This window comes from Pseudomonas sp. S31, assembly GCF_016648105.1.
In the GTDB taxonomy this organism is placed as follows: Bacteria; Pseudomonadota; Gammaproteobacteria; order Pseudomonadales; family Pseudomonadaceae; genus Aquipseudomonas.
Window position 1 is genome coordinate 1 of the sequence record NZ_JACVVE010000019.1, and the last position, 113,748, is coordinate 113,748.

General features: G+C 64.1%; 92 protein-coding genes and 2 tRNA genes. 44 read left to right on the forward strand and 50 right to left on the reverse strand.

Annotation, left to right across the window (positions count from 1 at the left end; translation table 11 throughout):
• Window positions 1-133: 133 nt before the first annotated feature.
• A complete protein-coding gene (locus IAE37_RS15320) occupies window positions 134-1,108 on the forward strand; it encodes a serine/threonine protein kinase (RefSeq protein ID WP_201174907.1) in 975 nt (324 codons plus the stop codon).
• Window positions 1,109-1,173: 65 nt separating this feature from the next.
• Window positions 1,174-2,061 (forward strand): EamA family transporter RarD, encoded by an 888-nt coding sequence (gene rarD, locus IAE37_RS15325; protein ID WP_201174908.1) that lies wholly within the window; start codon window positions 1,174-1,176, stop codon window positions 2,059-2,061.
• Window positions 2,062-2,166: 105 nt separating this feature from the next.
• On the opposite strand, the gene IAE37_RS15330 is transcribed toward rarD, so the two are convergent.
• Window positions 2,167-2,685: a glycine cleavage system protein R gene (locus IAE37_RS15330; RefSeq protein ID WP_201174910.1), complete on the reverse strand. Its 519-nt coding sequence runs from the start codon at window positions 2,683-2,685 to the stop codon at window positions 2,167-2,169.
• Window positions 2,686-3,031: 346 nt separating this feature from the next.
• Here IAE37_RS15330 and IAE37_RS15335 point away from each other — a divergent pair, with 346 nt between their 5' ends.
• Complete coding sequence (locus tag IAE37_RS15335; protein ID WP_201174911.1) at window positions 3,032-5,209, forward strand: malate synthase G; 2,178 nt, start codon at window positions 3,032-3,034, stop codon at window positions 5,207-5,209.
• Window positions 5,210-5,243: 34 nt separating this feature from the next.
• On the opposite strand, the gene IAE37_RS15340 is transcribed toward IAE37_RS15335, so the two are convergent.
• Window positions 5,244-5,687, reverse strand: a complete 444-nt coding sequence (locus IAE37_RS15340) for a response regulator (RefSeq protein ID WP_201174912.1) — start codon at window positions 5,685-5,687, stop codon at window positions 5,244-5,246.
• A gap of 213 nt (window positions 5,688-5,900) precedes the next feature.
• On the opposite strand from IAE37_RS15340, the gene IAE37_RS15345 reads away from it, so the two are divergent.
• From IAE37_RS15345 to IAE37_RS15380, 8 genes are all read left to right on the forward strand, one after another.
• Complete coding sequence (locus IAE37_RS15345; RefSeq protein ID WP_201174913.1) at window positions 5,901-7,838, forward strand: putative nucleotidyltransferase substrate binding domain-containing protein; 1,938 nt, start codon at window positions 5,901-5,903, stop codon at window positions 7,836-7,838.
• Complete coding sequence (locus IAE37_RS15350; protein WP_201174914.1) at window positions 7,835-8,545, forward strand: 3'-5' exonuclease; 711 nt, start codon at window positions 7,835-7,837, stop codon at window positions 8,543-8,545. Before IAE37_RS15345 ends, IAE37_RS15350 begins: the two co-directional genes overlap by 4 nt.
• A gap of 206 nt (window positions 8,546-8,751) precedes the next feature.
• Window positions 8,752-9,270, forward strand: a complete 519-nt coding sequence (locus IAE37_RS15355; RefSeq protein WP_201174915.1) for an RNA polymerase sigma factor — start codon at window positions 8,752-8,754, stop codon at window positions 9,268-9,270.
• Window positions 9,267-10,223 carry a FecR domain-containing protein gene (locus IAE37_RS15360; protein ID WP_201174917.1) on the forward strand — a complete coding sequence of 319 codons (957 nt, stop codon included), beginning with the start codon at window positions 9,267-9,269 and terminating at the stop codon, window positions 10,221-10,223. The genes IAE37_RS15355 and IAE37_RS15360 overlap by 4 nt, the downstream gene beginning before the upstream one ends.
• A 168-nt stretch (window positions 10,224-10,391) precedes the next feature.
• Entirely contained in the window at window positions 10,392-12,827 is a 2,436-nt protein-coding gene (locus IAE37_RS15365; protein ID WP_201174919.1) for a TonB-dependent siderophore receptor, read from the forward strand.
• Between the two features lie 144 nt (window positions 12,828-12,971).
• Window positions 12,972-14,084: a PepSY-associated TM helix domain-containing protein gene (locus IAE37_RS15370; RefSeq protein WP_201174921.1), complete on the forward strand. Its 1,113-nt coding sequence runs from the start codon at window positions 12,972-12,974 to the stop codon at window positions 14,082-14,084.
• A complete protein-coding gene (locus tag IAE37_RS15375) occupies window positions 14,081-14,254 on the forward strand; it encodes a hypothetical protein (RefSeq protein ID WP_201174923.1) in 174 nt (57 codons plus the stop codon). Before IAE37_RS15370 ends, IAE37_RS15375 begins: the two co-directional genes overlap by 4 nt.
• Window positions 14,255-14,324: 70 nt before the next feature.
• On the forward strand, window positions 14,325-17,126 hold the full coding sequence (locus IAE37_RS15380) for a dermonecrotic toxin domain-containing protein (protein ID WP_201174925.1): 2,802 nt from the start codon (window positions 14,325-14,327) through the stop codon (window positions 17,124-17,126).
• Here IAE37_RS15380 and IAE37_RS15385 read toward each other — a convergent pair.
• From IAE37_RS15385 to glnE, 8 genes are all read right to left on the reverse strand, one after another.
• A complete protein-coding gene (locus IAE37_RS15385) occupies window positions 17,087-18,529 on the reverse strand; it encodes a lipopolysaccharide kinase InaA family protein (protein ID WP_201174927.1) in 1,443 nt (480 codons plus the stop codon). The two genes, IAE37_RS15380 and IAE37_RS15385, sit on opposite strands and share 40 nt — an antisense overlap.
• Window positions 18,529-19,281, reverse strand: coding sequence for a lipopolysaccharide kinase InaA family protein (locus tag IAE37_RS15390; protein ID WP_201174929.1), 753 nt, complete (start codon window positions 19,279-19,281; stop codon window positions 18,529-18,531). The genes IAE37_RS15385 and IAE37_RS15390 overlap by 1 nt, the downstream gene beginning before the upstream one ends.
• The gene (locus IAE37_RS15395; RefSeq protein ID WP_201174931.1) at window positions 19,278-20,012 is read right to left on the reverse strand and encodes a protein kinase family protein; all 735 of its coding nucleotides are present in this window, start codon (window positions 20,010-20,012) and stop codon (window positions 19,278-19,280) included. The genes IAE37_RS15390 and IAE37_RS15395 overlap by 4 nt, the downstream gene beginning before the upstream one ends.
• On the reverse strand, window positions 20,012-20,818 hold the full coding sequence (gene rfaP, locus IAE37_RS15400; protein ID WP_201174933.1) for a lipopolysaccharide core heptose(I) kinase RfaP: 807 nt from the start codon (window positions 20,816-20,818) through the stop codon (window positions 20,012-20,014). Before rfaP ends, IAE37_RS15395 begins: the two co-directional genes overlap by 1 nt.
• Window positions 20,815-21,939: a glycosyltransferase family 4 protein gene (locus IAE37_RS15405; protein WP_201174934.1), complete on the reverse strand. Its 1,125-nt coding sequence runs from the start codon at window positions 21,937-21,939 to the stop codon at window positions 20,815-20,817. Before IAE37_RS15405 ends, rfaP begins: the two co-directional genes overlap by 4 nt.
• Window positions 21,939-23,000, reverse strand: a complete 1,062-nt coding sequence (gene waaC, locus IAE37_RS15410) for a lipopolysaccharide heptosyltransferase I (protein ID WP_201174935.1) — start codon at window positions 22,998-23,000, stop codon at window positions 21,939-21,941. The genes IAE37_RS15405 and waaC overlap by 1 nt, the downstream gene beginning before the upstream one ends.
• On the reverse strand, window positions 23,001-24,050 hold the full coding sequence (waaF, locus tag IAE37_RS15415) for a lipopolysaccharide heptosyltransferase II (RefSeq protein ID WP_201174936.1): 1,050 nt from the start codon (window positions 24,048-24,050) through the stop codon (window positions 23,001-23,003).
• A gap of 161 nt (window positions 24,051-24,211) precedes the next feature.
• Complete coding sequence (gene glnE, locus IAE37_RS15420) at window positions 24,212-27,145, reverse strand: bifunctional [glutamate--ammonia ligase]-adenylyl-L-tyrosine phosphorylase/[glutamate--ammonia-ligase] adenylyltransferase (protein WP_201174937.1); 2,934 nt, start codon at window positions 27,143-27,145, stop codon at window positions 24,212-24,214.
• 383 nt (window positions 27,146-27,528) lie between these two features.
• Here glnE and aceE point away from each other — a divergent pair, with 383 nt between their 5' ends.
• From aceE to IAE37_RS15445, 5 genes are all read left to right on the forward strand, one after another.
• Window positions 27,529-30,174: a pyruvate dehydrogenase (acetyl-transferring), homodimeric type gene (gene aceE / locus IAE37_RS15425; RefSeq protein WP_201174938.1), complete on the forward strand. Its 2,646-nt coding sequence runs from the start codon at window positions 27,529-27,531 to the stop codon at window positions 30,172-30,174.
• A gap of 13 nt (window positions 30,175-30,187) precedes the next feature.
• Window positions 30,188-31,825 carry a dihydrolipoyllysine-residue acetyltransferase gene (gene aceF, locus IAE37_RS15430; protein ID WP_201174940.1) on the forward strand — a complete coding sequence of 546 codons (1,638 nt, stop codon included), beginning with the start codon at window positions 30,188-30,190 and terminating at the stop codon, window positions 31,823-31,825.
• Between the two features lie 362 nt (window positions 31,826-32,187).
• Window positions 32,188-34,878: a sensor domain-containing phosphodiesterase gene (locus IAE37_RS15435; RefSeq protein WP_201174942.1), complete on the forward strand. Its 2,691-nt coding sequence runs from the start codon at window positions 32,188-32,190 to the stop codon at window positions 34,876-34,878.
• Window positions 34,879-35,025: 147 nt separating this feature from the next.
• On the forward strand, window positions 35,026-35,694 hold the full coding sequence (msrA, locus tag IAE37_RS15440) for a peptide-methionine (S)-S-oxide reductase MsrA (protein WP_201174944.1): 669 nt from the start codon (window positions 35,026-35,028) through the stop codon (window positions 35,692-35,694).
• A gap of 3 nt (window positions 35,695-35,697) precedes the next feature.
• Window positions 35,698-36,321, forward strand: a complete 624-nt coding sequence (locus IAE37_RS15445; RefSeq protein WP_201174945.1) for a glutathione S-transferase — start codon at window positions 35,698-35,700, stop codon at window positions 36,319-36,321.
• Between the two features lie 147 nt (window positions 36,322-36,468).
• Here the strand turns inward: IAE37_RS15445 and creD are convergent, their stop codons facing one another.
• From creD to rloA2, 4 genes are all read right to left on the reverse strand, one after another.
• Window positions 36,469-37,797, reverse strand: coding sequence for a cell envelope integrity protein CreD (gene creD / locus IAE37_RS15450; RefSeq protein WP_201174947.1), 1,329 nt, complete (start codon window positions 37,795-37,797; stop codon window positions 36,469-36,471).
• A 120-nt stretch (window positions 37,798-37,917) separates the two neighbouring features.
• Window positions 37,918-39,351, reverse strand: coding sequence for a two-component system sensor histidine kinase CreC (gene creC / locus IAE37_RS15455; RefSeq protein WP_201174948.1), 1,434 nt, complete (start codon window positions 39,349-39,351; stop codon window positions 37,918-37,920).
• Entirely contained in the window at window positions 39,351-40,025 is a 675-nt protein-coding gene (gene creB, locus IAE37_RS15460) for a two-component system response regulator CreB (protein ID WP_201174949.1), read from the reverse strand. The genes creC and creB overlap by 1 nt, the downstream gene beginning before the upstream one ends.
• 88 nt (window positions 40,026-40,113) lie before the next feature.
• Window positions 40,114-40,614 (reverse strand): retropepsin-like aspartic peptidase RloA2, encoded by a 501-nt coding sequence (rloA2, locus tag IAE37_RS15465; protein ID WP_201174950.1) that lies wholly within the window; start codon window positions 40,612-40,614, stop codon window positions 40,114-40,116.
• A gap of 181 nt (window positions 40,615-40,795) precedes the next feature.
• Between rloA2 and IAE37_RS15470 the strand changes: the two genes are divergently transcribed.
• Entirely contained in the window at window positions 40,796-41,683 is an 888-nt protein-coding gene (locus IAE37_RS15470) for an acyltransferase (RefSeq protein ID WP_201174952.1), read from the forward strand.
• Between the two features lie 221 nt (window positions 41,684-41,904).
• Entirely contained in the window at window positions 41,905-43,254 is a 1,350-nt protein-coding gene (locus IAE37_RS15475) for an APC family permease (protein ID WP_201174954.1), read from the forward strand.
• A gap of 106 nt (window positions 43,255-43,360) precedes the next feature.
• Here IAE37_RS15475 and IAE37_RS15480 read toward each other — a convergent pair whose 3' ends face one another.
• The 8 genes from IAE37_RS15480 to IAE37_RS15515 all read right to left on the reverse strand — a co-directional run bounded on the left by IAE37_RS15480 (window position 43,361) and on the right by IAE37_RS15515 (window position 53,079).
• Entirely contained in the window at window positions 43,361-43,936 is a 576-nt protein-coding gene (locus IAE37_RS15480; RefSeq protein WP_201174957.1) for a DUF2780 domain-containing protein, read from the reverse strand.
• A 144-nt stretch (window positions 43,937-44,080) separates the two neighbouring features.
• Entirely contained in the window at window positions 44,081-45,280 is a 1,200-nt protein-coding gene (fdhA, locus tag IAE37_RS15485) for a formaldehyde dehydrogenase, glutathione-independent (RefSeq protein ID WP_060480490.1), read from the reverse strand.
• 271 nt (window positions 45,281-45,551) lie between these two features.
• Window positions 45,552-46,409: a formyltetrahydrofolate deformylase gene (purU, locus tag IAE37_RS15490; RefSeq protein ID WP_201174966.1), complete on the reverse strand. Its 858-nt coding sequence runs from the start codon at window positions 46,407-46,409 to the stop codon at window positions 45,552-45,554.
• 11 nt (window positions 46,410-46,420) lie between these two features.
• On the reverse strand, window positions 46,421-47,053 hold the full coding sequence (locus IAE37_RS15495; RefSeq protein WP_201174967.1) for a sarcosine oxidase subunit gamma: 633 nt from the start codon (window positions 47,051-47,053) through the stop codon (window positions 46,421-46,423).
• 142 nt (window positions 47,054-47,195) lie between these two features.
• Window positions 47,196-50,213: a sarcosine oxidase subunit alpha gene (locus IAE37_RS15500; RefSeq protein ID WP_201174968.1), complete on the reverse strand. Its 3,018-nt coding sequence runs from the start codon at window positions 50,211-50,213 to the stop codon at window positions 47,196-47,198.
• Entirely contained in the window at window positions 50,210-50,545 is a 336-nt protein-coding gene (locus tag IAE37_RS15505; protein ID WP_201174969.1) for a sarcosine oxidase subunit delta, read from the reverse strand. Before IAE37_RS15505 ends, IAE37_RS15500 begins: the two co-directional genes overlap by 4 nt.
• A gap of 14 nt (window positions 50,546-50,559) precedes the next feature.
• Window positions 50,560-51,810 (reverse strand): sarcosine oxidase subunit beta family protein, encoded by a 1,251-nt coding sequence (locus tag IAE37_RS15510; RefSeq protein WP_201174971.1) that lies wholly within the window; start codon window positions 51,808-51,810, stop codon window positions 50,560-50,562.
• 15 nt (window positions 51,811-51,825) lie between these two features.
• Entirely contained in the window at window positions 51,826-53,079 is a 1,254-nt protein-coding gene (locus IAE37_RS15515; protein ID WP_136912556.1) for a serine hydroxymethyltransferase, read from the reverse strand.
• 286 nt (window positions 53,080-53,365) lie between these two features.
• Between IAE37_RS15515 and IAE37_RS15520 the strand changes: the two genes are divergently transcribed.
• Entirely contained in the window at window positions 53,366-54,406 is a 1,041-nt protein-coding gene (locus IAE37_RS15520) for a threonine aldolase family protein (RefSeq protein ID WP_201174972.1), read from the forward strand.
• 37 nt (window positions 54,407-54,443) lie between these two features.
• Here the strand turns inward: IAE37_RS15520 and IAE37_RS15525 are convergent, their stop codons facing one another.
• Window positions 54,444-54,746 carry a cell division protein ZapA gene (locus IAE37_RS15525; protein ID WP_201174973.1) on the reverse strand — a complete coding sequence of 101 codons (303 nt, stop codon included), beginning with the start codon at window positions 54,744-54,746 and terminating at the stop codon, window positions 54,444-54,446.
• Complete coding sequence (locus IAE37_RS15530; RefSeq protein ID WP_201174974.1) at window positions 54,743-54,973, reverse strand: hypothetical protein; 231 nt, start codon at window positions 54,971-54,973, stop codon at window positions 54,743-54,745. The genes IAE37_RS15525 and IAE37_RS15530 overlap by 4 nt, the downstream gene beginning before the upstream one ends.
• A 280-nt stretch (window positions 54,974-55,253) precedes the next feature.
• On the opposite strand from IAE37_RS15530, the gene IAE37_RS15535 reads away from it, so the two are divergent.
• Window positions 55,254-56,879: a methyl-accepting chemotaxis protein gene (locus IAE37_RS15535; protein ID WP_201174975.1), complete on the forward strand. Its 1,626-nt coding sequence runs from the start codon at window positions 55,254-55,256 to the stop codon at window positions 56,877-56,879.
• A gap of 117 nt (window positions 56,880-56,996) precedes the next feature.
• Here IAE37_RS15535 and IAE37_RS15540 read toward each other — a convergent pair whose 3' ends face one another.
• Together IAE37_RS15540 and gbcB are read right to left on the reverse strand one after the other, a co-directional pair.
• Entirely contained in the window at window positions 56,997-57,452 is a 456-nt protein-coding gene (locus IAE37_RS15540; RefSeq protein WP_201174976.1) for an REP-associated tyrosine transposase, read from the reverse strand.
• A gap of 213 nt (window positions 57,453-57,665) precedes the next feature.
• Window positions 57,666-58,766, reverse strand: coding sequence for a glycine-betaine demethylase subunit GbcB (gbcB, locus tag IAE37_RS15545; protein WP_201174977.1), 1,101 nt, complete (start codon window positions 58,764-58,766; stop codon window positions 57,666-57,668).
• Between the two features lie 294 nt (window positions 58,767-59,060).
• Here gbcB and gbcA point away from each other — a divergent pair, with 294 nt between their 5' ends.
• On the forward strand, window positions 59,061-60,353 hold the full coding sequence (gene gbcA, locus IAE37_RS15550) for a glycine-betaine demethylase subunit GbcA (protein WP_201174979.1): 1,293 nt from the start codon (window positions 59,061-59,063) through the stop codon (window positions 60,351-60,353).
• 704 nt (window positions 60,354-61,057) lie between these two features.
• Here the strand turns inward: gbcA and etfB are convergent.
• The 6 genes from etfB to IAE37_RS15580 form a co-directional block, all read right to left on the reverse strand.
• Window positions 61,058-61,828 carry an electron transfer flavoprotein subunit beta gene (etfB, locus tag IAE37_RS15555; protein ID WP_201174980.1) on the reverse strand — a complete coding sequence of 257 codons (771 nt, stop codon included), beginning with the start codon at window positions 61,826-61,828 and terminating at the stop codon, window positions 61,058-61,060.
• Between the two features lie 10 nt (window positions 61,829-61,838).
• Complete coding sequence (gene etfA / locus IAE37_RS15560; RefSeq protein WP_201174981.1) at window positions 61,839-63,071, reverse strand: electron transfer flavoprotein subunit alpha; 1,233 nt, start codon at window positions 63,069-63,071, stop codon at window positions 61,839-61,841.
• Window positions 63,071-65,023: a dimethylglycine demethylation protein DgcB gene (gene dgcB / locus IAE37_RS15565; RefSeq protein WP_201174982.1), complete on the reverse strand. Its 1,953-nt coding sequence runs from the start codon at window positions 65,021-65,023 to the stop codon at window positions 63,071-63,073. Before dgcB ends, etfA begins: the two co-directional genes overlap by 1 nt.
• A 177-nt stretch (window positions 65,024-65,200) precedes the next feature.
• Window positions 65,201-67,261: a dimethylglycine demethylation protein DgcA gene (gene dgcA / locus IAE37_RS15570; protein ID WP_201174983.1), complete on the reverse strand. Its 2,061-nt coding sequence runs from the start codon at window positions 67,259-67,261 to the stop codon at window positions 65,201-65,203.
• 15 nt (window positions 67,262-67,276) lie between these two features.
• Window positions 67,277-67,807, reverse strand: a complete 531-nt coding sequence (locus IAE37_RS15575) for a DUF5943 domain-containing protein (RefSeq protein WP_008091518.1) — start codon at window positions 67,805-67,807, stop codon at window positions 67,277-67,279.
• Between the two features lie 76 nt (window positions 67,808-67,883).
• On the reverse strand, window positions 67,884-68,861 hold the full coding sequence (locus IAE37_RS15580; RefSeq protein WP_016497618.1) for a dipeptidase: 978 nt from the start codon (window positions 68,859-68,861) through the stop codon (window positions 67,884-67,886).
• A 281-nt stretch (window positions 68,862-69,142) separates the two neighbouring features.
• Between IAE37_RS15580 and IAE37_RS15585 the strand changes: the two genes are divergently transcribed.
• Both IAE37_RS15585 and IAE37_RS15590 read left to right on the forward strand, forming a co-directional pair.
• On the forward strand, window positions 69,143-70,576 hold the full coding sequence (locus tag IAE37_RS15585; protein WP_201174984.1) for a metallophosphoesterase family protein: 1,434 nt from the start codon (window positions 69,143-69,145) through the stop codon (window positions 70,574-70,576).
• A gap of 105 nt (window positions 70,577-70,681) precedes the next feature.
• Window positions 70,682-71,083 (forward strand): lysozyme inhibitor LprI family protein, encoded by a 402-nt coding sequence (locus tag IAE37_RS15590; RefSeq protein WP_201174985.1) that lies wholly within the window; start codon window positions 70,682-70,684, stop codon window positions 71,081-71,083.
• Between the two features lie 97 nt (window positions 71,084-71,180).
• Here IAE37_RS15590 and IAE37_RS15595 read toward each other — a convergent pair whose 3' ends face one another.
• Window positions 71,181-72,125, reverse strand: a complete 945-nt coding sequence (locus tag IAE37_RS15595) for a GlxA family transcriptional regulator (protein WP_201174987.1) — start codon at window positions 72,123-72,125, stop codon at window positions 71,181-71,183.
• Window positions 72,126-72,272: 147 nt separating this feature from the next.
• Here IAE37_RS15595 and choX point away from each other — a divergent pair, with 147 nt between their 5' ends.
• The 4 genes from choX to IAE37_RS15615 all read left to right on the forward strand — a co-directional run bounded on the left by choX (window position 72,273) and on the right by IAE37_RS15615 (window position 75,851).
• Window positions 72,273-73,217 carry a choline ABC transporter substrate-binding protein gene (gene choX, locus IAE37_RS15600; RefSeq protein ID WP_201174989.1) on the forward strand — a complete coding sequence of 315 codons (945 nt, stop codon included), beginning with the start codon at window positions 72,273-72,275 and terminating at the stop codon, window positions 73,215-73,217.
• Window positions 73,218-73,338: 121 nt separating this feature from the next.
• Window positions 73,339-74,223: a 3-keto-5-aminohexanoate cleavage protein gene (locus tag IAE37_RS15605; protein WP_201174991.1), complete on the forward strand. Its 885-nt coding sequence runs from the start codon at window positions 73,339-73,341 to the stop codon at window positions 74,221-74,223.
• A 169-nt stretch (window positions 74,224-74,392) separates the two neighbouring features.
• A complete protein-coding gene (locus tag IAE37_RS15610; RefSeq protein WP_201174993.1) occupies window positions 74,393-75,358 on the forward strand; it encodes an L-carnitine dehydrogenase in 966 nt (321 codons plus the stop codon).
• A gap of 10 nt (window positions 75,359-75,368) precedes the next feature.
• Window positions 75,369-75,851 (forward strand): thioesterase family protein, encoded by a 483-nt coding sequence (locus IAE37_RS15615; protein WP_201174995.1) that lies wholly within the window; start codon window positions 75,369-75,371, stop codon window positions 75,849-75,851.
• On the opposite strand, the gene IAE37_RS15620 is transcribed toward IAE37_RS15615, so the two are convergent.
• Window positions 75,832-77,280: a phosphatidylinositol-specific phospholipase C domain-containing protein gene (locus IAE37_RS15620; protein ID WP_201174997.1), complete on the reverse strand. Its 1,449-nt coding sequence runs from the start codon at window positions 77,278-77,280 to the stop codon at window positions 75,832-75,834. The genes IAE37_RS15615 and IAE37_RS15620 overlap by 20 nt on opposite strands.
• A gap of 433 nt (window positions 77,281-77,713) precedes the next feature.
• Between IAE37_RS15620 and IAE37_RS15625 the strand changes: the two genes are divergently transcribed.
• Window positions 77,714-77,971, forward strand: coding sequence for a hypothetical protein (locus IAE37_RS15625; RefSeq protein WP_201174999.1), 258 nt, complete (start codon window positions 77,714-77,716; stop codon window positions 77,969-77,971).
• 117 nt (window positions 77,972-78,088) lie between these two features.
• Here IAE37_RS15625 and IAE37_RS15630 read toward each other — a convergent pair whose 3' ends face one another.
• The 7 genes from IAE37_RS15630 to IAE37_RS15660 form a co-directional block, all read right to left on the reverse strand.
• On the reverse strand, window positions 78,089-79,756 hold the full coding sequence (locus IAE37_RS15630; protein WP_201175001.1) for an ABC transporter ATP-binding protein/permease: 1,668 nt from the start codon (window positions 79,754-79,756) through the stop codon (window positions 78,089-78,091).
• A complete protein-coding gene (locus IAE37_RS15635) occupies window positions 79,753-82,536 on the reverse strand; it encodes a M16 family metallopeptidase (RefSeq protein ID WP_201175003.1) in 2,784 nt (927 codons plus the stop codon). Before IAE37_RS15635 ends, IAE37_RS15630 begins: the two co-directional genes overlap by 4 nt.
• A gap of 26 nt (window positions 82,537-82,562) precedes the next feature.
• Window positions 82,563-85,403 carry a TonB-dependent receptor gene (locus IAE37_RS15640; RefSeq protein ID WP_236409984.1) on the reverse strand — a complete coding sequence of 947 codons (2,841 nt, stop codon included), beginning with the start codon at window positions 85,401-85,403 and terminating at the stop codon, window positions 82,563-82,565.
• A gap of 169 nt (window positions 85,404-85,572) precedes the next feature.
• Window positions 85,573-86,526 carry a FecR family protein gene (locus IAE37_RS15645; protein WP_201175004.1) on the reverse strand — a complete coding sequence of 318 codons (954 nt, stop codon included), beginning with the start codon at window positions 86,524-86,526 and terminating at the stop codon, window positions 85,573-85,575.
• Between the two features lie 97 nt (window positions 86,527-86,623).
• Window positions 86,624-87,124, reverse strand: a complete 501-nt coding sequence (locus tag IAE37_RS15650; RefSeq protein ID WP_201175007.1) for a sigma-70 family RNA polymerase sigma factor — start codon at window positions 87,122-87,124, stop codon at window positions 86,624-86,626.
• Between the two features lie 163 nt (window positions 87,125-87,287).
• On the reverse strand, window positions 87,288-88,394 hold the full coding sequence (locus tag IAE37_RS15655; protein ID WP_201175008.1) for a GlxA family transcriptional regulator: 1,107 nt from the start codon (window positions 88,392-88,394) through the stop codon (window positions 87,288-87,290).
• Window positions 88,395-88,888: 494 nt separating this feature from the next.
• Window positions 88,889-90,265: an L-serine ammonia-lyase gene (locus tag IAE37_RS15660; protein ID WP_201175010.1), complete on the reverse strand. Its 1,377-nt coding sequence runs from the start codon at window positions 90,263-90,265 to the stop codon at window positions 88,889-88,891.
• Window positions 90,266-90,708: 443 nt separating this feature from the next.
• On the opposite strand from IAE37_RS15660, the gene IAE37_RS15665 reads away from it, so the two are divergent.
• The 3 genes from IAE37_RS15665 (at window position 90,709) to choV (ending at window position 93,761) form a co-directional block, all read left to right on the forward strand.
• Window positions 90,709-91,656 carry a choline ABC transporter substrate-binding protein gene (locus tag IAE37_RS15665; protein WP_201175012.1) on the forward strand — a complete coding sequence of 316 codons (948 nt, stop codon included), beginning with the start codon at window positions 90,709-90,711 and terminating at the stop codon, window positions 91,654-91,656.
• Between the two features lie 81 nt (window positions 91,657-91,737).
• The gene (gene choW, locus IAE37_RS15670; protein WP_201175044.1) at window positions 91,738-92,586 is read left to right on the forward strand and encodes a choline ABC transporter permease subunit; all 849 of its coding nucleotides are present in this window, start codon (window positions 91,738-91,740) and stop codon (window positions 92,584-92,586) included.
• Window positions 92,583-93,761, forward strand: a complete 1,179-nt coding sequence (choV, locus tag IAE37_RS15675; protein WP_201175015.1) for a choline ABC transporter ATP-binding protein — start codon at window positions 92,583-92,585, stop codon at window positions 93,759-93,761. The genes choW and choV overlap by 4 nt, the downstream gene beginning before the upstream one ends.
• 182 nt (window positions 93,762-93,943) lie before the next feature.
• Here choV and hisF read toward each other — a convergent pair whose 3' ends face one another.
• The 6 genes from hisF to IAE37_RS15705 form a co-directional block, all read right to left on the reverse strand.
• A complete protein-coding gene (hisF, locus tag IAE37_RS15680; RefSeq protein WP_201175017.1) occupies window positions 93,944-94,714 on the reverse strand; it encodes an imidazole glycerol phosphate synthase subunit HisF in 771 nt (256 codons plus the stop codon).
• Window positions 94,715-94,724: 10 nt separating this feature from the next.
• Window positions 94,725-95,462 (reverse strand): 1-(5-phosphoribosyl)-5-[(5-phosphoribosylamino)methylideneamino]imidazole-4-carboxamide isomerase, encoded by a 738-nt coding sequence (gene hisA, locus IAE37_RS15685; RefSeq protein ID WP_023382794.1) that lies wholly within the window; start codon window positions 95,460-95,462, stop codon window positions 94,725-94,727.
• A 27-nt stretch (window positions 95,463-95,489) separates the two neighbouring features.
• Window positions 95,490-95,750 (reverse strand): DUF2164 domain-containing protein, encoded by a 261-nt coding sequence (locus tag IAE37_RS15690; RefSeq protein WP_201175018.1) that lies wholly within the window; start codon window positions 95,748-95,750, stop codon window positions 95,490-95,492.
• Window positions 95,751-96,389 carry an imidazole glycerol phosphate synthase subunit HisH gene (gene hisH, locus IAE37_RS15695; protein WP_201175019.1) on the reverse strand — a complete coding sequence of 213 codons (639 nt, stop codon included), beginning with the start codon at window positions 96,387-96,389 and terminating at the stop codon, window positions 95,751-95,753. It abuts the gene before it with no gap.
• Window positions 96,390-96,983 (reverse strand): imidazoleglycerol-phosphate dehydratase HisB, encoded by a 594-nt coding sequence (gene hisB / locus IAE37_RS15700; protein WP_133327498.1) that lies wholly within the window; start codon window positions 96,981-96,983, stop codon window positions 96,390-96,392.
• A gap of 269 nt (window positions 96,984-97,252) precedes the next feature.
• Entirely contained in the window at window positions 97,253-98,914 is a 1,662-nt protein-coding gene (locus IAE37_RS15705) for an OFA family MFS transporter (RefSeq protein ID WP_201175020.1), read from the reverse strand.
• Window positions 98,915-99,322: 408 nt separating this feature from the next.
• Between IAE37_RS15705 and IAE37_RS15710 the strand changes: the two genes are divergently transcribed.
• The 5 genes from IAE37_RS15710 (at window position 99,323) to IAE37_RS15730 (ending at window position 103,621) form a co-directional block, all read left to right on the forward strand.
• Window positions 99,323-101,554: an AsmA family protein gene (locus tag IAE37_RS15710; protein ID WP_201175021.1), complete on the forward strand. Its 2,232-nt coding sequence runs from the start codon at window positions 99,323-99,325 to the stop codon at window positions 101,552-101,554.
• Window positions 101,551-102,618, forward strand: coding sequence for an A/G-specific adenine glycosylase (gene mutY / locus IAE37_RS15715; RefSeq protein WP_201175022.1), 1,068 nt, complete (start codon window positions 101,551-101,553; stop codon window positions 102,616-102,618). The genes IAE37_RS15710 and mutY overlap by 4 nt, the downstream gene beginning before the upstream one ends.
• Window positions 102,615-102,887: an oxidative damage protection protein gene (locus tag IAE37_RS15720; protein WP_201175023.1), complete on the forward strand. Its 273-nt coding sequence runs from the start codon at window positions 102,615-102,617 to the stop codon at window positions 102,885-102,887. The genes mutY and IAE37_RS15720 overlap by 4 nt, the downstream gene beginning before the upstream one ends.
• Before the next feature lie 90 nt (window positions 102,888-102,977).
• Window positions 102,978-103,053: transfer RNA gene (locus tag IAE37_RS15725), tRNA-Phe, on the forward strand.
• A gap of 124 nt (window positions 103,054-103,177) precedes the next feature.
• The gene (locus IAE37_RS15730) at window positions 103,178-103,621 is read left to right on the forward strand and encodes a hypothetical protein (RefSeq protein WP_201175024.1); all 444 of its coding nucleotides are present in this window, start codon (window positions 103,178-103,180) and stop codon (window positions 103,619-103,621) included.
• Between the two features lie 165 nt (window positions 103,622-103,786).
• Here IAE37_RS15730 and gabP read toward each other — a convergent pair whose 3' ends face one another.
• Window positions 103,787-105,172 (reverse strand): GABA permease, encoded by a 1,386-nt coding sequence (gabP, locus tag IAE37_RS15735; RefSeq protein ID WP_201175026.1) that lies wholly within the window; start codon window positions 105,170-105,172, stop codon window positions 103,787-103,789.
• 369 nt (window positions 105,173-105,541) lie between these two features.
• Window positions 105,542-105,676, reverse strand: coding sequence for a hypothetical protein (locus IAE37_RS29030; protein ID WP_268933323.1), 135 nt, complete (start codon window positions 105,674-105,676; stop codon window positions 105,542-105,544).
• Between the two features lie 114 nt (window positions 105,677-105,790).
• On the opposite strand from IAE37_RS29030, the gene IAE37_RS15740 reads away from it, so the two are divergent.
• From IAE37_RS15740 to IAE37_RS15760, 5 genes are all read left to right on the forward strand, one after another.
• Window positions 105,791-106,564, forward strand: coding sequence for an ABC transporter ATP-binding protein (locus tag IAE37_RS15740; protein ID WP_201175028.1), 774 nt, complete (start codon window positions 105,791-105,793; stop codon window positions 106,562-106,564).
• A gap of 11 nt (window positions 106,565-106,575) precedes the next feature.
• Window positions 106,576-107,331, forward strand: a complete 756-nt coding sequence (locus IAE37_RS15745) for an ABC transporter substrate-binding protein (protein ID WP_201175030.1) — start codon at window positions 106,576-106,578, stop codon at window positions 107,329-107,331.
• A 54-nt stretch (window positions 107,332-107,385) separates the two neighbouring features.
• Window positions 107,386-108,081, forward strand: a complete 696-nt coding sequence (locus IAE37_RS15750) for an ABC transporter permease (RefSeq protein WP_201175033.1) — start codon at window positions 107,386-107,388, stop codon at window positions 108,079-108,081.
• On the forward strand, window positions 108,078-108,767 hold the full coding sequence (locus IAE37_RS15755; protein WP_201175035.1) for an ABC transporter permease: 690 nt from the start codon (window positions 108,078-108,080) through the stop codon (window positions 108,765-108,767). Before IAE37_RS15750 ends, IAE37_RS15755 begins: the two co-directional genes overlap by 4 nt.
• 115 nt (window positions 108,768-108,882) lie before the next feature.
• The gene (locus tag IAE37_RS15760; RefSeq protein ID WP_201175036.1) at window positions 108,883-110,088 is read left to right on the forward strand and encodes a methyltransferase; all 1,206 of its coding nucleotides are present in this window, start codon (window positions 108,883-108,885) and stop codon (window positions 110,086-110,088) included.
• Between the two features lie 306 nt (window positions 110,089-110,394).
• On the opposite strand, the gene IAE37_RS15765 is transcribed toward IAE37_RS15760, so the two are convergent.
• Window positions 110,395-110,613, reverse strand: coding sequence for a hypothetical protein (locus IAE37_RS15765; protein ID WP_201175045.1), 219 nt, complete (start codon window positions 110,611-110,613; stop codon window positions 110,395-110,397).
• Window positions 110,614-111,464: 851 nt separating this feature from the next.
• Here IAE37_RS15765 and IAE37_RS15770 point away from each other — a divergent pair.
• From IAE37_RS15770 to IAE37_RS15780, 3 genes are all read left to right on the forward strand, one after another.
• On the forward strand, window positions 111,465-111,713 hold the full coding sequence (locus IAE37_RS15770; RefSeq protein ID WP_201175038.1) for a hypothetical protein: 249 nt from the start codon (window positions 111,465-111,467) through the stop codon (window positions 111,711-111,713).
• Window positions 111,714-111,811: 98 nt separating this feature from the next.
• Window positions 111,812-111,887, forward strand: a tRNA-Thr gene (locus tag IAE37_RS15775).
• A gap of 162 nt (window positions 111,888-112,049) precedes the next feature.
• Complete coding sequence (locus IAE37_RS15780) at window positions 112,050-113,369, forward strand: tyrosine-type recombinase/integrase (RefSeq protein ID WP_201175040.1); 1,320 nt, start codon at window positions 112,050-112,052, stop codon at window positions 113,367-113,369.
• Window positions 113,370-113,748: the final 379 nt, after the last annotated feature.

Below are 113,748 nucleotides of genomic sequence, written 5' to 3' on the forward strand. Positions count from 1 at the left end.
TGCCTGACGGCAGGCCGTTACCGGCCCGCACACAAAAAATCTGACAGTCCCGAATAGGCCGGCACAGGCCCCTCAGCCATAGGGGTGGAATGCGCTACCATGCCCCGAAGCAGCCCGCCCCTTCGGAGCCTCCATGTCCCACCCCTTCGACACCCTCACCCCCGACCTGGTCCTGGACGCCGTGGAAAGCCTCGGTTTTCTCAGCGACGCCCGGGTCCTGGCCCTGAACAGCTACGAAAACCGCGTCTACCAGGTGGGCATCGAGGACGCGCAACCGCTGATTGCCAAGTTCTACCGCCCCGGCCGCTGGAGCGATGCCGCGATCCTCGAGGAACACAGTTTCACCGCCGAGCTCGCCGACTGCGAAGTGCCCGTGGTCGCCCCGCTGCAACACGACGGCCAGACGCTGTTCGAGCACCAAGGCTTCCGCTTCACCTTGTTCCCCCGTCGCGGCGGCCACGCTCCCGAACCCGGCAACCTCGACCAGCTGTACCGCCTCGGCCAGTTGCTCGGCCGCCTGCATGCGGTCGGCGCCGCCCGTGCGTTCGAACACCGCGAAGCCCTGGCTGTGGACAACTTCGGCCACGCATCGCTGAACACCCTGCTCGAAGGCGGCTTCGTGCCCAAGGAACTGCTGCCTGCGTTCGAATCGGTGGCACGCGACCTGCTCAAGCGGGTCGAGGACGTCTACGCCCGTACCGCGCACCAGCAGATTCGCCTGCACGGCGACCTGCACCCGGGCAACCTGATGCACCGCGACGAGGTGTACCACGTCGTCGACCTCGATGACTGCCGCATGGGCCCCGCCGTGCAGGACCTGTGGATGATGCTCGCCGGCAGCCGCGAAGAGCGCCTCGGGCAACTGGCCGAACTGATCGACGGCTACAACGAGTTCCATGACTTCGACCCGCGCGAACTGGCCCTGATCGAGCCCCTGCGCGCCCTCCGCCAACTGCACTACAGCGCCTGGCTGGCACGGCGCTGGGACGATCCGGCGTTCCCACCGAGCTTCCCCTGGTTCGGCCAGCCTCGCTACTGGGGCGACCAGATCCTCGCCCTGCGCGAACAGATCGCCGCCCTGGACGAGGCACCACTGAAATTGTTCTAGATCGCCACCCCAGCCTGTCTACAATAGCGCTCGCTCCACCTCGGCTATCAAGCAAGGATTCTGCAATGCAAGCTGCAAACCCGCGTCGCGGGTACCTCCTGGGCCTCGGCGCCTACATCATCTGGGGCCTGTTCCCCCTGTACTTCAAAGCCATCCAGAGCGTCCCGGCGGTGGAGATCATCGTCCACCGGGTGCTCTGGTCGGCATTGTTCGGCTCGCTCCTGCTGCTGGTCTGGAAACACCCCGGCTGGTGGCGCGAGTTGCGCCAGAACCCGCGTCGGCTGGCGATCCTCGCCCTCAGCGGCACGCTGATCGCCGGCAACTGGCTGACCTATGTGTGGGCGGTGAACAACGGCCGCATGCTCGAGGCCAGCCTGGGTTACTACATCAACCCGCTGATCAACGTACTGCTGGGCATGCTGCTGCTCGGTGAGCGCCTGCGCCGCCTGCAATGGCTGGCGGTAAGCCTGGCGGCCCTGGGGGTGGCGCAGCAGGTATGGCAGGTGGGCAGCTTGCCGTGGGTGTCGCTGGTGCTGGCGCTGAGCTTCGGCTTCTATGGCCTGATCCGCAAGCAGGCACCCGTCGCGGCCCTGCCCGGGCTGGTGGTGGAAACCTGGATGCTGGTTCCGCTGGCCGCCGGTTGGCTGCTGCTGAACCCCGGCGCCATGAGTGCCCAACCCGCCTTCTACAGCAGCAGCGAGGCGCTCTGGCTGATGGCAGCGGGGCCAGTGACCCTGGTCCCGCTGGTGTGCTTCAACGCCGCCGCCCGGCACCTGCCGTACACCACGCTGGGCTTCCTGCAGTACCTGGCGCCCACCCTGGTGTTGCTGCAAGCGGTGCTGCTATTCGACGAGCAGCTGTCGTCCAGCAGCCTGGTGGCGTTCATCTGCATCTGGGCGGGCCTGGCGATCTACAGCGTGGACGCCTGGCTGAACCTGCGCAAGCGCGCCTGATCAAAACTTGATCAAATCTCTGCAGGCCATGTTTCTCGTGGCCTGCAGAAGTATCTCCAAAGGTTATCCACAAGCCCTTCCCCGTGAATTCGGGATAACCTGCGGTCAGTCCTCGGGCCGCAGCGTCAACTCCACCATCAAGTCATCGGCCAGGCTTTCCAACTTGCCCTGCAGGTCATCCAGCGACAAGGTCAAAGGCAGCGCCAGCAAAGCATCGGCGTGGAACAGCGGCTCGCTGCTCATCGGCGCCGGGCGCACCTCGGTGGTGAAGCGCTCCAGGTTCACCCCCAGGTCCGCCAGCAATCGGGTGATATCCCGCACGATGCCTGGCCGGTCGTTACCCACCAGTTCCATGGCGATCGGCTTCCAGGTACAGGACGGCTCGATGCCGCTCTCGGCGATCAGCACGCGAATGCCATGGCTGCCCAGCGCCTGCAGCGACTCGACCAGCTCATCGTAGTTCTCCGCCGGCACCGCCACCCGCAGGATGCCGGCGAACTGCCCGGCCATGCGCGACATGCGGCTTTCCAGCCAGTTGCCACTGTGGTCGGCGATGCACTGGGCGATGCGCTCGACCTGCCCGGCCTTGTCGGGGGCGATGACGGTCAATACAAGATGATCCACAAGCCCTTCCTCTGTATCAGGCCGCGCGCGGCGACGGAATCCCGGGGGATCGGTTCAGTATAGGCAAGGCGCGGCAACCTGCCGCAGGACAGTCCGCCGGATTAATCGTGTACTGTTTTAAGATTTATCTGGAACAATCCACCGGTTTTTTGCGAACATGCCCACTCCCAGCGTGACCCAACGCGACCAGGCGGTCGCACAACGACGCTTTTGGTCTGGTGTTCCCCTGCCCGCCGCATCATGTAGTATGCGGCGGCGTGGACTACAAAACGTCGTTCGATGTTGTAGAGAAGCGCTACAGGCTTAATACAAGTAGAGCGAATAGCTGAGCAGAGTGAGGCAAGCAATGACTGGATACGTTCAAGTCGGTGGCCTTCAGGTCGCCAAGGTCCTGTACGACTTCGTCAACGACGAAGCTATCCCCGGGACTGGCATCGTCGCCGAGCAGTTCTGGGCCGGTGCAGAGAAGATCATCAACGACCTCGCTCCAAAGAACAAAGCCCTGCTCGCCAAGCGCGACGAGCTGCAAGCCAAGATCGACGCCTGGCACCAGGCGCGCCAAGGCCAGGCCCACGATGCCTCGGCCTACAAGAGCTTCCTCCAGGAAATCGGCTACCTGCTGCCACAAGCCGACGATTTCCAGGCCACCACGCAGAACGTGGATGAAGAAATCGCCCTCATGGCCGGCCCGCAGCTGGTAGTGCCGGTGATGAATGCCCGCTTCGCCCTCAACGCCGCCAACGCCCGCTGGGGCTCGCTGTACGACGCCCTGTATGGCACCGACGCCATCAGCGATGCCGGTGGCGCCGAGCGCGGCCAGGGCTACAACAAGGTCCGCGGCGACAAGGTGATCGCCTTCGCCCGCGCCTTCCTCGACCAGGCCGCGCCGCTGGCGGCCGGCTCGCATGTCGACTCCACCGGCTACCGCATCGAGGCGGGCAAACTGGTCGTCGCCCTCAAGGGCGGCAGCAACACCGGCCTGCGTGACGACGCCCAGCTGATCGGCTTCCATGGCGATGCCACCGCGCCGACCGCCGTGCTGCTCAAGCACAACGGCCTGCACTTCGAGATCCAGGTCGATGCCAGTACCCCAGTGGGCAGCACCGACGCCGCCGGCGTGAAGGACATCCTGATGGAGTCGGCCCTGACCACCATCATGGACTGCGAAGACTCGGTCGCCGCCGTCGACGCCGATGACAAGGTCATCGTCTACCGCAACTGGCTGGGCCTGATGAAAGGCGATCTGGCAGAGGACGTCAGCAAGGGCGGCAAGACCTTCACCCGCACCATGAACCCGGACCGCGAGTACGCCGCGCCCAATGGCGGCAGCGTCACCCTGCATGGCCGCTCGCTGCTGTTCGTGCGCAACGTCGGCCACCTGATGACCAACCCGGCGATCCTCGATGCCCAGGGCAACGAAATCCCCGAAGGTATCCAGGACGGGCTGTTCACCAACCTGATCGCGGTGCACAACCTCAACGGCAACACCACGCGCAAGAACACCCGCAACGGCAGCGTGTACATCGTCAAGCCGAAGATGCATGGCCCCGAGGAAGTGGCGTTCGCCGCCGAGATCTTCAGCCGCGTCGAAGACCTGCTGGGCTTGCCACGCAATACCGTGAAGGTCGGCATCATGGACGAAGAGCGCCGCACCACGGTCAACCTCAAGGCCTGCATCAAGGCCGCCGCCGAACGCGTGGCATTCATCAACACCGGCTTCCTCGACCGCACCGGTGACGAAATCCACACCTCGATGGAAGCCGGCGCCGTGGTGCGCAAGGGCGCCATGAAGAACGAGAAGTGGATCGGCGCCTACGAGAACAACAACGTCGACGTTGGCCTGGCTACCGGCCTGCAAGGCCGTGCCCAGATCGGCAAGGGCATGTGGGCGATGCCCGACCTGATGGCGGCGATGCTCGAGCAGAAGATCGCCCACCCACAGGCCGGCGCCAATACCGCGTGGGTACCGTCGCCGACCGCCGCCACCCTGCACGCCCTGCACTACCACAAGGTCGACGTGCAGGCGCGCCAGCGCGAGCTGGCCAGCCGCACCCCGGCGTCTGTGGACGACATCCTGGCGATCCCGCTGGCGGCCAACACCAACTGGTCGGCCGAGGAAATCCGCAACGAAGTGGACAACAACGCCCAGGGCATCCTCGGCTACGTGGTGCGCTGGATCGACCAGGGCGTGGGTTGCTCGAAGGTGCCGGACATCAACGATGTCGGCCTGATGGAAGACCGCGCCACCCTGCGCATCTCGGCCCAGCTGCTGGCCAACTGGCTGCGCCATGGCGTGATCAGCCAGGAGCAGGTGCTGGAAAGCCTCAAGCGCATGGCCGCGGTGGTCGACAAGCAGAACGCCGGTGACGCCCTGTACCGCCCGATGGCACCGAACTTCGATGACAACGTGGCGTTCCAGGCTGCCGTCGAACTGGTACTCGAAGGCGCCAAGCAGCCCAATGGCTACACCGAGCCAGTGCTGCACCGTCGCCGCCGCGAGTTCAAGGCGCGCAACGGGTTGTAAGCGCCAGGGGCCGCGTTGCGGCCCCCACCTTATCTCACCCCAACTTCAACTCCTTCTTCACCAACCCCAGCAATTTCCCCAGATCCACCGGCTTGAGCAGAAAATCCACCACCCCCAGGTGCATCACATCCACCGCCTCGCTCACATCGGTGTCGCCCGACACCACGATGATCGACAACTCCGCCCGCTCCGACTCGCGAATCTGCCGGATCAACTCCAGGCCATCGCTGGGCTGCATCCGCAGGTCAGTGATCATCAGCGCGATCCGCGGCTCGTAATGCAGCTTGAACATGGCCTCCTTGGCCCCGTCGGCCGTCATGCAGTCGATGCCACGGCTTTTCAGGTACAGGCTCAACGCCTCGCTGTTCACCGGATTGTCATCCACCACCAGCACCACCGGCCTGGGTGCGACGGGTGCGCTCACCACGGCCAGGGCCTCGCGTTCGGCGTCACTCAGGATGTCGTCATGCTCAACCATGGTCATCTCGTCAAAAAAAGAACTCGCTCAAAGGGTAAGACCACGAAAGCGAGCTAACCCCGTTCGCCTTTCGTCGGGTCTTTGACAATGCCGTTCATAGACTTACGTCCAATGGGCACCGGTGGGCGCCCAGCCGACCATGGAGATCGAAAACAACAAGGCCGCACCTATATATAGATATATATAGTTCGGCGTAGCGATACGGTCGGTTTCATGAGCAAAAAGGACGCCTACAGCCAGGCGGGCAGGACGGCTGTACTGCAGAACATCCAAGGGACCCTGCAGTTCCTGCAACGTTTCCCGCCGTTCAACCAGATGGAGCACAGCCACCTGGCCTTCCTGGTGGAGCAGTGCCAGCTGCGCTTCTATGCCAGCGGAGAAAGCATCATCACGCCCGCCGACGGCCCGGTCGAGCACTTCTACATCGTCAAGCAGGGCCGCGTCGTGGGCGAGCGCCAACACCTGGTCAAGCCAGGGGTGGAAACCACCTTCGAGATCACCAGCGGCGAATGCTTCCCGCTCGCCGCGCTGCTGGGCGAACGTGCCACGCGCACCGAGCACCTGGCCGGCGAAGACACCTTCTGCCTGCAGTTGAACAAGACGGCTTTCATTCATCTGTTCTCGCTGTCGGAAGTGTTTCGCGATTTCGCCCTGCGGGGGGTCAGCAGCCTGCTCGACCAGGTCAACCAGCAAGTTCGCCAACGCGCCGTGGAAAGCCTCGGCACCCAGTACTCGCTGAATACCCCACTGGGCGAGCTGGCCATGCGCCACCCGGTGGTCTGCAGTCCAGACACGCCGCTGCGCGAAGCCGTGCGGTCGATGCACGAGCAACAGGTCGGCAGCATCGTGGTGGTCGACCCGCAGCGCTACCCGCTGGGTATCTTCACCTTGCGCGACCTGCGCCAGGTGGTGGCCTCTGCCGATGCAGACCTGGGTGCGCCCATCGACCTGCACATGACCAGCAAGCCTTTCTACCTGAGCCCACAGGCGACCGCCTTCGATGCCGCCATGGCCATGACCGAGCGGCACATCGCGCACGTCTGCCTGGTAGAAAACCGCCGGCTGTGCGGCGTGGTGTCGGAGCGCGACCTGTTCTCGCTGCAGCGGGTCGACCTGGTACACCTGGCCCGTACCATCCGCCATGCCCCGCGCCTGGAAACCCTGGTGTCGCTGCGCGGCGAGATCGGCCAGCTGGTCGAGCGCATGCTCGCCCACGGCGCTTCCTCCACGCAGATCACCCAGATCATCACCCTGCTCAACGACCATACCGTGTGCCGGGTGATCGAACTGGCCCTGGCCGAACGCGGCGATCCGGGCGTGCCCTTCAGCTGGCTGTGCTTCGGCAGCGAAGGGCGCCGCGAACAGACCCTGCATACCGACCAGGACAATGGCATCCTGTTCGAGGCCGAAGACAGCCAGCAGGCCGAGGGGATTCGCGCCCGCCTGTTGCCATTGGCCCAGTACATCAATCAAGGCCTGGCCCAGTGCGGCTTCACCCTGTGCAGGGGCAACGTCATGGCCGGCAACCCCGAGCTGTGCCTGTCGCGCACCGAGTGGGCCAGGCGCTTCGCCGGTTTCATCCGCGAGGCGAGCCCGGAAAACCTGCTAGGTTCCACCATCTACTTCGACCTGCGCGTGGTCTGGGGAGCCGAGGAAGGCTGCGAGCAACTGCGCCAGGGCGTGCTTCGCCAGGTTGCTGACAACCGCCTGTTCCAACGCATGATGGCCGACAATGCCCTGCGCCAGCGGCCACCAGTGGGGCGCCTGCGCGAGTTCGTGCTGACCCGCCAGGGCAACGACAAGGCCGCCACCCTCGACCTCAAGGTGCAGGGCCTGACGCCCTTCGTCGATGGCGCCCGGCTGCTGGCCCTGGCCAACGGCATCGCTGCCTGCAACACCCAGGAGCGCCTGCGCCAACTGGTGGCCAACGGCGTGATCGATGCGCTCGATGGCGCCGCCTATGAAGAGGCCTACCACTTCATCCAGCAAACACGCATGCAGCAGCACCAACGCCAGACGCGCGACAACCTGCCCTATTCCAACCGCGTCGACCCGGACAGCCTCAACCACCTGGACCGGCGCATCCTTCGCGAATCGTTGCGCCAGGCCCAGCGCCTGCAAAGCAACCTGGCGTTGCGGTACCAGCTATGAACCTGTTCGCCTGGCTGCGCCCCAGCGCGCCGACCCTGGACGAACCACTGCGCCAGCGCCTGGCGCGGCTGCCCAAGCCAGCCGCGCTGGGAGTCCGCTCGCTGCGCGAACAACGCTGGGTAGTGCTCGACCTGGAAACCAGCGGGCTCAATCCCCACCGAGACCAGGTGCTGTCGGTCGGTGCCGTGGCCATCGCCGATGGCGCCATCGACTTCGCCCAGCAGTTCGAGCGGACCCTGCACCGCCCTGCCCAGAAGGCCAACGCCAGCACGCTGATCCACGGCCTGGGCCCAAGCGCGCTGGCCGCCGGTTGCGACCCGGCCGAAGCTTTGCTCGACCTGCTCGAGTTCATCGGCGACAGCCCATTGCTGGCCTTCCACGCCCCCTTCGACCAGCGCATGCTGGCCCGTGCGTTGAAGGAAAGCCTGGGCTTTCGCCTGCAGCAGCCTTGGCTCGACGTGGCCGAACTGGCGCCGATGCTCAACCCTGACACGATACTGCGCGAAGCCAGCCTGGACGACTGGGTGGCGCGCTTCGGCCTGCAGATCGACGAGCGCCATCATGCCAGCGCCGATGCCCAGGTGACCGCCGAACTGGCCTTGATCCTGTTCAGCCAGGCGCGCCGCCAGCAGCTCGACAGCCCCCTGCAGCTGGAGCAGCGGTTGCGTGGGTGGCGACGGCGCAAGGTGCACAACCACGGATTGTGAAAATGTCCTGGCCGCTTCGCGGGTAAACCCGCTCCTCCCGAACCTGTAGGAGCGGGTTTACCCGCGAAGGGGCCCACATGATCGATACATATCGGAAAAAACCATAGTGGCAATCCGATAAGCGTCCATTGCGCCCACACCCCCGCCTCTGCAACAATCGCGAATAATTATCGTTAGTCAATGCATTCGTTCCGGGGGGACGCTGCGTGTCTTCAGCCCACAGCCCACATGCCGACCTGGTCGGCACGCTGTACCGCGACCATCGCGGCTGGCTGCTCGCCTGGTTGCAACGCAGCCTGGCCTGCCGCCAGCGCGCCGAAGACCTCAGCCAGGACACCTTCGTTCGCCTGCTCGGCCGCGATCAGCTGGAGGCCCCGCGCGAACCCCGCGCATTCCTGGCTGCCGTGGCCAAGGGGCTGCTGTTCGACCACTTCCGTCGCAGTGCCCTGGAACAGGCCTATCTGGCCGAACTGGCGCTGCTGCCCGAGGCCGAGCACCCGTCCCCCGAGTTGCAGCAACTGATCCTCGAAGACCTCAAGGCCATCGACCGTCTGCTCGGCAAGTTGTCCAGCAAGGCCCGCACGGCCTTCCTGCACAACCGCCTGGATGGCATGGGCCACGCCGAGATCGCCGAGCGCCTGGGCGTATCGGTGTCGCGCGTGCGCCAGTACATCGCCCAGGGCATGCGCCAGTGCTACGTGGCCCTGTACGGGGAGCCGACGTGAGCGGGGCGCCGGTATCGGCCAGGGTCCTGGAAGCCGCTATAGCCTGGAAGATGAACCTTGATGAAGGCTACGGCGGCACTGACCAGCGCAGCGAGTTCATGCGCTGGCACGCTGCCAGCGAAGAACACGCCCGCGCCTGGCGCCAGCTGGGCGCCCTCGACCAGCGCGTGAGCGCCGCCGCCGGCCCCGCGCGCCAAGCCCTGCAACAATCACGGGTCGGCTTGCGCCGGCGTATCGGCAAGGCCGGCAGCGGGCTGGCCGGCATGCTCCTGCTCGGCTCGTTGCTGGCCTGGATCGGCGCGCCCTCGCTGTCGCCCAGCTACTGGCTGGCCGACCAGCGCACCGCCACCGGCGAACTGCGCACCCTGCGCCTGGAAGACGGCACGCTGCTGAGCCTGAACAGCCACACGGCGGTGGACATCGACTACGCCGGCGAGCAGCGAGTCCTGGTGCTGCTCCAGGGCGAAATTTCCGTGGAAACCGGCCACGCCGACCCTCGCCCGCTGCTGGTACGCACCGACGATGGCCGCCTGCGGCCCTTGGGCACGCGCTTCCTGGTGCGCCGCGAAGCCCAGGGTACGCGCCTGGAAGTGCTGCAGTCGTCGGTCGCGGCGATGCCGCGCAACAGCGGCGACGAACACGTGCTGCAAGCAGGCCAGCAGGTGCTGATGGATGCCAACGGCCTCGGCGAAACCGGCCCGGTCAGCGCCGGTGCCGATGCCTGGACCCGTGGCATGCTGGTGGTCGACAACGTACGCCTGGCCGACCTGCTGGCGCAACTGAGCCCGTACCGCAGCGGCCACCTGGGGGTGGCCGACGAAGTCGCCGACCTGCGCGTGACCGGCAGCTTCCCGCTGACCAACACCGACCTGGCCCTCGCCTCGCTGGTGCCAGCGTTGCCAGTGAAGATCGAGCGGCATACGCCGTGGTGGGTCACGGTCGTACCCAAGTAAGCATTCCTGCGTTCATACCCCTGTAGACGCCGGCTTGCCGGCGCTGAAGCAGGGGCAGGCAAACGGCAACTCAAAATAGTTCGCACTTTTTTTCGAATCCCCCCTGTCACTTTTCAAATCTCGCTCGGCAAGGAAGCAACTAGCACTTATCCGTCGAGGAACCGCTGCATGTCCCGCGCTGTTGATCGTCTGCTTCGCCCCAGCCTGATGGCCCTCGCCATAGGCTTGGCTAACCCGCTTGCAAGCCCTGTTTCGTTCGCTGCCGAGCCTTCGGCGCCACAAGCCTACAACCTACCTAGCGGCCCTCTGGCCAGCACCCTGAACCAGATCGCCAGCCAGTCAGGCATTGCCCTGGCCATCGACCCGGCCTTGACCAACGGGCGCATTTCCGCCCCAGTGAACGGCGAGTTCAGTGGTGTGGCGGCGTTGCAGCAGGCCTTGAATGGCAGCGGCTTGCAGTTGCAGCACAGCAGCGCGGGCAGCTATAGCTTGGTGGCGACCCCGGAGGGTGCCCTGGCACTGCCCGAAACCGCGATCAACGCCAATGCCGATTTCGAAAGCGCCTGGGGTGCCGTGCAGGGCTACACGGCCACGCGCACCGCCGCTGGCACCAAGACCGATACCGCCATCGCCGAACTGCCGCGCTCGGTCACGGTCATCACCCGCCAGCAGATGGAAGACCGTCCAGTCCTCAACCTCAACGACGCGTTGCGCTACACCGCAGGCGTGCAAAGCAGCGGCTACGGTTCCGACTCACGCAGCGACTGGTTGCTGGTGCGCGGCTTCGTTCCCACCCAGTTCCTCGACGGCCTGCCCCTGCCCAAGGGCAACTATGCCTCGCCCAAGATCGAGCCCTGGAACCTCGAACGCATTGCCGTGCTCCGCGGCCCGGCCTCGTCCGTGTATGGCCAAACCCCACCCGGCGGCCTGCTGGACATGACCACGCGCCGTCCGGAGCTTGAAAGTAGCCACGAGGTCGAGGCCCAGGTCGGCAGCAACAACCACAAGCAAATCAACTTCGATAGTACCGGCAAGGTCGATGAGGCCGGGCAGTTCCTCTACCGCGTCAGTGGCACCGTGCGCGACAGCGGCACGCCGATCGACCACATCCCGGACAAACGCTACAACATCGCCCCAAGCCTGACCTGGAACATCAACGACGACACCAAGTTGACGTTCATTACCCAGTACACCCGCGACGATACCGGCATCACCGGCCAATTCTTGCCACTGCAAGGCACCAAGCTCGACAGCCCGGCGGGCAAGATCTCGCACCACAAGAACCTGGGCGATCCTGACTGGGAATCCTACGACCGCACCTACTACCACCTGGGCTATGCCTTCGAAACACGCCTGAACGATACCTGGCAGTTCCGCCAGAACCTGCGCTACGCGCGCAACGAACTGGACTTCAAGGGCATCACCGCAGGCGGCTCGATCTGGCCCGCCGGGCCGGACGAGGCAGTCAGTGCCGACGGCACCGTGCAACGCACTGCGGGTATCGTCGAGGAAGACATCTCCCAGTTTGCCGTGGACAACAACTTCCAGGCCGACTTCCAGACCGGCAAGATCGACCATACCCTGCTGCTGGGTCTCGACCATCAGCGCTCGGACAGCAATGCACGCTGGCGCTGGGGTTCGGCAGGCGTACCACCGAGCAATATCCACAATCCGGTGTATGGTCAGGACTTCTCCAACGTCCAGTACTTCGACATGTACGACTACGACCAGAAGACCCAGCAGACCGGTCTCTACCTGCAGGATCAGATGGCCCTGGACAACTGGCGCCTGACCTTGGGCGGGCGCGAGGACTGGGTACACACCGGCACCACCTTCCACAATCTGGGCGATGCAACCAATACCCAGCGTGACAAGAAGTTCAGTGGCAACGCTGCCCTGAGCTACGTCTTCGACAATGGTGTGACGCCATACATCTCCTATGCCGAGTCGTTCCAAGCCGCAGCAGGCGCGTCCGTGAACAGCACCGATGCGTTCAAGCCGACCGAAGGCAAGCAATACGAGATCGGTGTCAAGTATCAACCGCCTGGCAGCAAGAGCCTGTTCAGCGCCGCCGTGTTCGACCTTACCCAGGAAAACATGTCGGTCACCGAGAACAATGTGACGCGTCAAGTCGGCGAGGTACGAGTCAAAGGGCTGGAGCTGGAGGCCACCTCGGACGTCAGTGAAAACCTCAAGCTGGTGGGTTCGTACACCTACAACGACAGCGAGATCATCAAGGGCACCTCGGCAGAGGAAGGCAAGCGCATGGCGCAGGTGCCACGCAACCAGGCGACCGCCTGGGCGGACTACACCTGGCACAGCGGCCCACTGGATGGTTTCGGCGTCGGCATGGGCGTGCGTTATGTCGGCGACACCTATGGCAACACAACCAACACCGATTGGGGGCATGTGGGTTCGTACACCGTGTATGACGCTTCGGTGCACTATGATCTCGGTCGCCTGAACAGCGCCCTCAAAGGCGTCACGCTGGCCGTGGATGCGAAGAACCTGTTCAACAAGGACTACCTGTCCACCTGTGACGGCTACTACTGCTACTACGGCGATGAGCGCAATGTGGTCGCCAGCGTGAACTACAAGTTCTGAGTGAGCAGGGGGCGCTTCGCACCCCTTTCGCGGCACAAGGCCGCTCCTACAGGGGATCACCTTATTCCCCAGTAGGAGCGGCCTTGTGCCGCGAAAGGGCTGCGCAGCAGCCCCACGGTCCAACAGAAAACAATCGGTACCGTGATGAAAAGCCCAACCCTCCGCCGCTGGTCGGTGGTCCACACCTGGAGCAGCCTGGTCTGCACCCTGTTCCTGCTGCTGCTGGCGCTCACCGGCCTGCCGCTGATCTTCCACCACGAACTCGAACACCTGCTCGGCGACGCCCCCGAGCTGCGCGAAATGCCCGCCGACACCCCGCACCTCGACCTGCAACAGCTGGTGCTCAAGGCTGAACAACACCGCCCTGGCGAGGTGATGCAGTACTTCGGCTATGACGAGGACGACCCCAACGGCCTGGTCGCCATCACCGCTGCCACCGCCGGGACCGAACCGAACTCCTCGCACACCTTCATGCTCGACGCCCGCACCGGCGAAGCGGTGGCCATGCCGGCCGCCAACGGCGGGTTCATGATGATCATGCTGCGCCTGCACGTGGACATGTTCGCCGGCCTGCCGGGCAAGCTGCTGTTGGCCTTCATGGGGGTGTTGTTCGTGGTCGCGATCGTTTCCGGCACCGTGCTCTATGCGCCGTTCATGCGCCGCCTGGACTTCGCCACCGTGCGCCACGACAAATCGCGCCGCCTGCGCTGGCTCGACCTGCACAACCTGATCGGCGTCGTGACCCTGGCATGGGCCCTCACCGTAGGCGTGACCGGAGTGATCAGCGCGCTTTCCGACCTGGTCATCGCCGCCTGGCGCAACGACAGCCTGGCGGCGATGGTCGCGCCCTACCGCGACGCCCCGCCGCTCACCGAACGCGCCCCGGCCACACGCCTGCTGAACATCGCCGAACAGGCCGCACCCGGCATGCGCCCTGACTTCATCGCCTTCCCCGGCACCCGCTTCTCCAGCGAGCACCACTACGCGGTCTTCATGAAAGGCGCCACGCACCTGACCTCGCACCTGCTCACCCCGGTGCTGATCGACGCACGCACCCTCGACGTCACCGCAGTGGGCGAGCGGCCCTGGTACATGGATGCCATGGGCCTGTCACAGCCCCTGCACTTCGGTGACTACGGTGGCCGGCCCATGCAGATCCTCTGGGCGGCACTGGATGTGCTGACCATCATCGTGCTCGGCAGTGGCCTGTACCTGTGGTGGGGCAAGCACTACCGCGCCCGGGAGGCCAGGGCATGAGCCACCGTTCGCAATCGACGAGCAAGGTTTTCGCCTGGCCGGCAGCCATCGCCCTGCTCAGCGCAGCAGGGCTGTTCGCCGCGCTGCTGGGCGATGGCGCTTGGGACATGCTTGCCTGGCTTGGCCTTGGCATACCCACCGGGTTGGCCCTACGAGGTTTGTGGCGATGAAATAACCCGATACCGCTGGCTACCCAGCCGATAGCGGCAAGCTGGCTGCTCCCAGAAGAAGGAGCAGCGCATGTTGCCGCTGGAGCGTATCGAATTTCTTGAACAACAGGCCCTGGCATTGCTGAGCGCGTTGCCAGTCGCCGACCCACGGCTGCAGACCCGCCAGCAACTGCACGGCGAACTCGCCCAATACTGGGCCAGCACCGACGACCAAGGCCGCTCGCGCAGGATGCGTCTGGCCGATATACACCGGGCGATGATGCATGCGCAGCTCGACCTGCGCAGCAACGACATGACGCTGGAGCGACCCCACGTCGCAACCATAGCCACCGTGCTGGATCTGCCCTACGCCTGGCAACGTCAGCAGCAACCACCCGCCCAGCGTGCCCAGGTCTATCGCCCCACGCTCAGCCGTATTCGCCCCGCCTGGCGCGCCGCTATACCGGGTGTGTTCGTGATTGTCAGGGGCGCACCCCCTGGCGTACGGCTGGAACCCGCCCCGACCACTGGCCCGGCACTGCTTTGCGGCCTGACGCAAGGTATCGAAGCCTATGCGTCGCTGGCCGAGTTGCACCTGGAGTTGTGCGAGCGCCTCGACGATCCGATCCAAAGCCAGCCGCTGCTGCATCTGCTGGTGGATGCGCCGCAACTTGCCAACGCTGCGCAGGCGGATCGACTGCGCTATGAATGGTACGCCGACGACTTCCTGCAAGAGCAGGTCGACTGCCTGATAGAAGCGCAACGCCAACGTTTGAACCTGGCCTGGGCTGCGATCCAGCCCGGTACATCCGGTGATTCCGAAAGGCTGCGCGCCGCCATGTCGTTGGCCGACGACGCAGGCAAGCGCGGCATCCTCAGCACACGTTATGCACGCCTGCTCGAAAAGAACCTGCCGAACTGGTTAGCCTCGGCAACGCCACAAGCACTCGCTCATATCATGCAAGGCATGCAGGAACTGGTGGCAGTCGCGGAGCGCGTAGCCGCTCCGGGCATCCTGACCCTGGCGCAGTTTCAGCAGCGACATACCTTGCAGACCTGGGCCAAGACCCAGGTCGAGCAACGCCTGCGCCACGACTTGGGTGTTACTTTCGCGGCGTCCGACATCGTCATCGACATCGCCCATACGCGTCAGGTCGGGCCCCACCTCAACCCATTGCAACCTTCCAGCTATGTGACATGGCAGGGCGGTGAACGAACGGGGGAGTCGCTGATAGAAACCACCTCGACGCGTTATTCGCTCGATGCGCTAGCGGTACACAACCTGGCCTGGTTCGATTTCGACTACTGGCTGACCGCTCGAGTCGCGCACCGCCAGGGTAAAGCCTTGCCAGCCCAACTGACGCCAGACTACGTCAAGGCGTTGGTGAGGACGCTTAACGTGGGCGATAGCTACAGTGCCTTTCTGCGAACCCAACTGATCGACGCCCCCATCGGTAGGTGGCGCTTGCAAGCACACGCCCGGATCAACCGTGCCCGCATGCGGGCCGAATCGATCAAGGCGCGCTACGCCGGGCACATCAGCAAGGACTGGAACGAACGCGCCTACCAGTGGATACAACAGGTGCTCGATCAACCTGACAACGCACTGCGAGCCCCTGTCGACGGGCACTCGGTCATCGTCCGCCAACTGCTGATCAAAGGCCATACCGTGCAAGGCGTGCTGCTGATCCAAAGCACTTCGCGCAATACCACCGCCTTCGTTCTCTATACCCCCGACGCGCCCGACAGAAAGGCCTGGCGCTCCTTTACCAGCAGCTACCAACTGTTACGGCTACTACGGCGCGAACCTGCAGTGCAGCGCTACGTCGCCCTGCGCCTGGCCCTGCTCCCTGCGGGAGAAACCGAACCCCTGCTACGCAAGGGCCGCCTGGGCCAGGTGCTGAGTATGCCGACCATCGACGGCGACCTTTTCTTCGCTTACTACATGGCAGAGGTCCACGGCCTGCTGGCGACCGTCGATGCCAACAGCCACACCACCTTGGAAGTCGATGTCGGGCAAGCCATCAATTTCAGTTGGTACCTGGTGGACCTGATAAGCCTGGTACTGCCAGCCAGGGTACTGATACCGCTGGTGCTTGGGCGCATGGCCGTGGAAATCTGGAGTGGGGTGGATGCCTATCGCCAGGAGGATGTCGAGGGTGTCCTGCGCCATGCCTACAATGCGCTGAGCCACATCAACGATGCCGGCAGCAGCCTTGCCAACACCAGGCTGATGCGGCGCATCATGCGCGGCCTACCCATGCAACCGCCAGTGCCGCTACCGGCGCGTTACAGCGTGAACCCGGACATTCGCCACCTGCGCTTTCGCATCGATGGCCTGTACGGTGAAGGCATTTACGAAAAAGCCTCGGCATTCGAGGGATTGACCCAGTACTTCATTCAAGATGACCAGGGCCGCTACTACAAAGTGTCGTTCGACGGTAGTCGCTGGAGGGTCATCGACCCCGACCAGCCCGATGCCTACCTGAAACAGCCCGTCAAACGCCTGGCCGATGGCCGCTGGGTCATCGACTCGCCGCTGCTGTGGTACGACGGTTTGCCGGACCTCGCGACCCTTTTCAGCGAATGCCGCCTACCAGTGCCGCAGGCCGGCACGCCGGTCGATAACGCCGAAGGCTTGTTCCAGGCCGATGAGCAGCTTTACCTGCAAACCCACGGCGGGCAGTTGCCGGTAAGCCGCCACCTGCTGCCTGGGCGTTACCACTTGCACATACCCCATGCCCAAACCGCAGGAGTCAAGCCTTGGGCGACCCTGCGTTGGCAGGATGGTCAGTGGCGCATACAGGTACGCCAGGCCGGGCGCAGCAGCGATTGGCTGGCGCTGCCCGAGGCTTATTCGGTCAGCCGTGGCAGCAACCGATCCAGGCGCTGATGCAAGGCACTGGCAGTGGGCCAGTTGCGCAGCAGACGCGCCCGGTCACGGGCATAGGCCGGGGCGAAGCTGAGCTGAGTGGCGTGCTGGCACATGGCATCGAGGTCGATCAGCGACCACTGGCCGTTGTCCCAGAACAGGTTGTGGCCCTTGAAGTCGCCATGGCTGATGCGCTCACGGATAAGTTGCCGCATCAAGTGCACCAGGGCATCCACCTGTTCCTCTGGGGCGTCGCCGGTATCCACGTAGGGCGCGAAGCATGCCGTCAGGTCGGGGCCATCGAGGTACTCGGTGACCAGGTAGGCGCGGCTGCGCAGGCCCATCACGCGTTGCTCGAGCACCGCCAACGGACGCGGGGTGGCGATATCGAGAAACGCCAGGCGGTGGCCCTCGATCCACGAATGCCAGGCCCTGCTCGGGCGCCAGAAGCGCTTGAACCAGTGGGCGGTGTTCTTGATGTTGTAGCGCTTGAGCACCAGCTTGCGGCCTTCGACCTCGACAAGCGCGACGCTGGCGGCGCCACCGGTCTTGTACAGGTGGCCCTTGTCGATCAGTTGGTCGGCCTGCTCCAGCACCGGCAGCATGGCCTGCATCTGGTCCCGCGGCATCGCCCGCAGGCCCGACAGGCTGCGCTCGACGCTGAACAACGTGCACTCGCGACCGGCCTTTTCCAGGTAGTCCTTCTGCCGCCAGCTGCGCACCTTGTCGACCTGCTTCTGCAACGCCTCCAGTGGCAAGGCATGTTCGGCGTTGGCCAGCAGGTAATGCACCAGCAGCTCCTCGATGAACGGCTCCAGGCGCTTGGGCAACTGGGCGAAGAACACCCCGAGGTTTTCCAGCACGCGCGGGCGCGACAACTGCTGGCCGGCAGTCTCGGCGCGGATGCCGGCACCGTCGATCAGGTACAGCTTGCCGCCGTGGCGCAGCAGGTTGTCCAGGTGCAGGTCTTCTTGCCACAGGCCCTTGGCGTGCATCTGCGCCACGGCGGTGAGGGCCTCGCCGAGCACCAGGTGCTGCGCATCGGACAGCACCGGCTGGCGCTCCACTTCGGCCCAGGCATCGGCCAGGCTCTGGGCGTCATCGAGGAATTCGAACAGCAGCCAGCCACCCTCGCCTTCCTTGAGCCCATCGGCCAGCAGTGTCGGCGTGGTCAGGCCTTGGTCGGCGAGCAGCTTCACGCCTTCGAGTTCGCGCTGGAAATGCCGTGCGGCACTGCTGCCGACCAACAGCTTGGCCAGCACCGGGGTGCCGCGCCAGATGCCGGCACCCACGTAGCGCTGGCCGGGCAGTACACGCAGCAGGCTGAGCAGTTGCAGGTCGGCGCTGCCAGCAGCGTCGGCGAGGGTAATGGACAACGGCAGCGCCGGGCTGCGGCCCAGATCCTTGAGTTCAGACAAACGCATCAGCGGGCCTCTTTTTCACGACGGCGTTGCGTCAGGCGTTGCAACCAGGTCCCCACTTGCACGCTGTCCGCCGGTTGCGCCAGGTAGGCGGCCAGCAGCGTGCGCACGTCCGCCTCGCTCCAGACGCGGGCGCGACGCAGCAGGGGTTCCAGGTCCTTGAGCCGATCACGCATGCCGAACAGCAACGGCCGGGTCTTTTCCAGGTCGATCAGTTGCGCGTCCCAGCCTTCACGGCGCTGGCGCAGGAAAATGTGCTTGGGGTAGAAACAGCCGTGCACCTGGCCGGCGGCGTGCAGGGTGCGGGCCAAGGCGCCACAGGCGAGCAGGATGGCGTCGCGCGTCGAGGCGTCGAACTGCGGCCATTGCGCCAGCAGGCTGTCCAGGTCGCTCCAGCCATCCAGGGCGCGGGTCATGAGGATCGCCCGGTGCTCGCCGCCCCCTTGGCGCTCGCCATAGAACACCGCCTGCAAGGCCGGGATCGCGAGTTTCTGGTAGCGGCTGATATTGCGGAACTCGCGGGCGAAGGTCGGCTCGCCGAACGGCCGGTGCAGGCTGCGGGTCAGGTAGTTGGCCTGGCGCTTGAGGTAATAGCCTTTGCCCTCCAGCTCCAGGCGAAACACCTGGCTCCAGCCGCCCCGCCCGATGTTGGGTTCGTCCACCGCATCCAGTTGCAGCGTCCACAGCGCCTCGAAATCGTTCAGGCCATGGCGCTGCAGCAACGCGAGGTCCGCGCTGGCCAGGTAATCGGTCATTCCCTTCCCTCGAAAAAGCCCAACACCTGGCGGATGCGCCGCTTGTCGCGGGCGTTCAGGCGCTGGCGCTGACGGTACTGCAGGTAGAAACGCAGGCGCTGGGTCGCCGACAGGTGATACTTGGCGACCTTGTCCAGGCAGGCCAGGTCCTTGATCAGGCGGTGGCGCCACATGAAGCCGCGCCAGAAGTCACCGGTCGGGCAATCGATGAAGAACAGCGTGCCCTGGTCATCGACCAGCAAGTTGCGCCACTTGAGGTCGTTGTGGGCGAAACGATGTTCGTGCATGACCCGGGTGTGCCGCGCCAGCTGGCGGCTGACGTGGTCGACCCAGGCGCGGTCGGCCAGGCGCGGATCGTTGCGCTTGGCCAGTTCCTGCAGGTCTTCGGTACGCGGCAATTCACGCGTGACCATCGCCCCGCGGCCAAAGGCCAGGCCGTTGCGTTCCAGGCCCCAGGCCACCACCTCGGCGGTGGGGATGTGCCACTTGGCGAACTGCTTGAGGTTCTGCCATTCGGCCTTGATCCGCGGCCGCCCGAGGTAACGGCGCATGTGCTTGCCGGCGCCGGTGTAGCGCTTGACGTAATAGTTGACCCCGTCACGCTCGATGCGCACGACCTCGCTCAACGGGTCGCGCGTCAGGCGTTCGCCCTGCACGGCGAACACCGCATCGAGGCTGCCGAAGTCCGCCGCCAGGTGCTCGTAGCCCGGCGCCAGTGTCCAACTCGCCATCAGAGTGCGTCCCCATAGCGTTGCTTGCGATCGTAGAGTTTCTGCGCCTTGCGCTCGAGCCAGGCGAGCAGTGCCGCTTCATCGGCAAGTACCTGGCGCAGCGGGCGCTGGAAGTAGCCGCGCAGGAAGCGCAGCTTGTCGCGCTGCGTCAGGCCGATGTCCAGGGCCGAGAAGTACAGGGCGGCAAGGTCCTTGTCGCGCCAGCGACGGCTGATTGTCGCCCGGGTCTGGGCGCGGTGCAGGTCGATCACCGACAGCTTGAAGTCCTCCGGCGTCACCGGGCGGTCGGTGTGCAGCAGGAAGTGGCAGATGTAGCAGTCGCGGTGGTTGACCCCGGCGCGGTGCATGCCACCGGTCATCTTCGCCACCTCGGCGATCAGCGCCCATTTCAGGCGCGGCGCCGGAGGCTGCTTGACCCAGTCGAGGCTGTAGTCCTCCAGGCTGATGGTCGGCGCCAGTTCCTCGGTGACGATGAACGAGTGCTGGCGGGCCGGGTCGCCGCCGCGCTCGCCGTAGGCCACTGCGGTCATGGTCGGCACGCCGACTTCGTGCAGGCGCTGGATGGCCCGCCATTCCTGGCCGGCGCCAAGCACCGGCAGCTTGGCGGTGAACAGGTTCTTGAAGATCTCGCCCCAGCCGATGCCGCGGTGGATCTTCACGAAGTAGCCCTTGCCCTCGACCTCGGTACGCAGTGTTCGGCGCCCTTCGAGTTCGCGGTAAACCTCGCCCTGCAGGGCCTCGACTGCCTCGAAGGCATCGCGCTTGGCCCACAGGTGCTTGAACGGCTCGGCCAGGATCAGCTTCATGCGCCCACCTGCCCGAGGATCACGTCGGCGGCATGCTGCGGCATGCTGTACAGGTCTGCCGTGTCGGCGAACGCCAGGCCGTTGCGCGACCAGTCGGCGCGGGCCTGCGGGTCTTCGAGTATGCGCTGCAGGTAGCGGTTGAGCTGCTCCTGCTCGAACGGCTCGTCCAGCACCAGGCCGCTGTCGGCCTCGGCGATGTAGTGGGCGTAGCCGCAGACCTTGGACACCAGCACCGGCAACCCGGCCACCAGGGCTTCGAGCAGCACGGTGCCGGTATTTTCGTTGTAGGCCGGGTGAATCAGCAGGTCGGCACCGAGCAGGAAGCGCGGGATGTCGCTGCGCCCCTTGAGGAACTGCACCTGCTCGCCCAGGCCCAGGGTCGCGCTCTGCAACTGGAAGACCTTGGGGTCGTCCTGGCCGATGACCATCAGCCGGGTGCGTTTGCGCAGGGCCGCGGGCAACGCGGCCAGGGCCTTGAGGCTGCGGTCGACGCCCTTGGTCTTGAACCCCGAGCCGATCTGCACCAGCAGCAGGTCGTCGTCGCCCAGGCCGAACTCCTGGCGGAACTCGGCGCGGATCTCGGCGGCATTGGCCGGCGCCCGGCGGTCCTGGGAGATGCCCGGCGGCAGCAGGTGGAAACGCTCCACCGGGGTGCCGTAGTGCTTGATGAACAGTGGTTGTTGCACCTCGGAAATCATCAGCACCTCGGTGTGGGCGTCCTTGGCGAACACGGCCCGCTCGTACTCGGCGAAATGCCGGTAGCGGCCCCAGCGACGATACAAGCCGCCGCGCAAGGTCTGGGCCTTGTCTTCGAAGCAGCCGTCGGCGGCGTAGTACACGTCCAGCCCTGGCATCTTGTTGAAGCCGATCAGGCGATCGACCGGGCGCTTGGCCAGGTCGGCGGCCATCCAGGCGCTGAGCTTCTCGTTGCGACGGTGGTTGAACAGCGCCTTGACCGGCGCCACCAGCACCTCGAAGCCCGGCGGAATGTCACCCTCCCAGATCAACGTGTACACGCGGATCTGGTGGCCCCGCTTCTGGCACTCCAGGGCAATACGCATGAAATCGCGCTGCAGCCCGCCGAAGGGGAAGTATTTGTAGAGTACGAAAGCCAGTTGCATCAACGAACATCCTCAGCCAGCAGCAGCGCGCTCAGGCGGCTCGCCACATGCTCGGGATTCAGGCGAGTGAAGCACAGCGGCCACTCGCGTTTGATATCGAACCGGCGCAGGTCGTCGGCGCTCGGTTTGTAGGTGCATTTCTTTTGCAGGCAAGGCGCGCACGGCGGCCAGTCGCTGGCCTGGTGGATCTGCGTGCGGCCATAGGCTCCGGTCAGGCCCGGGTTGGTCGGGCCGAACAGGGAAATGGTCGGCACGTCCAGCGCTGCAGCCAGGTGGCCCAGCCCGGTGTCCACGGCCACGCAGGCCTTGGCGGCGGCCAGCACGCGGGCAACACCGGCCAGGTTCAATTTGGGGAGTACCTGGCAGTTGTTCAAGCCCTTGGCGATGCGCTCGGCCCGTTCCTTCTCGGCCGGATTACCCCACGGCAGGCACACCTGCAGCTTGCGCCGCCCCATGCGCTCGGCCAACTCGCGCCAATAGGCCTCGGGCCAGTGCTTGGTGGCCCAGGTGGTGCCATGCAGGAACACCACGTAGGGCGCAGCCGGCGGCAACTGCAGGCGGTCCAGGTCGAGCCCGTAGTTGCCCAGGCCTTCCGGCAGGTCGTAGGCCAGGGCCATGGCGAACAGCTGGCGTGTACGCTCCACGGCATGTTGGCCGACCGCCACCGACAGGCGCCGGTCATAGAAGCGACTGGCCCAGCCCTCGCGGGCCGAGTACCGATCCAGGCCCGCTACCGGTGCCTTGACATAGCGGGTCAGCCAGGCTGACTTGACCAGCCCCTGGGCATCGATCACCAGGTCGTACTGGCGCTCGCGCAGGCGTTGCTTGAAGGCCTTCCACTCGCCGCTCTTGACGGTTTGCCAGAGGTTCTTGCGCCAGCGCCGGATGGCCACCGGAATGACCTGGTCGACCGCCGGGTGCCAGCTGGGGATCTCGGCGAAGCCTTCTTCCACCACCCAGTCGAAGCGGATGCCCGGGATCGCGTGGGCGGCATCGGTGATCGCCGGCAGGGTGTGGATGACGTCGCCCAGCGACGAGGTCTTGATGATCAGTACCCGCACTTAGTCGACCTCGGTCACGCTATCGATCAATTCCGGCCCGCCCAGCCGCGTCAACGCGGCGATGACCATGCCGGGGTCGAGCAGGCGCAGGCAGTTGTAGTGGCCGAAACGGCAGGTACGGTCGAAGCAGGGGCTGCATTCGATGCCGGTGCGCACGATCTCCACCTGTTCGGCCAACGGCGGGGTGAAGCCCGGCGAAGTCGAACCATAGACCGCCACCAGCGGGCGGTTCAACGCTGCGGCCACGTGCATCAGGCCGGAGTCGTTGGTGACCACCGCGTCGGCGCAGGACATCAGGTCGATGGCCTCGGCCAGCGACGTTTCTCCGGCCAGGTTGTACGACTCTTCACGGAACCCTGGGATCAGCCGGTCGCGGATCTGCTCGCCGACCGGGTGGTCGTTCTTCGAGCCGAACAGCCAGACCTGCCAGCCCCGGCGAATCAGCGCATCGGCCACCTCGGCGTAGTGCTCGGCAGGCCAGCGCTTGGCCTCGCCGAACTCGGCGCCTGGGCACAGCGCCAGCACCGGGCGGTCCAGCGCCAGACCGAACTTGGCCAAGGCGGCATCGCGGCTCTGCGGCTCGATGCGCAGGCTCGGCCGTGGGTAAGGCTGCGGCAGTTCGGCGCCGGGCGTGTAGGCCAGGGCCATGAAGCGCTCGATCATCAACGGATAGCGGGTCTTGTCCAGCTTGCGCACGTCGTTGAGCAGGCCAAAACGCATCTCGCCGCGCCAGCCGGTACGCTTGGGAATGCCGGCGAAGAACGGCACCAGCGCCGACTTCAGCGAGTTGGGCAGCAGAATCGCCTGGTCGTACTGGCCAGCCAGGGACTTGCCGATGCGCCGTCGCGTGGCCAGTTCCAGCGCACCATGGCCGAGCGGGAAGCTCAGGGCCTGGCGCACCTCGGGCATGCGCTCGAGGATCGGCCGGCTCCACTCGGGGGCCAGCACGTCGATCACGCAATCCGGGTGCTGCTGCTTCAGGCACTGGAACAGGGTCTGCGCCATCACCATGTCGCCGACCCAGCTGGGGCCAATGATCAGTATTCTCATGCTTCGTCCAGAAACGGTCGGGGAGGCTGCAGGCTGCGTTACAGCCTGGCCTCCCCTCTTTATATTCAGGCTATGTGGCGGACAGTGTAACACTGGTGGCCTGGGAGGGGCCTTTGGGGCTGCTTTGCGCCGCGATGGGCCGCAAAGCGGCCCCAACGATCTCAAGTCAGCCCCAGTTCACCCCAGATCCGCCGCACCTCGCGACGCTCATCGGCGAACTGCGCCGCGTCGATCACCCCGGCCTGCTTCTGCAGGGCCTGGCGGTGCGACGCCGAGCGGAACGCCTTGTACACCTCACGCAACAGCACCGCGTCGCTGGCCGGCATCAACCCTGCCTGCTCCAGCTCTTCCAGAATGCGGATGTTATCGGTCCATCGGAGTATGGCCGGATGGTCGTGGGACCAGGCCAAAGCGGCGTATTGCACCATAAATTCGATATCGACGATACCGCCGGCATCCTGCTTGATATCGAAGGGCATACCGGCGTCGAAGGCGTTGCCGGCAGTGCCCGCGGCTGTGGCCTTGGTACCGAGGTTGTCACGCATCTTGGCGCGCATCTCGCTCACCTCGGTACGCAGCCCGGCCAGGTCTCGCTCACGCCCCAGCACCTTGGCGCGCACGCCCTCGAACGCTGCCGCCAGCTGCGGGCAGCCCACCAGCACGCGCGCGCGCACCAGCGCCTGGTGCTCCCAGGTCCAGGCCTGGCTCTGCTGGTAGCGCTCGAACGCTCCCAGCGAACTGACCAGCAAGCCCGACGCGCCGGACGGGCGCAGGCGCATGTCGACGTCATACAGTTGGCCGGAGTTGGTCTGGGTAGTCAGCAGGTGGATGATGCGCTGGCCCAGGCGGGTGAAGAACTGCGCGCTGTCGATCGGTTTGGCGCCGTCGGTTTCGGCCTGCGGGTCGCCATCGTGGATGAACACCAGGTCCAGGTCCGAGCCATGGCCCAGCTCCAGGCCGCCGACCTTGCCATAGCCGATGATGATGAAACCTGGGTCGCACAAGCTGCCGTCGCTGCCCTTGGGTTGGCCGTGGCGGGCCACCGTCTGGCGCCAGGCCAGCGCCAGCACCTGGTCGAGGATCGCCTCGGCCAGCCAGGTGAGGTAGTCGCTGACCTTCATCAGCGGCAGGTTGCCGCTGATCTCGGAAGCCGCCACACGCAGGCTGTGGGCCAGCTTGAAGTGGCGCAGCGCCTCCATCTGCTGCTCCAGGTCGTCCTCGGGGATGCGCGTCAGCCGCTCGCGTAGCTCGGCGGCCAGCTCCGGGGCGAGCGGCGGGCTGAACAGCCGGCCCTCGTTGAGCAGCTCGTCGAGCAGCAATGGGTAGAGGGCGATCTGCTCGGCGATCCAAGGGCTGGCCGCGCACAGGGTCAGCAGCCGGCGCAGAGCGCCAGGGTTCTCGGTCAGCAGCACCAGGTAGGCCGAGCGTCGGGCCACCGCCTCCACCAGCGGCAGCACGCGTTCGAGCACCAGGTCGGGCTTGTCATGCTCCACCGCCTGGGCCAGCAGCCGCGGAATGAAGGCATCCAGCCGCTCGCGGCCGATGCGCTGCATCGAACGCAGCTGCGGGCTGGCGCGCAGCCCGGTCAGGCGGCGCAGGGCGTCGGCAGGCTGCTTGAAACCGGCTTCCTCGAGCTGGCGAGCGGCGGCCTCCTCGTCCTGCACCTGCTCCCACAGCGGCGACCACTCGCCACCGACTACCAATTCGCCCTCGCTTTCGTCTTCGTCCGGGTCGGCGATGACCTGGCGGAAATGCCAGTCGACCCGGCCACGCCAGTGCATCAGCTGGTCGTGGAAGGCCTGCCAGTCGGCGAAGCCAAGGATGTAGGCGACCCGCGCGCGGTCGGTCTCACCCTCGGGAAGCATCTGCGTCTGGCGGTCGGCGATGGCCTGGATGGCGTGCTCGGTGTAACGCAGGAACTCATAGCCCTCGCGCAGCTCCTCGATCACCGCCGGCGGCAGGTAGCCCTGGCCCTCCAGGGTTGCCAGCACCTTGAGCAACGGCCGCTGCTGCAAGCTCAGGTCGCGCCCGCCGTGGATCAACTGGAAGGCCTGGGCGATGAACTCGACCTCACGAATGCCACCAGCGCCCAGCTTGATGTTGTCGGCCATGCCCTTGCGCCGCACCTCTTGCTGGATCAGGTGCTTCATGGTGCGCAGCGCTTCGATGGCGGAAAAATCCAGGTAACGGCGGTAAACGAACGGGCGCAGCATCTCCAGCAACTGCGCGCCGCTGGCCTGGTCGCCGGCGACCACGCGCGCCTTGATCATCGCGTAGCGCTCCCAGTCGCGGCCCTGGTCCTGGTAGTAGTGCTCCAGGGCATTGAAGCTCAGCACCAGCGCGCCGGACGAGCCGTAGGGACGCAGGCGCATGTCGACGCGGAACACGAAGCCATCGACGGTGACCGGGTCCAGGGCCTTGATCAGGCGCTGGCCCAAGCGGGTGAAGAACTCCTGGTTGTCCAGCGAACGCTTGACCCCCTCGGTTTCACCGCCTTCGGCGAAGGCGAAGATCAGGTCGATGTCCGACGACAGGTTCAGCTCTATCGCGCCCAGCTTGCCCATGCCCAGCACCACCATGTGCTGGGGCTGGCCGCTGCGGTTGCCGATCGGCGTGCCGAACTGCTGGCAATAGCGCGGGTACAGCCATTGATAGGCTTCGTCGATAGCAGCGTCGGCAAGGTCGGAAAGGTCCTGGCAGGTTTCACCCAGCTCGGCCTGGCGGGTGATGTCGCGCCAGATGATGCGCAACTGCTGGCGGTTGCGCTCACGCCGCAGGTTGCGCGCCAGCTCGTCTTCGCTCTGCGCCGCCTGGGCCGCAACGGCAACCTGCCCGCGCAGTTCGCCTGGAGCATAGCGGCGATCCAGCTCGCCACTGGCCAGCAGCGCACAGAGCATGGCCGGTTCGCGCTGGGCCAGTTCGAGGACGAAATCGCTGGCTGCGGCAACCTGATCGAACTGCTGCCGGTGCACCGGGCTCCAAGTCTGCAAGTCGAGTTCAGGGTAGGCCGTCACGGCATCGTGCAGAAACTGCTGGTTGCGAGCGACCAGTGGTTGCAGGGTGACGGGCAGATCGAGCGGCAAAGGTAGGCGCATGGACTATCCTTGATCGGCGAGAAAGAGAGGGGTAGAAGCGGCCACGGGGAGGCTGGACCACGGTTGGACTGTCGTACAAAAGTTGGAAATAGCTGAAAAAAACGAAACATTGGCAAGAAACATCAAGAAGCACCCGTTCGCGACACAACGCCAACCAACATGAACGTTTTTCCCCACAAGCCGAGGTGCGACCAAACGTCGCATTTCTGTAGTTTTACTACTACCCCGCCGTGGTAAAAGCATGAAATGCGAAAGCATTTGTAGTAAAACTACACGGCGCCGGATCACACCCCGGTAATCCAAGAATTCACGACGTCTGCCCATAAGGCCAGTCGCAAACTCAGGCCCCCGATTCTGGTGGCCTTTCCGCCCTGGAGCAAGCCATGCAAGACCTCGATCCAATCGAAACCCAGGAATGGCTGGATGCCCTGGAGTCGGTCCTCGACAAAGAAGGCGAAGACCGCGCTCATTACCTGATGACCCGTATGGGCGAGCTGGCCACCCGTAGTGGCTCGCAGCTGCCGTATGCCATCACCACGCCGTACCGCAACACCATCCCTGTCACCCACGAAGCACGCATGCCTGGCGACCTGTTCATGGAACGCCGCATTCGCTCGATGGTGCGTTGGAACGCCCTGGCCATGGTCATGCGTACCAACCTGAAAGACTCGGACCTGGGCGGACACATCTCCAGCTTCGCCTCCAGCGCCACCCTGTACGACATCGGCTTCAACTACTTCTTCCAGGCCCCGACCGAAGAACACGGCGGCGACCTGGTGTTCTTCCAGGGCCACGCTTCGCCTGGCGTCTACGCCCGCGCCTTCATGGAAGGCCGCATCAGCGAAGAGCAGATGAACAACTTCCGCCAGGAAGTGGACGGCAACGGCCTGTCGTCGTACCCACACCCATGGCTGATGCCTGACTTCTGGCAGTTCCCGACCGTTTCGATGGGTCTGGGCCCGATCCAGGCGATCTACCAGGCGCGTTTCATGAAGTACCTCGAAGCCCGCGGCTTCATCCCGGCCGGCAAGCAGAAGGTCTGGTGCTTCATGGGCGACGGCGAGTGCGACGAGCCGGAATCCCTGGGCGCGATCGCCCTGGCTGGCCGCGAGAAGCTCGACAACCTGATCTTCGTCATCAACTGCAACCTGCAGCGCCTCGACGGCCCGGTTCGCGGCAACGGCAAGATCATCCAGGAACTCGAAGGCGTGTTCCGTGGTGGTGGCTGGAACGTCAACAAGGTCGTCTGGGGCCGCTTCTGGGACCCGCTGCTGGCCAAGGACACCAACGGTGCCCTGCAGCGCCGCATGGACGAAGTCATCGACGGCGAGTACCAGAACTACAAGGCCAAGGACGGTGCGTACGTCCGTGAGCACTTCTTCAACACCCCGGAACTCAAGGCCATGGTCGAAGACCTGTCCGACGACGAGATCTGGAAGCTCAACCGTGGCGGCCACGACCCGTACAAGGTCTACGCGGCATACCACCAGGCTGTGAACCACAAGGAACAGCCGACCGTCATCCTGGCCAAGACCATCAAGGGTTACGGTACCGGTGCCGGCGAAGCCAAGAACACCGCGCACAACACCAAGAAGGTCGACGTCGACAGCCTGCGTCACTTCCGTGACCGCTTCGACATCCCGGTCAAGGATGCCGACCTCGAGCACCTGCCATTCTTCAAGCCTGAAGAAGGTTCGGCCGAAGCCAAGTACCTGGCCGAGCGCCGCGCAGCCTTGGGTGGCTTCGTGCCGCAGCGCCGTGCCAAGAGCTTCAGCGTACCGACCCCGCCACTGGAAACCCTGAAGGCGATCCTGGACGGCTCGGGCGACCGCGAAATTTCCACCACCATGGCCTTCGTGCGCATCCTGGCGCAGCTGGTCAAGGACAAGGAAGTCGGCCAGCGCATCGTTCCGATCATCCCGGACGAAGCCCGTACCTTCGGTATGGAAGGCATGTTCCGCCAGTTGGGCATCTACTCGTCCGTGGGCCAGCTCTACGAGCCGGTCGACAAGGACCAGGTGATGTTCTACCGCGAGGACAAGAAGGGCCAGATCCTCGAGGAAGGCATCAACGAAGCCGGCGCCATGTCGTCGTTCATCGCTGCCGGTACCTCGTACAGCTGCCACAACCAGCCGATGCTGCCGTTCTACATCTTCTACTCGATGTTCGGCTTCCAGCGTATCGGCGACCTGGCCTGGGCCGCTGGCGACAGCCGCACCCGTGGCTTCCTGATCGGCGGTACCGCCGGCCGTACCACCCTGAACGGTGAAGGCCTGCAGCACGAAGATGGTCACAGCCACATGATGGCCGGCACCATCCCGAACTGCCGCACCTATGATCCGACCTACGGCTACGAGCTGGCGGTGATCATCCAGGACGGCATGAAGAAGATGACCGAAGAGCAACAGGACATCTTCTACTACATCACCGTGATGAACGAGTCCTACCAGCAGCCAGCCATGCCGGCCGGTGTCGAGGAAGGCATCATCAAGGGTATGTACCTGCTGGAAGAAGACACCCGCGAAGCCGCGCACCACGTGCAGCTGATGGGCTCAGGTACCATCCTGCGCGAAGTCCGCGAAGCGGCGAAGATCCTGCGTGAAGAATTCAACGTCGGTGCCGACGTGTGGAGCGTCACCAGCTTCAACGAACTGCGCCGCGACGGCCTGGCCGTGGAACGTGCCAACCGCCTCAAGCCTGGCCAGAAGCCACAGCAGACCTACGTCGAGCAGTGCCTGGGCGGCCGCAAGGGCCCGGTCATCGCGTCCACCGACTACATGAAGCTGTTCGCCGAGCAGATCCGCCAGTGGGTGCCGAGCAAAGAGTTCAAGGTCCTGGGTACCGACGGTTACGGTCGCAGCGACAGCCGCAAGAAGCTGCGTCACTTCTTCGAAGTCGACCGCCACTTCGTGGTGCTGGCTGCCCTGGAAGCCCTGGCTGACCGTGGCGAGATCGAACCCAAGGTTGTGGCTGACGCCATCGTCAAGTTCGGCATCGATCCGGACAAGCGCAACCCACTGGACTGCTGAGGAGTATCTTTAAGTGAGCGAACTCATTCGCGTACCTGACATCGGCAGCGGTGAAGGTGAAATCATCGAGCTGTTCGTCAAGGTCGGTGACCGTATCGAGGCTGACCAGAGCCTGCTGACCCTGGAGTCCGACAAGGCCTCCATGGAGATCCCGGCTCCCAAGGCCGGCGTCATCAAGGAACTGAAGGTCAAGCTGGGCGACCGCCTGAAAGAAGGCGACGAGCTGCTGGTCCTGGAAGCCGAGGGCGCCGCTGCCGCGGCCCCTGAGGCACCTGCGGCCGCGCCGGCCCAGGCTGCAGCACCAGCGCCAGCTGCCGAAGCCGCACCAGCGCCTGCCCCGGCCGCAGCCCCGGCTGCCGCCAGCGTGCAGGACATCCACGTGCCGGACATCGGCTCGTCGGGCAAGGCCAAGATCATCGAAGTGCTGGTCAAGGCCGGCGATACCGTCGAAGCCGACCAGTCGCTGATCACCCTGGAGTCCGACAAGGCCTCCATGGAGATCCCGTCGCCCGCCGCTGGCGTGGTGAAGGAAGTGATCGCCAAGCTGGACGACGAAGTCGGCACCGGTGACCTGATCCTCAAGCTCGAAGTCGCCGGCGCAGCCCCGGCTGCCGCACCGGCTCCAGCCGCTGCCCCTGCCGCCAAGGCAGAAGCAGCGCCAGCTGCCGCTCCTGCCGCCGCCGCTCCGGCTGCTGCCCCTGCTCCGGCGGCCACCGCCCCGGCTGCCGGCAGCAACGCCAAGGTGCATGCCGGCCCGGCCGTGCGCCAGCTGGCCCGTGAATTCGGTGTCGACCTGGGCGCGGTCGCCGCGACCGGGCCGCACGGCCGCATCCTCAAGGAAGACGTGCAGGTCTACGTCAAATCGGTCATGCAGAAGGCCAAGGAAGCCCCGGCTGCCGGTGCGACCGGTGGTGCCGGCATCCCGCCGATCCCGACCGTGGACTTCAGCAAGTTCGGCGAAGTCGAAGAAGTCGCCCTGACCCGCCTGATGCAGGTCGGTGCCGCCAACCTGCACCGCAGCTGGCTGAACGTGCCGCACGTCACCCAGTTCGACTCGGCCGACATCACCGAGCTGGAAGCCTTCCGCGTGGCGCAGAAGGCCGTGGCCGAGAAGGCTGGCGTCAAGCTGACCGTGCTGCCACTGCTGCTCAAGGCCTGCGCCCACCTGCTCAAGGAGCTGCCGGACTTCAACAGTTCGCTGGCGCCGAGCGGCAAGGCGATCATCCGCAAGAAGTACGTGAACATCGGCTTCGCCGTGGACACCCCGGATGGCCTGCTGGTCCCCGTGATCAAGAACGTCGACCAGAAGAGCCTGCTGCAACTGGCTGGCGAAGCCGCGGCCCTGGCCGAGAAGGCACGCACCAAGAAGCTGTCGGCCGACGACATGCAAGGCGCCTGCTTCACCATCTCCAGCCTCGGCCACATTGGCGGCACCGGCTTCACGCCGATCGTCAACGCGCCAGAGGTGGCGATCCTCGGTGTTTCCAAGGCCACCATGCAACCGGTCTGGGATGGCAAGGCCTTCCAGCCGAAGCTGATGCTGCCGCTGTCGCTGTCCTACGATCACCGCGTGATCAACGGCGCCGCCGCCGCGCGCTTCACCAAGCGCCTGGGCGACCTGCTGACCGACATCCGCACCATGCTGCTGTAACAGGCAGCCAACCTGCCTCCCCTCGGGGAGGCAGGTACCCTTTTCGAGCTGCCACGCTCGTACCTCAACCCCGTCCTTTGGCGGGGCTTTTTTTATGGGCTTGGCTTGGGAATTGTAGTGTCGCGTAGATCGCGCGCCGCACGGGCGGCGCTCGATATCCGCCCCAATGCATTACCCCCCGGCAAGCACCATCGCACCCCATGAGCCCACAAACCCTCCCCCCGCAAACCTAAGGATTTGCCCAACCCGGCCGAAAACCTGACTGATACCCCCTATGGCCGCTTGCCAGCTATGGGGACATGATGCAACCTTGCCAGATGCGCCGCCGCCCAGGCCGCGTCACCTCTTCAAGCGAGTCTTCGATGAAAAGCCAACCCGATGCCGCCAGCCGTGTGGCGGCCGAGGTCGTCACGCAGCTTCCCGTGCCCTCGCGGCTCGGCATGCTGCGTTTCGAAAGGCTCAACGAAGCCAGCTGGGCAATGCTCTACCTCGACCCCGCCTGCGAACGCCAGTTCGCCATGCCCGCCGCCGAGCTGTGCGCGCTGATCGGCTCGCCCTATGCCAGCCTGATGGAACCCGAGGCGCGCTACGCCTTGCACGACGATATCCAGCAGCAACTGGGCCGCCGCGGCTACTACCGGGTGCGTTACACCCTGCATGCCCAGGCTGGCGCCCTGCGCCTGCTGGAAACCGGCGAGGCCTACAAGCAGCACAATCGCCAGTTGCTGCGCGGCTACCTGGCGGTGCTGGACGACCAGGTACAAGGCGCCGCCGACCCCACTGCCGATGAGCTGGAGTCGCGCAACAACCGTCTGCAACTGGCCTTGCAGCTCAACCAGCATGCCCAGCAGGAACAGCTCGAACACCTCGAACGCGTGCGCGGCCAGCAGGACCTGATCCTGCGCCTCGCCCGCCAGCGCTACAGCGCCGAGAATTCGCTGCTCGAAGCCGCCGAGCTGATCACCCGCAGCGCCTGCGAGATCTACAAGGTCGACAGCGCCAGCATCTGGCACCTCGAAGGCCAGCGCCTGGAGCCGATCACTGCCTGGCTGCGCGACGAACAAGTGCACCGCCTGCCCGAGGCCCTCGACGCCAGCCGCTTCCCCGACTACCTCGAAGCCCTGCACACCAGCCGCGCCATCGACGCCCACAATGCCAGCCATGACCCACGCACCCGCGCCCTGGTGGCGGCCCTGCCGGTCTGCGACAACGCCATGCTCGACGCCAGCATCCGTGTCGATGGCCAGGTGGTCGGGGTGCTGTGCCTGGAGCAGACCGGCACGCCCAGGGCCTGGCAATCCGACGAGATCGCCTTCGCCGGCGAGTTGGCCGACCAGTTCGCCCAGGTCATCACCAACCACAACCGACGCACCGCGGCCAGTGCCCTGCACCTGTTCCAACGCGCCGTGGAACAAAGCGCCAGTGCCTTCCTGCTGGTCAACCGCGACGGCGTGGTGGAGTACGTCAACCCCAGCTTCACCGCCATCACCCAGTACAGCACCGACGAGGTCCAGGGCCATCACCTGGCCGAGCTTCCAGCGCTGGAGAACCTCAGCGAGCTGCTGTTCGACTCGCCGTCGAGCCTGGCCATGGGCAATAGCTGGCAAGGCGAATTCAAGAGCCGGCGCAAGAACCTCGAACCCTACTGGGGCCAGCTGTCGATTTCCAAGGTGTATGGCGACAACCGCGAGCTGACCCACTACATCGGCATCTACGAGGACGTCACCCAGTCCAAGCTGGCCCAGCAACGCATCGAACGTCTGGCCTACACCGACAACCTGACCAACCTGGGCAACCGCCCGGCGTTCATCCGCAGCCTCGACGAGCGCTTCGCCCACGTCGGCGACAACCCGATCTGCCTGTTGCTGGTGGACATCGACAACTTCAAGCGGATCAACGACAGCCTTGGCCACCAGACCGGCGACAAGCTGCTGGTGAGCCTGGCCCGGCGCCTGCGCAACAGCCTCAACGCCGACGGCATGCTGGCCCGCTTCGCCAGCAACGAATTCGCCGTGCTGCTCGACAACACCAGCCCGGAAGACGGCCAGGGTGTCGCCCAGCAACTGCTGCACACCCTCGACAAGCCGATGTTCGTCGACAACCAATTGATCAACGTCACCGCCTCGGTCGGCCTGGCCTGCGCGCCGCTGCATGGCAGCGACCCGGCCACGCTGATGAAGAACGCCGGCCTGGCGCTGCACAAGGCCAAGGCCAATGGCAAGCACCAGGTGCAGGTGTTCACCGAAGTGCTCAACGCCGAGGCCAGCTACAAGCTGTTCGTCGAGAACAACCTGCGCCGCGCCCTGACCCAGAACGAGCTGGAAGTGTTCTACCAGCCCAAGCTGTGCCTGCGCAGTGGCCGCCTGCTGGGCCTTGAGGCGCTGCTGCGCTGGAACCACCCCGAGCGCGGGATGATCCGCCCCGACCAGTTCATCAGCGTGGCCGAGGAAACTGGGCTTATCATCCCCATCGGCAAGTGGGTGGTGCGCCAGGCCTGCTGCATGAGTCAACAGCTGCGCAAGGCTGGCATGGGACGTCTGCACGTGGCCATCAACCTGTCGCCCAAGCAGTTCTCCGACCCCGACCTGGTCGCCTCGATCAGCACCATCCTCAAGGAAGAAGCCCTGCCCCCGCACCTGCTGGAACTGGAGCTGACCGAGGGCTTGCTGCTGGAGGCCAGCGAGGACACGCACCGCCAGCTCGACGAGCTCAAGGCCCTGGGCCTGACCCTGGCGATGGACGATTTCGGTACCGGCTACTCGTCGCTGAGTTACCTGAAAAAGTTTCCGATCGACATCATCAAGATCGATCGCAGCTTCATCAACGAAATCCCCGACAACCAGGACGACATGGAGATCACCTCGGCGGTGGTCGCCATGGCCCACAATCTCAAGCTCAAGGTGGTGGCCGAGGGGATCGAGACGCCGGAACAGCTGGCATTCCTGCGCCGGCACCGCTGCGACGTGGGCCAGGGCTACCTGTTCGACCGGCCGATCCCGGGGCGTGAGCTTGCCGAGAAGCTCAAGCGTTATCCGCGCGGTCCAATGGCCTGACAGCGGCGTTAAGCTCGGGCACTATAGAGCCCATTCGGGCCCTTTCGCGGGTAAACCCGCTCCTACAACAAACTGCATGGTTCCTGTAGGAGCGGGTTTATCCGCGAAGAGGCCAGCGCATTCTCAACCGACTACAGAGGAACGGCCATGGCCCTGCGTTCTGAAATCCTGGTGAACAAAAACGTCATGCCGACCGCAGAGCAAGCCCTGCCCGGTCGCGACACCCCGATGACCCTGCCCGAGTTCCACTACGTGTTCGAGGGCACCCCGCTGCTCGGCCCGTTCTTCGAAGGCAGCATCGACTTCGCCATCTTCGGCCTGGGCTGCTTCTGGGGCGCCGAACGCCGCTTCTGGCAGCGTGAAGGCGTGGTCAGCACCGTGGTCGGCTACGCCGGCGGCTTCACTCCGAACCCGACCTACGAAGAAGTCTGCTCGGGCCTGACCGGCCACACCGAGGTGGTGCTGGTGGTGTTCGACAAGGACAGGGTCAGCTACCGCGAGCTGCTGGCGATGTTCTGGGAGCTGCACAACCCCACCCAAGGCATGCGCCAGGGCAACGACGTCGGCACCCAGTACCGCTCGGCCATCTACTGCACCAGCCCCGAACAGCTGGAACAGGCCAAGGCCAGCCGCGACGCCTTCCAGGCCGAACTGAGCAAAGCCGGTTTCGGCGAGATCACCACCGAGATCGACCAGGCACCCACCGTTTACTTCGCCGAGGCCTACCACCAGCAGTACCTGGCCAAGAACCCGCAGGGCTACTGCGGCATCGGCGGCACCGGCGTTTGCCTGCCGCCGAGCCTGCAAGGCAACTGAAGCATGGGCACGATGACCCTGTTCCACTCGCCGCTGTCGCCCTTCGTGCGCAAGGTCATGGTGGTATTGCATGAGACCGGTCAGCTCGACCGCGTCAGCCTGCAAGCGGTGAACGTCAGCCCGCTGAGCGGTGACGAGCAGCTCAACCAGGGCAACCCGATCGGCAAGATCCCGGCCCTGCGCCTGGCCGATGGCAGCGTGCTGCACGACAGCCGGGTGATCTGCGAGTACCTCGACCTGCAGCATGTCGGCGAGCCGCTGCTACCCCGCGAAGGGTCGGCGCGCTGGCGGCGCATGACCCTGGCCTCGCAGGCCGATGCGATCATGGATGCGTCGGTGTCCAGCCGCTACGAAAGCTTCCTGCGGCCCGAGGACAAGCGCTGGGATGACTGGCTCGAAGCACAGGCCGGGAAGATCCGCCGCAGCCTGGCCAATCTGGAGCAGGAACACCTGGCCGAACTGGCCTCGGGCTTCGACCTGGCTGCGATCGGCGTGGCCTGTGCGCTCGGTTATCTGGACCTGCGTCAGCCTGGGTTTGGCTGGCGTGAGCGCCAGCCCGGGCTGGCGGCCTGGTATGCCGAGGTGGCCAAACGGCCATCGATGATCGCCACAGCACCGGTGGCCTGAAGGGCCTCTTCGCGGGTAAACCCGCTCCTACAGGGACCGCGTGACCCTTGTAGGAGCGGGTTTACCCGCGAAGGTCTCACCTCGGTATCCCAGGAAACAGCAGCCCGATCCTGCGGGCCAACCACCGCCCCAACTCCCGATCCTCCCTCATGCCACCCGCCCCACTCGCGCCCAGTCCAGCCGACGGGTCAGCACCATGAACACGCCCAGCAAGCCAAAGCACAGCAGCGAGCCCATCAGCAACGCATAGTCCTCGGCACTGAGCAGGCCGTAGAGCATCGCGTACAACGCCGCCAACCCCGCCGCGAACCCTACCCCCCGCCCCAGGCTGCGCAGCACGTGGCTCAGGTAGAAACCGATGAGCGATACGCAGGCCGAGGCCGACAACGCGTACGCAAGGCCAAAGCCGATATGCTCGGACAGCGACAGCAGCAACAGGTAGAAGAACGCCAGCGCCGCCCCCACCAGGATGTACTGCACCGGGTGCACGCTCAGGCCCTTGAGCACTTCGAAGAGGAAGAAACCGGCAAAGGTCAGGGCGATGAACAGCAGTGCGTACTTGATCGCCCGCTCGCTCTTGAGGTATTGGTCCACCGGGTCGACGAAGCTCACGCCGAAGGTGCGCTCGCTGAAATCCGCGCACTGCCCGCCGGTGGCGCATTGGCGCAGGGCATCCTCGAGGTTGGTGGCGAAGAACGAGGTCTGCCAGTGCGCCGTGAAGCCCTGGTCGTCGATGTCGCGGCGGCTGGGCAGGTAGCTGCCGACGAAGCTTGGGTGCGGCCAGTTGGCGCGCATGTCGACACTGCTGGCGCGCCCCACCGGCAACAGGTGCAACTGCCCGGTGCCCTGCAACGCCAGGTCGAAGCCGTAGGCGAATTCACGGGCTTGCTGGCCGTCGAGCTGTACCAGCGGGACATGCACGCCGCTGCGCAACCAATCCAGGCGGGTACCGGCCTGGAACGGCACGCGCTGGTCGTCGACGCTCAGCTCCAGGGCATTCTCGATACCCCGGATATCGGTGATGCCGACCACCAGGAAGGGTTTGTCGAAGCGGTAGTCTTCGTAGTCCTTCTCGATGCCCCAGTGCACCGGCAGCTTGAAGCGGCCCGAAAGCCGCCCCTTGGCATGGAACAGGCGTGCCTGGTAAATGCCGCGGGCACGCAGCTCGGTATCCACACTCAGGTCGGCGTCGAAGGTTTCCGGAAGGAAGTACAGATGGCCGGCGACGGTGCTGGTTTCTTCCACGCTCTGGCCATCCTTCTCGATCCAGCGGCGCTGGTACTTACGGTACGGCACCACCAACAGCGGGCCACTGACCTGCTGGTCGTAGCTGGCGCTCTGGGCGATGTCGTGCAGCACGCCGTCGCGCAGTTGCTGGCGGTCGGTGATCAGGCCACCGATCATCAGCAAGGGGATCAACAGCAGTAGCGTCAGCCCGGCGATGGTGCCGAGTTTGTAGGCAAGGGACTTGTTCATGGGGCCTCCTGTGGCAGTGGGCGCAGTGTCTGCGTCCTGCATGGAGGCACTGTGGAGATCGTGTGGGGATTTGGTGTTTTTGGGGCCGCCGCGATGGGCTGCGCAGCAGCCCCGGCCGTCTCAGCTGATACGCCGCACCGGCAACCACAAGCGCACCCGCACCCCGCCCTCGACGTTCTCCACCGCCAGCGCCCCGCCGTGCAGTTGCATCACCTCGGCCACGAAGTTCAGCCCCAACCCAGTGCTCTTGCGCCCGGTTCCAGGGCGCGGCAACGAGTAGAAGCGCTCGGCGACCCGCGCCAGGGCATAGGCCGGGATCGCCTCGCCCTGGTTGAACAGGCTCAACGCCACTCGTTCCCCCACCTGCTCCAGTTCGAACAGCAACGCACCGCCCGGGGGAGTGAAGTCCAGTGCGTTGTCGAGCAGGTTGGCCAGCGCCTGGCGCATCAGGAACGGGTCGCACCACAGGCGCAGCTGCGCCGGTATCCGCTGGCGCACCTGCAGCCCGGCCGCCTCGATGCGCGCCGCATGCGCCAGCAGCAGCTCGTCGACCAGCGGCGCCAGCGCGACCTGCTGCTCATCCTCCAGCGCCTGCATCTGCTCGACCCGCGCCAGGTTGAGCAGGCGCTCGATCATCTGTTGCAGGCGCTCGCTCTCACGTTCGATATTGCCGGCAAAACGCGCCCGCTGCTCGGCCGGCATGTCGCCCTGAAGCAGCTCGGAGGCGCCGCGGATCGCTGCCAGCGGGCTTTTCAGCTCGTGGGTCAGGGTGTGCACGTAGCGCTCGACGTAGGCTTTGCCTTCGAGCTGGGTACGCATGCGCTCGACGGCGTTGGCCAGGTGCGCCAGCTCCCCACCCTTGTAGTGCGGCAGCGCCGCGCGCTGGCCTTCGCTGACGGCCTGGGCATAGCGCGCCAGCCGGCGCAGCGAGCGAACCAGCCACCAGGACAACGCCGCCCCCACCAGCAGGCCGACGACGATCAGCCCCAGACCCAGCGTCAGCAGCCGACGCTCGGAGCGGTCGACATAGGGCTGCAGCGAGCTGTTGGGCTTGGCCACGGTGACCACGCCGATGATCTTGCCCTGATCGACGATGGGCGCCGCCACATGCATGACCGAGGTGCTTTCGTCCTCTACCACGCTGCGCGTCGAACGGGCGCCGTACTGGCCACGCAAGGTCAGGTAGACGTCGTTCCACTTCGAGTAGTCCTTGCCCAGGTCTTGTCCGCTGGAGTCGAGCAGAACGATGCCGTTGCCATCGGTGACGTAGATGCGGTGGCTGACCTGGGTCTTTTCCAGGCCCCAGATCTGCGCGCCGGGGCTGCGCAGGCCATAGGCCTTGAGCACCTCGGGCAGGCGGCTCTGGGCCAGGGTGCCGGCCTTGACGTCGTCATGGAGGATTTCCGCCAGCAGGTTGGCGGTGTCGACCAGGGTTTCCTCGGAAGACTGGCGCACCACCGGGCGGATCTGCTCGCGCACCGTGTTGAGCAGGAAGTAGCCCGCCAGGCCGACGAACAGGAAATACACCAGGAAGATGCGGATACCCAGGCGCATCAGGCATGTTCCGGGCTGAAGCTGTAGCCCAGGCCGCGATGTGTCTGGATCGGTTCGGCGTCGGCGGCCACCTGGCGCAGCTTGGCGCGCAGGCTCTTGATGTGGCTGTCGATGGTGCGCTCGTAGCCCACGTCGGAGGCTACGCCGAGGGCATCGAGCAGTTGCTCGCGGCTGAACACCCGCCGGGGCTGCTCCAGCAGGCATTGCAGCAGGCGGAACTCGTGGCGGGTCAGGGCCAGCGGCTGGCCACGGTAGGTGATCTGCATGCGCACGGTGTCGAGCTGCAACACGGCCGTCCCTGCTTCGGTGCGCGGCACCATGCGCTTGAGGATCGCTCGCACCCGCGCCGCCACTTCACGCGGGCTGAAGGGTTTGACTACGTAATCGTCGGCACCGATCTCCAGGCCCACTACGCGGTCGATCTCGCCGTCGCGGGCGCTGAGGAACATCACCGGCACCTCGCTGAAGCGGCGCAACTGGCGACAGGTTTCGAAACCGCTGATGTCGGGCAGGCCGATGTCGAGGATGATCAGGTCGGCAGGGCGCACGCGCTGCTGGTCGAGCGCTGCGCTACCGAGGGTCACCCACTCGGTGCTGTGACCATCGGCCTGCAGGGCGTAGACCAGGGTATCGGCGATGGCGGCTTCGTCTTCGACGATGAGAATGTGGGGCATGGCGTCCGGCCTTGCTTGAGCTTGGCTAGCCATTTAAGCAAGTTTGAACGGCTGCGCAATCCCCTAGGAGGCGCAGCCGGCTTTGCGATCAGCAATCCGGCTCGCCCGCCGTGAACCGCTTGGCCGGGTTCACCGCCGCCTTGAACTCGCGCAGCGCCTTGGCGCCGATCAGCAACGGGTAGTTGAAGTGGCTGCGGTCCACCAGGTTGACCTCGACGGTGCGCTTGACGTCACCCAGGCACAGCTCCAGGTCGACCACCGGGCGCTTGGAGAGCTCCGGTGCATCGCCTTCGTCTTCCTCGTCGACGCGATTCTTGATCTTGCTGATCCGTGACAGCTTGTGCTCGTACACTTTGCCATCCGCGTCCTTGGTCGCCAGGCGGAAGCGCACCCACTCCTCGCCGTCACGGCTGAACAGCTCTATGTCCTTGGCCGACAACGACGCGGTGTAGGCACCGGTGTCCATCTTGGCCTTGAGGGTCTGGTCGATTTCCGGCAAACCGATGTTCTCGTAACGGCCATAGAGGGTGGGCTCGGCGGCCATTACCGGTAGCGCCAGCAGGGACAACAGGGAAAGCAGTGGTTTCACGGGCAAGCTTCCTCGAATGGGTCGATGCTTAGACTGTTTGAATGGGTTAGGTTCGTTGTAACAAGGTTAAACAACATAATGTGAAACATTTGTTCCCGCCGTCGGGCATTGGACATTTGGCGTAAACCACGGGCCTGCTTATCATTGCCGGCCGTTTCGGTCCTACAACAAGAGTCTCCTTATGCGTCGCCTGCTGATTGGCATTCTCACGACCACCCTGCTGCTGCTCAACACCCTGGTGCTGATCGGCCCGCTGCTGGTCTTCGCCCTGCTCAAGCTGGTGCTGCCAGGCCGCGGTCGCGACTATGCCTCCTGGGCGGTGATGTGGATCGCCGAGACCTGGTCGGAAATCGACAAGGCCATCTTCGCCCTGTGCATCCCCACCCAGTGGGACATCCGAGGCGTCGAGAAACTGCGCCAGGACACATCGTATCTGGCCGTCAGCAACCATCAGACCTGGGTCGACATTCCTGCCCTGATCGAAAGCCTCAACCGCCGCACGCCGTTCTTCAAGTTCTTCCTGAAAAAAGAACTGATCTGGGTGCCATTGCTGGGCCTGGCCTGGTGGGGCCTGGATTATCCGTTCATGAAGCGCTACAGCAAGGCCTTCCTGGAAAAGCACCCTGAACTCAAGGGCAAGGACCTGGAAATCACCAAGGCGGCCTGCGAGCTGTTCAAGCGCCAGCCGGTGACCGTGGTCAACTACCTCGAGGGCACGCGCTTCACCGAAGCCAAACGCCTGGAACAGCAGTCGCCGTACCGCTACCTGCTCAAGCCCAAGGCCGGCGGCGTTGCGTTCGTGCTGGCTGCGTTGGGCGAACAACTGGACGCGCTGCTGGACGTGACCATCGTCTATCCCGGCAATCAGGCCCCGGGGTTCTGGGACTTGCTCAATGGCAGCATCAGTCGGGTGATTATCGACATTCGGGTGCGCGAACTGGAACCGACGCTGTGGGACGGGGATTACGAGAACGACCCGGCCTTCCGTCAGACGGTGCAGGCCTGGGTGAACCAGTTGTGGACAGAGAAAGACCAGCGGATCGAGCAGTTGCGGGCGGAGATGGGCTAATAAATGTTCACCTGTGCCGGCCCTTTCGCGGGTAAACCCGCTCCTACGGGCAACGCTACTCTGTAGGAGCGGGTTTACCCGCGAAAGCGCCAGAACAGGCCGCGCAAGATGCTGATTAGAAGCCAGTCTAATAATCGACATAAGGATTACTTCTTTGTAACCCCCACCTAACTGGATAAAAATCGACCTAAGCACAACTACAAAAACGCCAGGATCGATTAATGGCCAACCCTCCCAGCTCCACTCCCGCCCAACTGCGTCGCGTCCTGGGCCTTCCCGCCCTGGTGTTCTTCGGCCTGGTGTACATGGTCCCGCTGACCATCTTCACCACCTACGGCATCGTCACCGAACTCACCGGTGGCCGCACCGCCAGCGCCTACCTGGTCACCCTGGTGGCCATGCTGTTCACCGCCGCGTCCTACAGCTTCATGGTCAAGCGCTTTCCGGTCGCGGGTTCGGCGTACTCCTACACCAACATGGCCTTCGGCCCGAATGTCGGCTTCCTCGCCGGCTGGTCGCTGCTGCTGGATTACCTGTTCCTGCCGATGATCAACTACCTGCTGATCGGCCTGTTCCTCAACATCGCCTTCCCGGCCATCCCGGCGTGGTCCATCGCCCTGGCCTCGATCGTACTGGTGACGGTGCTCAATGTGGTCGGCATTCACTCTGTGGCCAAGACCAGCAACCTGATCGTCGGTGCGCAGATCGTCTTCATCGCAGTGTTCGTCGCGCTGTCGTGCCAGTCGCTGGCCGGCCAACCGATGGACCTGCTGTCGCCGCTGATGGGTGATGGTTCCAAGCCCGGCTTCGGCGCGATCATGGCCGGCGCGGCGGTGCTGTGCCTGTCGTTCCTCGGCTTCGATGCCGTCTCGACCTTGGCCGAGGAATGCCGCGATGCCCGTCGTGACGTACCGAGGGCGATCATTCTCACCACCCTGTTCGCTGGTGTGCTGTTCACCGTACTGGCCTACGTCAGCCAACTGGTGCTGCCGGGCAGCACCTTCGCCAATGCCGATGCGGCAGCGAACGAAGTGATGATCAAGGCAGGCGGGCAGTTCCTGGCCAACTTCTTCACCGCCGCCTACGTCGCTGGCAGCCTGGGCTCGGCGCTGGCTTCCCAAGCGGCGGTGTCGCGCATCCTGTTCACCATGGGCCGTGACAACGTGTTGCCACGGCGCAGCTTCGGCTACCTGTCGCCGCGCTTCGGCACGCCGGTGTTCGCCATCGCACTGGTGTCGGCGTTCTCGCTGCTGGCCCTGGTGATCGACCTGGCCACACTCGCCTCGTTGATCAGCTTTGGTGCACTGGTGGCGTTCTCGGCGGTGAACCTGGCGGTGGTGAAGACGCACCTGGTAGATGACACACGCCAGCGTAGCCTCAAGGGGCTGCTGTGCTATGGCCTGGTGCCGTTGGTGGGGTTGGGGCTGACGCTGTGGCTGTGGACCAGCCTGTCGGCGCTGACGCTGGTGATCGGGCTGTGCTGGTTTGCCTTGGGCCTTGCGTACCTGGCGGTACTGACCGCCGGCTTCCGCCGTCCGGTGCGGCTGGTGGATCTTTCCGAAGCTAGCTGAAGGTTGCACGGCCTCTTCGCGGGTAAACCCGCTCCTACACGTACAGCACCCTTCCTGTAGGAGCGGGTTTACCCGCGAAGAGGCCGGTGCAGCCTTTACAAGACCTTCAGACCGAGGGCTGGGTCAACGGCGCCGGCGTAGTCCACAAACTCCCCAGATTTTGCAGCAACGACCCGGCAATCCCCTGCTGCCCCAGATACTGCAGAATCAACGGCGCGAACTGCCCAATCATGCCGGTATCCATGCCAAGCGCCTTGAAGGCCTTGTCCAGGTCGGTGCGGTTCTCCACATCGTTGCCCAGCGCATTGCTCAACGCCGATTGGCTTTCGCTATTTTTGCCCAGCAACTCGCCCAGCCCGCTCAGGCCACCCAAGGCATTGGCGCCAGACAGCAGGTCGAGCCCCGGTACAGCCTTGGTCAACTGGCCATAATCGTCACTGCTGAGGTTGTTGCGCGCCAGCCCGAGCATGGCGCCTGCCCCGCCCACGGCCTGTTCGGGGGTGATGTTCAATTCACTGCCCAAGGTATTGAGCAAGTTGGCCTGCGCCTCGGGCGCCTGCACCTGGCCCTGTTGTTTCTGGTTCTGCATCGTCGACACGGCATTGGCGGCGTCGCTGAGGTTGAAGGCGAACACCGGGCTCGCGGCCAGGGTCATCAAGGTTGCCAGGGTGAATGCTTTCATCGGGAGGGACCTCGTTGGCCGGGATGGCCTGGGAAACGAGGCATTCGACTGGGGGGATGGGGCTTTGTTCCGGGCCGGCTATCGGCCCGTTTTCAAGTCGGTTGAAAGCACAACGCCCCCGGTTTGGGGGCGTTGCGTTCGAGGTTAGGCCGCGCCCCACATCTTGTGCGGGTCGATCACGAATTTCTTCGGTACCCCGGCATCGAACTCGCCATAGCCTTCCGGCGCCTGATCCAGGTTGATCACCTGTACCCCGACCACTTCGGCAATGTTGATGCGGTCCCACATGATCGCCTGCATCAGCTGACGGTTGTACTTCATGGTCGGCGTCTGGCCGGTGTGGAAGCTGTGCGACTTGGCCCAGCCCAGGCCGAAACGGATGCTCAACGCGCCGATCTTGGCGGCGGCGTCCACCGCACCCGGGTCTTCGGTCACGTACAGGCCCGGAATACCGATGTTGCCGGCCACGCGGGTCACCTGCATCAGCGAGTTCAGTACGGTGGCCGGCGCTTCATGCTTGGCACCTTCGTGGCCGTGGCCACGGGCCTCGAAGCCTACGGCATCGACGGCGCAGTCCACTTCCGGCTCACCGAGGATATCGACGATCTGCTCGTGCAGCGGGGTGTCCTTGGACAGGTCGACCACTTCGAAGCCCTGGGACTTGGCGTGGGCCAGGCGCGCCGGGTTCAGGTCACCCACGATCACACAGGCGGCGCCCAGCAGGCGCGCCGAGGCAGCGGCGGCCAAGCCGACCGGGCCGGCACCAGCGACGTAGACGGTGCTGCCTGGGCCTACACCTGCGGTTACGGCGCCGTGGTAGCCGGTCGGCAGGATGTCGGACAGGCAGGTCAGGTCACGGATCTTCTCCATGGCCTTGTCGCGATCCGGCAGCTTCAGCAGGTTGAAATCGGCGTACGGCACCAGCACGTATTCCGCCTGGCCGCCGGTCCAGTCGCCCATGTCGACGTAGCCGTAGGCACCGCCGGCGCGGGCCGGGTTGACGGTGAGGCAGACCCCGGTGTGCATCTCCTTGCACGAGCGGCAGCGACCGCAGGCGACGTTGAACGGCACCGAGACCAGGTCGCCAATCTTCAGGCGCTCGACATCACGCCCCATCTCGACGATTTCACCGGTGATTTCGTGGCCCAGGACCAGGCCGACCTGGGCAGTGGTGCGGCCACGGACCATGTGCTGATCGGAGCCGCAGATGTTGGTGGAAACCACCTTGAGGATCACGCCGTGCTCGATCTTCTTGCCGCGTGGGTCTTGCATTTTCGGGTAGTCGATCTTCTGCACCTCGACTTTGCCCGCGCCGAGATACACCACTCCACGATTGCCAGACATGCTCTTACCTCGCTTGATTTGTATTTATGCAGCGGTGGCGGAACGCGCCGCCTTCCATGGGCGGCATGTGTTACTGGTATGCGGGGAATTGTGGGCCTGATACGGCGTTTTGCGCTGACTGGAAGCGACAGAGAGATGCCTTTTAGCGGCAGGGGATAATGTGCTGTGCCCCTCGCGGGTAAACCCGCTCCTACAGGTACAACGCCGCCCTTGAGAGCAGCACAGCACCTGTAGGAGCGGCTTTAGCCGCGAATAGGCCGGGACAGGCTAATTAGAGAACGACAGTCCGGTTGGCGTTGAGGAACACCCGCCGCTCGATGTGATACCCCACCGCCCGCGCCAGGGTCAGGCACTCGATGTCGCGCCCTTTGGCGATCAGATCTTCGGGGTAATGGCTGTGGTCCACCACCTCCACGCCCTGGGCAATGATCGGCCCTTCGTCAAGGTCGTTGTTGATGTAGTGGGCCGTGGCCCCGACCATCTTCACACCCTTGTTGTACGCCTGGTGATAGGGCTTGGCACCCTTGAACCCAGGCAGCAACGAGTGGTGGATGTTGATCGCCCAGCCGTCCAGGCGCCGGCACAGTTCAGGCGACAACACCTGCATGTAGCGGGCAAGCACCACCAGCTCCGCGCCGGTTTCCTCGATCACCTGGATCACCTTGCGCTCCTGCGCCGGCTTGTCCTTCGGGTCGAGGGCGAAGTGGTAGTAGGGAATCTTGTGCCACTGCGCCAGCGGCTCGAGGTCCGGGTGGTTGGAGACCACCGCGACCACGTCCATGGCCAGCTGGCCGATACGCTGGCGATACAACAGGTCGTTCAGGCAATGGTCGGCCTTGGACACCATGATCACCACCTTGGGGCGGTGGTTCGGTGCGGTCAGCTCGAAGGTCATGCCGAATGCGTCGCTGCGCTCGGCGAGGCCGGCCCGAAAGCCCGCCTCGTCGAAGTCGTCCGGCTGGCGGAACTCCACGCGAATGAAGAAGCGTCCCGACAGCCGGTCGTCGAAGGAGTGGTGCTCCGTCACGTAGCAGCGCTGCTCGAAGAGATAACGCGTCACCACGTCGACGGTGCCGAGCATGCTCGGGCAGTCGGCGGTGAGAATCCAGGTATCCGGTGCCCGACTCATGTTCGCTCTCCTTACGCCTCGATGCTCAGGCCATATTCGGCCGAAGCGTCTTGCAGCCACAGCCACCAGTAGTCGGCGAAACTGCGACGGATCACCAGCTCCCAGGTGTCTTCGGCGGTGCGGCGGATCACCAGTTGCGACTTGGCGAACACGGTGCCGACAGCCTTGCCGACCGGGAAGTTGTTCGGGTGCACATCATAGCTGGTGGATTTCATCAGCACTTCGCGCACGTTCGGTCCGCGCAATTCCAGCAGGCTCTGCCCGCCGCTGACGTTGACCACCTGGATGTGCTGGCCGTCCAGGGCCGCACGCAGTTTCTGCTCGACGGCCAGTTCCTGGCCGCCAGGGACGATCAGCAGCCACTCGTCCGGGCCGACCCATTGCAGCGACGTATCGCCATTGGCCACCACGGTCAGGGCCACCGGCAACTCCAGGCCCAGAGCCTTGTGCACGCCTGCGGCGAATTCCGGGTCGTGGCCATCGCCACGGATGGTCAGGTGACCGAGGAATTTCTTCTCACGCAGGGTCACGCCTGCGTTCTTGCGGCCCTTGCCAACCAGGCTGGCCAGGTCGGCGTGGTGCAGCGGCGACTGGGCCTTGGCCTCGGTGCCGGGGTTTTGCTGGAAGACGTTGATAGCGCTCATTTCTTACCTGCCTTGAATTCTGTTGTTCCGTGCAACGCCGACCTTGTAGGAGCGGGTTTACCCGCGAAGAGGCCAGTAAGGCCAACATCGCATTCGCGGGTAAACCCGCCCCTACAGGGTTCGGCGCCACCATCCGGGGGCCTTAGACGTTCTGCCGCTCACCCTTCGGATCGAAGAACACCGAAGACACGATTTCCGCCTCGATCACGCTGCCATCGGCCTGCGGCGAGTAGACACGCTCGCCCATGCGCTTGAGGCCGCCCTTGACCACGCCCATGGCGAACGAATAGCCCAGGGAGTTGGCCGCGTAGCTGGAGGTGACGTGGCCGACCATGTCCATCGGGATCGGCTGCTTGGGATCGAATACCAGCTGGGCGCCTTCGGGCAGCCATTTGGTCGGATCCACAGGCTTGAGGCCCACCAGCTGCTTGCGGTTCTCGCGCACGCAGTCTTCGCGGTTCATGCCACGCAGGCCAATCCACGAGTACGGCTTGTTGCGGCCCACGCACCAGCTCATGTTGAGGTCGTCCGGGGTCATCGAACCGTCGGTGTCCTGGCCGACGATGATGAAGCCCTTCTCGGCCCGCAGTACGTGCATGGTCTCGGTGCCGTACGGAGTCAGGTTGTACTTCTTGCCAGCCTCGATGATCTGTTCCAGCACGCCCATGGCGTAGTTGGCCTGGACGTTGACTTCGTACGACAGCTCACCGGTGAACGAGATGCGGAACACACGGGCCGGCACGCCGCCGACGTTGCCTTCCTTCCAGGTCATGAACGGGAAGGCTTCCTTGTCCATGTCGATGTCGGTCAGCTCACTGAGCAGCTTGCGGCTGTTCGGGCCAGACAGGGTCATGGTGGCCCAGTGGTCGGTGACCGAGGTGAAGTACACCTTCATCTCCGGCCATTCGGTCTGGTGGTACAACTCCAGCCACTGCAGCACACGGGCGGCGCCGCCGGTGGTGGTGGTCATGATGAAGTGGTTGTCGCCGACGCAGGCGGTCACGCCGTCGTCGAAGACCATGCCGTCTTCCTTGCACATCAGGCCGTAGCGAGCCTTGCCCACGTCGAGCTTGGTCCAGGCGTTGGTGTAGATGCGGTTGAGGAACTCGCGGGCATCCGGGCCCTGGATGTCGATCTTGCCCAGGGTCGAGGCGTCCAGCAGGCCCACGCTGTCGCGCACGGCCTTGCACTCGCGGGCCACGGCAGCATGGATATCTTCACCGGCTTTCGGGAAGTACCAAGGGCGCTTCCACTGCCCGACGTCCTCGAACTCGGCGCCGTTCTTCACGTGCCAGGCATGCAGGGCGGTGAAGCGCACCGGCTCGAACAGGTGGCCACAGTGACGGCCCGCTACCGCGCCGAAGGTCACCGGCGTGTAGTTGGGGCGGAACATGGTGGTACCCATTTCCGGGATGGTGATGCCGATCGAACGGGCGGCGATGGCCAGGCCGTTGATGTTGCCCAGCTTGCCCTGGTCGGTACCGAAGCCCAGGGCGGTGTAGCGCTTGACGTGCTCGACCGACTCGAAGCCTTCGCGGGTGGCCAGCTCGATGGCCGCAGCGGTGACGTCGTTCTGCTGGTCGACGAACTGCTTGGGCGCACGGGCGGTGCCTTTGTCGTGGGGCACCTGGAACAGCGCCACGGTGGCCTCTTCCTTGCGCGCCACGGTTTTCGGCAGGCTGCCGACGCTGGCCTTGAAGCCGGCTTCGGTGGCTGCGCGGGCGCCGCCTTCGAAGCCATCGGCAATCACATCGCCCAAGGCGTAAACGCCGTTGATACCACCCACGCATTCGCGTTTTTGCGGGGCATCGCCTGGCACGAAGCCCAGGATGTCTTCACGCCACACCGGGCGACCGCCCAAGTGCGAGGCGAGGTGGACGATCGGGCTGTAGCCGCCGGAGGTGGCGATCAGGTCGCAGTCCAGGGTTTCGCCCGGGCTGGTGACCTTGTGTGCCTGCACATCGATGGCGGCCACGCGGGCACCGGTGACGTGCTTGCTGCCCTTGGCCTCGATCACCGCGCTGGAGGTGAGAATGCGAATACCCTTGGCACGCGCCTCCTCGACCAGCGAACCGCGTGGGTTGTGGCGGGCGTCGGCGATGGCCACCACTTGCAGGCCGGCGTCGTGCCAGTCGAGCGCGGCGCGGTAGGCGTGGTCGTTGTTGGTCGACAGCACCAGCTTGCGGCCCGGGGCCACGCCGTAGCGGCGCACATAGGTGGACACGGCACCGGCCAGCATGTTGCCCGGCACGTCGTTGTTGCCGTACACCAGCGGACGCTCGTGGGCGCCGGCAGCCAGGACCACGCGCTTGGCGCGGACGCGGTGCACACGGTGGCGAACCTGGCCGATCGGCGCGCGGTCGCCGAGGTGGTCGGTGAGGCGCTCGTGGATGGTCAGGAAGTTGTGGTCGTGATAGCCGTTGACCGTGGCGCGTGGCAGCAGGGTCACTTCCGGCAGGCTTTCCAGCTCCTTGACCACGGCGTTGACCCAGTCGGTGGCAGGCTTGCCATCGAGGGTTTCGCGGGTGTCGAGCAGGCTGCCGCCGAACTCTTCCTGCTCATCGGCGAGGATCACGCGGGCGCCGCTGCGGGCGGCGGCCAGGGCGGCAGCCAGGCCCGCAGGGCCAGCACCGACGATCAGCACGTCGCAGTGCTGGTTCATGTAGTCGTAGCTGTCCGGGTCGTTCTGCAGCGGCGCACGGCCCAGGCCGGCGGCTTTGCGGATGTACTTCTCGTAAGTCATCCAGAACGATTTCGGGTACATGAAGGTTTTGTAGTAGAAGCCCGGCGGCATCATGCTGCCGCCGACCTTGCCGAGGATGCCCATGACGTCGTTGTTGACGTTCGGCCAGCCATTGGTGCTGGTGGCGACCAGGCCGGCGTACAGGGCCTGCTGGGTGGCGCGCACGTTGGGGATCTGGGTCGCTTCGCTGGAGCCGATCTGCAGGATGGCGTTCGGCTCTTCGGTACCGGCGGCGATGATGCCGCGCGGGCGCGAGTACTTGAAGCTGCGGCCGACGATGTCGACGCCATTGGCGAGCAACGCGGCGGCCAGGCTGTCACCGGCATAGCCCTGGTAGCTCTTGCCGTTGAAGCTGAAGTTCAGGACCTTGCTGCGGTCGATGCGGCCGCCGCTGGCGAGGCGATAGGTCTGGCTCATACTTTTTCCCCTTGGCCTTTGACGGTCGACGGTGCGCTGCTTGGCTTGCCGCCTGCGGTCACCTGCGGCTTCTCGCCAATCTTGTAGGTTTCCAGAATTTCGTAGGTCACGGTGTCACGGGTGACGTTGAAGTACTGACGGCAACCGGCGACGTGGTCCCACAGTTCGTGGTGAATCCCGCGTGGGTTGTCACGGAAGAACATGTAGGTGCCCCACTCCTCGTCGGAGCAGGCGTTAGGGTCCAGCGGGCGGGCGATGTGCGCCTGGCCAGAGGCGTGGAACTCTTCTTCGGAGCGCAGCTCGCCGCAATGGGGACAGAAAATTTGCAACATGACGGTGGCTCCGGTTAGTGGGCGACGGCAGCGGCGCCGTGTTCGTCGATCAGCGCGCCGTTGTAGAAACGGTCGATGGAGAATGGCGCGGCCAGCGGGTGCATCTCGCCCTTGGCCAGGCTCGCCGCGAAGACGTTGCCCGAGCCCGGGGTGGCCTTGAAGCCGCCAGTACCCCAGCCGCAGTTGAAGAACATGTTCTTGACCGGGGTCTTGGAGATGATCGGGCAAGCGTCCGGGGTGGTGTCGACGATGCCGCCCCACTGGCGGTTCATGCGTACGCGCGAGAGGTTCGGGAACATCTCGACGATCGCCTGCAGGGTGTGCTCGATCACCGGGTACGAACCGCGCTGGCCATAGCCGACCCAGCCGTCGATACCGGCGCCGATCACCAGGTCGCCCTTGTCGGACTGGCTGATGTAGCCGTGTACGGCGTTGGACATGATCACACTGTCGATGATCGGCTTGATCGGCTCGGAAACCAGCGCCTGCAGCGGGTGCGATTCCAGCGGCAGGCGGAAGCCGGCGAGCTTGGCCATGTGCCCGGAGTTACCGGCAGTGACCACGCCGACGCGCTTGGCGCCGATGAAGCCCTTGTTGGTTTCGACACCGATCACCGCGCCGTTTTCCTTGCGGAAGCCGATCACTTCGGTCTGCTGGATCAGGTCCACGCCCAGGGCGTCGGCGGCACGGGCGAAGCCCCAGGCCACGGCATCGTGACGGGCCACGCCGCCACGGCGCTGGACGGTGGCACCGAGGATCGGGTAGCGGGTGTTCTTCGAGCAGTCCAGGTACGGGATCTCGGCCGCGACCTGGGCAGTGTTGAGCAGCTCACCATCGACGCCGTTGAGGCGGTTGGCGCTGACCCGACGCTCGGAGTCGCGCATGTCCTGCAGGGTGTGGCACAGGTTGTAGACGCCACGCTGGGAGAACATCACGTTGTAGTTGAGGTCTTGGGACAGGCCCTCCCACAGCTTCATGGCGTGCTCGTACAGATGCGCCGACTCGTCCCACAGGTAGTTGGAACGCACGATGGTGGTGTTACGGGCGGTGTTGCCGCCGCCCAGGTAACCCTTCTCGATCACCGCGACGTTGGTGATGCCGTGCTCCTTGGCCAGGTAGTAGGCCGTGGCCAGGCCATGGCCGCCACCGCCGACGATGACCACGTCGTAGACCTTTTTCGGGGTCGGCGTGCGCCACATGCGCTGCCAGTTCTCGTGATGGCTGAGGGAGTGTTTGAGAAGGCCGAAGCCCGAATAGCGTTGCATGGTCGTCTGCTCCACTCAGCGGTAAACAGGGAAATCTGCGCACAGGGCCGCGACGTTCTTCGCCACATCGGCTTCGACGTCTGCGTCACCGAGGTTGTCGAGGATGTCGCAGATCCAGCCGGCCAGGGCCACACATTGCGCGACCTTGAAGCCACGCGTGGTGACGGCCGGGGTGCCGATACGCAGGCCCGAGGTGACGAACGGCGACTGCGGATCGTTCGGCACGGCGTTCTTGTTGACGGTGATGTGCGCGCGGCCCAGGGCGGCGTCGGCATCCTTGCCGGTCAGGCCCTGGCGGATCAGGCTGACCAGGAACAGGTGGTTGTCGGTGCCACCGGAAACCACGTCGTAGCCACGGTCGACGAATACCTGGGCCATGGCCTGGGCGTTCTCGATCACTTGTTTCTGGTAGCTCTTGAACTCAGGTTCCAGCGCTTCCTTGAAGCACACGGCCTTGGCGGCGATGACGTGCATCAGCGGGCCGCCCTGGGCGCCCGGGAACACCGCGGCGTTGAGCTTCTTCTCGATCTCTTCGTTGGACTTGGCCAGAATCAGCCCGCCACGCGGACCACGCAGGGTCTTGTGGGTGGTGGTGGTGACCACGTCGGCGAACGGAATCGGGTTCGGGTACAGGCCTGCGGCGACCAGGCCGGCGACGTGGGCCATGTCGACGAACAGCAACGCACCGACCTTGTCGGCGATGGCGCGGAAGCGTGGGAAGTCGAGGGTCTTGGAGTAAGCCGAGAAACCAGCGACGATCATCTTCGGCTTGTGTTCGACGGCCAGGCGCTCGACTTCATCGTAGTCGATCAGGCCGGTATTGGTGTCGATACCGTACTGAACGGCGTTGTACAGTTTGCCCGAGGACGACACCTTGGCGCCGTGGGTCAGGTGGCCGCCGTGGGCCAGGCTCATGCCCAGGATGGTGTCGCCAGCCTGCAGCAAGGCCAGGTACACCGCGCCGTTGGCCGAGGAGCCGGAGTGTGGCTGAACGTTGGCGTAGTCGGCGCCGAACAGCTGCTTGGCGCGCTCGATGGCCAGCGCCTCGACCTTGTCGACGTGCTCGCAGCCACCGTAGTAGCGCTTGCCTGGGTAGCCTTCGGCGTACTTGTTGGTCAGGCCGCTGCCCTGGGCCTGCATCACGCGCTTGGAGGTGTAGTTTTCCGAGGCGATCAGCTCGATGTGGTCTTCCTGGCGCTGTTCTTCGGCATTCATCGCCGCCAGCAGTGCATCGTCGTAACCCTGGATCTGGTCTTGCTTGCTGAACATCGTGTATCTCCCGGCAGCGATCGTTTTTGTCGTAGGGCACTGTGGCCCTTTGTGGCGATGGTATGACTGGCCGGGGCGGGTCAGATGCCTGCGCACGCCTTGCAATGGCGCGTTTACGACATTCGTTGCAGCGGAGTGCCTGGGCCGGCCTCTTCGCGGGTAAACCCGCTCCTACAGGCAGCGTGCAGCCCTGTAGGAGCGGGTTTACCCGCGAAAGGGCCGCCACTGACAACCTGTGAATCAATGGTTTAGAGTGCCTTTCTGCGCCACGAAAAGGACCGCTGTGATGACCGACAACAACCAACAATTCGCCAGCGACAACTATTCCGGCATCTGCCCCGAAGCCTGGGCGGCCATGGAAAAGGCCAATCACGGCCACGAGCGCGCCTATGGCGACGACCAGTGGACCGAGCGCGCCGCCGAGTACTTCCGCCATTTGTTCGAAACCGACTGCGAGGTGTTCTTCGCCTTCAACGGCACCGCCGCCAACTCTCTGGCCCTGGCCTCGCTGTGCCAGAGCTACCACAGCGTGATCTGCTCCGAGACCGCCCACGTCGAGACCGACGAATGCGGCGCGCCGGAGTTCTTCTCCAACGGCTCAAAGCTGCTCACCGCCGCCAGCGTCAACGGCAAGCTGACGCCCCAGTCGATTCGCGAGGTGGCGCTCAAGCGCCAGGACATCCATTACCCCAAGCCGCGAGTGGTGACCTTGACCCAGGCCACCGAGGTAGGCACGGCGTATCGCCCCGACGAGCTCAAGGCGATCAGCGCCACCTGCAAGGACCTGGGGCTGAACCTGCACATGGACGGTGCGCGTTTCAGCAACGCCTGCTCGTTTCTTGGCTGCACCCCGGCCGAGCTGAGCTGGAAGTCGGGGGTCGATGTGTTGTGCTTTGGCGGCACCAAGAACGGCATGGCGGTGGGCGAGGCGATCCTGTTCTTCAATCGCCAGCTGGCCGAGGACTTCGACTACCGCTGCAAGCAGGCGGGGCAACTGGCGTCGAAGATGCGCTTCCTGTCGGCGCCTTGGGTCGGCTTGCTGGAAGGCGGCGCGTGGTTGCGCCATGCCGCGCATGCCAACCGCTGCGCGCAGTTGCTGGCATCACTGGTGGCGGATTTGCCTGCTGTCGAGCTGATGTTCCCGGTGGAGGCCAACGGGGTGTTCCTGCAGATGCCGGAAGCTGCCTTGGACGCGTTGCGCGGCAAGGGTTGGCGCTTCTATACCTTCATCGGCAGCGGCGGTGCGCGGTTCATGTGCTCGTGGGATACCGAGGAGGCGCGGGTACGCGAGCTGGCGGCGGATATCCGCGGCATTCTCGGTGCCTGACAGATAGCCGGGAGGGCTTCGCCCTCCCCGCAGCCAATCAGGATTCGGCGATGGTCTTGACGATGGCGTCCACCGTGGCGTCGATCTGCGCCTGGGTCCGCTCCAGCGTCTGCTGGTGTTCCTTCTGCAGCTCCACCTGTTTCGAACACAGGTTCAGGGCCGCCAGCACCAGCAGCTTGTCGCCGATCAAGGTCGGGTATGAACGCTTGGTCTCGGCCAGGGCGGTGTTGAGCATCCGCACTGCCTGCGCCAGGGTTTCTTCCTGGCCTTCGGGCGCCTTGATCGAATAGTCGCTGCCCAGGATCGACACGACATTGATCGGCTGCGCTTGCAGTCTCATGCGCCGACGACGCCGGCACTGGCACGCTCGACCAGCGCCTGGATGCGCGCGGCAGTGGCACCGTGCTTCTCTTCCTGCTCCATCAGCGACAGCTGCAGGGTCTCGTTTTCTTCCTTGGCCTGGGCCAGTTCCTGGCCAAGGGCGGTGTTCTGCTCGGTGAGTTGAGCATTCTTGTGCAGCAGGTCGCTGACCAGTTGCTCGAGTTGATTCAGGGAGGCTTCCAACATGGGGCAGATCTCGGGTTGTTGCAAAGGGCGCACACGATAAAGAAAAGCGCGAACCCTCGCCATTAAATACTGGATTAACAAGGCAAAAGCCCTGCGCAGATTGACAGGCTGAGGGGCACCTTGTTCCGGCCTGGGTCAACCGTCGGTCGAGTATTTAGAGAGCACCCTTCTATTTTTTTCAGTCCGCCTCAAGGCCACTCGGTCACGACCGATAGCGAGGGTGAGTCATATTTCGTCGTACTGACCGCGCCCCCCTCTACTCCTTGCCTGGATCCTTTCCATGTCCTTACGCAACATGAATATCGCCCCACGCGCGCTGCTCGGGTTCGCCTTGATCGGCGTGCTGATGCTCGGCCTCGGTATCTTTTCGCTCATGCAAATGGGCAGCATTCGACAGGCCGGCGTCACCATCGAGAAAATCAGCGTACCCAGCATCAAGGCCCTCGACGAACTGACCGCGCTGAACCTGCGCCTGCGCACCCTGTCGTTCCGCCTGCTGCTCAACCGCGAGGCGCAGAACCAGCAAGAGATCCTCAACCTGCTGGAGCAGCGCAATGGCCAGATCGACAACGCCCGCCGCACCTACGAGCCGCTGATCGCCGCCGCCGACGAGCGGGCCGCCTATGAGCAGTACGTGCAGTTGCTCAACCAGTATCGCCAGCTCGAATCGCGCATGCGCAGCCTCAGCCAGGCCGACAAGACCGAAGAGCTGCGCGCCTTGATCAACACCGAGGTGCAGGCCAACTCCGAGCAGATCAACCAGGTCATGGACAACCTGGTGCGCATCAACACCGAGCAGAGCCGCCAGACCAACGCCACCGCCGCCAGCCAGTACGGCGCCGCCTTCGCCCTGGTCATCGGCCTGCTGGTGGCCGCCACCGTGCTGACCTTCCTCTGCGCCTTCCTGCTGACCCGCAGCATCGTCAAGCCGATCGACGACGCGCTCAAGGCCGCCGAACAGATCGCCGATGGCGACCTGACCCACAACATCGATGCCGACGGCACCGACGAAGCCGCACGCCTGCTGCGCGCCATGGCCCGCATGCAGGACAAGCTACGCGAAACCCTGCACCTGATCTCTGGCTCCGCCACCCAGCTGGCCTCGGCTGCCGAGGAGCTCAACGCGGTCACCGACGAAAGCGCCCGGGGCCTGCAGCAGCAGAACAACGAGATCGAGCAGGCTGCCACCGCGGTCACCGAGATGACCAGCGCCGTGGAAGAAGTGGCGCGCAATGCCGTGAGCACGTCGGAAGCATCCAGCGATGCCAGCCGTTCGGCCGGCGACGGCCGTGACCTGGTCATGGAAACCGTGGGCGCCATCGAGCGCATGAGCGGCGACGTGCAGGCCACCGCCAAGCTCATCACCCACCTGGCCGAGCAATCGCGTGACATCGGCAAGGTGCTGGACGTGATCCGTGGCCTGGCCGACCAGACCAACCTGCTGGCGCTCAACGCCGCGATCGAAGCGGCGCGTGCCGGCGAGGCGGGCCGTGGCTTTGCCGTGGTGGCCGACGAGGTGCGTGCGCTGGCCCACCGCACCCAACAGTCGACCAGCGAAATCGAGCGCATGATCGGCAGCATCCAGGGCGGTACCGAAGAGGCGGTGGAGTCGATGCGTACCAGCACCGAGCGCGCCGAGTCGACGCTGAACATCGCCAAGGGCGCGGGCCTGGCACTGGATACCATCGCTGGCGCGGTGGCGCAGATCAACGAACGCAACCTGGTGATCGCCAGCGCGGCAGAGGAACAGGCCCAGGTGGCGCGGGAAGTGGACCGCAACCTGGTGAACATCAACGACCTGTCGGTGCAGAGCGCGACCGGGGCGCACCAGACCAGTGCGGCGAGCGCCGAGCTGTCGCGCCTGGCGGTGGATCTGAACGGGTTGGTGGCGAGGTTCCGTACCTGACATGGCTGGGGCCGCTTCGCGGCCCATTCGCGGGGCAAGCCCGCTCCCACAAGTACTCCAACACCCTCAGGTCCAGCGAGGTACTTGTGGGAGCGGGCTTGCCCCGCGAAGAGGCCATCAAATCCACACAGCATCCCAATGTGGATAATCGCCAGCACGGCGAACCAATCCAGCTCTTATGGGATTGGCAACGATGTACCTGGCCACATGCCGGACATTCTCCTCACAGCGCAAGGCACGGTCCTGATAGCCCGGCTGCCATACCCTCCGGCGCGGCATGCCGCGTCGATAAAGCGCATGACTGCTGCGTGACTTGAATCTGCGCATCAGGCCACATAATGTCCCGCTTCGTAACTCGATCAGCCAATGCACATGGTCAGGCATGACCACCCAAGCCAAGGACCGGCAAAGTCCATCGAGCTCGGTTTGCCTTAGTTCGTGGATAACGCTGCGGGCGAGTTGGAGGTGGGTGAAGATTCGTTTGCGCTCTTGGGTAACTGTGGTCAATAGGTATAGCCCGCCTGGCTGAGAGAAGCGGCCGCGGCGCAGCAGGTGGGATTGAGCACGGTCCATGTGTTACTCCCTTCAAAGATTCAGGGAAACACTAGGTCAGCGCGTGGCGGTGCGAGATGGAGAATGGTTGCTGGATGTTGGAGGCAGTGCCGGCCTCTTCGCGGGGCAAGCCCGCTCCCACAGTACCCCACTCAACCTGAGGACAGTGGAAAACCTGGGGGAGCGGGCTTGCCCCGCGAATAGGCTGCAAAGCAGCCCCAGGTCATGTGCGGATCAATAATCGATCCGCACATCCCCCTTCGGCACACTGCAGCACGACAGGATGTAGCCCTCGGCCTCGTCTTCCTCGGTAATCCCGCCGTTGTGCTCCATCTCCACTTCGCCGCCCAGCTTGAGCACCTTGCAGGTGCCGCAGATGCCCATGCCGCAGGCTTTGGGAATCATCAGGCCGACTTTCGCCGCCGCTGCGTGCACGGTTTCGCCCGGGGCCACGCGAATGCTCTTCTCGCTGCCGATGAACTCCACCAGGTTGAGGTCGGACACGTCCACTTCCGGCGCGTCGGCGGCCTGCTCGGCATGCTCTACCGCATCGGCCTTGGCTTCCGCCGGCGTCGCGCCGAACGATTCCTCGTGGTAGTTCTGCATGTCGAAGCCGACCGCCTCGAGCATACGCTTGACCGCCGTCATGTACGGGGTCGGGCCGCAGCAGAAGATGGTGCGCTCCATGTAGTCCGGGGCGATCAGCTCCATCAATCGCTGGTTCAGATAGCCGCGGTAACCCGCCCAGGGCTCGCCCAGACCGTGCTTCTCGCAAATGATGTGCAGGCTGAAGTTGGGGATGCGCGAGGCCATCTGCTCCAGCTCGCGGTGGTAGATGATGTCCTTGGGCGAACGAGCGCTGTGCACGAACACCATGTCGACATTGGCATTGGTGTCGTAGAACCAGCGGGCCATGGACATCACCGGGGTGATGCCGACGCCGCCCGAAAGGTAGAGCACCTTGCCGGCCGGGAAATCGATGGCGTTGAACAGCCCCACCGGCCCGTGCACTGGCAGCTCGGCGCCTTCGTGCATGGTGTCGTGGAGGAAGTTCGAGACCTGCCCGCCCGGCACCCGCTTCACCGTGATGGAAAAGCTGTACGGCACCGACGGTGAGCTGGAGATGGTGTAGGAACGCATCACCGGCTTGCCTTCGATCTCCAGCTCCAGGGTGACGAACTGCCCTGGCTTGAAGAAGAACATGATCGGCTGGTCGGCCATGAAGCAGAAGGTGCGCACGTCCCAGGTCTCCTGGATGACCTTGACGCAGCGCACGATGTGGCGGCCGTTGGCCCAGGTCTGGGTGCTGACCGGATTGAGGAAGGTATCGGACATGTTCTTCTCCAGCGGCCGACTATGGCCCTTTTTATGGCTCCGATAATGCGCAAGCCGAGGGCGGCACACATTCCTGCCAGCGACATCGGCGTGCTTATCGCGACCAGCCCCGCGCTACAAGGGCTGGCGCGTCGTAATTCAAATCGGCCATGTCGCCCATGGATACGGTTCACGGCGTCTTCGGACGCACACTCCACCGCAAAACAACCTGCTGTTCGTTCGCAACAGCCTTGCGGCACCACAACAACGATTAGCCACCTTTTGCCGGCCGCACACGGCCCCGAGGAATACACGATGGACGTCACCGCAACCCTGAGCCTGGGCGATCCACTGGAACCTGCACGCAAGGCCACCGCCGAGATGCTGCAGACCCGCGAGCGCACCTACTCGCTGCCCCAGCCTTTCTACACCGACGAGCGTCTGTTCCAGATCGACATGCAGGAGATCTTCCACAAGGAATGGCTGATCGCCGGCATGACCTGCGAGATTCCGGCCAAGGGCAACTACATCACCCTGCAGATCGGCAAGAACCCGATCATCGTGGTGCGCGGCGCCGAGGGTAAGGTGCATGCCTTCCACAACGTCTGCCGCCACCGTGGCTCGCGCCTGTGCGTGAGCGAAAAGGGCAAGGTGGCCAAGCTGGTCTGCCACTACCACCAGTGGACCTACGAGCTGGATGGTCGCCTGCTGTTCGCCGGCACCGAAATGGGCGCCGACTTCGACATGAAGGAGTACGGCCTGAAGCCGGTGAACGTGAAGGTCGCCGGTGGCTACATCTTCATCAGCCTGGCGGAAAACCCACCGGCAATCGACGAGTTCCTGGCCACCCTGGACCACTACATGGAACCGTACGACATGGAAAACACCAAGGTGGCGGTACAGACCACCTTGATGGAAAAGGCCAACTGGAAGCTGGTGCTGGAAAACAACCGCGAGTGCTACCACTGCTCCGGTTCACACCCAGAATTGCTGCAGACCCTGCTGGAGTGGGACGACACCAACGACCCACGCGCCGACCAGGCCTTCAAGGACCATGTGGCCGCTTCCGCCGCCGCCTGGGAAGCCGAGAAGATCCCGTACCTGCACAAGAGCCACGGCCTGCGTAACCGCATCGTGCGCATGCCGCTGCTCAAGGGCACCGTGTCGATGACCATGGACGGCAAGCAGGCCTGCCAGAAGCTGATGGGCCGCATCAAGAACCCGGACCTGGGCTCGATGCGCATCCTGCACCTGCCGCACTCGTGGAACCACTGCATGGGCGACCACATGATCGTCTTCACCGTGTGGCCGATCAGCGCCCAGGAAACCATGGTCACCACCAAGTGGCTGGTGCACAAGGATGCGGTCGAAGGCGTGGACTACAACCCCGAGCACATGCGCAAGGTGTGGGACGCCACCAACGACCAGGACCGTCGCCTGGCCGAAGAGAACCAGCGCGGGATCAACTCCACCGCCTACCAGCCAGGCCCCTACTCGAAGACCTACGAGTTCGGCGTGGTCAACTTCATCGACTGGTACAGCCAGCGCGTGCTGGAGAACCTCGGTGCCGAGCCTGCGCCTTATCTCAAGGAAGTGACCGCGCAATAACCCCCCGCAGCGGCACAACAACGCCACGGCTGATGCTTCAGCCGTGGCGTTTTACATTGCAATCCAGAGCCTGCCAACAGGTTTTCCACAGGTTGTGAGCACTATCCCCGAACGTACGCAAACAACCTTCGTGTCCGGCCCCTGTACGTTTTTTGATCAAATCTACGAAAGCCACGATCTACCTGGCCTGCAGCCTCTATCGAACACCTTGTCCACAGATGAACCAACAGATTTTGTGAGCAGTGTGCGACAGGCACCTTTTTCCGCTGTGGATAAGCGATTCAACTCCCTGTATCCACGGGATAAAGGCATTCTCACACGCAATCGATCATTTATTGATCAATATCTTGAAAGCCGCGCGAATAAAGGCCTGCAGAATTCGTCGAACATATTATCCACAGAGCGACCAACAGCGATTGTGGGAAACCTGGCGACGTATCCGTGCCCACGCTGTGCAAGGACCACCGTTCGAACTGGTCGTTTTTCGATCAAAGGCTTACAGGCCTCATGATACGAGGGCTCGGGAGATGAGCGAACACTTTATCCACACCTTGGCAAACAGATTCAGTGGGCAAAAGTCGGGAAAGAAGGAGGTCTGTGGATTTGTGGCTGTGGAAGGGGTTCAGAAGGCTTGTGCAGGGGAGTTATACACAGATGACCGCCCAGACCCTATCGCCGACCGGCCGGCGATAGGGCCGTGGGATTCAGCGCAACACGCCCTCCTCCACCAGCAGCCTGAGAATCGCCTCCGCGCCTTCCTGTGGAGAAACGTCCTTCAGCACCTTGCCACCCCCACCACTGGCCTTGGCCGTGGCAGCCTTCATCCGGTCGGCGCCGCTCTTGGCCTTGATCACCTTGAGCCGCTTGGGTCGTGGTCGCGCCGGTTGCAGCTCGGCCTCGGCCAGCAGTTCATCGTCGACGATGGCCACGTCGCGTGCTGCCAGCACACCCCGCCGGGCAGGCCCAAAGGCGCTCTGGCGCGGCTTGGGCGCGGCGTTATCCACAGTCGCCAGGAGCGGCAGGCGCACCTTCAGCCGCCGCCGCTGACCACGCGGAAGGGCCTGCAGTACCTGCGCCGTGCCGTTGTCGATCGACTCCACCTCGGCGAGGCCCACGATCAACGGCCAGCCCAGCCTTTCCGCCAGCAGGAACGGCAACATACCCGACCCCTCACCGGTTTCCGCCTGGCTGCCAGCCAGCACCAACTGGGCCCCGGCATCGCGCAGGTAGTCGCCGAGCACGCCGAGCACATCGGCGCCCGCCGGCTGCTCCAGCACATCCAGGTGATCGAGGCCCATGCCCAGGTACGCGCGCAGCGCCTCCTCACGCGGATCGCCGGCGTGTACCACCTGCAAGTTATCCCCAGCCAGCTGCAAGCCCAGCTCCACGGCTCGGGCATCCTGTTCGGCGCGACGCGCGCGACCGGAACTGGGGTGGGCACCGATGGAAACCAGGCTGATGACTTTCGTACTCATGCTCATGCCCTTATGCCGCGTCGCGCTGGCCGCCACTGCGGAAGTTTTCCACAGCCTCGATCAGCGCCTGGAGAATTGCCGAACTATCGCCAATCACCGACAGGTCGGCCCGTTTGATCATGTCGCAGCCAGGGTCCATGTTGATCGCCACCACCTTGTCGCAGGCACCGATGCCTTGCAGGTGCTGGATCGCCCCGGAGATGCCCACCGCCACGTAGACCCGCGCGGTGACCCAGGTACCGGTGGCACCCACCTGGCGGTTGCGCGGCATGAAGCCGTCGTCCACCGCCACCCGCGAAGCGCCCTCGGTGGCGCCGAGCGCCGCAGTGGCCTGGTGGTACAGGTCCCAGTCCTTGACACCGTTGCCGCCAGAGACGATGAACTCGGCCTCGGCCATGGCGATGGTGGCCGGATCCACCGCCACCGAGCCAAGGTCTTCGATGCGCGACAGGCTGCGTGCGACGCTTGTGGACAACTCCACCGGCAAGGCTTCGTGGCGAGTTTCGCTGACCGGTTCGGCGCACTCCGCCGCGCCCAGGATCAGCCGTGGCACGGCACGTTGCAGGTCTTGCTGGCCCGCGCCAGCGCGGCCGATGCACTGCCCATCCTTGACCTGCCAGACACGCGTGGCCGGCCGCTCGCCCAGCGCCGCGCCCAGGCGCCGGCCGAGTTCGCCGCCACCGGTGCGGCTGTCGGGCAACAACCAGTGACGGGGAGCGAACTGGTTATCCACAGCGCGCAGGCCCTGCACCAGTTGCTCCGGTGCATAACCCTGGTATTGCTCGCCGTCGAGGACCAGCAAGCGATCGACGCCGGCTGTGGAAAAGTGGCTTTCCTTGTGTTCGCCGAACACCACCGCCAGCACCGCACCATCGTTACCGGCCAGGCTGTGGGCCAGGCCGAGCAGGTCGCGGTCGTGGCTGCCGAGGCGGCCACCGACCATGTCCGGTACCACGGCGATGTAGAACGCAGGCATCGGCACCTGGTGCAGCGGCAACTGCACCTCGGCCGCCGCGCTGCGCCGCCCGCCGACAGCGGTGCCCTGCTGGGCCCCGCTGCGGTCGATACGCTTGATCCCGGCCGGGCCGATGAAGCCTGCCGCGATGGCATGGGGGTTCTTGCGGATGAGGCCGTGGGGGCCCATCCAGCGAGTCTGTTGCGTCTGCATGGCCGCATGCAGCGGATGCAGGCGGTTACGGGCGATCCACTCGGCGCGTGGGTCGCGGCGGATGATGTCGCTCATCAGTGCACCTCCGCAGGTTCACGTTTAGCCGGTTGCGACTTTGCGGCCGCAGGGGTGTCTTCTTCGATCAGTACATCGGCGACCAGCTCGGCGAGGTCCTTGATCTGCGGGCGCGGTTCGACCACGCCTTCGAGCATCGCGGTGCACTGTGGGCAGCCCACCGCCACCAGCTCGGCCTCGGTCTCGCGGATGTCGTCCATGCGCATGTCGGGAATGCGCTGCTTGCCCGGGATGTCGGTGATCGGCGCACCGCCACCACCGCCGCAGCAACGGGAACGGAAGCCCGAGCGCTGCATCTCGCGCACTTCGATGCCCAGCGCCTTGAGCACATCGCGCGGGGCTTCATATTCACCGTTGTAGCGGCCCAGGTAGCATGGGTCGTGGTAGGTGACGCTGCCGCCCTTGTGCTGGCCGAGGTTGAGCTTGTTGGCCGCGATCAGTTCGGCGATGTAGGTGCTGTGGTGTTGCACCTGATAGTCGCCGCCCAGGGCGCCGTACTCGTTCTTGAGCACATGGAAGCTGTGCGGGTCGCAGGTGACGATGCGCTGGAAGCTGTACTTGCCCAGGGTCTGGATGTTGCGCCTGGCCAACTGCTGGAAGGTCGCTTCGTCACCCAGCCGACGCGCCACGTCGCCGCTGTCGCGCTCTTCCAGGCCGAGCACGGCGAAGTCCACGCCGGAGGCCTTGAGCACTTTGACGAACGCGCGCAGGGTGCGCTGGTTGCGCATGTCGAAGGCACCATCGCCGACCCAGAACAGCACCTCGGTGGTTTTCACCTCCGCCAGCAGTTTCAGGTTGAGGTCGGCCGCCCAGTTCATCCGCCCGCCGGGAGCGAAGCCGCCTGGGTTGTCGGTGGCGATCAGGTTGTCCAGCACCTCGGCGCCCTTGTTCGGGGTCGCGCCCTTTTCCAGGGTCAGGTGACGGCGCATGTCGACGATGGCATCGACGTGCTCGATCATCATCGGGCACTCCTCGACGCAGGCGCGGCATGTGGTGCACGACCACAGCGTTTCGGCATCGACCAGGCCATTGACGATCGGCTGGTGCGGGTGACCGCCGTGCTCGCCGATCGGCTTGCCAGGGTATGGGCTGCCGGCGAACTGCGCGTCGGTGCCACCGGCCAAGCCGATGACCATGTCCTGGATGAGTTTCTTCGGGTTCAGCGGCTGGCCAGCGGCGAACGCCGGGCACATGGCTTCACATTTGCCGCACTGCACGCAGGCATCGAAGCCGAGCAGTTGGTTCCAGGTGAAATCCACCGGTTTTTCCACGCCCAGCGGCGCGTTCGGGTCTTCCAGGTCCAGCGGCTTGAGGCCGGTGGAGCGGCCGCCGCCGAAACGTTCGGCGCGGCGATGCCAGGCCAGGTGCAGGGCACCGGCGAAGGCGTGCTTCATCGGCCCGCCCCAGGTCATGCCGAAGAACAGCTCGGACACGCCCCACAGCACGCCCAGGCCAAGCACACCGACCATCACCCAGCCACCGGTATTGGCCGGCAGGATGCCGGCGACCGGCAAGGTGGCGATGAAGAAGCTCGCGGCGAAAACCAGCAGGCTTTTCGGCAGGCGCATCCATGGGCCCTTGGACAGGCGCGAAGGTGGGTTCAGGCGGCGCTTGAAGACGAAGATGGCGCCACTGAACATGATCACCGTGGCCACCAGCAGGGCGTAGCCGAGGATCTTGCTCTGCAGCCCGAAGCCATGCACCAGGATCGCCAGCGCGGCCGACAGCACGAAGCCGCCTGCGGTGGCCACGTGGGTCTTGGACATGTACTTGTCGCGCTCGACCACATGGTGCAGGTCGACCAGATAGCGCCGCGGCATGGCCAGCAGGCCGCCGATCAGGTCGACCTTGCTTGGCCGGCCACGCCGCCACATGCGCACCCGGCGCAGGGCGCCGAGCACTGCCAGGCCAAGGGCAGCGAACAGCAGGATGGGTAGAAGGGTGTTCAACATGGGAGGCTCCCACAACAGCTGGATTCTTGCGCCACGCCCAAGGGCGGCGCGGACCCTGTAGGAGCGGGCTTACCCGCGAATGCGCCCGATCAGGCAACGGCGTTGTCAGTGCTGACGCATTCGCGGGTAAACCCGCTCCTACAGGGGGCCAATCCCGCCTCTAGAGAGGCGGAGCGATCAGAAGTCCTTGCACAGGCGCAGGGCGTCGTAGATCGCCGCATGCACGTTGCGCTGGGCCACGCAGTCGCCGATGCGGTAAAGCAGATAACCGTCGCCCGGCTGGCTGAGGATCGGCTGTGGCTTGATGGCGAACAGCGCCTCCACGTCGATCTGGCCCTTGTTGCGCGAGCCTTCCTTCAGCGCGTAGTACAGCTGCTCGTCAGGACGCACGCCGTTCTCCACCACCACCTGGTCGACCACGCGTTCTTCCTTGGCCCCGGTGTATTCGTTCTCCAGCACCGCCACCAGCTTGTCACCCTCGCGATAGACCTTTTCCAGCATCATGTCGCCGGTCATGATCACTTCTTTCGGGTACATGCTGCGGTAGTAGGTCGGGAAGGTCGTACCGCCCATGGCCACGCCCGGTTTGATGTCGTCGGTGACGATCTCGACCTGGCTGCCCTTGTCGGCGATGAAATCGGCCACCGACATGCCGGTGAATTCGCAGATGGTGTCGTACACCAGCACGTTCTTGCCCGGCGCCACCTTGCCGTCGAGCACGTCCCAGCTGCTGACCACCAGGCCTTCGGCGGCGCCCCAGTGCTCGTTCTGTTCGAGGAACGAATGGCCGCCCACCGCCAGCACGATGATGTCCGGGCGCAGGTCCTGGATGGTCGCCACATCGGCAGCGGTGCCCAGGCGCAGGTCGACCTTCAGGCGCGCCAGCTCCAGCTGGTACCAGCGGGTGATACCGGCAATCTGGTCACGCTGCGGGGCTTTGGCGGCAATGGTGATCTGCCCGCCGATCTGGTCCTTCTTCTCGAACAGGGTCACGTCGTGGCCGCGTTCGGCAGCCACACGGGCCGCTTCCATACCGGCCGGGCCTGCGCCAACCACCACCACCTTGCGCTTGACGCCGGTGGTCTTCTCGATGATGTGCGGCACACCCATGTATTCACGGGAGGTGGCGGCGTTCTGGATACACAGCACATCCAGGCCCTGATACTGGCGGTCGATGCAGTAGTTGGCACCGACGCACTGCTTGATCTGGTCGATCTGGCCCATCTTGATCTTGGCGATCAGGTGCGGGTCGGCCATGTGCGCACGGGTCATGCCGACCATGTCCACATAGCCGCCTTCCAGAATGCGCGTGGCCTGGTTCGGGTCCTTGATGTTCTGCGCGTGCAGCACCGGGACCTTGACCACTTCCTTGATGCCGGCGGCCAGGTGCAGGAACGGCTCCGGCGGGTAGCTCATGTTGGGGATGACGTTGGCCAGGGTGTTGTGGGTGTCGCAACCCGAGCCGACCACACCGATGAAGTCGAGCATGCCGGTGGCGTCGTAGTACGCGGCGATCTGCTTCATGTCCTCGTGGCTGAGGCCATCGGGGTGGAACTCGTCGCCACAGATACGCATGCCCACGCAGAAGTCGTCGCCGACTTCGGCGCGCACGGCCTTTAGCACTTCCAGGCCGAACTTCATGCGGCCTTCGAAGGTGCCGCCCCATTCGTCGGTACGCTTGTTGACCCGTGGGCTCCAGAACTGGTCGATCATGTGCTGGTGCACGGCCGACAGCTCGACGCCGTCCAGGCCGCCTTCCTTGGCACGCCGCGCAGCCTGCGCGTAGTTGCCGATCACGCGCCAGATCTCTTCCACCTCGATGGTCTTGCAGGTGGCGCGGTGCACCGGCTCACGGATGCCCGACGGCGACATCAGGGTCGGCCAGTTGAAGCCGTCCCAGCGCGAGCGGCGGCCCATGTGGGTAATCTGGATCATGATCTTGGCGCCGTGCTTGTGCATGGCGTCAGCCAGGTTCTGGAAATGCGGGATGATGCGGTCGGTCGACAGGTTGACCGAGGCCCACCACTCCTGCGGGCTGTCGATGGCCACGACAGACGAGCCGCCGCAGATCGCCAGGCCGATGCCGCCCTTGGCCTTCTCTTCGTAATACTTCACGTAGCGGTCGGTGGTCATGCCGCCGTCAGTGGCATAGACCTCGGCGTGCGCGGTGCTGAGTACACGGTTGCGGATGGTCAGTTTGCCGATCTGGATCGGCTGGAACATTGCTTCGAATGCCATGACGCTATCTCCGGCTTACAACGGCTTCGTAACGAACAGGCCATCTTCGTGGCCTTCTTCCGACCCGCCATAGACCTGTTCGGCCACGGTGCGGATCTTGCTGCCGCGGGCAGCGAGAATCTGGTCCATGGCGCCGGCGAACCAGCCGGTGAACATGTAGTCGACCTTGCGCCCGCACTTGCCATAGACGTACACGAACGCGGAGTGCTTGAGCTTGACGCTGCAGGTGCCTTTATCCAGGTCGATGTCCTGGATCTCGAACAGACCCCAGCCACGCTGGCTCAGGCGCTTCATGTAGTGCTCGAACACCGCCACGCCTTCCAGGCCATGGCATTCGGCTTCCTTCTCGCACCAGTGCCAGGCGGACTTGTAACCGGCCTTGTAGAGGATCTCGGCGTAGGCGTCGGCGCCCAGGACTTCTTCGATGCCGATATGGTTGTTGACGAAGAAATGCCGCGGTACATACAGCATCGGCAGGGCGTCGCTGGTCCAGACACCGGTCTCGCTGTCGACTTCGATTGGCAATTGCGGGGCGATCTTGGCCATGGAAACTCAACTCCATAAAAATTTTTGTTTGGATGCCCCGGCGTTGCTGGCAGGGGCTTCAGGCTTGGAGAGCGGCTTACTCGCCCCAGACGTCCTTGAGGACGTTGACCCAGTTCTCGCCCATGATCTTGCGCACCACGCGTTCGGAGTGGCCGCGCTTGAGCAAGGTCTCGGTGAGGTTGGGAAATTCGCCCACGGTGCGAATGCCCAGCGGGTTGATGATCTTGCCGAAGTTGGTCAGGCGACGGGCGTAGCCCTTGTCGTGGGTCAGGTACTCGAAGAAGTCCTGGCCGTGGCCCTGGGTGAAGTCGGTGCCGATGCCGATGGCGTCTTCACCGACGATGTTCATGGTGTACTCGATGGCCTCGGCGTAGTCGTCGATGGTCGAGTCGATGCCCTTGGCCAGGAACGGCGCGAACATGGTCACGCCGACGAAGCCGCCATGGTCGGCGATGAACTTCAGCTCTTCGTCCGACTTGTTGCGCGGGTGCTCCTTGAGGCCCGAAGGCAGGCAGTGCGAGTAGCACACCGGCTTCTTCGACTCGAGGATGACCTCTTCCGAAGTCTTGGAGCCAACGTGGGACAGGTCGCACATGATGCCGACGCGGTTCATTTCGGCGACGATCTCGCGACCGAAGCCCGACAACCCGCCATCGCGCTCGTAGCAGCCGGTGCCAACCAGGTTCTGGGTGTTGTAGCACATCTGCACGATGCCCACGCCCAGCTGCTTGAACACATCGACGTAGGCGATCTGATCCTCGAAGGCGTGGGCATTCTGGAAGCCGAAGAGGATGCCGGTCTTGCCCAGCTCCTTGGCCTTGCGGATGTCGGCGGTGGTGCGTACCGGCATCACCAGGTCGCTGTTGTCGCGGATCAGCTTCTGGCTGGCGGCGATCTGGTCGACGGTGGCCTTGAAGCCCTCCCAGACCGACACCGTGCAGTTGGCCGCAGTCAGCCCGCCCTTGCGCATGTCCTCGAACAGCTCGCGGTTCCATTTGGCAATGATCAGGCCGTCGATGACGATGCTGTCGGCGTGGAGTTCGGCTGGGCTCATCAGGCTGTCCCCTTTTTTGATTTGGGCCGCGCCGAATCTTCTGCCGGCGCTTTGGGGCCAGCATATGCCTGTGCCCCGAGGCGCCCCGATGCAAAAACGACAGGGGGTTTGCCGAAAGCGTCAAACGCGCGCAAGCGCCGCGGTTGGCCCTGCCGAATCCACCGGCCAAGGCCTCGATGGCAGTCCCCGGGGAAGCCATTCCCGCTAAGAGATGTACGAGTTACCAGGCGCAAGGGCGGACTCTAAGGTGACGGCTCCTACCCCGTAAATGGAGCGTCATCATGGTTCACCACGATTCATCACGCGTAAACGTCATGCCCTGGCTGCTGGGCTTGGCATTCGCCGCCGGTCTGTTGAGCACCCCGCAAGCTCAAGCACAACATGTAGGCTGCGAAGCGACCTCCACCGAGAGCTTCAAAAACTACATCCGCCCTGGCTGGCAAGACATTGCCGACTACCCCAACAATCAGCAAAAACTCATCCTCGCGTCGGACCCACAGGCATTTCGCGCCATGACGCAGCACAGTCCTTATAAGGAAGCAGTCAGCACCACCCGATGGAATGCCAACATCGATCGGATCACCGAGCAGATACGCAAGGATCGCCAGGCATCCTATTACGTGCCGTTGATCATCAATGGCGACCTGACAGACTTTGGCCACGGCAACGAACGCAAGGCGATGCAGCGCAAGATGAAGCAAGCCAACGCCAGCCACCCCGGCCCGCTGATGCTGCCCGGCATGGGCAACCACGATTACGACCAGAACGTCGGCGACTGCACCAACAATGGCTGCGCACGAGACTCGGTGTGCGACATGCTCATGTGGGTGAAAACCCTCTCTCCGGCCTCTTTCGACTACCGCTGGGACAATTCGAAGAGGACCCATCGCGGTTCGTTCGCCTACTCGGTGGATGTCGGGCGCGTGCGTGTCGTGCAATTGCACCTCGACCCCACCTATACCCGCCACTTCGAGACCGGGGGTGGATTCGCGCACAACAGGAAGGCACGCTTCTCCATCACCTCGGCGATGGACTGGCTGGAGCGCGACCTGAAAGCCGCCAGCGAGCGAGGGCAGTACGTCATCGTCAATCTGCACAAGCGCAGCGGATGGCAGGACAACACAGTACGCAACGATCGGTTCCGCAAGTTGCTCGAACAGCATAATGTCGTGGCGGTATTCGCCGGCCACCTGCATAACCAGTTAGGCGCTGTGAGTAGCATTGGCAAGGTGCCGGTGTTCCAGACGGGCGCGATGTTGGCCGAAAGCTACCTGCGCGTGACGTTCGATTGGTCGACCTACAAGATGCACGTGGTACCGGTGGCACTGGGTCGCACCCCGCCTGCAACACGAGTGGTCAACCTCCAACGCAAGCCCGATTCGCCGGTAAAGGTCACGCTGTACGCCAAGGCCAAATTCACCGGCTCGCGTTGCGAGGTCACCCTCAAGAGCCCGCAAAGCGTGAATCTGAGAACCCAGGGGGCGTGCTCCTTCCACCCCAAATCCGCCAAGGTTTCGCCACTCCCTGCCGGCCAGCGCTTGTGCTTCGAAAAGGCCGATGGCTCGCGTAATCGTTGTTTCAGTGGCAGCCTGACCCGCGCGTTCGAAACGGCCAACTTCGATCTGCAACCGCAATTACCACCAGGCATGCAGCGCACGACCAAGGGCTACCCAATGAATGGTCATGTCGACAGGCTGGTGTATTCAAAGCCCTGACACCGCCACTGGCCGCTGGATGAACATTTCGTCAGGTAGCTACCGCAACGGCCAACGCTGAGCGAGAATCTCGACCATTCGTCAGCCTGTTGAGGAGAAAAACGGATGAAATCAGTGGCATGGCTGGTACTGCTGGCCGTCATCACGGGAGCCCAGGCAGGCGAGGAAGAAAGCACGCCGTGCGACAACGTCGAGACCGACCAGCAGACGTTCGCCTGTGCGGCGTTCAACAAGCAGACCGCCGAGCGGGAGTTGAACGCCGCCTACGACGACCTGATCCAGCGCATCGGTGACCAGTATGCCGATGCGGCCGACAAGGCCAAGGGCTTGACCGCACACCTGGAAGCCGCGCAAAAGCTGTGGATGCAACTGCGCGATGCCGACTGCAAGGTCGAGACTTATGCCGAGAAGCCGGGCAGCAAAGCGTTCGAGGCGGCATGGAACACCTGCGTGGCGCAGCGCAGCGATGACCGTTCGGAGTATCTGCAGTCCATCGGCCAGCAGTGAACCTGCTCGGGCCTCTTCGCGGGTAAACCCGCTCCTACAGGCCACACGGTCCGTGTAGGAGCGGGTTCACCCGCGAAGAGGCCGGTACAGGACACCATCAAACCGCCCGGGCCACCCGGTCCTCCCGTGGACATCGCTCGAACCGCGCCCGATAGCAGCGGGTAAAGTACGAAGCCGACTCGAACCCACAAGCCACCCCCACCTCCAGCACGCTCATGTCGGTCTGGCGCAACAACTGCCGCGCTTTATCCAGCCGCAACCGCAGATAGAAACCACTGGGCGTGTCGTCCAGGTTCAGCCGAAACAGCCGCTCCAACTGCCGCCGGGTGACTTGCACCGCATCGGCCAGCACCTGGGTATTGAGCGGCTGCTCGATATTGCGCTCCATCTCGCCGATCACCTTCACCAGCTTCTTGTTGCTGAGGCCGTACCGGCTGGCGATCTGCATGCGCTGGTGGTCCTGGCGCGGGCGGATACGGCCGAGCACGAACTGCTCGGACACCTGCACCGCCAGTTCGCTGCCATGGGCCTGGGCGATCAGGTCGAGCATCAGGTCGATCGACGCGGTTCCCCCCGCACAGGTGATGCGGCGCCGGTCGATCTCGAACAACTCCTGGGTCACCTGCAAGCGGGGATAGCGCTCCTTGAACGCATCCAGCGCTTCCCAATGCAGCGTGGCGCGGTATCCATCGAGCAGGCCGGCTTCGGCCAGCACCACCGGGCCGGTGTCGATGCCACCGAGAATCACCCCCTCATGGTCGAGCCGGCGCAGCGCCTGCTGCAGCCGTGGCCCATAACCTGCCAGAGGCTCGAAGCCGGCGACGATCAGCAGCACACCGCCCGGCTCGCCCTCCCCCAGCGCGCCATCGGCATTCACCGACATGCCATTGCTGGCCTGCACGGCACCTCCATCGAGGCTGAGCACGCGCCAGCGATACGACGGCTCCTTGAAGCGGTTGGCCACCCGCAGGGGCTCCAGGGCACTGATGAAGCCCATCGCCGAGAACCCCGGCAACAGCAGGAAGTGAATCAATTGCGGCATCGCTTGCTCCACGGTCGAAGGTGGTCGCCTCCGTGCAAATCTTGGTCGCCAGGGTGCGATTTCCCACCCTGGCGCCAGCGTAGCTTATCCACACGGCCCGCAGAGGCCGCCCTCAATAACAATATGCCCTGCCGATGGAGAGCCACCATGCATCGCTTGATCCGCCGCAGCCTGTTGCCCCTAGCCCTGAGCAGCCTCGTCGCCACCCCGCTTTTCGCCGCCGAGCCCGCGGCCTGCAAGAACGTCCGTCTGGGCGTGGTCAACTGGACCGACGTCATCGCCACCAGCGCCATGGCCCAGGTGCTGCTCGATGGCCTGGGCTACCAGACCAAGCAGACCAGCGCCTCGCAGCAGATCATCTTCGCCGGTATCCGCGACAAGCGCCTGGATATGTTCCTGGGTTACTGGAACCCGATCATGACCCAGACCATCACCCCCTTCGTCGACGCAGGCCAAGTCAAGGTGCTCGACAAACCCAGCCTGGAAGACGCCCGCGCCACCCTCGCCGTGCCCAAGTACCTGTATGACAAAGGCCTGAAGACCTTCGCCGACATCCACAAGTTCGAGAAGGAGCTGGGCGGCAAGATCTACGGCATCGAGCCTGGCTCCGGTGCCAACACCCAGATCAAGGCGATGATCACCAAGAACCAGTTCGACCTGGGCAAGTTCCAGCTGGTCGAGTCGAGCGAAGCCGGCATGCTCGCCGCAGTCGATCGCGCCGTGCGGCGCAAGGAAGCGGTGGTGTTCTTCGGTTGGGCGCCGCACCCGATGAACGTGAATATCGACATGGCCTACCTGGGCGACAGCCAGGACGCCCTGGGCCCGGACGAAGGCCGTGCCACGGTGTGGACGGTGACCGCGCCGGACTACGCCGAACGCTGCCCCAACGCCCACCGGCTGCTGGCCAACCTGAACTTCAGCGCCGAGGACGAGAGCCGCATGATGCAGCCGCTGCTCGACCACAAGGATGCGCTGGCGTCGGCCCGCCAATGGCTCGAGGAACACCCCGAGGACAAGGCTCGCTGGCTTGAGGGAGTGACCACCTTCGATGGCAAGCCTGCTGCGGACAACCTCAAGCTCACCGCCAACTGATCAGGCCCTTTCGCGGGCACGCCCGCTCCCACAGGTCATGCGCATGTCAGGGGCACCTCGGCCCCCTGTGGGAGCGGGCTTGCCCGCGAAAAGGCCAACACCGACACCACAAGGAACCGCCATGAACCAAGACGTCATCATCACCTGCGCCCTCACCGGTGCCGGCGACACCGCCTCGAAAAGCCACCTGGTCCCGGTCACCCCCAGACAGATCGCCGAATCCGCCGTCGAAGCGGCCAAGGCCGGCGCCACCGTGGTCCATTGCCACGTCCGCAACCCCGAGACCGGCCGTTTCAGCCGCGACGTGGCGCTGTACCGCGAAGTCATGGAGCGCATCCGCGAAGCCGACGTCGACATCATCGTCAACCTCACCGCCGGCATGGGCGGCGACCTGGAAATCGGCCCAGGTGAAACACCGCTCGAGTTCGGCCCGGGCACCGACCTGATCGGCCCACTCGAGCGCCTGGCCCATGTCGAAGCGCTGCTGCCGGAAATCTGCACCCTCGACTGCGGCACCCTCAACTTCGGCGATGGCAACTCGATCTATGTTTCCACCCCGGCGCAACTGCGCGCCGGCGCCAAGCGCATCACCGAGCTGGGCGTGAAGGCCGAGCTCGAGATCTTCGACACCGGCCACCTGTGGTTCGCCAAGCAGATGATGAAGGAAGGCCTGCTCGATGACCCGCTGTTCCAGCTGTGCCTGGGCATCCCCTGGGGCGCGCCGGCCGACACCACCACCATGAAGGCGATGGTCGACAACCTGCCGGCCAACGTCACCTGGGCCGGCTTCGGCATCGGCCGCATGCAGATGCCCATGGCCGCGCAGGCGGTACTGCTCGGCGGCAACGTGCGGGTCGGCCTGGAGGACAACCTGTACCTGGACCGTGGCGTGCTGGCCAGCAATGGCCAGTTGGTGGAGCGCGCCACCGAGATCATCACCCGCATGGGTGGCCGCGTGCTCAGCCCGGCCGAGGGCCGGGAAAAGATGAACCTCAAGCGCCGCTGAATCCTTCAACGACCGCTAGCGCGCCACAAACCCTGTGGGAGCGGGCTTGCCCCGCGAACACCGGCACAGCCGGTGCCATGCACCACCGAGCCGCCTGCTTCGCGGGGCAAGCCCGCTCCCACAAGGTTTGGCGCTCATCCCAATAGCTCTGTTCATCCTGAGGATCGATATGCCCTTCATCACCGAAATCAAGACCTTCGCCGCCCTGGGTAGCGGCGTGATCGGCAGCGGTTGGGTCGCACGCGCCCTGGCCCATGGCCTGGACGTGGTCGCCTGGGACCCGGCCCCCGGCGCCGAACAAGCACTGCGAAAGCGCATCGCCAACGCCTGGCCGGCGCTGGAGAAACAAGGCCTGGCGCCAGGTGCATCACCGGACCGGCTGAAGTTCGTGGCCACCATCGAGGAATGCGTGCGCGACGCCGATTTCATCCAGGAAAGCGCGCCAGAGCGCCTGGACCTCAAGCTCGACCTCCACGCGAAGATCAGCGCCGCCGCCAAGCCCGAAGCGATCATCGGCTCCAGCACTTCAGGGCTGCTGCCCAGCGAGTTCTACGAGTCATCCACTCACCCCGAACGTTGCGTGGTCGGCCACCCGTTCAACCCGGTGTACCTGTTGCCACTGGTCGAGATCGTCGGTGGTAATCGCACGGCGCCAGAAGCCATCGAAGCCGCCAAGACCATCTACATCGCCCTCGGTATGCGCCCACTGCATGTGCGCAAGGAAGTCCCCGGCTTCATCGCCGACCGCCTGCTCGAAGCGCTGTGGCGCGAGGCTTTGCACCTGGTCAACGATGGCGTGGCAACAACGGGCGAGATCGACGACGCGATCCGCTTCGGCGCCGGCCTGCGCTGGTCGTTCATGGGCACGTTCCTCACCTACACCCTGGCCGGTGGCGATGCTGGCATGCGCCACTTCATGAGCCAGTTCGGCCCGGCGCTGAAGCTGCCCTGGACCTACCTGCCGGCACCGGAGCTGACCGACAAGCTGATCGACGACGTGGTCGAGGGCACCTCGGAGCAACTGGGTGAACGTAGCATCGCCGCGCTGGAGCGCTATCGTGACGACACGCTGCTGGCGGTGCTGGAGGCGGTGAAAACCAGCAAGGCCAACCACGGCATGGCCTTCGGCGATTGAGGAACCCACGATGCCGGCATTGATCACCTACCGCACCCCGGTCGAGAAGGACTGGGTCGACTACAACGGGCATCTGCGCGATGCCTTCTACCTGCTGATCTTCAGCTACGCCACCGATGCGCTGATGGAGCGCATCGGCCTGGATGCCGATAGCCGTGGCCAAAGCGGCCACTCGCTGTTCACCCTGGAGGCGCACATCAACTACCTGCACGAGGTGAAGCTGGGCACCGAGGTATGGGTGCAGACGCAGATCATCGGCTTTGACAACAAGCGTCTGCACCTTTGCCACAGCCTGCATCGCCATGGGTTCGACCAACCCTTGGCCGTCAGCGAACAGATGCTCTTGCATGTCCAGCTCGCTGGGCCGAGTGCGGCTCCGTTCACGGCAGACAGTCGTTCACATCTGCAACGATTGCTCGACGACCAACAGGATCTCGAACCCGCCCGGTTCGTTGGTCGGCGAATAGCACTCCCTAACCAAGCGCTGGGTTGAAGTCATTCAAGGCAATGATGGCCGAGGTGACACTGCGGTCGACGGCGTCGATATACACGATGTTCGGTTTGCTCCCGTACTCCCGACTATATCGACGCAAGGCTTCCGGGAGGTCGGCATTGGCGAGCTTGGCCAGCGCCAGGGTGTCGGGCGTGGTGAGCACACGAGGGGTCAGGGTCCATGACAGCAGGAACAGGTAGCACTGGCCGAGGCCGGCATACTGCTGCCACTTGCTCAACTGGTCCCCCAACATCCTTCGCAGGTCTGGGGTATTGGAATACTGGTCATACACCGCCAGATCTCCACCCAAGGTACCGTCGCGGTATCGATAGCGACCCGTTTCTTTGGACAGATGCTCGTCGTAGTCGAAGACCATTACCGCCTTGCCACGCAGCTCTCCCAATGGCACGGTCGCAAGGTTGCTCACGGTCGCCTGTCGGAAACGCTTGTCGAATCGCTCTATCTGCTGGTCGAGCAAGCGCTTGGTAACCAGAGGGTCACGTTTGTAGTCGCGGGTTTGGGAGAACTTCAGGATCACGGTCTCACTCGGATTGCTCGTGAGAAAAGCATTCACCGACGCCAACACACTGTCCACGTATTCGCCGCTGCAGCCATAGGCGTCGGTTCGGTGATAGGTCACCAGGCGTTCCTTGTCGTAATCGACACGGATATCGAAGTAACGGGCGCCGTGATTGAGCTGGCCCAAAATGGAATGCAGCTGTGTCCTGGACAACGCCTGGCCAAGTCCTTGCGGATTGCAGTGGCGTGTTTGCCCAAGCCCGGCATCGTGGCTGCCTGGCAGGACAATCCTGTTGAGCGGCGTCGCCGAGCTGAGCAACGACATCCAATTATGGGTATTGGCAACTCGATAGTTGCTGAACTCGAAATGATTGACAGGGTTACTCGCGCCACCACGCTTTACATCCACATGGACCTTCAGGTTGGTGTCCAGATCGAGGCCCTCGATGCGAACTTTGTCACCGCCTATATGGGTGCAGTGGCGTCCACCGAACCACCAGTTGTTACTGGTTCCAGCACGCCCTTGGCCGATATGGACATCATCGAGCCTGATGCGCGCAATACGGCTACCGAGGTTGCCGCCGGTGAGGTGGACGACAAGGTCCACGTTGAACGCAAAGTTCAACTTTCCAGGGGCATGATTGAACGTGCACTGGCCAGCGGATACCCGCTGATTCCACCACGACGCAACGCCGAAAGAGCCTTTGCGCCCTACGTTGAATCGCAACCCGCCGCCTTCGCCGATGCTCTTCTGCTGCCCCACATAGTTATACCCGCTGGGGTCCTGACCCTCCGTAATCGACACGCCGGTCACGAGGCAGGTACCACCCACTACCGTGTACTCCCGTTTGAACGACTTGTCGTCTATATAGGGCGACACGATGAATGCATCATTGTCTCTGTATATCATTGAAAGCTCCTAAGGGTCGGAAGCCTCGCCAACTGCAAGCGAGGTCCCGAAAATAGGAACATGAGAAAAGAATTATTGAATCAACGACGATGTGTAACAGGGTTTTCTACACATAGCGGCAGTATCAACGCACACGAATATCACGTAGGAAATACTTCCCTAGCCCAATAATAAAAAAGCCCCGGAAAGCCGTGAGCATCCGGGGCCAAGAGCGAGCAACATCCACTGTGCATGAATGAGGGTGACCAAACCCTCGGGGACCGTGAATGGTTGCAGTGTGCTGGCTTCCCAACACCCCCTGTTAGCCGGGAGCGACCTGTTCTTAGCCAAATCAGCCATTGCGACATTCTGTCCTTGCCGGCCTGTCGCAGCGGACACAGAATCGGTCGTAAATCACAGCAGCACTCTCTTCGCGATAAAAGGGACAACAGCCATGATGCATGCGGATTTGATTGATCAGGACGACCTGTTGGGCCAGCTGCGCGCGCGCGGGTTCGAGATTCCGGCCGGGGCCAGTGCCGAGCAGGCCTGCGAGGCGGTGGTGCGCGGGCTGACCGAGCCCAACGCCCGGGCACTCAAGGGCATGGTCGAGCAGATGTACACCGGCAGCGCGACCATCCTGCCGGCGGTGCGCCAGGCCATCGACAAGCAATTGCTGCCGGCGTTGGCGCAGTTCAACCAGCGCGCCTGAGGTCTTCTGTTCCGACCCTTTCGCGGGTAAACCCGCTCCTACAGGATCCTCACTGACCGCGAAGGCCGTGCAGCTCCTGCAGGAGCGGGCTTGTTCCGGAAAAGGGCCAGCACTGGCTCAAGCAGGCTCGGCCAGTTTCTCCAGTTCAATGGTCCGATCGAATAACCTGACCAGCCCTTCCTGGTGCGTCACGCCCACCACCGTGCACCCCGGCAGCTCGCGCCTGAGCATCTGCAGCAGCCGCCGGGCACTGCCCAGGTCCAGCTGGCTGGTGGCCTCGTCCAGGTACAAAGTATCGGGCCGATACAACAACGCCCGCGCCAGGCTCAGCCGCTGCTGCTCGCCACCGGACAGCACACGCTCCCACTCCGCCTGCTGGTGCAACTGCGCGATCAAGCCCGTCAACTCCACCTTGCCCAGCACATCGACCAACTGCACATCATCAATCGACCGAGCCTGTGGATAAGCCAGCAGACCGCGCAAACTCATGTGCGGAATGTACGGCTTCTGCGGCAACAGCAGGCTCCGCCCCGCTGGCAACTGCCAGTCGCCCTGGCAATAAGGCCACAATCCCTGCAAGGTGCGCAGGAAGGTGGATTTGCCCAAGCCACTGCGCCCGCCCAGGCGTATCCATTCACCTTGTTCCACACGTAGATCGACCGCTTCGAGCAGTACGCTGCCATCGGGCTTGTACAGCGTCAGTCCCTGAGTGCACAGGGAAGGCCCCTGCTGCGCTTCGGCCACTTGCCGATGGCTCGCGGCAATCGCCTGCTCGAACTGCTCCAGCCGCTGTAACGCCGCGCTCCAGCGCACCAGCTTGTGATACAGCTTGATGAACCAACTGAGCGAGCCATGCACGGCGTTGAAGGCACTGCGAATCTGCATCAGCCCGCCAAGGGTGATGGCCTTGGCGATGAACGCTGGCAAGGCGGCGAACACCGGGATGATCAGGCTCAGCCGCTCGTAGGAAACGGTAAACAAGCTGAGGTTGCGCTCGCGCCCCATCAACTGGCGCCAGTTATCGGCGATGGCACGAAAGCGCTCGGCCAGGTGTTGCCGCTCAACGACCTCGCCCCGGTACAGCGCTATCTGCTCGGCATGGTCGCGCTTGCGCAACAGGCTGGCGCGAAAGTCCGCCTCACGGTGCTCGCGGACGTAGTTCAAGCCATGCAGCGGCTTGCCGATCAGGTGGGTCAGCAGGCTGCCGACCAGGGTGTAGACCAGCACTATCCAGACCAGGTAGCCATGCACCGTGAAGGTCGCGCCTAACAGGCTGAGGGTCTGCACACCTGACAGGTTCCACAGGATCACCACGAAGGCGCCGACCTGCGCCAGGTTGATCACCAGCGATGCCACCAGCTCGATGCTCAACCCGACCACCAGATCGACATCCTGGGCAATGCGTTGATCGGGGTTGTCCGGCTCGCCGCTCAGCCCCAGGCGATAGAAGGCCTGGTCCGCCAGCCAGGCATCGGTCAGACGCCCGGTCATCGCCTGGCGCCAGCGTAGCTCAAGGGCTTTGCGGATGTAGTCCATGGCCACGACGATGAGTACATAACTGCCCAGGTACAACGCGTATTCCCCGACCAGGGCGTACAGGCCCGAGGTATCGAACGCCGCCAAGGTGTCATAGAAGGTCTTGCTCCAGCTGTTGATCAGCACATTGATCTGCACCACCAGCAGGCCCAGGCCAATCACCGCCGTCAGCATCACCCAGGCCGGCCATTGTCGGCGGCTGGCCCAGAACGGGCGGCCGAGGCGGTAGAAGCTACCCAGGGTGCTCACAGCGCCTGCTCCAGCGCACCGGCACTCGGCAGCAGGCGCAACTGCACCTGGTTGTCACGCGGGAACAACTTCCCGGCCTGCCGCTGCAGCTCAGGCAGGGTCAATGCTTCGGCCAGTTGCGCCTGGTTTTGCAGGTAGCGCGGGTCGTGCCAGCGGCGGTCACTGAGGATCAGGCGCTTGAACTGGGTTTGCGGGTCATCGCGGCGTTTGCTCTCCTGGCGCAGGAATTCGGCGCGCTCGGTAGCCAGCCACTGGGCGTCCGGTTGCAAAGTGGCCAAGGTCTGCTGGGCCATGGCCCATAGTTCGTCGACCCGCGCTGGGTCACAGGTGAAGCTGAGGCTGCTTTCGATGCGCTGGGTGTCGGCGTTCAACTCGCTGTCGAAACGCAGGCGATACACACCGGCAGCCTCGCCCCGCAGTTGTGTTTTCAGGCGCTGATTGGCCAGGTCACGCAGTACCGCCACCCGCGCCGCCGCTTCCGGGCTCCAGGCCTGCGGCTGGTAGCTGCTGGCTTGCAGGACGGCACGCGGTTCCAGGGCGATCGCCAAGTCTTCGCGACGCTGGCCAGGCTGTTGCACGGCCTGTTGGCTGGGCAGCGGTGCCGAGCGCGGGAGGGTCGCGAGCAGTTCACCGACCATGTTCTCCAGCGTCTGCGGCGCCACGTCGGCCATCAGGTAATAGGTGACCGGCGCCCCGGCCAGGCGCTTCCAGTCTGCGCTCAGTTGTTCGGCAGTCAATCGTTCCAGGGCGCCGATTTCCGGCGACTGCCAGTGGTCGACGCCGTACTTGAGTAGGCGCTGCCGGCTTTCCTGCTGCCCGCGTACGTCATCCGGACGACTACGCAGGCGTTGCAGCAAGGCGTCGCGCGAGGTGCCGAACAGTTCCGTGTCGATGCTGGCCAGCTGGCTTACCCGGTAGCTCTGCATCAGCGCCAGCAGGTGCTCCGGCGCTGCGCCAAAGTTGAGCTGCAGGCGTTGGGGCTGCTGGTCGAAGCCGAGTGTAGCGCGATGCTCCTGGCGCCAGGTTGCCAAGGCCTGCTGATCCATCCCGGGCAGGCCGCTGTGCATGGCCAGCTGCGCGGCCATCTGCAGGCGCCATGCCGGAGTACCTGCAAGGTGATAGCCAGCGGACGAGTCGACCTGCAGCAGCCACTTGCCCTCCGGGCCCTTGTGCTTGAGCCACACCAGCCGATCACCATTGCTCAGTCGCCAGTGTTCCACGTGCTGCTCGGGAAAGGCCTTGCGCTCGACGATAGCGGCGGCTGGCGGCGCAACGGGCATTTCCAGACGGGGTTTCGAGGCCTGCGTCGGTGCTGCCTGCTCGGGCGCAGGCAGCGCCGTTGCCCTCAGCTTCAGCTGCAGCGACTCGACGTGCGCAACGCTGGGCAGAGCGACAGCGGAGGCACCCGCCGCACTCACCTGCAACACTTGGTCTGGGCTGGCCAGCCAGTGCCGCAGACGCTCGTTCAGGTCATCGAGCGAGATGTCGCCCAGCACCTGCAGATAGCGGGCAGCGGTGGCCTGGCGCTCGGTGACGGCGTTGCCCTGCACAGCCGCGTTGTTGAGTTGCTCCACCCACTGCTCGAATGTACGCGGCGCCTGGTTGGCCATGGTCTTGCCGCCCAGTTGGCGGATGTGTTCACGCTCGCGCTGCACGTCAGCCTCGCTGAAGCCATGCTGGCGCAAGCGCTCGATCTCGGTCAGCAATCGCTGGAGCGCCCGGTCGTGGGCCTGGCCTTCGACCCCAGCGGCGATGCCCAGCACGGTGGAATGCTCGCCGATCAGGGTTTTCTGAGCGATCAGGCTGCGTACGCCCGGCTCGCGGGGCTGGCGACGCAGGCTGTCGAGCATGGCTGCGAGGGTCATGCGGTCGATCAGCCGCTCACGCAGTGCGGCGTGAGTGGTGCCGCGGCTGTCCGGCTCGTGTGAGCGGAACAGCATCGCCACTTGGTTGCTACCTGATTGCGGGTCTTGCAGGCGGAATACCTTCAGCTTCTGGTCCAGCGGCAGTTCACGCTGCTCGCGGCTCGGTACCGGGCCAGCCTTGGCCGAGCCGAATGCCTGCTCGATCTGCGCCAGCATCGCTTGTGGGTCGAAGTCACCCACTGCCGACAGCACCATGTTGTTAGGCAGGTACCAGCGGGCCTGGTATGCCTTCAGACTCTCCAGGCGGGCAGAGCGAATCGCCGCCTCGTTGCCGATGGTGCGATGCCCGGGATAACGCGAACCGGTACGCTGCGAGGCGGTACGTTGCTCGTTCATGCGCTGGGCCACGCCCAGGCCGCCGCGCCATTCCTCGATCACGATCGGCCGCTCGCGCTCCAGGTCCTGCTCGTCGTAGTCATGGGCGAAGGCCAGGTCGGCCAGAACCTGCAATGCCTGCGGGGCCTGACGAACGCCCGCTGGAGGGCCGATCAGGTACTGGGTACGCTCGTAGTTGGTCACCGCATTGAAGTGGCGGCCCTGCACCCAGCCGAAATCGGTCATGCGCTGGCGCAGGTCATGGTCGGCGCCGGCACGGCTGCGAAAGGCCAGGTGCTCGACCATGTGCGCGACGCCGACCTGGTCGTCGGCCTCGTCCACGGAACCCGCCTTGACCGTCAGGCGCAGGTCCAGGCGGCCAGGCTGCGAGGTTTCCCGTACCAATCGGTAGGCCAAGCCATTGGCCAACTGGCCATGCACCACGCGGGTGTCCCAGGGCAATGGGGCATCGGCTTCGGGCAGCGAGGTGCAGGCACCAAGCAGCAGCGGCCCGAACAGGCCGGCAATGAGCTTTTTCATCAGGTTATCCATGTTCTTGTAGAAGGTCAGAAGCGGTAGCCGACTTCCAGCCAGTACTGGCGCCCCACCTCGTAGCTGACCACGCTGGTCGAGGTGCGGCTGGCGATCTTGTTCACCTGGTCGGTGACGTTGGTAATGTCGACGTTGACGAAGAACGCCTGCTCCTTGCCGGTGGGAATATCCCAGGCCAGGCGCATGTCCCAGGTCGGTGCGCCCGGAGTGGCGACGGTTTCGTAGCGGCTGTACGTCTTGCCGTCGACTTCCGCGTCGGGGCTGACCTTGACCACTTGGTCGTAGGGGCCGCGGTAACGGAAGAAGTTGCTCACCGACAGGTGCCATTGGGGAATGTCGGTGATGGTCACCAGGCGCGCAGTCCACGGCCGGTTGAAGTCGCTGGCCGGCAGTTCCTCGTAAGGCACCAGCTTGCCGTCGTAGTAGACCGGCTCGTTGTCCATCTCTTCGCGATCCACCCCGGCTTCATAGGTGAAGCCATGGGCGCCCTTGCTCTGCGACCAGTCCAGCGCCAACTGCACGCTGGTGCTGGTGCCACCGAACCTCAGCGGTTGCAACGGGGTGACCGTGAGGCTGATGTTCTCGCTCTTGCTGGTGCCGGCGTTGAGGTAGACGTAGTAGTTCTTGCTGTAGCCGGCCGGGATTTCCGCTTCGTCCAGGTTGTAGTAGGGCTGGGTTCGGTAGATCTGGTCGTGGCCCTTGCGGTTGATGTACTTGAGCTGGAAGTCGGTGTTCAACCAGCGCTGGTTGATCCCAAGCATCAGCTCGTCATCGTAGGGGATGTCCATGCTGCGGAACTGGCTGGTGTTGAGGTTGCGGCTGGCCAGGGTCCAGTCATCGGCCTGCTGGGCACGGGTGTAACGGGCGGTGAAGGTGTCGCGCCCGTCGGCCAGGCGGTACTTGAACAGGTTGCGACCGTAGTAGCGGTTGGCGCCGAACACCAGCACGGTGCTGCGGTCGCCGAAGAAGTCGTAGTCACCGGCCAGGCGCGGGGCCAGGGTCTTCTTCTCCATGTAGTCGTCGCCCTCGAAACGCAGGCCCGGGCGCAGGGTGAGGTTGCCATAGCCGATCTCGTCCTGGACGAACAACGCGTACTGCTTCTGGTCCATCTGCAGGCGGCCGGCGCTGTAGACCATCATCGCCGATGCCCACTGGCGAGTGTCGCCACTGAGCTGCGTGCCGACCGAACACCCCCGGTCGTCGCCGCACGACGCGCCGTTGTCGCGCTTGAAGGTGGTGTAGGCCACGGCATCGTCTTCGCGTTCCCAGGTGGCACGTTGGTAGCCGAGCTCCAGGCCGGTGCTCAGGCTATGCTGGGTCGGGCCGACAGCGAAGGTCTGCCAGTCGGCCTTGAGTTTGTAGTCGAGGCCGCGCTGGGTCTGCTGCAAGCTACCGTAGCCACCTTGCTGACTGCGCGCCGTGGCGCGGTCGGGGTTGCCCCAGTCCTTGCTGGTGGACCAGTACCAGTTGTAGTACTCGTCGCTGTCGGAATCGCGCGAGGCATATAGGTCGGTCAGCGCCAGTTGCTGGGTCCAGCGGGCACTGTCGCCCTCGTAGATGGCTTTGAGCGAGGCCTGCCAGCCGCCGTTGATGTTGGTGAAACCGGAATCGCGGCTGTCCTCGCGGAAGTAGGTGTTTTCCTGGGGCGCGTAGACGATCGAGGTGTCCAGGGTCAGCCGGTCGTTGATGTTCCAGTAGGTCTTGAGCAGGAAGTTGTCGAGGGAGCGGGTCTGCTCCTGCTCGTTGTCGTTGTTGGGGCTGTTGTAGCCATTCTTGTAGGTGCGCAGCGGCAGGTACGAGCGCTTCTGGGAAAAATTCAGCAGCGCGCCGAAGTCTTCGTTGAGATGGCCTTCGAGGGTACCGCGCACGGTGGTCTTCTTGAACTCGGGCTGGCTCTGCTCGCTGGAGGAGTTCTCGAAGCTTTCCTTGTCTTCGCCACTGATGTGGTAACGGGTCCACTCCGAGCGACTCATGGCGTAGGAGATCTTGCCGTGCAGGTCCTGGGTGGGGCGCCGGGTGATGGCGTCGACCACACCGCCATTGAAGCCGCCGTATTCCACTGGCACGTTGCTGTCGTAGACCTTGATCTCTTCGAGCAGGTCGGCATCCAGGGCGATGCCGTGGGAGCGGCTGGGCGTGGAGTCGAACTGGCGGGTGTCGTTGTAGGTGTGGGAACCGGGGTCGAGGTCATTGTTGATCGAAATACCGTCGATCATGAAGTTGTTCTGGTAGAACTTGGCGCCGTTGATGCTGATGTCGGCGGGGTCGATCTCGCCGGGAGTGCTGGAGCTTTTCTGGTCGCTGCTGAACTGCACGTTGGGATGCATCTGCAGGATCGTGGTGATGTCGCCGTTGGCACCGGGGAAGGCCTGGATGGCCTTGCGGTCGACGACCGTGGCGCCCATGAAGCTGTTTTCCTCGGTATTGCCGAGGATCATCGTGTTGTGCAACTCCACCACGCCGTCGTCGGCTTGCAGCAGGCGAAACATCAGTGCGCCGTATTCGTAGTCCCAGGTGATGCCGGTGCCCAGCAGCAGCTGCGCCAGGGCGGCCTCGTTGCTGAGCTGGCCGCTGACCGTGGTGGACTGCAGGCCGTCGAGCAGGTCGGGGTCGACCGTGACCTGCAGGCCGCTTTGCTGGCCGAAGGTGATCAGCGCGATGGCGAGTTTCTGTGCCGGAATATCGAAGGGGTGGACCTGGGCCAGCACCGAACGTGGTGCGGCCTCGGGCTCGGCCTGCGCGGGCAGTGCCGCCATGGCGCAGCTGAAACCGAGCAGGCCCACGCCCACCCCATGCTTCAGGCGCAACGACCAATCCCGCGCGCTGCGCGGCTTCCGGCTTGTTGTCTGGATCATCCCACATCCCCGCACCCAGGCAGTCGCCGGGGCAAAAAATTGAATACGAATCGATATCAGTTATTGCGCGCGGGGAAGAAGACGGGGCAGTGCGGGGAATTTTCAGAAAATTGTGAAATTATTTTTTCAGAGGGGGATTTGGGGCTGCTGTGCAGCGGCCCCAGGACGCTCAAGGCTTGCTCAGCACCAACAGCCAAGGCCCATAGCTGCGCACCTCGCCCCCATGCGGGCGGACGAGGGCGCGCAACGCCGTCTCGGGCTTGCGCAGGTCATACACGCCGGTAACGCGCTTTTCGCCCAACGCCTGGTCACGCAACAGCACCTTGCCCGGCAGATAGCGCGCCAACGCTTGCACCAACTCGGCCACCGGTTGGTCATCGGCGATCAGTTGCCCCTGGCGCCAGGCAGCCACCTGCGACGGCACGAATGCCTGAACCTGCGCCAGCCCATCGCGGTAGCGCAGCCGCTGCCCGGCCGTGAGTGCCCCCGCCAGCACATGGGCGCCCTGCTCATCCGCGACCCGCACCGACCCATGCTGAACATCCACCCCCACCCGACCCGGGCGGAGCTCGACGTTGAAGGCGGTGCCGGTCACAGTCACCTCGATGGCCTCGGCATGCACCCGGAACGGCTTGCCCTTGTCAGGTTTCACCTCGAAGAAGGCCTGGCCGGTCAGCAACCTCACGTCACGCCGAGCACCGGAGTAGTCGACGGCGATAGCAGTGTCGCTGTCCATCTGCACCACGCTGCCGTCGACCAGGGTCACGTCGCGCGTCTCACCCTGCCCGGTACGGTAGTCGGCCTGCAAGCGCAGGCTCAGCGACGGCGCCACCGCGACCAGCAGGCAGGCGGCCACCGCAGCGCCCAGCCACCAGCGCCGCCGCCGTGCAGGCAGTTGCACCACGGGCGCCTTGGGCCAGTGTTGTGTGGTGGTCGGGGCCAATTGCCCGGTCAGTTGCCAGACACGCTCGGCCTTGCGGTAGGCCTCGGCATTGGCCGCGTCGCTGGCGCGCCACTGCTCGAACATCTCACGTAGATGTGGGTCGTGTGGCGCCTGTTGCAGGCGCATGAGCCAATCCAGTGCCTGCTCGCGGCGGCTGGTGATGAGATCTGCTGACGTCATGTCCGGCGTGACTCCTGGTGGCTCGAAGGTGCGGAGGCCGCGCAGGGTCGCACAGAGTTGCCCCGCTCGGCAAAAGACGCAGCAGCGCGGGCTTTTTTCACAGATCATCCTCCAGACAGGCCATGCAGTGGTTCAGGGCATCGCGCACCAGTTGATGCACCAGGCTGACCGAAACATTCAGGTGGTTGGCCACTTCTTGCAAGGTATGCCCGCCCAGGCGATGCATCTCGAAGGCGACGCGGGTGCGCTCGGGCAGATCCTCGAGGGCGCGGCTGAGCACGCTGAGCTCGTTCTGCTGGGTCACTGCCTGCTCGGGCGAGGCGCTGCTGGAGGGCAGCTCGGCAAGGATCTGGTCGCCATCGGGCTGGGCTTTTTCGGTGGCGCTGCGGCGCGTCTGGTCCAATGCCAGGTTACGCACGATGCGGTACAGGTAGCTGACCGGGTGACGGATGTCGACATCGTCGTGCTGGCGGCTGAAGCGCAACCAGGCTTCCTGCACCACATCCTCGGCACGGGCGCGGCAGCCGACGATCGGCGCGGCATAGTCGAGCAATGCCGCCCGATGGGCCAGGTAGAGCTGGAGTTTGTCGTCCGCCACGGGGTGGGTTGCCAGTGTGTTTCGAGGGCGGCGATGTTACCCGTAGTCGAGAATCATTATCAATACATGGATTGTGTTGCCTGTGCGGGCCTCTTCGCGGCTAACGCCACTCCTACAGGGATCGTGTAGGAGCGGCTTTAGCCGCGAAGCAGGCGACGTGGTCTCAGAGCCTCACACTGGCGAACGTCGACTCGTTGCGCGCCTGGCTCAACGCCCCCAGCGGCCCGCTGTGCGGCGACAGGGTCATGGCCTGCGGGATTGGCATCATCGCCACCTGCTGCGCGGTGTTGGAGCCCACGCGCTCGTCACGCGGCGGAATGCCGAAATACTCGCGGTAGCACTTGGAGAAGTGCGGCGTGGACACGAAACCACACACCGACGCCACCTCGATGATCGACATCGGGGTCTGCTTGAGCAGCTGCCGCGCGCGGATCAGGCGCAGCTTCAGGTAGTAGCGCGACGGCGAGCAATGCAGGTACTTCTGGAACAGCCGCTCGAGCTGACGCCGCGATACCGACACGTACACCGCCAATTCGTCGAGGTCGATCGGCTCTTCGAGGTTGGCCTCCATCAGCGCGACGATTTCCTGCAGCTTGGGCTGGTTGGTGCCGAGCATGTGCTTGAGCGGCACGCGCTGGTGGTCCTGCTCGTTGCGGATGCGCTCGTAGACGAACATCTCGGAGATCGCCGCCGACAGTTCGCGGCCATGATCGCGGCTGATCAGGTGCAGCATCATGTCCAGTGGTGCGGTGCCGCCGGAGCTGGTGAAGCGGTTGCGGTCGAGGGTGAACAGGCGGGTGCTCATGTTCACCCGCGGGAAGGCTTCCTGCATGGCTGCCAGGCACTCCCAATGCACGCTGCAATCGAAACCGTCGAGCAAGCCGGCGCAGGCCAGCGCCCAGCTGCCGGTGCACACCGCTCCCAGGCGGCGCGACTGGCGGGCCTGGGCCTGCAGCCAGGTGACGTGCTCACGGGTGACGCTGCGCTGGATGCCCACGCCGCCGCAGACGATCACGGTGTCGATGGGCGGAGCACTGTGCATGGCGGCATCGGGAGTGATCTGCAGGCCATCGCTGGCCCAGACCTGGCCGCCATCGGCGGTCAGCGTGTGCCAGCGGTACAGCTCGCGGCCGGACAGCTGGTTGGCCATGCGCAGCGGCTCCACGGCCGATGCCAGGGAAATGAGGGTGAAGTTGTCCAGAAGGAGAAACCCGATGGACTGCGGGGCTGTGCGGTTCTGGGTTGGATTCCCGGAGGTGTACGACGTCATCGCGATTTCTCCTCACACAAATGCTGGGGTGTGCCTCAGGCGAGCACTGATTCTTGTTATGGCCTCGGTTTCGTATGCCGGGGCTGGTGGCCAATCTCAACGCAAACGCCGTGCCTGAAATTGAACGGCTGTCCAAAAAAACCTGAAAACGACGCCTGCATCAGGCAAATCAGGTGCTTCGTTGGATGTTGGCCAGTCATCGCAAACAGGCGTGCTAGCGCGCTGCGTGTAACGGCTGAGCAATTTGGTGACACGCGCAGTGTAGGTTGCCCAGAAACGACACTCTTGAGTGTCACCGACAATGCCCATGCTGATTACGACAGGCGACGATCGGTCGGGATGAGTGGTGCACCAGGAAGGGGCGCGATGGGCGCGCAGTGCACAGGATGGATCGGTGGAAGGCCATTCGCGGGTGAACCCGCTCCTACAGGATCGCGGGTTACCTGTAGGAGCGGGTTTACCCGCGAAGAGGCCTTCGAGGCTAACTCAACGACTCAGCATTCGATGACGCTGACCGCCAGGCCACCGCGCGAGGTCTCTTTGTACTTGTCGTGCATGTCGGCGCCGGTGTCGCGCATGGTGCGGATCACCTGGTCGAGGGAGATGAAATGCTCGCCATCGCCACGCAGGGACATCTGCACGGCGTTGATCGCCTTCACCGCGGCAATCGCGTTGCGCTCGATGCACGGCACCTGGACCAACCCGCCGACCGGGTCGCAGGTCAGGCCGAGGTTGTGCTCCAGGGCGATCTCGGCAGCGTTCTCCACCTGCGCCGGGGTCGCCCCGAGCACCTCGGCCAGGCCAGCGGCGGCCATGGCGCAAGCCGAACCGACCTCGCCCTGGCAACCCACCTCGGCACCGGAAATCGACGCGTTCTTCTTGCACAGGATGCCCACCGCGGCAGCGCCGAGGAAGAAATCGACCACGCTGGATTCGTCCACTTCATCACTGAAGCGCATGTAGTAGTGCAACACCGCCGGGATGATGCCGGCCGCGCCATTGGTGGGCGCGGTCACCATGCGCCCGCCGGCGGCGTTCTCCTCGTTGACCGCCAGGGCGAACAGGTTGACCCACTCCATCGCGCTCATGGTCGAGCCGATGACGTTGGGCTTGCCGATCTCCTGCAGGCTGCGGTGCAGCTTGGCGGCGCGGCGGCGCACATTGAGGCCGCCAGGCAAGATACCCTCGTACTTGAGGCCGTTGGCGACGCATTCCTGCATGGCGTCCCAGAGCTTGTGCAGGCCGGCGCGAATCTCTGCCTCGCTGCGCCAGACCTTCTCGTTGGCCATCATCAATTGCGACACGCTGAGGTCGTTTTGCTTGCACAGGCGCAGCAGTTCGGCGGCGCTGTTGAAATCGTACGGCAGCACCGTCTGGTCGGCGTCCAGCACGCCACTGGCGGCCTGCGCCTCGTCGACCACGAAACCACCACCGACCGAGTAGTAGGTGTCGCGGTGCAGCTCGCCCTGTTCACCCTCGGCAATCAGGGTCATGGCGTTGGGGTGATAGGGCAGGTTTTCGTCCAGCAGCAGCATGTCGCGGGCCCAGACGAACTCGATGGGCAGGCGGTTATCCAGCAGCAGGGTGTCGGTTTCGCGCAGGTCGGCGATACGCGGGACGATCTGCGTCGGGTCGATGGCGTCGGGCCATTCGCCCATCAGGCCCATGATGGTGGCGTTGTCGGTGCCGTGACCGACCCCGGTGGCCGACAGCGAGCCATACAGGCGCACCTCGATCCGCTTGACCCGTTCCAGCTCGCCGCGCTCGCGCAGCCCCTGGACGAACAACGCACCGGCCCGCATGGGCCCCACGGTGTGCGAGCTGGAAGGCCCCACCCCGATCTTGAACAGGTCGAACACGCTGATGGCCATTGTCGAAACACCTCTTGCTGGGCTTGTCTCTGCGCGCCATGCGCAGGGCGGGGCAACTGCTAGGCTGATAGCTGCGAGCCGCCAGGAATGCACGCATCATCGGGCTTTTGCCTACCCCCTCGCCGTCTGCAACCGACGTACTTTTGTCCAGCTGCGCCGCTGGCTTTTCGGCCATCCGAGCGCCGCTTTCCAGCGGCCGGATGACGCAAAAACGCGGCTGCAGGGGTAGAAGAATCCATAAACGACATCGCTCGTACTGGATGCGACCCGTTACGTACTGGTTACGACCCCACCAGTAGGCGATTGCCCGGCGCTGGAGGATTATCGAAAGCGACTCGTAAAGCACGGCCACGCAACCTGCCCTCTGCAGGCCTGGTCGACCGGACCGTGAGAACGCCCGGCGACCCATGCGAACCCGAAGACAAAATCACAGGAGTCCATCCATGAAAGGTTCACCCTCGCTGTTGCTGGTTGCGTTGCTGAGTGCTCCGCTGCTGGCCCAGGCCGCCGAACCCGAGCAGTGCCGGACGGTACGCTTCTCCGATGTCGGCTGGACCGACATCACCGTCACCACGGCGACCACCAGCGTCGTGCTCGAGGCCTTGGGCTACAAGACCCACACCACGATGATCTCGGTACCGGTGACCTACAAGTCGCTGGCCACCGGCAAGGACCTGGACGTGTTTCTCGGCAACTGGATGCCGACCATGGAGAACGACATCAAGCAATACCGCGACGCCGGCACCGTGGAAACCGTGCGCGCCAACCTGGAGAACGCCAAGTACACCCTGGCTGTGCCCCAGGCGCTGTATGACAAGGGGCTGAAGGATTTCAGCGACATTGCCAAGTTCAAGAAGGAACTGGACGGCAAGATCTACGGCATCGAGCCCGGCAACGATGGCAACCGCACCATCCAGAGCATGATCGACAAGAACGCCTTCGGCCTGAAGGACGCCGGTTTCAAGATCGTCCAGTCCAGTGAGGCCGGCATGCTGTCGCAGGTCGACCGGGCGCAGAAGCGCGGCGAGGCATTGGTGTTCCTGGGCTGGGAACCGCACCCGATGAATACCCGCTTCAAGATGCAGTACCTCACCGGCGGGGACGAGTTCTTCGGCCCCGACTTCGGCAAGGCCACCGTGCTCACCAACACCCGCAAGGGCTACGTGGATGAATGCAGTAACGTCGGCCAGCTGCTGAAGAACCTGTCGTTCGAACTCAAGGATGAAAGCACCATGATGGGCTATGTCCTGGACGACAAGATGAAGCCCGAGGCGGCCGCCAAGAAGTGGCTGAAAGACAACCCCGCCAAGCTGGACACCTGGCTCGCTGGCGTCACCACCGTGGATGGCAAACCCGGCCTCGAGGCGGCCAAAGCCAAGCTCGCTCAATAACGTAATACGCCGTAGCGCTACCTCGGGGCGGGACCGTGCCCGCCCCGGACTGATTTCAATCTTTGCAGGTGGAAGCTCGCTATCATGCTCATCGATCAAAAAATACCCCTGGGCCAGTACATCGCGTCGTTCGTCGAATGGCTGACCCAGAATGGCGCCGATTATTTCGACGCCATCGCCCAAGGCCTGGAATTCATGATCCATGGCGTCACCAGTGCCCTGACCTGGTTCAACCCCTACGTCCTCGTCGCCCTGTTCGCCGCCCTCGCGCACCTGATCCAGCGCAAGTGGGCGCTGACCGTGTTCGTCGCCCTCTCCTTCCTGCTGATCCTCAACCTGGGCTACTGGCAGGAAACCATGGAAACCTTGGCGCAGGTCACCTTCGCCACGGTGGTCTGCGTGGCCATCGGCGTGCCGCTGGGCATCGTCGCCGCGCACAAGCCGATGTTCTACACCGCCATGCGCCCGGTACTCGACCTGATGCAGACCGTGCCGACCTTCGTCTACCTGATCCCGACCCTGACCCTGTTCGGCCTGGGCGTGGTGCCGGGGCTGATCTCGACGGTGGTGTTCGCCATCGCCGCGCCCATCCGCCTCACCTACCTGGGCATCTGCGACGTGCCGCAGGAGCTCATGGACGCCGGCAAGGCGTTCGGTTGCTCGCGCCGCCAGCTGCTCACCCGTATCGAACTGCCGCACGCGATGCCGAGCATCGCCGCCGGCGTCACCCAGTGCATCATGCTGTCGCTGTCGATGGTGGTGATCGCCGCCCTGGTGGGCGCCGACGGCCTGGGCAAACCTGTGGTCAACGCACTGAACACCGCCGATATTTCCCTGGGCTTCGAAGCAGGCCTGGCGATCGTGTTGCTGGCAATCATGCTCGACCGTATCTGCAAGCAACCGGAGCTGCCGGTAAGGGGTGAAGCATGAGCATCATTCGATTCGAAGACGTCGACGTCATCTTCTCCAACAAGCCGCGCGAAGCCCTGGCGCTGCTCGACAAGGGCCAGAGCCGCGAGCAGATCCTCAAGCAGACCGGCCTGGTGGTGGGCGTCGAAAAAGCCAACCTGGACATCAACAAGGGCGAGATCTGCGTGCTGATGGGCCTGTCGGGCTCGGGCAAGTCGAGCCTGCTGCGCTGCATCAATGGCCTCAATACCGTGAGCCGCGGCAAGCTGTTCGTCGAGCACGAAGGCAAGCACATCGACATCGCCCACTGCACGCCGGCAGAGCTGAAGATGATGCGCACCAAGCGCATCGCCATGGTGTTCCAGAAGTTCGCCCTGATGCCCTGGCTGACGGTGCGCGAGAACATCAGCTTCGGCCTCGAGATGCAGGGCCGCCCGGAAAAGGAGCGGCGCAAGCTGGTCGACGAGAAGCTCGAACTGGTCGGCCTGACCCAATGGCGCAACAAGAAGCCCGACGAGCTCTCCGGCGGCATGCAGCAGCGCGTGGGCCTGGCCCGGGCATTGGCGATGGATGCCGACATCCTGTTGATGGACGAACCATTCTCGGCGCTCGACCCGCTGATCCGCCAGGGTTTGCAGGACGAGTTGCTTGAATTGCAGCGCAAGTTGAGCAAGACCATCGTGTTCGTCAGCCACGACCTCGACGAAGCGCTGAAGCTGGGCAGCCGCATCGCCATCATGAAGGACGGGCGGATCATTCAGTACAGCAAGCCGGAAGAAATCGTGCTGAACCCGGCCGACGAATACGTGCGTACCTTCGTCGCGCATACCAATCCGTTGAACGTGCTGTGCGGTCGCAGCCTGATGCGCAGCCTGGACAACTGCAAGCGGGTCAATGGTTCGATATGCCTCGATCCGGGTGGCGATTCGTGGATCGACCTGGGCGAAGGCAACTCGATCAAGCGAGCGCGTCAGGGGCAGAACGGGCTGGACATGCAGAACTGGGCGCCAGGGCAGGCCGTGGAAGGCTTGGGCCGCAAGCCGACGTTGGTGCATGCCGACATTGGCATGCGTGAAGCGCTGCAGATTCGTTACCAGACGGGGAACAAGCTGGTGCTGCAGGAGAATGACAAGGTGGTGGGGATTCTTGGGGATACCGAGCTTTACCATGCTTTGCTTGGCAAGAATCACGGGTGATGCAATTGGGGCCGCTTTGCGGCCCATTCGCGGCTAAAGCCGCTCCTACAGGGAATCACGAGGATGCGATTGGGGCTGCGTTGCAGCCCATCGCGGCGCAAGGCCGCTCCTACAGGGGAACGCGTATCCCTGTAGGAGCGGGCTTGCCCGCGAAGGGCTGCAAAGCAGCCCCAATCGATGGTTCAGCGCACCACGATCCCGCGCGAAGCCATGTAGGCCTTGGCCTCCGGCACCGTGTACTCGCCAAAGTGGAAGATACTGGCCGCCAGCACCGCGCTGGCATGCCCTTGCAGAATCCCGTCCGCCAGGTGCTGCAGGTTGCCCACACCACCCGAGGCGATCACCGGAATCCCCAACGCATCGCTGATGGCACGGGTCACGCCCAGGTCGAAGCCGTTCTTCATGCCGTCCTGGTCCATGCTGGTCAGCAGGATCTCACCGGCACCCAGGCCTTCCATCTTCTTCGCCCATTCAACGGCGTCCAGCCCGGTCGGTTTGCGCCCGCCATGGGTGAAGATCTCCCAGCGCGGCTCCTCGCCGGCTGCCGATACCTTCTTGGCGTCGATCGCGACAACGATGCACTGCGAACCGAAACGGTCCGCCGCTTCACCGACGAACTCCGGGTTGAACACCGCGGCGGTGTTGATCGAAACCTTGTCGGCACCGGCATTGAGCAGGTTGCGGATGTCCTGCACGGTGCGCACGCCACCGCCCACGGTCAGCGGGATGAACACCTGGCTGGCCATGCGCTCGACCGTGTGCAGGGTGGTGTCGCGGCCATCGACGCTGGCGGTGATGTCGAGGAAGGTGATTTCGTCGGCACCCTGCTCGTTGTAGCGACGGGCGATTTCCACCGGGTCGCCGGCGTCACGGATGTTCTCGAACTTGACGCCCTTGACCACCCGGCCGTTGTCCACGTCCAGGCAAGGGATGATGCGCTTGGCCAGTGCCATGGTTCAGTCCTCAGCCTTGATAGTTGTCGCAGAAGGCCTGGGCCTCGGCGACATCCAGGGTGCCTTCGTAGATGGCGCGGCCAGTGATGGCGCCGATGATGCCAGGGGCCTTGGCGTCCAGCAGGGCCTTGATGTCACCCAGGTTGTGGATGCCGCCCGAGGCGATCACCGGGATCGAGGTGGCTTCGGCCAGGGCCTTGGTGAAGGGCACGTTGCAGCCCTGCATCATGCCGTCCTTGGCGATGTCGGTGTAGACGATCGCCGAGACGCCATCGGCCTCGAAGCGCTTGGCCAGGTCGATGACCTGCACCGAGCTGACCTCGGCCCAACCGTCGGTGGCGACGAAGCCGTCTTTCGCATCCAGGCCGACGATGACCTTGCCCGGGAAGGCCTTGCACGCTTCGGCGACGAACTCGGGCTGCTTGACCGCCTTGGTGCCGATGATCACGTAGCTGACGCCGGCCTTGACGTAGTGCTCGATGGTTTCCAGCGAGCGAATGCCGCCGCCGATCTGGATCGGCAGGTTCGGGTAGCGTTTGGCGATGGCGGTGACCACCTCACCGTTGACCGGCTGGCCTTCGAAGGCGCCGTTGAGGTCGACCAGGTGCAGGCGGCGGCAGCCACCCTCGACCCACTTGGCGGCCATGCTCACCGGGTCGTCGGAAAACACCGTGGAGTCTTCCATGCGGCCTTGGCGCAGGCGCACGCAGGCACCGTCCTTCAGATCGATAGCGGGGATAATCAGCATCTTGGGAACCTGTCTGTTCTTGGGGTTTCAGGGCTTTTCGAGCGCCCACAGATCGCTTTCGATGCTCTCGAACCGCTCCTTGAGGTGCAGCTGAACATCGGCAATCGCCCTGTTGTAGTAATGGGGTGCAATTTCTTTGCTGAACAGCTCGAGGACCTCGGCCACCTCGAACGACCCGAGCTCCAGCTCGAAGCGGTCTTCGAGGAAGCGCTTCAAGGTGTCGAGCGCCTCGCGCTCCTGCTCGGGGGCCAGGGTGATGACTGGGGCCTTGGTCTTCGATCGGCTCATTTACCAGCGCCCGTCCCAGGCCACGAAGTTCTGCAGCAGTTGCAGGCCATGGGTGTGGCTCTTCTCCGGGTGGAACTGCACGGCAAAGCGCGAACCGTCGGCCAGCGCGGCGGCGAAGTCGACGCCATAGTGGCCGCGACCGACCACCTGGCCTGGCTTGCCGGCATTGATGTAGTAGCTGTGCACGAAATAGAAGCGCGCGCGATCGGAAATGTCATGCCACAGCGGGTGGTCGATGGTCTGGCTGACTTCGTTCCAGCCCATGTGCGGCACCTTGAGGTGCTCGCCGTCTTCCTGCAGGCCCTTGCCGAAGAACTTCACCTGGCCAGGGAACAGGCCGATGCAATCGACGCCTTCGTTCTCTTCACTATGCTCGAGCAGCGCCTGCATGCCGACGCAGATGCCGAGAAACGGACGGTCCTGGCTGACCTCGCGGACCAGGCTGTCGAAGCCCAGGCGGCGGATCTCGGCCATGCAGTCGCGGATCGCGCCGACACCTGGGAACACCACGCGGTCGGCTTCGCGGATCACTGCGGCGTCGCTGGTGACCAGCACCTTGCCGGCGCCCACGTGCTCAAGCGCCTTGGCTACCGAATGCAGGTTGCCCATGCCATAGTCGATTACGGCTACCGTCTGCATTTACAGGCACCCTTTGGTCGACGGCATCTGCCCCGCCATGCGCTCGTCGAGGGTCACGGCCATGCGCAGCGCACGGCCGAAGGCCTTGAACACGGTCTCGATCTGGTGGTGGGTGTTGTGGCCACGCAGGTTGTCGATGTGCAGGGTCACCAGGGCGTGGTTGACGAAGCCCTGGAAGAACTCCTGGAACAGGTCGACATCGAAGCCGCCGACGCTGGCGCGGGTATATGGCACGTGCATCTGCAAGCCTGGGCGACCGGAGAAGTCGATGACCACGCGCGACAGCGCTTCGTCCAGCGGCACGTAGGCATGGCCGTAGCGGAAGATGCCTTTCTTGTCGCCGATGGCCTGGGCGAAGGCCTGGCCGAGGGTGATACCGACGTCTTCGACGGTATGGTGATCGTCGATATGCAGGTCGCCCTTGCACTCGATATCCAGGTCGATCAGCCCGTGGCGAGCGATCTGGTCAAGCATGTGTTCAAGGAACGGCACGCCGATATCGAATCGGGCCTTGCCACTGCCATCGAGGTTGATCGAGCACTTGACCTGGGTTTCCAGGGTATTGCGCTCGACGGAAGCCTTACGTTCGACCATCACCAGCTCCGCAAAATCATTGGGCGAAAAGGGCTCCATTATAGGCCCAGAACGCGCCGGCTTGAAACGCGGATGACATATGGCAAGGCAAGGAATTGCGGGGATGGACGGGCCTACAGGTCTATACAACCGGGTAATTGGGGCTGCTTTGCAGCCCATCGCGGCGCAAGGCCGCTCCTACAGGGGATCGCGTAATCCCGGCGCTACGCGATCCCTGTAGGAGCGGCCTTGCGCCGCGATGGGCCGCAAAGCGGCCCCACACCACTATCTCAATGGAACAAGACGGCGGTCTTCTGCAAGGTCACCCAAACACCCCAAGCCAGCGGCACGACCACCACCGCCCAGGCCAGCAACACCAGCGGCAGGCTGCCCGGCGCGGCGTGCCATTCCAGCGACCGCGCGCCATCGGCGCCCTTGTCGTGGCTCAGCGCCCGCTCGGCAGCGAGTTCGGCTTCGGTCATGAAGTGCTTGTCGGCCACCGGGCGGATCAGCAGGTTGCAGATGAAACCCAGCACCAGCAGGCCGGCGAGGATGTACAGGGTCATGTCATAGGCCGCCGCACGCTCCACACCCGCCGCCAGCTGGTACTCGCGCAGGTAGGTGATCAGCACCGGGCCGAGCACGCCGGCTGCCGCCCAGGCAGTCAGCAACCGACCGTGGATGGCGCCGACCATCTGCGTGCCGAACAGGTCGGCCAGGTAAGCCGGCACGGTGGAGAAGCCACCGCCGTACATCGACAGGATGATGCAGAACGCCGCCACGAACAGCGCCACGTTACCCAGGTGGCCCATGTTCGGGATCAGGCTGTAGAGGCCCACGCCCAGGGCGAAGAAGGCGAAGTAGGTGTTCTTGCGGCCGATGTAGTCGGAGAACGACGCCCAGAAGAAGCGCCCGCCGATGTTGAACAGGCTCAGCAGGCCGGTGAAGCCAGCGGCGATCGCGGCGATCTGCGCCAGTTGCGTGGCGTCCAGCTGGCTGAAGCTCAGCTCGTTGCCCAGCAACTTGCCGCCGAACACTTCCTGCAGCAGCGGCGAGGCCATGCCGAGGATGCCGATACCGGCCGAGACATTCAGGCACAGCACCAGCCACACCAGCGCGAATTGTGGGGTCTTCCAGGCGACGCTGACGTGCACATGGCGGTCGGTGACCATGCCATTGCCGGCTTTCTTGGCCGGGGCGGTCCAGCCTTCAGGCTTCCAGCCGGTTGGCGGAATGCGATAGGCCAGGGCGCCAGCGGCCATGAACACGAAGTAGATCGCGGCCATCACCACGAAGCTCTGCCACACGCCGACTTCGTGCGCGTTGCCGAAATGGCCCATCAACGCGGTGGCCAGGGGTGCCCCAACCATGGCGCCGCCGCCGAAGCCCATGATCGCCATACCGGTGGCCATGCCACGCTTGTCCGGGAACCATTTGATCAGGGTCGAGACCGGCGAGATGTAGCCCAGGCCCAGGCCGATACCACCGATAACGCCGGAACCCAGCCACATCAGCCAGAGTTGGTGGGTCTTCACACCGATCGCCGAGATCAGCATACCGCCGCACCAGCACAGCGCCGAAACCAGGCCGGCCTTGCGCGGGCCGGCGTGTTCCAGCCAGCCGCCGAGCACTGCGGCCGAGCAGCCGAGGAAGACGAAGAACAGGGTGTAGATCCAGCTCAGCATCGAGATCGGCCAGTCGCACTCGGCGCTGAACAGGCGGGCGATGAAGCCCATGTCGGCGGAACAGGCGATCGGCGCGGTGATGCCGAGGGCTTGCGACAGTGGCAGCCAGAACACCGAGAAGCCGTAGGCCATGCCGATGCACAGGTGGATGGCCAGGGCTGCCGGGGGTACCAGCCAGCGGTTGAAGCCCGGGCGGGCGATGATGCGCTCCTTCGACAGGAAGCCCGGTGCGCTCGCCACCTCTCCTGCCGTGATAGTGCTGCTCATGGATTTGATCCTTTTATAGGTAGACAGTGCTGGCGGATTGAATCCCGGGCTCTTGTAGTTGCACGCTAGGCGAACTGGCCTCGTCCATGGGTAACGAACCGCGACAATCCGCCGCAGCCACTCCGAAAGCAGTACAAGGGTACCAGCTCGCGGATGACATGAAAGCAATCTGATATCGTTATTTTTTCACTGGCTGAAACGGTATTGCCTGGCGTTTTGTCTGCTCCGCCCCTGTGGGAGCGGGCTTGCCCGCGAAAGGGCCGGCACAGACCACCGTGAACTCAACTCCCATAACCCAATCCATTCGTATGAAATGCCCTGTATCTCTTGTCGGATACTCAGGGCCCACACCAGCGGCGCTATACTCTGCCGCTCGAAATTCTTAAAACGGACTACAAGGACTCGCCCATGAAAGCGTTCGGCAAAATCCTGGGGCTGGGCCTACTCGGGCTGTTGCTGATCATCGTGGCGCTGGGCTTCGCCCTGACCCACCTGTTCGATCCCAACGACTACAAAGACGAAATCCGCCAACTGGCCCGCGACAAGGCCCATGTCGAACTGACCCTCAACGGCGATATTGGCTGGAGCCTGTTCCCCTGGCTCGGCCTGGAGCTGCACGATGCGAGCATCGCCACGCTGGCCCACCCCAAGACGCCCTTCGCGGACCTGCAGATGCTCGGCCTGTCGGTACGCGTACTGCCGTTGCTGCGTCGCGAAGTGCAGATGAGCGATGTGCGCGTCGAAGGCCTGAACCTGACCCTGGTCCGCGACGACCAGGGCCACGGCAACTGGGAAGACATCGGCAAGCCACTGCCGGCCGACACCGCAGCCACGCCCGGCACTCCGCCAGCCGCAGCAGGCGAGCAGCCACAAGCCACGCCGGAGAGCGGAAGCGAACGAGCAGTCAAGCTCGACATCGACAGCCTGACGGTGAACAACGCCCGCGTGCAGTACACCGACGAGCAGGCCGGCAAAAGCTACAGCGCCGAAAGCATCCAGTTGAGTACCGGCCCCGTGCATGAAGGCGCCAACATCTCGCTCAAGGCCAGCGCCTTCCTCAGCGCCACCCAACCGAACGTCAAGGCCCGCACGGAGCTGGCCGGCGAGCTGCGCTTCGACCGCAAGCTCAAGCGCTACAACTTCGAGGACATGCGCCTGTCGGGTGAAACCTCGGGTGAACCCTTCGCCGGCAAGACCCTGAGCTTCAATGCCCAGGGCCAGTTGCTGGTCGACCTGGGCGCGAACGTGGCCTCCTGGACCGGCCTCAAGGTCTCGGCCAACCAACTGCGCGCCCTCGGCGAACTGAACCTGCGCGACCTGGACAAGACCCCGCAGCTGAGCGGCGGCCTGTCCATCGCGCAGTTCGACCTGCGTACCTTCCTCGACGGCATCGGCCAACCGCTGCCGGCCACCACCGACCCGGCCGTGTTCGGCAAGCTGGAACTGGTCAGCCGCCTGCAAGGCTCGCCGAACAGCCTGGCCCTGGAAGACCTGGCGGTGAAACTGGACGACAGCAGCTTCACTGGCCGCGTCGCCATCGAGGACTTCGCCAAGCAGGCCCTGCGCGTGCAGCTCAAGGGCGACAGCTTCAATGCCGACCGCTACCTGCCGGCCAAGAGTGAGGAGGCCAAGGGTGCCACCGCCGCCCGCCAGGCCGAAGTCGACCAGCAGCAAGCCAGCGCAGGCGCCGCCAGCACGCCGCTGCCCAACGCCCCGACCCAGGTGGCCTGGAGCAACGACAAGCTGCTGCCGGTGGACCGCCTGCGCGCCCTCGACCTGCAGGCCGACCTGGCCTTCGGCGCCCTGACCCTGGACCAGTTGCCGATCACCGATGCCCAGTTGCAGGTCACCGGCCAGGGCGGCCTGGTGACCCTGCAGACCCTGCGCGGCGGCCTGTACGATGGCAGCTTCCAAGCCAAGGGCACCGTCGACGTGCGCCCGACGGTGCCACAGGTCGGCATCAACACCAAGATCGACCGGGTGCCGGTGGAACACTTCATCAAGCCCCACGGCAAGGAGCAGACCCCTCCGGTCAAGGGCCTGCTGACCCTGTCCAGCGACCTCACCGCCAGCGGCAACAGCCAGAAGGCACTGGTCGACACCCTCAATGGCAGCGCACACTTCACCATCGCCGACGGCGTGCTGGTCAATGCCAACCTCGAACAGCAGCTGTGCCAGGCCATCGCCACGCTCAACCGCAAGACCTTGAGCGGCGAACCTCGCGGCAAGGACACGCCTTTCCAGGAGCTGCGCGGCAGCCTGGTGGTGCGCAACGGCGTGGCCAGCAACCCTGACCTCAAGGCCCGCATCCCGGGCCTGACCGTCAACGGCCATGGCGACCTCGACCTGCGCGTGCTGGGCATGGACTACAACGTCGGCGTGGTGGTCGAAGGCGACCAGCGCGCCATGCCCGACCCGGCCTGCCAGGTCAACGAGCGCTACGTCGGCATCGAAGTACCACTGCGCTGCCGTGGCCCGCTGGAGCTCGGCGCCAAGGCCTGCCGCCTGGACCAGGATGGCCTGGGCAAGGTCGCCGCCAAGCTGGCCGGCAACCGCCTCAAAGACAAGATCGATGAAAAACTCGGAGATAAAGTGAGCCCAGAATTGAAAGACGCGCTCAAGGGGCTGTTCAAGCGATGAGCCCCGAGCAGTTCTCCAGCGCCGTGCTGGATTGGTACGACCAGCACGGCCGGCACGACCTGCCCTGGCAACAGGGCATCACCCCGTATCGGGTGTGGGTGTCGGAAATCATGCTGCAGCAGACCCAGGTCAGCACCGTGCTCAACTACTTCGACCGCTTCATGCAGGCCCTGCCCACCGTGCAGGCGCTGGCCGAGGCGCCGGAGGACGAAGTGCTGCACCTGTGGACCGGCCTTGGCTACTACACCCGCGCGCGCAACCTGCAGAAGGCGGCGAAGATCGTCGTCGAGCAGCATGGCGGGCAATTCCCGCGCAGTGTCGAGCAACTCACCGAGTTGCCCGGCATCGGCCGCTCCACCGCCGGGGCGATCGCCAGCATCAGCATGGGCATCCGCGCGCCGATCCTCGACGGCAACGTCAAACGCGTGCTGGCCCGCTATACCGCCCAGGCCGGCTACCCCGGCGAGCCCAAGGTGGCCAACCAACTGTGGGCCACCGCCGAGCGCTTCACCCCGCAGCAGCGCGCCAACCACTACACCCAGGCGATGATGGACATGGGCGCCACGCTGTGCACGCGCAGCAAGCCCAGTTGCCTGATCTGCCCGCTGCAACGCGGCTGCGAGGCGCACCTGCACGGCGAGGAAACCCGCTACCCCGAGCCCAAACCGCGCAAGGCCCTGCCACAACGGCGCACGCTGATGCCGCTGCTGGCCAATCATGAAGGCGCCATCCTGCTTTATCGCCGGCCGTCCAGCGGCCTGTGGGGCGGTTTGTGGAGCCTGCCGGAACTGGACGACCTCGCCCAGCTCGACGACCTCGCCTACCAGCACGGCCTGCGCCTGGCCGAAAGCCGCGCGCTGGACGGCCTGACCCATACCTTCAGCCACTTTCAGCTGGCCATCGAACCCTGGCTGGTGCGCGTCGACCCGGTCGGCCAGCACGTGGCCGAGGCCGACTGGCTCTGGTATAACCTCGCCACCCCGCCGCGCCTGGGCCTTGCCGCCCCGGTGAAGAAGCTGCTCAAACGCGCGGCCGACGAACTGATTGCAGGAGAAGCCCGATGACCCGCACCGTGATGTGCCGCAAGTACAACGAAGAACTGCCAGGCCTGGACCGCCCGCCCTACCCCGGCGCCAAGGGCCAGGACATCTTCGAGCACATCTCGCAGAAGGCCTGGGAAGACTGGAAGAACCACCAGACCATGCTGATCAACGAGAAGCGCCTGAACATGATGAACGGCGAGGACCGCAAATTCCTCCAGGCCGAGATGGACAAGTTCTTCGCGGGTGAGGATTACGCCAAGGCCGAAGGCTACGTTCCCCCCGCCGAATGACCCCACGGATCGTAAGCGACGGAATTAATTTAAAATTTTTTCAAAAAGTCGTTGACGGACCGTCTGGAAATCTATTTAATTCACCCCGTCGCCCAGATAGCTCAGTCGGTAGAGCAGAGGATTGAAAATCCTCGTGTCGGCGGTTCGACTCCGTCTCTGGGCACCACCTTCAGCTTCTGGTGGTTGCAAAGTTACCCGAAGCGACACAAGAAACCCGCCTAGTGCGGGTTTTTTGTTGTCTGCGTTTTTTGCTTCAATAAAGCGCCCCCTTCTTCAAGGACTCGACTTCCATGGCCTCCAATACCAAGCAACAGAAACGCGCCAAGCGCGCCGCCAGCAAGGCAAAGCAGAACCGCATGGTGCGTAGCGGCCAGGCGGTCAAGGCCAGCGCGGGTGATAGCGCCAGCATCGAGCAGGTGTTCAACAAGGCCATGGAGACCGACAGCTACAAAGAGCTGTTCGTGAAGATGAAAGCCGCCCAGGAAACCGGCCTGGTAGCGATGATCTCGGTATTCCTGGTCGACCCGCTGCTGACCTTGGTGCTCAAGGGCCACAAGGAAGAACACGCCACCGACTACATCGTGCTGGTGTTCACCGCCTACCGCACCTGGCTCGACGGCGCCGACGAAGACACCACCATGGCGTGGCTGGAGAGCGATGAGTTCCAGGAAGCCTATATCGCTGCGTCCGAGCTGGTGGCCAAGCAGCAGCAACAGCAGAAGCAGTTTGGCTGACAGGGGCTGATAGCCTGCTCCGGCCCTTTCGCGGCTAAAGCCGCTCCTACAGGTTTCACTACCTCCCTGTAGGAGCGGCTTTAGCCGCGAAGAGGCCGGTACAGGCAATAAAAAAGGCCGCGTCCTGCACGGGACGCGGCCTTTCTTCATCTCAACCAGCGCAGATCAGTTATCCAGCGCCACCCGCCCGGCAGCTTCACGCTTGCGATGCACCAGCAAGCCCGCCGCCACCACGCCGATGCTCAACAACGCCGTCGCGATGATCTCGGCCCGGTGGTCTTCACGCAGCGCCATCACCACCAGCACCGCCACGATGAAGGCAATGGTCGCCCAGGTCAGCCCCGGGAACAGCCACATCTTGAAGGCGATCTTCTCGCCCTTGGCTTCCCGCTGGCTGCGCATACGCAGCTGCGACACGGCAATCACCAGGTACACCAGCAGCGCGATGGCGCCGGAGCTGGCCAGCAGGAACTCGAACACCTGCGCCGGGGCCACGTAGTTGGCGAACACGCAGAGGAACGCCGCCGCGGTCGACAACAGCACCGCGACATGTGGGGTGGCCGCCTTGGTGGTGCGCTGGGCGATGGCCGGGGCGTCGCCACGCTTGCTCAGCGAGAACAGCATGCGCGAGGAAGTGTACAGCGCCGAGTTCAGGCAGCTGGTCACGGCGATCAACACCACGATGTCGACGATCAGCTTGGCATTCGGCACGCCGATGCGGCTCAGCACGGTCTGGTAGGAACCGGTTTCGGCCAGCGCCGGGTCGTTCCACGGCACCAGGGCCACGACCAGGAAGATCGACACCAGGTAGAACAGGCAGATCCGCCAGATCACCGAGTTGGTGGCGCGGCTGATCTGCTTGCCCGGGTCCTTCGACTCGGCGGCGGCAATGGTGACGATCTCGGTGCCCATGAACGAGAACATGGTGGTCAGCATGGCTGCCAGCACGGCGCCAAGACCATTGGGCATGAAGCCCTGGGTATCGAACAGGTGGCTGGCACCGCTGACCTGGCTGTTCTCGACGAAGCCGAACATGGCCACGCAACCGACCACGATGAAGCCGATGATCGCCAGCACCTTGAGCAGGGCGAACCAGAACTCGAACTCGCCGTAGTTCTTCACGCTGCACAGGTTGGTCAGGGTCAGCGCCAGAGTGATCAGCAAGGAGAACGCCCAGAGATCGACCGCTGGGAACCAGGCGTGCAGGATGGCCGCGGCGGCGTTGGCCTCCAGCGGAATCACCAGCACCCAGAACCACCAGTACAACCAGCCAATGGTGAAACCGGCCCAACGGCCAATGGCGCGGTCGGCATAGGTGGAGAAGGAACCGGTATCCGGCGAGGCGATGGCCATCTCGCCAAGCATGCGCATCACCAGCACCACCAGCGTACCCGCGGCAGCATAGGCCAGCAGCACGGCGGGGCCGGCAGCGGCGATGGCGTGGCCGGAGCCGACGAACAGACCGGCACCGATCACGCCAGCAATGGACAGCATGGTGACATGCCGTTGTTTGAGCCCCTGAGCGAGGTCGTTGGAATTGTTACCGCTCATAAAACTACCTTTGTAAGGAGTGGACTACGCCGACTGCTATACGAAGCGCGCCCGGGGTTAATTTAGGCGTCACTGCAATCGGCGGTTTCCTTCTGGCAATAAGCGAGCCAGGTGCTGAATGGTTTCGTCAGAGAAACCTGCTAGGCCTTTTAGGGCGTGGCCTGCAGGGCATTCGGCCAACCTTTGACCGAAAGGGCGTCAAATATTCGTGCCAGGGTCGGATTACTGAAATACCCACTTACAAACGCACCAAAGGTGCCCCTAGGTAACACCTATGCACCATTGCAACGCAAAAAGGTGCAACCTATGGGAGCAACCGGCTTTTACGTCTTTGCCCCCAGCGAAGCGGCCGATTGACCGGCGAATGGTCTAAAACCGCTTCCAAGCGGCGACCAAAGCTGGCACCATCGCGCCTTTTTTCATCAAGGCCATGGCGCTGGGCCAGCCCTTCGCGGACATCTGCGCGACGTTGCGCTGCAGCGATGCGACAAACTGCCCCAGCATTGCCACGAGCCCCTTGCAACCCAGTTGGCCGCCATATTGCCGCTATGCTAGCTTGGCGCTCGCCAGGAAGGCCGCCAATAGCTGGGAACGCACCCGTACACATGAGGACCGCACATGGCCCAGGCCACGCCCGCGCTGGAAATCCGCAACCTGCACAAACGCTACGGCGAGCAGGAGATTCTCAAGGGCATTTCGCTGACTGCGCGCGACGGCGACGTGATCTCCATCCTGGGGTCGTCCGGCTCCGGCAAGTCCACCTTGCTGCGCTGCATCAACTTGCTGGAAAACCCCCACCAGGGTGAAATCCTCGTGGCCGGCGAGGCGCTGAAGCTCAAGGCCGCCAAGAACGGCGACCTGATCGCCGCCGACAACCGCCAGATCAATCGCCTGCGCAGCGAGATCGGCTTCGTCTTCCAGAATTTCAACCTGTGGCCGCACATGTCGATCCTCGACAACATCATCGAGGCGCCACGCCGCGTGCTCGGCCAGAGCAAGGCCGAGGCCATCGAAGCGGCCGAGGCGCTGCTGAACAAGGTCGGCATCTTCGACAAGCGCCACAGCTACCCCGCCCAGCTTTCCGGTGGCCAGCAACAGCGGGCCGCCATCGCCCGAACCCTGGCCATGAAGCCCAAGGTCATCCTGTTCGACGAGCCGACCTCGGCGCTCGACCCGGAGATGGTCCAGGAAGTGCTTAACGTCATCCGCGCACTGGCCGAAGAAGGCCGGACCATGCTGCTGGTGACCCACGAGATGAACTTTGCCCGCCAGGTGTCCAGCGAAGTGGTCTTCCTGCACCAGGGCCTGGTCGAAGAGCAAGGATCGCCGCAGCAGGTGTTCGAGAACCCGACCTCGGCGCGTTGCAAGCAATTCATGTCCAGCCACCGCTAACGGAGCAACACATGCAGACCTACAAGAAATTCCTCCTGGCCGCTGCCGCCACGCTGGTGTTTTCGGCCAACGCCCTGGCCGCGGAAAAACTGCGCATGGGTATCGAGGCGGCTTACCCGCCGTTCAACAACAAGGACGCCAGCGGTAACGTGGTCGGCTTCGACAAGGACATCGGCGACGCCCTGTGCGCCAAGATGAAGGTCGAGTGCTCGGTCGTCACCTCCGACTGGGACGGCATCATCCCGGCCCTGAACGCCAAGAAGTTCGACTTCCTGGTGTCGTCGCTGTCGATCACCGACGAGCGCAAGCAGGCGGTCGACTTCACCGACCCCTACTACTCCAACAAGCTGCAGTTCATCGCGCCGAAGAACGTCGACTTCAAGACCGACGCCGCCTACCTCAAAGGCAAGACCATCGGTACCCAGCGCGCGACCCTGGCCGGCACCTGGCTGGAAGACACCTACGGCAACGATATCGACATCAAGCTGTACGACACCCAGGAAAACGCCTACCTCGACCTGGTCTCCGGCCGCATCGACGGCATCCTGGCCGACAAGTACGTGCAGTACGAGTGGCTCAAGAGCAAGGACGGCTCGAACTTCGAGTTCAAGGGTGAGCCGGTGGTCGACAGCGACAAGATCGGCATCGCCGTGCGCAAGGGTGACACCAAGCTGCGCGACGACCTGAACAAGGCCCTGGCCGAAATCAAGGCCGACGGCACGTACAAGAAGATCAACGACAAGTACTTCCCGTTCAGCATCGAATGATCCGCCCCGACCGGCGCGCCCTGGTGGCGCGCCAGTCCCTAGAATGACCTGCCCATGAATATCGACCTGCACGGATTCGGTCCGGCCATGATGGCCGGCACCGTGATGACCGTAAAACTGGCGCTTTGCGCCCTGCTGCTGGGGCTGGTCCTGGGCCTGCTCGGCGCCCTGGCCAAGACCTCGTCGGTCAAGCCACTGCAGTGGCTTGGCGGTTTCTACTCGACCCTGGTTCGCGGCGTGCCCGAACTGCTGTGGGTCCTGCTCATCTACTTCGGCACCGTCGGGCTGATGAACAGCCTCGGCGAAGCCCTGAACATGCCTGGCCTGGAGCTCAGCGCCTTCGCCGCTGGCGTGATCGCCCTGGGCCTGTGCTTCGGTGCCTATGCCACCGAGGTATTCCGTGGCGCGATCCTGGCCATCCCCAAGGGCCACCGTGAGGCCGGCCTGGCCCTGGGCCTGTCCAAGGGGCGCATCCTCTCGCGGATCATCCTGCCGCAGATGTGGCGCATCGCCCTGCCGGGCCTTGGCAACCTGTTCATGATCCTGATGAAGGACACCGCGCTGGTGTCGGTGATCGGCCTGGAAGAAATCATGCGCCACGCGCAGATCGGCGTGACCGTGACCAAGGAGCCGTTCACCTTCTACATGGTCGCCGCCTGCATCTACCTGAGCCTGACCATCATTGCCATGACGGGCATGCACTTCATGGAAAAACGCGCCGCTCGCGGCTTTGCGAGGGCCGAGCAATGAATTGGGAAGTCATCATCAAGTGGCTGCCGCGCCTGGCCCAGGGCGCGACCCTGACCCTGGAGCTGGTGGCCATCGCGGTGGTCGCCGGGTTGATCCTGGCCATCCCGCTGGGCATCGCCCGCTCTTCGCGGCACTGGTACGTGCACGCCGTGCCGTTCGGCTACATCTTCTTCTTCCGTGGCACGCCGCTGCTGGTGCAGCTGTTCCTGGTGTATTACGGCCTGGCCCAGTTCGACGCGGTACGTGCCAGCAGCCTGTGGCCATACCTGCGCGATCCGTTCTGGTGCACCGTGCTGACCATGACCCTGCACACCGCAGCCTACATCGCCGAGATCCTGCGTGGCGCGCTGCAGTCGATCCCCAAGGGCGAGATCGAGGCGGCGCGGGCCCTGGGCATGTCGCGGGGCAAGACCCTGTGGTACATCATGCTGCCACGCGCCGCCCGCATCGGCCTGCCGGCGTACAGCAACGAAGTGATCCTGATGCTCAAGGCCAGCGCCCTGGCCAGCACCGTGACCCTGCTGGAGCTGACTGGCATGGCCCGCACGATCATTGCCCGGACCTACCTGCCGGTGGAGATCTTCTTCGCCGCCGGGTTGTTCTACCTGCTGATCTCGTTCGTGCTGGTGCAGGGCTTCAAGTTGCTGGAGCGCTGGTTGCGCGTGGATGCCTGCCAGGGCCGCTAGACCTTACTGGCTTTTCGCGGGTAAACCCGCTCCTACAGGAACGTACGGCCCCTGTAGGAGCGGGTTTACCCGCGAATAGGCCCTCAAAAAATCTCCCCCTCCTCAAACCGCAACCATGCCCACCACCCTCCACAGCCCGCACCTTCACGACCGCTTCCAGGCCCTCGACCAGTTCCTGGCCGAGCACCAACCGCTGTGGAAACCCCGCCCCTTCACCGCCCTGCGCCTGGACTGGGAGGCCACCTACCCCGAACTCGCCGCGCACCTGCGCCAGTGCTCCCTGGCCGACGCCGAAGCCGACCTGGACCCGCAAAGCCTGCCTGCGCCCTTTCCGCAACTGGCAGCCCAGGCCCTGCAACTGTCGTCGGTAGGCGAACTGCCCGACACCGGCCTACCACCCGCCGGGCATCGCCTCGACGTCAACGTCCCCGGACGCAAGTGGCAACAGATCGAAGCCTTCAGCCGCCGCCTGGGCTTCGCCCAGCAGACCCGGCACTGGCTCGACTGGTGCTCGGGCAAGGGCCACCTAGGCCGCCGCCTGCTGCAACCCGACCAGCAACTGACCTGCCTGGAATACGACCCCGCTCTGGTCGAAGCCGGCCAGGCCCTGAGCGACCACCATCATCTGCCAGCCAGCCACATTCGCCAGGATGTGATGACAGCCGGCAGCGCCGAGCACCTTGGCGGTGAAAAGAGCGTCGTGGCCCTGCACGCCTGCGGCGAGCTCCACGTTCAACTGCTGCGCCTGGCCAGCCAACACGGTTGCCGCCACATCGCCGTGGCGCCCTGTTGCTACAACCGCATCCACGGCAAGCACTACCAACCGTTATCCACAGCCGCGCAGCGCTCGCCCCTGGCCCTGACCCTGATCGACCTCGCCCTGCCGCTGAGCGAAGCCGTCACCGCCGGCGCCCGCGTGCGCCATCAGCGCGACCGCTCGATGGCCAGACGCCTGGGCTTCGACCTGCTACAACGCGAACAGCGCCAGCGCGACGAGTACTTGTCCACACCCTCGCTGCCGATCGCCTGGCTGGACAAGCCGTTCGAGCAGTACTGCCGCGAGCTGGCCGAACTGCGCCAGGTCCCCCTGAGCGGCAACCCGGACTGGGCAGCGCTGGAAGCCGCCGGCTGGCAGCGCCTGGCCGAGGTACGCAACCTGGAACGCGTGCGCAACCTGTTCCGCCGACCACTCGAACTGTGGCTGGTACTCGACCGGGCGCTGTTCCTCGAAGAACAGGGCTATCGCGTCAGCCTGGGCTCGTTCTGCGATTATTCGCTTACGCCACGCAACCTGTTGCTACTGGCGGAACGCAACCGTTAGCCACAGCACAACCTGTGGATAAGTCTGTGAACAAGCTTTTGATGAATGGTTGGATCCAAGCGCTATTTAAAGGGTTTCGCTTATTCCGCCAGGCCTGCCAAGGCCAATGAAAACAGGCGTTTGCGCAAAGACCGGCGGTTATGTCAACTGGCATGCCCTGCGCGCAATAGGCCGATGCCTCTTGTGCATAAACAGTTGATGTGCTTTTTGCTGAGCCGCTGAATTTCGTGTTTTCGGGGCTTTGTGAGGTGGTTTCCGACTGTTCTGTACCCTGTCGCCGGCTGGGCGGCGACAGGGCCGTTTCGATCAACGCGCTCTGTTCCTGGCGATCTCGATATCGTTCATCAGCGCCTTGGCCAGATGTGCAAGGTAGTCCGCGGCGCCCAGGAGCTTGTGAACGACCATGCCGCGGGTCAGCGCCTCGACTTGCGCCAGGGCGGCGAGCGGGGTGATGTTGTTGTGGGCGAAGAGGTAAGGGGTTTTGGGAAGGGGGAATGGTGGGTCGGGTACGATTTTCTTTTTCATGGCAGCTCCGTTGAATAGAAAAACCGCCACATCAGCCTTTCTCACGGACCTGGGTGGCAGTCGAACGCGGGGTGAGAAATCCGAGGGAACTACCAAGCTCGGCCAGACCGAAGTCTGCCCGCGTCCGACCGCCATTACAGGCTTGCCAGGTAGCACCATTCGGGTTTCTCACGCCCGGTCGCCAACGGCGGCGACCCAGGAACGTTATCCCTGGGCCACTCCCCCGCCAACAGCGATACCTCGCCAGCGGCCGTAGGATACGTCCGATCCAGCCAAGTTTCGAAGCATTCAGTTTCAGATTCAGAAATGCCCTACGACCAATCGCCCGACAGAGCCTGTGGTGGCGATTGTCCTGCTCAATCCTAGAACCAGCGAGGTCTCTGTGGGAGCGGGCTTGCCCCGCGAACACGGGCGCAGCCCGTGCCATCCATCCCTAGATTTCCGGAGGTGGCAGCAGTGCGTGGGGTGAGAAACCGAGCGAATCCAGGAAGTCTCGGCCAGACAAAGTCTGCCCACGCACAGCCGCCATGAAAGATGCCGGTAATACATTCGCGATCCGATTCTCACACCCGACCGCCCTGCCATGCAGCCCGACAACGTTATCCCCGGAGCCCCGCCTCCAGAGATACCTCGTCAGCAGTCGTAGGGCAAAAAACCAATCGATGTAGGTCGGGTCTATCTGGGCGCTAAAACGCCGTGAACACGGGCGAGCCCGTGCCATCCACCCCACCCCCGAACGGTGTATCATCCCCACCCCAAACCACTAAAAAGCTACGTCGCGCGCTGCCCGCCAGCCCCGCGACCGTCTGGCGTTGCCCCAGACCGACAATGGACTAACGGATCTAGAAATCGTGACCCAAGCCAAACCCCTCGCCCTGTTGGCCTTCACCCTGGCTCTGACCGCCTGCGCCAGCAGCAGCCCCGCCCCGCACTCCAGCAACCTCGACTGGAACACCCCCGGCATGCAGCTGGGCGGCGACAACGGCCTGCCGATGCGCCACGAGAGGCCCTGCCGCAAGCGCGGCTGCGACAACGACAAGCTGTTCTTCAACCCAGGAAAGAGCGAGCCGAACGTCAACACCATCCATCGCGGCTGGTAAGAAAAATCTCCTTTTAGGCCGGTGACTTAGGTCGTTTGCGAGCAATCGCAAGGAAGTGGTTTACAGCCGGCCCGTGATCGCTATAATGACGCCCCATTGCCGGTATAGCTCAGATGGTAGAGCAACTGACTTGTAATCAGTAGGTCCCGGGTTCGATTCCTGGTGCCGGCACCATTCAAGGTTCCATAGAAAGCTTTCAAAATCTCTGGAACCCCCGAAAAACCCGCCTTCTGGCGGGTTTTTTCGTTTTGGCGTTCCGTCGGATTCCGAGGGTAGCCAGCGCTAATAAGGGTACTTTTAAGGATACCTACCAATTCGACATTGGAAAGTACCCTTATGGCTCGCACAACGGCTCCCCTTACCGACAACGCCTGCCGCTCTGCAAAGGCTCGCGAACGTGAGTACAAGCTTTTTGACGGCGATGGTCTTTACCTGCTCGTGAAGCCCAACGGTCGCAAAGGCTGGCGGCTCAGGTACGTGAAGCCCGATGGTCGCGAGGGCCTGACCTCACTCGGCAATTACCCGGTGGTCGGGCTGGCTGACGCTCGCCACAAGCGCTTCGAGCTCAAACAGCAGCTCGCCAACGGCATTGACCCCATCCAATCCAAGCAGCAGGCCAAGGTGCAAGCCGTAATCAATGGCCGTACCTTCGAAAGCGTTGCGCTCGATTGGTATGCCGGGATGGTGCCCAAGTGGGCGCCGGGCCACGCCAAGACTGTACTCAGCCGGTTGAAGACTCATGTATTCCCGTTACTCGGTGCCAGGGCAATCGTTGAGTTGGACACCCACGACCTCATGCAGCCACTAGAAGCCGTGACGAAGCGCGGCACCATCGACGTGGCGCTCAGGATCAAGAACTACCTGCAAAGCATCATGCGCGAAGCCAAGCGGCTGCGGCTGATCACGACGAACCCAGCCCACGACCTCGATGGCTCAATCAGAGCACCACGGGTTACACATCGACCCGCGCTACCCTTATCGCGGCTGCCAGAGCTACAGGCACGCATCGACGACTACAAAGGTCGTCCACTCACACGCCTTACCGTGATGCTGTCGCTGCACGTGTTCGTACGCTCCAGTGAGCTGCGCTTCGCCCGCTGGAACGAGTTCGACCTCAATCGCGGCATCTGGGAGATCCCCGACACTCGCCCGGCGCTCGACGGCGTACCGTTTTCCACAAGGGGTACGAAAATGGCCGGAGACATTCACGTTGTACCCTTATCGCCGCAGGCAGTGGCCTTGCTTGAGCAGATCCACGCGATCACCGGCAAGTTCGACCTGGTGTTCGCGGGAGATGCCAAACCGTGGAAACCGATGTCCGAGAACACGGTGAATGCCGCGCTCAGGACGATGGGCTACGACACCAAGGTGGATATTTGCGGCCACGGATTCCGTGCCATGGCGTGCAGCGCGCTGGTCGAGTCCGGGCTGTGGTCAGAGATAGCGATCGAGCGCCAGATGAGCCACAAGGAACGCAACAACGTGCGGGCGGCTTATACCCACAAGGCCGAGTTCCTCGAAGAGCGCCGGATGATCATGACCTGGTGGAGTCGGTTTCTGGAGGCGAACCGCGAGGACCATGTGACGCCGCATGAGTTTGCCAAGCAGACGGGCGAGAACGTCACGTGCCTTCGCAGTGCCAAGAGGACCGAGTAACTCGCCGCACCACCGCATCAAACTCGCTGTGACGTTACCCACAGCACCGCATGAAGCTTCTCCGCGCGGGTCCTTTCAAACGGGGCTGCAAAGCCGCCCCGTTTGAAAGGACCATACCTAAGAAAAAAACTGCTGGCACAGCTTACGTCTGTGGAAAACCACTGATGTCCACCGGGGGATAGTTTTATCCACAGGTGCTAAATCACTGAAATTGCTATGCTTGACGAACATTGTCCACAAGCGTAGACCGGGAGTTGCAAGCGCTGTCGATGACAGCACCCCAGGTGACCCGAGCCTTCAAGGTCACGCCGCTCTCGCGGTGGTTCTCCCCAAGGGCGATTCGCATCCGGCAGCTCGCCCGGTCACTACCCATGTGATG

Excerpts from the sequence above, each read along its gene's own strand:
- IAE37_RS15740 (WP_201175028.1), top strand. The coding sequence starts at position 105,791 with ATGGCCCAGGCCACGCCCGCGCTGGAAATCCGCAACCTGCACAAACGC.
- IAE37_RS15320 (WP_201174907.1), top strand. The coding sequence starts at position 134 with ATGTCCCACCCCTTCGACACCCTCACCCCCGACCTGGTCCTGGACGCC.
- IAE37_RS15705 (WP_201175020.1), bottom strand. The coding sequence starts at position 98,914 with ATGAGCAGCACTATCACGGCAGGAGAGGTGGCGAGCGCACCGGGCTTC.
- gabP (WP_201175026.1), bottom strand. The coding sequence starts at position 105,172 with ATGAGCGGTAACAATTCCAACGACCTCGCTCAGGGGCTCAAACAACGG.
- creD (WP_201174947.1), bottom strand. The coding sequence starts at position 37,797 with ATGAACAAGTCCCTTGCCTACAAACTCGGCACCATCGCCGGGCTGACG.
- IAE37_RS15340 (WP_201174912.1), bottom strand. The coding sequence starts at position 5,687 with ATGGTTGAGCATGACGACATCCTGAGTGACGCCGAACGCGAGGCCCTG.
- IAE37_RS15540 (WP_201174976.1), bottom strand. The coding sequence starts at position 57,452 with ATGGACCGTGCTCAATCCCACCTGCTGCGCCGCGGCCGCTTCTCTCAG.
- fdhA (WP_060480490.1), bottom strand. The coding sequence starts at position 45,280 with ATGTCTGGCAATCGTGGAGTGGTGTATCTCGGCGCGGGCAAAGTCGAG.
- IAE37_RS29030 (WP_268933323.1), bottom strand. The coding sequence starts at position 105,676 with ATGCTGGGGCAGTTTGTCGCATCGCTGCAGCGCAACGTCGCGCAGATG.
- IAE37_RS15395 (WP_201174931.1), bottom strand. The coding sequence starts at position 20,012 with ATGGCGAGTTGGACACTGGCGCCGGGCTACGAGCACCTGGCGGCGGAC.
- IAE37_RS15445 (WP_201174945.1), top strand. The coding sequence starts at position 35,698 with ATGGGCACGATGACCCTGTTCCACTCGCCGCTGTCGCCCTTCGTGCGC.
- IAE37_RS15720 (WP_201175023.1), top strand. The coding sequence starts at position 102,615 with ATGACCCGCACCGTGATGTGCCGCAAGTACAACGAAGAACTGCCAGGC.
- IAE37_RS15660 (WP_201175010.1), bottom strand. The coding sequence starts at position 90,265 with ATGGCCATCAGCGTGTTCGACCTGTTCAAGATCGGGGTGGGGCCTTCC.
- IAE37_RS15575 (WP_008091518.1), bottom strand. The coding sequence starts at position 67,807 with ATGGCCAAGATCGCCCCGCAATTGCCAATCGAAGTCGACAGCGAGACC.
- IAE37_RS15435 (WP_201174942.1), top strand. The coding sequence starts at position 32,188 with ATGAAAAGCCAACCCGATGCCGCCAGCCGTGTGGCGGCCGAGGTCGTC.
- IAE37_RS15605 (WP_201174991.1), top strand. The coding sequence starts at position 73,339 with ATGAACCAAGACGTCATCATCACCTGCGCCCTCACCGGTGCCGGCGAC.
- choX (WP_201174989.1), top strand. The coding sequence starts at position 72,273 with ATGCATCGCTTGATCCGCCGCAGCCTGTTGCCCCTAGCCCTGAGCAGC.
- glnE (WP_201174937.1), bottom strand. The coding sequence starts at position 27,145 with ATGCGCCTACCTTTGCCGCTCGATCTGCCCGTCACCCTGCAACCACTG.
- IAE37_RS15475 (WP_201174954.1), top strand. The coding sequence starts at position 41,905 with ATGGCCAACCCTCCCAGCTCCACTCCCGCCCAACTGCGTCGCGTCCTG.
- IAE37_RS15495 (WP_201174967.1), bottom strand. The coding sequence starts at position 47,053 with ATGAGCGCTATCAACGTCTTCCAGCAAAACCCCGGCACCGAGGCCAAG.
- IAE37_RS15755 (WP_201175035.1), top strand. The coding sequence starts at position 108,078 with ATGAATTGGGAAGTCATCATCAAGTGGCTGCCGCGCCTGGCCCAGGGC.
- IAE37_RS15345 (WP_201174913.1), top strand. The coding sequence starts at position 5,901 with ATGAGCAAAAAGGACGCCTACAGCCAGGCGGGCAGGACGGCTGTACTG.
- IAE37_RS15635 (WP_201175003.1), bottom strand. The coding sequence starts at position 82,536 with ATGAAAAAGCTCATTGCCGGCCTGTTCGGGCCGCTGCTGCTTGGTGCC.
- rarD (WP_201174908.1), top strand. The coding sequence starts at position 1,174 with ATGCAAGCTGCAAACCCGCGTCGCGGGTACCTCCTGGGCCTCGGCGCC.
- etfA (WP_201174981.1), bottom strand. The coding sequence starts at position 63,071 with ATGAGCGACATCATCCGCCGCGACCCACGCGCCGAGTGGATCGCCCGT.
- IAE37_RS15750 (WP_201175033.1), top strand. The coding sequence starts at position 107,386 with ATGAATATCGACCTGCACGGATTCGGTCCGGCCATGATGGCCGGCACC.
- IAE37_RS15405 (WP_201174934.1), bottom strand. The coding sequence starts at position 21,939 with ATGCAACTGGCTTTCGTACTCTACAAATACTTCCCCTTCGGCGGGCTG.
- IAE37_RS15620 (WP_201174997.1), bottom strand. The coding sequence starts at position 77,280 with ATGATATACAGAGACAATGATGCATTCATCGTGTCGCCCTATATAGAC.
- hisF (WP_201175017.1), bottom strand. The coding sequence starts at position 94,714 with ATGGCACTGGCCAAGCGCATCATCCCTTGCCTGGACGTGGACAACGGC.
- etfB (WP_201174980.1), bottom strand. The coding sequence starts at position 61,828 with ATGAGTACGAAAGTCATCAGCCTGGTTTCCATCGGTGCCCACCCCAGT.
- aceE (WP_201174938.1), top strand. The coding sequence starts at position 27,529 with ATGCAAGACCTCGATCCAATCGAAACCCAGGAATGGCTGGATGCCCTG.
- creC (WP_201174948.1), bottom strand. The coding sequence starts at position 39,351 with ATGCGCCTGGGTATCCGCATCTTCCTGGTGTATTTCCTGTTCGTCGGC.
- IAE37_RS15385 (WP_201174927.1), bottom strand. The coding sequence starts at position 18,529 with ATGCGTTTGTCTGAACTCAAGGATCTGGGCCGCAGCCCGGCGCTGCCG.
- waaF (WP_201174936.1), bottom strand. The coding sequence starts at position 24,050 with ATGAGAATACTGATCATTGGCCCCAGCTGGGTCGGCGACATGGTGATG.
- IAE37_RS15665 (WP_201175012.1), top strand. The coding sequence starts at position 90,709 with ATGAAAGGTTCACCCTCGCTGTTGCTGGTTGCGTTGCTGAGTGCTCCG.
- IAE37_RS15760 (WP_201175036.1), top strand. The coding sequence starts at position 108,883 with ATGCCCACCACCCTCCACAGCCCGCACCTTCACGACCGCTTCCAGGCC.
- IAE37_RS15745 (WP_201175030.1), top strand. The coding sequence starts at position 106,576 with ATGCAGACCTACAAGAAATTCCTCCTGGCCGCTGCCGCCACGCTGGTG.
- IAE37_RS15625 (WP_201174999.1), top strand. The coding sequence starts at position 77,714 with ATGATGCATGCGGATTTGATTGATCAGGACGACCTGTTGGGCCAGCTG.
- IAE37_RS15375 (WP_201174923.1), top strand. The coding sequence starts at position 14,081 with ATGAGCCACCGTTCGCAATCGACGAGCAAGGTTTTCGCCTGGCCGGCA.
- choV (WP_201175015.1), top strand. The coding sequence starts at position 92,583 with ATGAGCATCATTCGATTCGAAGACGTCGACGTCATCTTCTCCAACAAG.
- hisH (WP_201175019.1), bottom strand. The coding sequence starts at position 96,389 with ATGCAGACGGTAGCCGTAATCGACTATGGCATGGGCAACCTGCATTCG.
- IAE37_RS15390 (WP_201174929.1), bottom strand. The coding sequence starts at position 19,281 with ATGACCGATTACCTGGCCAGCGCGGACCTCGCGTTGCTGCAGCGCCAT.
- msrA (WP_201174944.1), top strand. The coding sequence starts at position 35,026 with ATGGCCCTGCGTTCTGAAATCCTGGTGAACAAAAACGTCATGCCGACC.
- IAE37_RS15480 (WP_201174957.1), bottom strand. The coding sequence starts at position 43,936 with ATGAAAGCATTCACCCTGGCAACCTTGATGACCCTGGCCGCGAGCCCG.
- gbcA (WP_201174979.1), top strand. The coding sequence starts at position 59,061 with ATGGACGTCACCGCAACCCTGAGCCTGGGCGATCCACTGGAACCTGCA.
- IAE37_RS15520 (WP_201174972.1), top strand. The coding sequence starts at position 53,366 with ATGACCGACAACAACCAACAATTCGCCAGCGACAACTATTCCGGCATC.
- IAE37_RS15655 (WP_201175008.1), bottom strand. The coding sequence starts at position 88,394 with ATGACGTCGTACACCTCCGGGAATCCAACCCAGAACCGCACAGCCCCG.
- IAE37_RS15350 (WP_201174914.1), top strand. The coding sequence starts at position 7,835 with ATGAACCTGTTCGCCTGGCTGCGCCCCAGCGCGCCGACCCTGGACGAA.
- IAE37_RS15510 (WP_201174971.1), bottom strand. The coding sequence starts at position 51,810 with ATGCAACGCTATTCGGGCTTCGGCCTTCTCAAACACTCCCTCAGCCAT.
- IAE37_RS15645 (WP_201175004.1), bottom strand. The coding sequence starts at position 86,526 with ATGACGTCAGCAGATCTCATCACCAGCCGCCGCGAGCAGGCACTGGAT.
- IAE37_RS15535 (WP_201174975.1), top strand. The coding sequence starts at position 55,254 with ATGTCCTTACGCAACATGAATATCGCCCCACGCGCGCTGCTCGGGTTC.
- hisA (WP_023382794.1), bottom strand. The coding sequence starts at position 95,462 with ATGCTGATTATCCCCGCTATCGATCTGAAGGACGGTGCCTGCGTGCGC.
- IAE37_RS15470 (WP_201174952.1), top strand. The coding sequence starts at position 40,796 with ATGCGTCGCCTGCTGATTGGCATTCTCACGACCACCCTGCTGCTGCTC.
- dgcA (WP_201174983.1), bottom strand. The coding sequence starts at position 67,261 with ATGGCATTCGAAGCAATGTTCCAGCCGATCCAGATCGGCAAACTGACC.
- IAE37_RS15580 (WP_016497618.1), bottom strand. The coding sequence starts at position 68,861 with ATGAGCCCAGCCGAACTCCACGCCGACAGCATCGTCATCGACGGCCTG.
- IAE37_RS15505 (WP_201174969.1), bottom strand. The coding sequence starts at position 50,545 with ATGTTGCAAATTTTCTGTCCCCATTGCGGCGAGCTGCGCTCCGAAGAA.
- mutY (WP_201175022.1), top strand. The coding sequence starts at position 101,551 with ATGAGCCCCGAGCAGTTCTCCAGCGCCGTGCTGGATTGGTACGACCAG.
- rfaP (WP_201174933.1), bottom strand. The coding sequence starts at position 20,818 with ATGAAGCTGATCCTGGCCGAGCCGTTCAAGCACCTGTGGGCCAAGCGC.
- IAE37_RS15380 (WP_201174925.1), top strand. The coding sequence starts at position 14,325 with ATGTTGCCGCTGGAGCGTATCGAATTTCTTGAACAACAGGCCCTGGCA.
- IAE37_RS15780 (WP_201175040.1), top strand. The coding sequence starts at position 112,050 with ATGGCTCGCACAACGGCTCCCCTTACCGACAACGCCTGCCGCTCTGCA.
- IAE37_RS15595 (WP_201174987.1), bottom strand. The coding sequence starts at position 72,125 with ATGCCGCAATTGATTCACTTCCTGCTGTTGCCGGGGTTCTCGGCGATG.
- IAE37_RS15710 (WP_201175021.1), top strand. The coding sequence starts at position 99,323 with ATGAAAGCGTTCGGCAAAATCCTGGGGCTGGGCCTACTCGGGCTGTTG.
- IAE37_RS15610 (WP_201174993.1), top strand. The coding sequence starts at position 74,393 with ATGCCCTTCATCACCGAAATCAAGACCTTCGCCGCCCTGGGTAGCGGC.
- IAE37_RS15585 (WP_201174984.1), top strand. The coding sequence starts at position 69,143 with ATGGTTCACCACGATTCATCACGCGTAAACGTCATGCCCTGGCTGCTG.
- IAE37_RS15640 (WP_236409984.1), bottom strand. The coding sequence starts at position 85,403 with ATGATCCAGACAACAAGCCGGAAGCCGCGCAGCGCGCGGGATTGGTCG.
- IAE37_RS15530 (WP_201174974.1), bottom strand. The coding sequence starts at position 54,973 with ATGTTGGAAGCCTCCCTGAATCAACTCGAGCAACTGGTCAGCGACCTG.
- IAE37_RS15590 (WP_201174985.1), top strand. The coding sequence starts at position 70,682 with ATGAAATCAGTGGCATGGCTGGTACTGCTGGCCGTCATCACGGGAGCC.
- IAE37_RS15335 (WP_201174911.1), top strand. The coding sequence starts at position 3,032 with ATGACTGGATACGTTCAAGTCGGTGGCCTTCAGGTCGCCAAGGTCCTG.
- IAE37_RS15515 (WP_136912556.1), bottom strand. The coding sequence starts at position 53,079 with ATGTTCAGCAAGCAAGACCAGATCCAGGGTTACGACGATGCACTGCTG.
- IAE37_RS15525 (WP_201174973.1), bottom strand. The coding sequence starts at position 54,746 with ATGAGACTGCAAGCGCAGCCGATCAATGTCGTGTCGATCCTGGGCAGC.
- creB (WP_201174949.1), bottom strand. The coding sequence starts at position 40,025 with ATGCCCCACATTCTCATCGTCGAAGACGAAGCCGCCATCGCCGATACC.
- IAE37_RS15365 (WP_201174919.1), top strand. The coding sequence starts at position 10,392 with ATGTCCCGCGCTGTTGATCGTCTGCTTCGCCCCAGCCTGATGGCCCTC.
- gbcB (WP_201174977.1), bottom strand. The coding sequence starts at position 58,766 with ATGTCCGATACCTTCCTCAATCCGGTCAGCACCCAGACCTGGGCCAAC.
- dgcB (WP_201174982.1), bottom strand. The coding sequence starts at position 65,023 with ATGTTGAACACCCTTCTACCCATCCTGCTGTTCGCTGCCCTTGGCCTG.
- IAE37_RS15765 (WP_201175045.1), bottom strand. The coding sequence starts at position 110,613 with ATGAAAAAGAAAATCGTACCCGACCCACCATTCCCCCTTCCCAAAACC.
- IAE37_RS15730 (WP_201175024.1), top strand. The coding sequence starts at position 103,178 with ATGGCCTCCAATACCAAGCAACAGAAACGCGCCAAGCGCGCCGCCAGC.
- IAE37_RS15500 (WP_201174968.1), bottom strand. The coding sequence starts at position 50,213 with ATGAGCCAGACCTATCGCCTCGCCAGCGGCGGCCGCATCGACCGCAGC.
- purU (WP_201174966.1), bottom strand. The coding sequence starts at position 46,409 with ATGAGTCGGGCACCGGATACCTGGATTCTCACCGCCGACTGCCCGAGC.
- hisB (WP_133327498.1), bottom strand. The coding sequence starts at position 96,983 with ATGGTCGAACGTAAGGCTTCCGTCGAGCGCAATACCCTGGAAACCCAG.
- IAE37_RS15690 (WP_201175018.1), bottom strand. The coding sequence starts at position 95,750 with ATGAGCCGATCGAAGACCAAGGCCCCAGTCATCACCCTGGCCCCCGAG.
- IAE37_RS15370 (WP_201174921.1), top strand. The coding sequence starts at position 12,972 with ATGAAAAGCCCAACCCTCCGCCGCTGGTCGGTGGTCCACACCTGGAGC.
- IAE37_RS15615 (WP_201174995.1), top strand. The coding sequence starts at position 75,369 with ATGCCGGCATTGATCACCTACCGCACCCCGGTCGAGAAGGACTGGGTC.